The following is a 104,700-nucleotide window of genomic DNA, read 5'->3' as shown; positions in this document are numbered from 1 at the left end:
AACGAAAAATAGGGCGTTTCGGCTTTTAGAAGTTAGCTTGACCGAACCTAATTTTGTACGGTTTTTCCCCCTTGTCTTCTTTCCATCCTTGTCCTCCTTGTCTTGTCCCAACCATAAAATAAAAAACCTACACCTGTAAGGGGTGGGAGAGGGGCTGGGGGTGAGGGGTTTCTAGCTTAAGTTGACACGGATTGGCAATGCCGTGCCCCTACAAATACCCTTAACCTAATACATTAATCAAGTGAACAATCCCTTATCGCCTAAATTCAAATCAACAAAGCATTAAAAAGATAGCCAACGCTAATAATTCCCATCGTCATCAACGCAATAAAGACAGCCAATAACTCAGGCTGTAATACCTTCCGAAGAATCACCATTTCCGGCAACGATAACGCCGTAACCGCCATCGTAAACGATAGAACCGTCCCCAAAGGCAACCCTTTATTCACCAACGCCTCAGTAATCGGTAAAACCCCAGCAATATTAGCATAAAGCGGCACCCCCATCACCACCGCGATCGGTACCGCTAACGGATTTCCCGCCCCCGCCCACTGGGTAATAATATCGGCAGGAACATACCCGTGAATTCCCGCCCCAATCGCAATTCCACCCACCACATAAAGCCAAACAGATTTAACAATTTCACTCGCCGAATAATAACCCTGTTCCCATCGTTCTTTCCAAGTCAGTTCCATATCATCGCCCTGATCCTGATCAGACTCTGACCCTTGGCGAGACTTCTGCAACGCCCAGACAAAGGGTTCCACCCACTTTTCCAGGTGTAGCATCCCAATAATATAACCCGCCGCGATCGCTAATCCTACCCCAAAGGCAATATAGATCACCGTTGCCTTTAATCCAAACAATCCCCATAATAAAATAACCGCGACTTCATTCACCATCGGCGCTGCAATTAGATAGGAAAACGTGACTCCCAACGGTACACCCGCCTCTAAAAAGCCAATAAATAACGGCACAGCGGAACAGGAACAAAACGGCGTGATAATGCCAACCGTTGCGCCTAAACCATTGCCAAAAATCGTCCGCTTGCCACTAATCCAGTAGCGAATCTTTTGCGGATCGAGAAACGTTTGCACCGTTCCCACGATAAAACTAATCACGATTAATAGAGTCAGCACTTTGGGAACATCGTAGAAAAAGAAATGCAGCGCTGACCCCAAAGACGAATGCAACGGTAAACCCAAAAGTTTAGTTACAATTTGAGTAGATAACCAATCAAAGGGATAAAATACATCAACCATAAACTTATCCTTGGTTAGGTATTAGGTGGCAAGAAGGAACCCCTTTTTTGCCTTGGCGACTAGAAGTCGCAGCTACACAAACAAAGTCCGCCTGCGCGGACTAGCTTATAAAGGGAGTGGCTAACCCGGATTTGGTATAAGACGTAGCTTGCTTCTCGCTTCGCGATTATGACAAATGACAAATGACTTAAGACTGCAACAACGGTTTAATTTGTTCTGGAGACATCACCTTTCCCTTACTCACCACTTTGCCATTAACAGCCAAAGCTGGAGTAGACATAACCCGCCGTTTAGCAATCTCCACAGGGTCAGTAATCGGCACGACTTCAGCCGCGATATTTAAAGACGCGATCGCACGTCGGGCATTTTCTTCTAATTGATGGCATTTTTTACAACCCGTTCCCAGAATTTCTACAGTAAGCGTATCCATACTTAACACCTCATAAGAATTGGCATCGTGATCAAATAGTCCAGCCTTGTCTTCCCCGTTAGAATCAACATCCTTAAAGACAACACACTGGCGTTCTTCACCCAACCGTTGAGCATTTTCTTGACACTGATTGAGCAAAGGTAATAATTCTGCTCGTAGCTGTTGCAATTGCTGAATATTGTCTTCAATTTGCTGAACTTTTTTCAGCAATCGCTGATAAACTTCACCACAAGACAGAGAATCGCCATCTTGCAATACCAGTAAATCTTTAATTTCGTCCAGGCTTAAACCTAACGCCTTCGCCCGACTAATAAAGGACAACCGTTCAATATCCTGGTCATCAAACAAGCGATATCCAGCCTCGGTACGTTTCGGACTCGGAATCAATCCAATCCGTTCATAAAAATAAAGGGTTTGGGGATTAAGTCCCAACTTACGCGCCACTTCACCAACTTGAAGCATATTGCCTCAGCTCATATCAGAATCCAGTGCCTTAATCATAAAGCTTATACCTAGGTATAAGGTCAAGTCCTAGCCGGAGAATATAAATAGCTCCCCTCTCCCAAGCTTGGGAGAGGGGTTGGGGGTGAGGGCGCTAAGTTCGTAGTAGGCACGAAGCGTGCCAGAAGCGCTCGCATCGCTTACTACAAACTCTAAATTCAGTGCCATTTAACTTAACCCAATGCATCAATTAACTGAACAACTCGCTCTTTAATTTCATCTCGTACTCGCCGAAACGTCTCTATCGGTTCACCCGCCGGATCATCCAATTGCCAATCCTGAAACACCTCCCGCAACACCCAAGGTTCAGGCAAATTTACCCCACACCCACACAAAGAAATCACCGCATTATAATCTTCAGCCTTAAAATCACTCAACGGCTGAGACACTTGATCACTAATATCAATCCCAACTTCCGACATCACCTTAACCGCCGTCGGATTTACCTCAGACGCCTCCAACCCCGAACTCGTCACCGCAACTTTTCCCTCTCCTAACGTGCGAGCAAATCCTTCTGCCATTTGGGAACGGCAGGAATTTTGCTTACAAACAAACATAATCGATTTCATCACCATACTCCCTTATTTATCCAACCTTATAAAACTCTCATTCAACACCACTCAATCCCTCTGCGAACCTCTGCGCTAACCTCTGCGTCCTCTGCGTTAAAAAAACATAACTCTCCCACCCCCTTAATCCTCCTAACTCAACGCGCAAGACAACGCGGATCACGCAACGTTGCCTTCTCCGGTTCCCGTGGAAACCACATCGCCGTTCGCTTACAAAACTCCACCAACATCAACATCACAGGCACTTCAATTAACACCCCAACAACCGTCGCCAACGCCGCCCCCGAATTCAAACCAAACAGCATCACCGCCGTCGCAATTGCCACCTCAAAATGATTACTCGCCCCAATTAACGCCGCAGGTGCAGCATCTTCATACGCCAAATTCAACTTCAACGCCGCCACATAAGCAATAAAGAAAATGAAATTCGTCTGAATAAACAACGGTACAGCAATCAGCAAAATGTGCAGCGGGTTATTAATAATCAGTTCCCCCTTAAACGCAAATAACAGAACCAGCGTAATTAAAAGCGCCGCAATCGAAATCGGACTCAGATATTTAATAAATTGCCGTTCAAACCACTCTTTCCCCTTATGTTTAAAAATCCAATACCGACTATACATCCCCGCTGCCAACGGCAACCCCACATAAATCAACACCGATAACACAATCGTTTGCCAGGGTACACTTAAATTATTCGCCGCTAATAACCATCGTCCTAATGGCGCATACAGAAACAACATGACCAGTGAATTCACCGCCACCATCACCAAGGTATGTCCTTGATTACTGTAAGACAGATATCCCCACATCAAAACCATCGCCGTACAAGGGGCAATCCCTAATAATATTGCCCCAGCGATGTAAGAATTTGCCAAAGAAACTTCCGCCCCGCGAATAATCTCCGTTTGCGATAGCAAAGGCTGAAATAACCAACCCAGGAAAAACTGGGCAAAAACCACCATCGTGAACGGTTTAATTAACCAATTCACCACCATGGTTAAAATCACCGGTTTCGGCGCACGCACTGCCTGAGTTGCTTGGGTGAAATCAATTTTCACCATAATCGGATACATCATGAAAAACAGGCAGATGGCGATAGGAATGGATACCTGATAAATACTCATGGAATCCAGTGTCACTGCTACACCGGGGAATAATTTTCCTAGAACGATACCTGCAAGAATGCAGAGTACCACCCAAACGGTGAGATATTTTTCAAAGAAACTGAGTTGACCCCCAACTTGGGGTGGCGAGGATGTGGCGTTAGATGAATTAGTACTCATAGGAATGACTCAAACTGCAACCGTTAATGGTTAAAACTTTTTCTGTTTGCGTAACAACTCACCAAGGGTGAGATTAAATTCAGCTTTGCCGTCAAAGACAGTGCCTACCTTGTTTTGAAAGAAATGCACGTTAGCTAGGTGATACCCCTCGTCTGGTAGCGGTATATAGCCAACCGAACTAACAATTTCTGGGGCGTTCTCCAGGTAAAACGCCACAAATTCTCCTAACGCTGGGTTTTTCTGGGCAGCCGCCGCGTTAACGTAGATAAACAACGGTCGAGTTAGGGGTTGATAGGTTGCATCCTCAACGGTTTGACGTGAAGGCAAGACAGCCCCCTTGCCACTATCGACCGCGATCGCTTTTAATGTATCTTGATTGGTTTCGTAATAGGCTAAACCAAAATAGCCCAATGCATTGGGGTCTCGATTCACCCCCTGTGCCAGAATTGCATCATCCTCACTGGCGGTATAATCGCTACGACTTGACCCCGCTTCACCGACAATGGCTTCGGTAAAGTAATCAAACGTACCAGAATCTGTCCCCGGACCATATAAATTTAACGGTTTCTGGGGAAAAGACTCCCGTACTTGATTCCATTGGGTAATTTGGCGTTGGGCTTCGGGTGCCCAGATTTTTTGCAATTCTGCCACCGTGAGACGGTCTACCCAATCATTTTCGGGATTGACTACAACAGTAATCGCATCAAAGGCAACGGGGAGTTCAATGTAAGCTACCCCTGCTTGTTTACAGGCTGCCATCTCCTCGGTTTGAATCGGGCGAGAGGCATCATTAATATCGGTTTCGCCAGCACAAAACTTTTCAAACCCACCCCCTGTACCCGAAAAGCCCACGGTGACGTTGACGGGCGCTTTTGTCATGGCATTAAATGTCTCCGCAACAGTCTTCGTAATCGGATACACCGTACTCGAACCATCAATTTCAATCGGTTGGGGCGACTGCGACTGGACTTGGGAACAGGCGCCTAGAAGTGCCGTAGCCGTCGCAATTAGCGCCAATTTTGTCTGTGGCAGACTTTTGGGTTTGGGGTGTGAAACTGTACTCCTATTTCTGTGCATATCTATGCAAGTATGGTCAAAATACATAGCTATAGCCGTCCTTACGATGAACTGGGGTGCAGTAATCCAATTTGATTGACCTCCTTTTGTTGTCAATAACAAACTCTCCACGACCGTCTGACATCGGGCAAACTCTAGCCGTGAAAGTCCCCTTATATTTACCTTTTGGAACCACGGCACGTACAATATCCCCTGTACAGAACCCAAAAATAGGACGTAGCGGACGGTGTTTTATCGGATACCCATACTTATTGGTTTGACAGCGTTGCCGTCCACCCATGCCTGTTGCTTTGACTTTCAGAATGAGCTGTGTCCGTACATGAAGCGTCTCGGTCATACCGACGCAGGCGGCATCTAGCCAATGTTCTTTGGGCAGTCCCAATCGCATCCGGTTGTATTTAGTCTGCCCTCCTGTACCGCAACTGACAGGTAAACCTATTTTCTGGAGACGGTCAAACAACGCCCATCGGGTAGAATTAACGGCGGCTGCGTCCTTCAGGGGTCTTTTGGCTTGAGCTAATATCACTTTGAGTAACTCGGTTTTTTTCTTGAGGAATTGCTCAATGGGTTTTGTCCCTTTCTTGATATTGCACCTTTCACAAGCTAGACACAGATTAGAAATTCGGTTGCTTCCTCCCTTGGCTTTAGGGTGGATATGCTCAATCTGTAAAGGGACATTCTCACTCTGGCAGTAAACACATTTGTGTCCCCATTTTGCTAACAGATATTCCCGGACTTCATAACCAAAGAGAGTCCCCTGTTGGTACTCTGTCCCACTTATCTCTGGGTTATCTATTTTTTGGGTGTCAAACCGGACTAACTCTTGTCTGATTTCACCAATCGGCGCAAATTTACACAAACGTTTTACCCAAGTTTCGGTTGTCAAAACCCGATGCATTAAGCTTGGCGCTAACCATCCTTGGGGACGTTTTCGGTTGAGAAATCGTGACTTACGGTGGCGAGTTTTCCGGCTCCTGCGACCCCTCCTGACTGTTTGACGAGATAAGAGAGCTAACTTAATCTGCTGACCCCGATGCTCTAATTCCATCCCCCAAATAACCTCACCACGGTCAGTCACCAGCGAGATGCCTGTAACTTTTGAACCCGGATCAACCTTGAGAGTAAGCGGATGAACTACCGGATTTTCAACGACTCGTTTAAGAATCAATGTGAACGGATAGCGCCGATATACGGCGGTTTTTCCCGCGTCCAATAACTTCCTGGCTTGTGCCGGATGAATTGGATTAAGCGGTTTCTTGTTTGCGTCAATGAGAAAAACGTAATTTGACATCTTCTGTCAACCTTATTGCTAAGTAATGTTTGCCTCGACAATGTTAGATGGGCTTTTTACGAAATTCAGCACTACAGCTATAAACCTGTTCACTGATTGCTTAACTGAATTCGACAGAGCATGATACTGGCGTTTATATCAAGGTGTCGTAACCCGTCTAACGTAGACTGCGGTGAGTCTTAGTCTGCACGTTCCGACTCTGTACAGATCTGTACAGATATGCTTAGGTATGCATAGTTCTGCGTAGGTTTTTCAGAACGGATAACCTTCATTGAACTCGACCCCCTGCTAGAACTATGGGATTACTTTTATCATTTCAAAAAAAATTGATTTGTCAAGTCCTTATATCCCAGATTGAGGCGATGTCGTGCAGGAGGCAGGAGCTAGGATGCAGGAGACAGAAGGCAGAAGGCTGATTCTAGCAATCCTCCAAAAAAAGTTGATACCAGACAATTGTTCCAGACGCGCCATGGCGCGTCTCTACACCCCTACGCCCTTGAACCCCAGGTATTAATCCGCACAGGGACGACCGGATAAAATTGGGCTAAAACGGCGGTAGTCTGCCAAATATTGTTCTAACAGCACAAACTGGGGCAAATTCAGACTGTAATAAACCCAACGCCCTTCCTGACGAGCGCGAACCAAGCTAGCTTCTTTCAGCGTCTTCAAGTGAAACGATAACTTCGACTGACTCACCTCCAGCACTTCGCAGAGTTCACACACACACAACTCCTGTTCTCGCAACAGTTCCAGTAGTTTGATCCGAATCGGGTCAGATAAAGCATGGAAGCTAGAGGTAATCAGGCTCAGATTGGTCGGGGAGGCGGTGACTTGCATCAACTTTTCTTGAAACATCTCCTTAATTTTAGCCCGGTTTCAAGGTATAGACGTGATGAAAGAAGCTATTCATCAGGCTTAAGCAGTTGACCCAAATACAGTTCAACAAACATTTCAGCCGCAGCCGGATTGAGTTTTTTTAAGGCGGAAACAATATCAGCGATCGTATCCCCTGTAGGATCGATTTGTTCATGATACCAGCGCCCTACATTAGAACGCCGCGTTTCCATCACCACAGCTAATCGATTTTGAGTGATCTCGTAGGTTTCCAGAACCTGTTTTAGTGCTTTTCCTGCTTTTCCCATGCCCCTTATGGTGTCAGAGGCAAATAATTTCGTAAATGTCTCATTTTTGTAGACATTGTGCTCGGCTAGGAATGTCTCATATATGAGTACGTTAAGTCCCACAATCAGATCAATTTCCATGTCTCAAGAATTTGTTCCCGATACCAATCAAATACCTACGCTTACAACGTCCTCTAGTTCCACCCCGACGCGGGAACCTGTGAAAATCTCGATTATTGGTTCTCGCCGAGGCGTCAACAGAATGATTCACACCTTGTATCGTCTCCGGTTTGCTGAAGTCAACGCCTGGACTCCTTTGCAACCAACAGGTAATCCTGGGGAATTTGTCAGTATGTTGATTCGCCATTCTCGCGATTAAATCTAATCATTGCGTAGGGTGGGTTAGGCGGTATTCAATTTCAGAACATAGCCAGTTAATGAGATATCCGCCGTAACCCACCAATCCTTCGGATCAAATACCCGCTTAATTCTCTGAATTGAAAACACGCACAAAGGATGCGATCGCGCGTTTACCTAAAGCCGTATACTTACCCTGCGTCGATCTCGACGTTTCCCCAGGATTTGATTGTTGGCGTAACATCACCGGACGCAAGACCCAGAGTAGAATAGCGATGCTTAGAATAATCGCCGTCGGATTATCGCCATACTGCAATAACGGCGTGGGATCGATAGGTGGCGTAGTTGGGTTAGCTTGGCTGGTGGAAATCGGGGCTGGTGATTGAGACATAGAAAATTGTCCTGTAAAACTCGACAGTTTCATCATCGGATCTGGCTTTCTGAGGTCGAATCTGAGCTATACCTGAGTTCATCGCTGAGTGAGTGACTGACTTTTACTCACTTAAGGCTAATCCCCCTTCCGTCCCCCTTTTAGATCCCCCTTCCGTCCCCCTTCAAAAAGGGGAAACCAACTGACTTTTCACCGGAAGTCTTGAAACCGACGAAAGTCGGGGCGGGTTTAGTTCAGTTAATGGTTTCAGCCGGAATGTTATTGGTAAAACCCGCCCCTACACAATCACGCACCATACCCTATGAACAACCTGAAACATCAAAATTCTATGCCGTACCGTGAAAACTCAGGAACAATAAGCCCCCCTTTTTGGAACAATAAGCCCCCCTTTTTAAGGGGGGTTTGGGGGGATCTCCCAGGATTAAGATTGCTAGAATCTGGATAGATTTCGAGAAATCAGCGATGTCCCGTTCGGTCAAGATTCATCCAGACAATAAGCCAACAGTATTATTAGCGCTTGAGCGTCAAGGCTTCTTGACTCAGGGAGACTTAGCCGTACATCTAGGAATTGCTCTATCCACAGTTAGTAATTTTGTCAACAGTAAAGCAGTTTCTATCTCCAAATTTGAAGAGATTTGTGAGACATTAGAACTAGACAAACGCGCAATCACTCAACCCATCGCGCCTAATGCTCACCCCTCCACTGAGTCAAGCCTTCCCCCTGTAACCTTTACGGCTTATGCTGAGGAGACATGGGTTGGTCGAACCGAAATTATTACCCAGTGGCGTGAAAAACTGCGGGAAAACTGCCGAATTTTGCTGATTACTGGAATTACCGGACAAGGGAAAACAGCATTAGCCGAACGCTTGGCGGTGGAATTACAACAAGAGTGGCAGTATTTGCCGCCTGTCACCTTTGATGATGAGACAATACGGGATTTTGTCAGCGCAGCGGAAAAACTGCTGAGGAATTTAAACGAAAGGGTGACAACGGAGGATCGCAAACACCCCGATTTATTACTCAATCGCTTAGTTCAAAAACTCCGCCGTCATCCTTATTTAGTCCAAATTGATTCCTTAGAAGCGCTGTTAGTTGGCAAGACAGATTGGGCGGCGAAAACTGAATTTCAGGAGCCGTATCAGCAGTGGTGGCAGTTCTTTCAAGCCTTGTTAGTGGGGACAGAGTGCCAGAGTCGGCTGATAGTGACTTCTCAGGAGTTACCGACGCCCTTTGCTAGTTGTAAGTTCAAAACCTGGCAGAATATTCCATTACCAGGATTGCCAGAGTTAGAGCAATTAGAGTTATTTGAAAAGCTTTTTACCCACGCCGAAGTGACGATTTCACCAGAGGCTCAAGTCTATCTGAAACATATCGGTAAAGCCTATGAAGGACATCCCTTAGTGATTGAGGTGATTGCTGGGGAAATTTTGGCAGAATTTGCGGGTGATGTCGTGGCATACTGGCAGCGTTACCAGCAGGAATTTGCGGCAATTGAAGCTGTACCCGGGAATGATGCGTTGCAGTTGAAAGTCAAGGAACGGGTGCAGATGTCTCTGGAAAGATTAGCTAGAGATGTTTCTTTGGCGTTTAACTTGCTCTTGAGCAGTTCGGTTTATCGTCTTCCTGTACCAGAATCATTTTGGTTTGCCATGTTAGGGGATGCAACCGAGGCGGAAAAAGCCACGGCGTTGAATACGTTAAAATTGCGGGCGTTGGTGATTCGAGAAGGAATTCCACAAGGTCAATTTCTGCTACGTCAGCATAATTTAGTTCGTAATACTGTCTACGAACTGCTCAAAACGAACGATGAATTAGTATGGCATAAGGCGCATCAAATCGCCGCTAAGATGTGGCTAAATGCTTGTAAACCTGAACCCAATGGGGACAAAATTGAGCAAGTACGGGGTTATCTAGAAGCCTTTCACCATTTTTATCAGATAGAAGATTGGCAAAATGTACTCGATATTTTAGAGATTGAGCCAACACCTGGTAATAACTTGCTCTGGCAACTTCACATTTGGGGCTATTACCAGGAAATCATTATATATTCCCAGCAGTATTTAACTATTGCTAGAGAGATTGGCGATTGTAAATGCGAGGCAAAAGCTTTGGGTAATCTGGGCAATGTTTACCAATCTCTAGGAGACTACAGCCTTGCTATTGAGTGTCACCAACAGCGTTTAACCATTGTCAAAAAAATTGGTGATCGCCAGGATGAGGGAGGTGTCTTGGGTGATCTAGGCAATGCTTACGACGCTATAGGAGACTACAGACTTGCCATCGAGTATCATCAGCAGCATTTGACTATTGCTAGGGAAATTGGCAATCGCAATGGTGAAGAATGTGCCTTGGGTAATCTGAGTAATGCTTATAAAGTTCTAGGAGACTATAGCCGTGCTATTGATTATCTCCAGCAAAGTTTGACTATTGCTAGGAGTATTGGCGATCGCTACGGTGAGGGAACAGCCCTAGGTAATCTGGGCAATGCTTACAACTCTCTCGGAGACTACAGACTTGCCATCGAGTATCATCAGCAGCATTTAACTATTGCTGAGAAGATTGGCGATCGCAATGGTGAAGGAAGAGCTTGGGGTAATTTGGGCAATGTTTATTCCTGTCAAGGAGACTATAACCGTGCTATCGAGTATAACCAGCAACATTTAACTATTGCTAAAGAGATTGGTGATCGCTGTGGGGAAGGAATAGCCTTGGGTAATCTGGGAATTACTTACGACACTCTAGGAGATTATAGCTGTGCCATCGATTGTTACCAGCAGAGTTTGACTATTGCCAGGGAGATTCGCGATCGCTATGGTGAGGGATTTGCTTTGGGTGGTTTGGGCAATGCTTACGAATCTCTAGAAGACTACAGCCGTGCGATCGAGTATAATCAGCAGAGTTTGATAATTGCCAGGGAGATTGGCAACCGCCAGGGTGAGGGAAATGCCTTGGGTGGTTTGGGCAATGCTTACAAATCTCTAGGAAACTACAACCACGCTATCGATTATCACCAGCAACATTTGACCATTGCTAGGGAGATTGGCAACCGCTACGGAGAGGGATGTGCTTTGGGTAATATAGGAGTAACGTTCCGTAAACTTGAGCAGTATTCAGAGGCGTTAGACTATTCCCAGAAAGCATTAGAAATTTTTCAGGATATTGGCGATCGTTCTTCTGAAGCTGAAGCCTTTAAAAACTTAGCAGAAATCCACTATAAATTAGGCGATTTAAATCTCGCCCTAGACTATTGCAACCAGGCGTTAACACTTGCCACGGCATTAGGCATACCGCAAGCGAAAGAGTATCAGGAATTAAAGGATCAATTAGAAGCAGATGGAAACAGGAGATGATATCATGTCCCAACGATTGCCTATAATTGCAATGCTGCAATAACAGGGGTTTCAGGCATTTTTATTAGGGGTGTTTGACCGGACATGATATGACAACTTATCAAGACTTACACAGCTACACCACAGATGGTGGCAAAGGTGCGTTACGCTTCGCTAACACACCCTACTGGCGTGGCACAGCTAAAATGATGAATTAGCATTGTAGGGGCGCACGGCGTGCGCCCAATTTAACCATCAAATCTATTCCACAATTTTAGCTGTGTCAGCCCACTATTAGCGTGGCACTTAGAAATAAAGGATCAATTAGAAGTAGATAGAAACAGGAAATTATAGCAATCGCCGTAGCGGTTAGGATGCATCATTTAGTAGAGACGTTGCATGCAACGTCTCTACACTGAAACCAATCACCGATGTGCGCCTGATTCACATCGATTTCACACCTTTAACAGCAACCGCCGCCAGTGTAATGCCAGGTGGAATCAGTAATCAGAATATCCTTGGACATCGCCAGGTTAGCGGCTGTTTTATCACACACCGACGCCGGAACACCTTTTTGCAGAACATGACCCGCGTTATCATCAAAAACCTCTTGGCTTCCGCTATAAATCGCTGTTTTTCCGGTGAAAATACAAGCACCATCTTCCGGAATTGGCACTTTAAATGCCACAGAATCTAAACTTTCTAACAGCAACGGCTCATCTAACTTATAACTTTGGCAATCCAGCAGCCGATAAGGACGCCGCGCCCGGATTTCCACTTGACCAAACCCAACATGAACCAAATGTTTAATATACTCGTTGTAGGTTAAAGCACCCGATAAGCACATTGCCCGTAACCGTTCATCTTGGCGTAAATGATCAGGAATCGGACGGGTGGCGATGGGGTCACTCATAATCAAGCGTCCGCCAATTTTTAACACCCGATAGGCTTCTTGTAAGGCTTTAGTTAGGTCTGCGGGTTCAAAGATATTAAATAGACAATTTTGAGCGACAACATCAACTGAAGCATCGGGTACAGGTAGGTCAAAGGCATCGCCTTCACGAATGTCGATAAAACGTGGGTCAAACCAAGGATTATCTTGAGCCGCGCTTTCTAGGTTCCGAGTCGCTGCTTCCCGCATGGCGGGGACGGGATCAACGGCAATGATACGACCGGGACGTCGGGAAAAATAGGCAAATTGCAGGGCTTCTAAACCACCACCGACGCCTACATAAAGTACCGTTGGCTCGTTTATCAGTTCCGCCGGATGAACGGTAGTTCCACAACCATAGTTCATTTCCTGCATTTGCTGGGGAATTTTCAGTCCGGGGAGTTGCAGGGGAGAACTCTGCACACAACATAACCCCACTTCCGGGGTTTGGGCGACTTCACTGTAGAATTCTGCGGTTGTTTCTAGATACGTCATAGTGTTTGTTGTTTGTCATTGGTCTTATGTCATTGGTCATGGGTGACTCGATGACGATTTATGCTGTCAGCATTCTTCCTCTGAGGGTATTAAACTGGGGTTGAATTAGTTTTTGCTGAGAATCGGTTAAAGTTTATCAACGTTTGAGTTCTTGCTGTCGCTATAACGGATGTAGCTCAAGTCCATTAACATGAATGGTACTAACTTAAGGCTGGTGGGCAATGCCCACGATGGCGGACTGACCCAGCTAAAATAGGACTTTGTTTGTAGTGAGAACTTTAGTTCTCTAACGCCTAGCTGTATAGGGCTAAAGCCCTCACTACGTACCCAATCTATTGCACCATTTTAGCGGAGTCACGCCACTACGGTATATCAAGGGTTTTGCCAACCTTCACGCAGTTGCCATGGCTTCCTCGGTGTCGGGAAGAGGAGGACGCAGACACAGATAAACTAGCGAACCGATTAACGGTATCAGGGAAACTGCCCAAAATAGGGTGGGATTATTTATGCCGCGTCGTGCCATATCATCGCCCACCAGTGCCGGGAAAAGCAAGCACAATAGGCAAAAGTCGAGGCTCATCACATGGATAAAGCGGCTAGTTTGCCACTGCTGGATAAAGTTTGCCCAATCGCCGTTGAGGATGCCAAATCCTAGTAATACCAAGGTGCCGAGGGTGAGAACAACACCTAACCAACGGGAATCGAGAATACCCAGGAAAATATTTTTTGAGCCAGGAAATTCGGGATTGGGTTGACGTAAGGCGAGATAGGGGAGTAACGCAAACGCCCCCACACCAAAGGAAACGGTAGCAAACAGCCACGCGGGGATTTTTTGCCCTCGTCCATCAATAAACACGAAGCAGGCGTATGCTAGCGGTAGTATGCCCATGATGTTGAATAGGGCAATAATTAGGGGATTAATCCCATCCCAGTTACCTGTGGAAAGATTGGTAATCAGGTCAAAGGTATCGGGTTGCTGGGGCGGCGCAAACAGAAAGGCATAAGCGAGAAAGCCAACCCAGAGTATCCAAAAACCAAGTTGTCTGAGCATAAGTCATGATTTGAAGTGCAAGTCCACCGGGTATCCTGTGCATTATCGCATGAATCGATTGGGGCGGTGGGCGTTTTTGCGATCGCGCCTGGGCATTTTTGGGTTAAAAAGGATAATCATCGGTAATCACGACACCACCAGAGTCATGCTAACCAGGGAATTCACCGTGCGGCTGAAACTGCAATTATTGCTGTTATGGCAGAAAATTCGACTATTTGCACGATACAGACAGGCGTTTTACCTGAAACTGATTGGGCTGGAGTTGCTTTGTTTTCCCAGCCGGGTGTTGGGTAAACGGATCACTTCGCGATCGCTAACCTGGAAGTGATCCTCCTCTCACAATTAAATTAGATCCCCGACTTCTTCAAGAAGTCGGGGATCTGGATATGACTACGGATAACTTTGACTGGTAGAAGCTTACTATTCCTGAGTTGTACCATCAGGCATGATAGCACCGTTAAGATTTGCCTTATTTAACATGGCTCCATCCAATTTTGCATCCTTCAAGTTAGCTTTTTCTAGATTTGTACTCTCTAATTTTGCCCCACGCAGGTCAGCTTCACTCAAGGTGGCGCCATTTAAATTGGTATAACACAGGTTTACAGCACTTAATTTTGCCTGCTGTAGGTTGGCTCCACTTAGATTAGCTTGACTTAGATTGGCTGCACTTAGATTTGCCCCTTGCAAATCTGCTCCAGTTAGATTGGCATTACTTAAGTTGACTCGACATAAATCTGCGGCTTGCAAATTGGCTCCACTCAAGTTGACTTGACATAAATCAGCACCAGCGAGATTGGCTTCTTGTAAGTTGATTCCACTCAGGTTTAAGGTCTTCAGGTTCATACCTGTTAAGTTAGCATTTTGCAGTGAAACGCCAGGAGCAATCAAATAAGCACCCGTTTGAGTTGCATCGAATCTCATCGGAAAAATTGTGGTTGTGCTATAAAATGCTTGTTGGAGGTTAGCTTCTTGAAGGTTGGCTCCTTCGAGGTCTGTCCCAATTAGGTTAACTTGACTCAAATTGGCATGACTAAGGTTAGTTCTCATCAGTTTTGCCGTCCTTAAGTTTGCCGCCTTTAAGTTTGCCCCACTGAGATTTGCCATGCTGAGATTAGTTGTTTCAGATAAACTCGCTTGGCTAAGATTTGCCTCACTCAGATTTGCCTCACGCAGGGAGGCTGAAGTTAAATTGGTTTGGCTTAAATTTGCCTTTTTTAGAGTAGCTTTCTCTAACTCAGCAAATTGCAGGTTTGCCTGATGAAGGTACGCATCATCTAAGTTGGCTTCATTCAATTTCACACTCGATAAGTATGCATTACTCAAATCTGCTCCCTTGAGATTTGCCCAACGTAGGTTTGCCAAACACAGATTAGCTCCACACAGATTAGCTCCACACAGATTTGCCCGACTAAAGTTATTCCCACGCCAATTGCCACTTAGTTTTACTCCGGATAAATTGGCTTGGCTTAGATTAACCCCTTTTGGGGAGTCTTTCCCAAAATCTGCTCCAGCTAGATTAATTCCGGTAAAATCTCTTTGTCCATTATTATACAGACGCCAAAATTCTTGAGCTGTCATCGGTGCTTCCTGACTCTTGTCTTCAGCTAAATAAGCTTCTAATAGGAGCATATCTCCGTAGCAGCATAAAATTTGAGTTATTCTCAATACCTTAAATTTCTCATCGCTAAGATTAGTTATATCGTTAGATATTCCTTGATCAGGAGTTGGACTATTGGTTAAGCTTGGCTCCATCACCTGTTGTGGCTCAACGGGCTGTTGCAAATTCTCCAACTTATCAGTTAGCTGATTCAACTGACGCTTAACCCCGACTAAATACTTAGCTGTAATAGTCTGCCGTTCTTCGAGCTGTTCAATTTTGGCAACGAGAGATGCTAAATCTTGTTCTTTGTCAGCCATAGTTGAAAAGCTCCTATACACCTAAACGGGTTTGAGTCACTACTGATTATAATAAAATGCATAAATTTTTGGTGCTTCTGAAGACGATCACATCCTACGCCAAAAATACCTGAGAAGCGGTAAAATAATCCTCAACGGTGATGTTTTTGACTGGAGCAAGATATCAGCTTGAACGAAGGGCGGGTTTGGTGGAGATGTTATCAGTGATATCCTGTAGGTTAATGGCTAAACCTGTCCCAAGCCTAGGAAGAATGCCACTTTAGAGTTTGTAGTAAGCGATGCGAGCGCTTCTGGCACTCAAGTGCCTACTACGAACCCAGCTTAAGTCAGTGACATTCGCAAGGGAGTGGTACGAGTAGTGCGATCGCGAAATCCTGATCCTGTGCTAATTCTAGAAAGGATAGACCCATAAAGACCCGATGCTGAATATTCCCTCCGTCCTAGCACAAGAGCTTTCCCTTTCCGCCAATCAGGTGGAAAATACCCTGTCTCTTTTAGCCGAGGGCGCCACAATTCCCTTTATTTCCCGTTATCGGAAAGAACGCACTGGTTCTCTGGATGAAACCCAAATTCGCGCGATCGCAGAACGCTACGCTTACCTGAGTGAACTCGAAGAACGCAAAGCCACGATTCTGGAGGCGATCGCGTCTCAAGGGAAATTGACCGATGAACTGAAGGCGAAAATTGAGTCCTGTTTCCAGAAAAATGAGTTAGAAGACCTTTACCTCCCTTATCGTCCCAAGCGTCGCACTAGAGCTACCGTTGCGCGGGAAAAAGGATTAGAACCTCTGGCGGAATTGATTAAATCTCTGAATACCCCCACCGCCAAACCTGTCTCCTTAGAAGCAGAAGCCGCCAATTATATTGACGAAGAAAAGGGCGTCAAAACCGCCGCCGATGCGCTAAAAGGGGCGTCTGATATCTTAGCCGAAGAAGTCGCCGAAACTGCCGAATTCCGGGCATACCTGCGCGACTATTTAATGAAGAATGGGCGATTTGTCTCGAAAATTAAAGACGATTATCCCGAAGGCAGTACCAAATATGAAATGTACCGCAATTTCCAAATTAAGGCAAAGGATATTGCACCACATAATATGTTGGCATTATTTCGGGGAGAGAGTGAGGGAATCTTAACCCTGAATCTGGAATTTGAGCAAGAGTTTGTTCAGTCGTATTTAGAATCAGCAACCATTCGCACCAAAATTCCAGAAGTGCGGAACTTCTATCGAGATCTGCTGCATGATGGCTTTAACCGCTTGATGAAAAATTCCCTGATTACGGAAGTGCGGACAGATCGCAAAGCGTATGCGGATTTTGAATCAATTAAAACCTTTGAAGCCAATCTGCGAGAACTCCTACTTTCTCCGCCAGCGGGAATGAAACCTACGTTAGCCATTGATCCGGGATTGCGGACTGGGTGTAAAGTGGCGGTGTTGAATGAAACGGGGAAGTTTATGGAATATCAAACCATTTTCCCCCATACTGGACAATCCAGCCAAGCGGCTACTACTATCAAAAGCCTAATCAAAAAATACCAGATCGAATTAATCGCGATCGGCAATGGTACAGCATCCCGTGAAACCGATGAATTTGTCAGGGACGTGATTAAAACCCTGGAACGTAAACCGATTAGCGTGATCGTAAATGAATCGGGGGCGTCTGTTTATTCGGCGAGTGATGTAGCGCGGGAAGAATTTCCGGATCAAGATGTTACCGTGCGCGGGGCGATTAGTATTGGACGCCGTTTACAAGATCCTTTGGCGGAATTGGTGAAAATTGATCCCAAATCTATTGGCGTGGGACAATACCAGCATGATGTGGATCAAAAGTTACTCAGAAAGAAGCTGGATGACACAGTAGAAAGCTGTGTGAACTATGTTGGTGTGGATCTGAATACGGCGTCGAAAGAATTATTAACCTTTGTGTCGGGTTTAACTCCCACCATTGCCAAAAATATCGTCACCTATCGGAATGAAAATGGCGCATTCCCCAATCGCCGCCGTCTCCTGAAGGTAGCGAAATTAGGACCCAAAGCCTTTGAACAATCCGCCGGATTCCTGAGAATTCGCGGTGGTGATAACCCCTTAGACAATACCGCTGTGCATCCAGAGAGTTATCCAGTCGTGGAAGCGATCGCGAAAGATATTGGGGTTCCCTTGAAACAAATCCCTAAAGCCGCCGATCGACTCAAATCTATTGATTTAAAGAAATATGTCACCGATACCGTTGGCTTACCCACACTTAAAGACATTATCCGGGAATTAGAAAAACCGGGACGCGATCCTCGTGCTGAGTTTAAATATGCCACATTTAAGGAAGGCGTAAAGGAAATGTCTGACCTAAAAGTGGGGATGGAGTTAGAAGGAATTGTCACGAATGTGGCGAATTTTGGTGCATTTGTCGATATTGGCGTGCATCAGGATGGGTTAGTGCATATTTCCCAACTGGCGGATCGATTTGTGGACGATCCCAAAGAAATCGTCAAAGTCGGACAAGTGGTAAATGTGCGGGTTCTTTCTGTGGATGAGAAGTTGAAACGGATTGGCTTATCCATGCGGGCGGCGCAACAGAGGTAAACGGTCACGTATTTTATGTGATTTAATTTGATAAGTAGTTGGACAAAAGAAAACGGCACGCTCCGGCAAGTTGTGTAAATAGATCTCAAACCCTTACAAAGGACGAATGACGTAGCTTGCTTCTCGCTCTCGCGAGTATGACAAATGACGATCCCCACAGTTAACTTTAATTGTGTCCACCTACTTAGTTGAGACTAGCGTTTTGGGAGTGCAATCAATTCTTTCTACCAATTTGTCACTTATAGTCTGTAGACTGATAGTCTGCATCGCGGTCAACATTAAAGTGTGAGCAAAATAAACATCAAGCAGCGCTTTGGGGTTGCAGTCAAACAGCGTCGGCATGAGTTAGGCATATCACAAGAAGAGCTTTCTTTTCGAGCTGGACTTCATCGCACTTACATCTCGGATATTGAGAGAGGTTCCCGCAATCCCTCATTGGAAAACATTGATAAGTTGGCAAAAGCATTAGAACTATCTGTTTCTACCCTCTTTGCCCACTACGGTATTGATCGAGGAAACAATGGTTAATTATTCAGAATGGTTTACCTCCAATCAAAAAGGTAAAATACAAATTAATAGTATTGCAATTTACCGAGATTTATCTCCAGAAGTCGTTAAGCAATTAGATAATAACCTATCTGTTAGTGAGATTATAGATTGGATTAGACAACGAACAATACAAGCATTCAAATCCCAATATTCTAGGAGACCAACAGATGGCGCTCTCAATAACTCCGTGGGGCGCTGGAATGAATTTATAGCAACTACTTTATTTTCCGAAATAGCTCTTGATATAAGTCAAAATAACAAAATATGTGTAACTATATTTTCTTTGCCTAACTCCAAAATAGCCAATGAAGATACAGAGAAAGCGTATTCAAAATTTTTAACCCTATTCAATCCGGAGGAATGGAGAGGCGGCAAAAAACTATCGACGATTGCACCGTTCAAACACAAAATTTTTCTACCCAGTCCAGATTATATTATTGCAGTTATAAATGATAGACAAATTTCTGTAGTAGTTCGGTCTCTTTTAGAAAAACAAATAAGACAACCTGATAGTTTGGAGATTTATAGTTTTTTGCAAGGAAAACTAAATGTCGAGGAAGTAAAAGCTGTTATTTCTCTGAAAACATCAAATCGCCCGGATCGAAGATATCAACCATTATTTGAAGCAGCTATGATTAAAGCAATGATATATGTTTTACAGCAGAACTGGAAATATTATATGGTTGCCAGCGAACTAACTTCTGCCGATAGAACTATATTTAGTACAGCAATTGCCCCTCATGGCATTGCAATTGAACAAGATTACCAACTTGTAGATGGCACATACTTATATAATCGCAAACTAGATTTAGTGTCATTAGTTGAATCGGCTATTCACGAATAATAACTCAGAACTTCAAGAAAATGACAATGGTAACTCTAGTTGTTTTTGTGTTGGTTCTTCATAATGCCATTCGGTTGTTGATAAAAAATCTAGAATACTTTGAGCAATAGCCTTAGATGCTAAGTAAGGAACCCCATTACCAATTGTTTTAAACATACTTGTTAGGGACATTGTATCCGGAAGGATAAAATTTTTAGGTAACGATTGTATAGCCAGTGTTTCAGCAACGGATAAGCGACGCGCTTTATAAGGATGCAAGTGAACTTCGTTATTACCGTAACAAGCAGTGGGAGAGTAACGCCATCGGTGAAGACGTTTGTAAGACTTTCGTGAATCATCTCCCTCCGCCACCGAAAGAAATCGCTTTAAACCCGCTCTCGGTTTAAAATGATGTTGAGCATTTGCATGGTTGAGGACATCATTTTTCCGAAACCAATATTCAACCGTTAGTTCCTGAATAATCTTATTAGAACAGGGCAAGTGCGAATTTTCCTGAAATGGCTCAGTCGAAGCCCAAGGACAAGAGAAAACGAGCTGCTTTGGATATAAAATAGAAGTAGTCCAGGGAAAAACTCCTTCAGGCATAAATTTGGCAGTTTGCTTAACAGGGAGTTTTATATCTCTGATTAAACTTTTGCGAAATCCCAGTAGGATAATTCTCTCCCTATCTTGAGGAACGCCGTATTCTATTGCGTTAATTAAACGCTCTGTTAATAGATAGCCAGCTTTGTTTAGCTTATCTTTAAGCTGTTCAAAAAATAGGCGATGCTTTTTCGTTCTCCACAATCCTTTAACATTCTCAAATAAAAAGAAATCGGGTTGGTGTTGGCAAATTAACTCAACATAAGCAGCAGAAAGCTTCCCATTATCGCCATCCTTGCCTTGGTTTTTTCCGCCAACAGAGAAGTCGGGACAGGGAGGACCACCAATAAAACCAACAATATCCGTAGATTGCCGAGCATCCTGGATTAAATACCACAGACGTAACGATTTTTCCCCCTCTGTAAGTTGATCAACGTCTCCATCTTCGGCATAATGGTATCCATATTGGGGTAATGGTAGATTGAAAATTTGTCTAGAGTAACGGTAAGCCTCCATATAGGAGGGATTAATTTCATTCACATATACGATATTGAAACCACTGGATTCAAAGCCTAAATCGAGAAATCCAGTTCCAGCAAAAAAAGAAAATATTTTTGGACGAATACTCATTAAGCAACTTAGGATTATGCCAATCAACTATCTACGAATCGTTATAATAGGGCAACCCGATCGCAGAAGCAATTCCCATGACCCAGAGCCTAGAACCCAATGTTCTACCTCCTCCGTTCCCGGATCATACCCAACTCCCCGAATCCAATGGCGAATTTGTGAAGAACTTCCAGGAGCATCCCCAAAGCCTTATTCTCACCGACTCCCTCGGACCGATTCTCGAAAGAATTCATCCCGACGGACAATATGCCATTGGACAAGATTGTGGCATCTACTGGCGACAAACAGAACCGCCGGAAAAAGGAGCAGAAGCTCCCGATTGGTTTTATGTCCCCAATGTTCCCCCCAAAATAGACGGTCAAATTCGCCGTTCTTACGAAATCTGGCACGAATTTATCGCGCCAATGAATGCCTTAGAATTTGCCAGTGGCGATGGTTCCGAAGAGCGCGATGCCACACCCTTATCTCGCTCATCCCCAGGAGAAAAAACGAAACCGGGTAAGTTTTGGGTTTATGAGCAGATTCTGCGGATTCCTTACTATGGAATTTTTGAAATCAAGACGAACCACTTAGAGGTTTATCACTTCGTTAATGGTTCCTACCGCCCGATGAACCCGAACCAACGAAACCATTATCCCATTGAACCTTTAGGTATAGAATTGGGATTACTCCCAGGAACCTATCAAAATCAAACTCAAATTTGGTTGCGCTGGTGGGATAGTGAGGGTAATTTGCTCCTGACTGGAAGTGAGAGAGCCGAACAAGAAAGACAACGGGCTGAACAAGAAAGACAACGGGCTGAACAAGCCGAACAAGCCCGAAGAGAAGCTATTCCCAAATTATTCGCTATGGGATTAACCGCCAATCAAATCGCAGAAGCCTTAGGTTTACCGATTGAGGACATTAATTCCATAGGTAATTCATCGAACAGTTAATTTGGCAATGTAGATAAACCCTAATCAGTAGGGACAATTGATAAATTGCCCCTACTATCCCGATAAAAATCAGGACAGATTTAACACTCAACCTTTTGCCATCTGCCAGCTCCCCAGACGCGCCATGGCGCGTCTCTACATGCTCCCCCAGCTCCTACCACAACACTTATTGAGTAGACCCTAGATTAAGTCTTCGCCGCCGCATCTTGTGATTCTTGCGGGGGTTTAGTTACGCCCATGCGAATTTCTGAAGACATAGACGCCATGCTAAAGCCGCCAAATCGCTTCAAAATGCTCGTCCGTAGCCGTAAGTTAGGACTGGCAAACCACAAACGCTCCTCAGAATACATGGTTTCGTAGTCGGTAATTAAGGTCAGCGCCTGATCATCTCCCATAATATAGCGACCCGCTACCGGGGCTTTCTCCGCATAGCCCATTTCCCGCAATAGCTTCCCTTCATTGGGCTTATCGGGGTCAGCAACTGGCACCAGCACCGTTGAACCTTGATGCTTTTCTTCATCCCAGTCCATTGTGCCATCCCATGTCACTCTGGCACCACAGATAGCTGAATCTGGATCAACCTCATACTGTTGGCATAGCTGAACCACTTCTGGCGCATCAGCCGCGATCATTTCAATCGTAATATCAGATTTACCATTTTCAGCTTGCTTAAATGCCAGATGATGACTGGTACGCTGCGAAAACCATCGACCAGCACTCTGCTCAAAAAATTCTTTTATATCCATGAAGTCAGACGTTTCACGTTAACAAAGCTTTAATTGATTTTATCGTTCTCCTGGCTTGTTTATGATTACATTATTGATTGTTCATGACTTCCAGTACAGCCATGGGCAGAGGTTTAGGCTGAGTGTGTCGCCTCTTGCAGGCGGTTCAGGGAGATAGATGCAGCTTGGGCAACTTGGGAATGGCTGTCTTTGGCTAAGAATTTTAACGCCGACTGGCTTTTGTCCGTGGGTAGGTTCCCCAACGCTTCGGCTAATCGTTGGCGCACTAACCAATCGGGGGATTGGGCAAAGCGCAGGATATCGTCCACGGCTTCGATGGCTTTAATTTCACCCAATGCGGAGATAGCCGCCTGTTGTACCACGATTTCTTTACTATCGAGTGCTTGAGTGAGAACTTGACGGGCGCGGGGATCTTTTATATTGCCCAATGCGACAGCCGCGCTGAACCGGACTAACCATTGTGTATCTTCATAGAATGTCCGTACCAAGGATTCAAAGGCTCTGGCATCTTCTAGATATCCTAAGGCTCCAGCAGCATCAGCGCGAATGCCATAATCGGGGTCAGTTTCGAGTAATTTCACCAAAATGGGGTAGCATTCGTCTGTCTGTTTTACCCCTAAGGCAAAGACAGCCATCGATCGCACTTGTAAACTTGGATCATCTAAAACCTTCTTGATTAAAGGCACAGCCTCCTCTGCTGGCACGTTACGGAGGTGGGCTAATGCCACCATGCGATCGCGGGAGTTGGCACTATCTAGCTGATCTGAAATTTGCGCTAAGTTAAGATAATCCATCAGCTTCCCCTTATCGTTAAGAAATGTTACATACATTATAGAAAATTGTAAAAGGAAGCGCAGGATGAGATTACCCCATGCAAGAGGAGGCGATTGAAATCGCTGCTACACAAACAAAGTCCGCCTGCGCGGACTTTGTTATAACGGGGGTAGCGTTCCCCGGATTTGGTATGATGCCAGAAGCGTTGAAAGCGAGGGAACCTGGTACGTGTGTAGGAGTTCACTTTCACGACTATCTGTTCGGTTGCACCCAGATGTAACTAAACCCGCCCCGTCTTTCGTGGGTGAATTATTTCCGTCAAGCTGCACTCGTCAATCAAAAATGATTTAATAGATAAAACTAAAGGTCTGCATCCAAGGGGACTAGCGTAATATCTGAACCTGTATCCAGAAATGCCCTCCAATTTACTTTTTTCGGTTTTGTTGCATCCAGGGATGTTATTTGCACTGTTATAAGAGGAGCGGCTGGCTTTCCTTTTCCCAAAGAAATGTAGCTATAAGAACCCACTGAAACTCGACTATTATTGAGACAGAGATGGAATGTTAACGGTTAGCTTAGGCTCTTCAGCAAGAACCTTTTTGATAAACAGGTGTCTTGGTTCAGTTTTTGCGTAAGCTCGCTTTACTAAAGCTGCTTCGTCTTCATCTGCATCCAGAACCTGTCCATCTTCAAAGATTACATACATACCCCCATACTGAGTCAACAACTCTTGTCTTTTCTCTTCAAAAAGCTGGCTCTGATGCTCCATGTATTCAACAACCTCCGGATCGGGGTACACAGCAGGTTTCTCTTGCTGATCTATAGAGTCTATATCTGCACCAGTTTTATTAACAATATTTAACGCTTCTCGTAAATCAGCGATCAGTTGTTTAGCTAGCGTTGGACTAACAATCAAACGAGCTATAGGTTGACAATCAACCACAATTTCTTCTTCGGAAGCTTTGCTTAAATCTCTGACATTAAGAGGGTCAATAAATCCAAAATCAATAACTATATCATCATCCATAGGATTAACTGTAGCCACATTAGCATAATTGGGATGGCAACTCTGATGAGACTTAAACTGTACTTTCACTCTAGACATAAACTTTTTCCCCAATAACAGAGACTAACTAGAATTTGGTCAATTACAGCCTAGCATCAGAGATGCCCCCATGGGATCGTGAGAGTTAGTACTTCTACCCGATTATCCTTCTACGCCTCAACGGAGTAACAACACCGGACAAGGAGACAGCCGCACCACTTGTTCAGCGACAGAACCCATCAAAACCCGCTTGACACCTGTGTGTCCGTGGGTAGGCATAACAATTAATTCAATTCCTTTTTCTTTGGCATAGTCCACAATTTCATGACTGGGAGTCCCCATCGAAACCTGATGCTGTACTCCTGCATACCCCATTTCACTCAGCTTGTTTTTCAGAAAAGATTGAGCGTTGTTTTGCCGAGATTCTGAGGTAACCGTTTTCCATATTGTACCGGGATCGACTGCACTCAAAGGCAGTAGAACGTGGATGACATGCAAATGAGATATGTCCTCGACAAACTCTAAAGCCGGAGCAAGTGCGGTAAAGGATATATCCGAAAAATCAGTCGGTACAAGCACATCGTTCTTTTTTAACCAGCTCATAATTGTTAATTGTTAATTGTTGACTGTTCATTGCCCTGTAGCTGATCGCAGCTAACTTGGCAGGTTAGGATAGTCTTTACTGTTATCTCTTGGGATCAACTGATGTCCTTTCCGTACCTCATAGTGCTATATTTGGATGGCAGCGATTATCATTAACACATTTATTCTGAATAGGTTTTTGTCCAATCATTCTCTCAATTAGACAGGGCGGGTTTATTGACATCTGGGTGGCAATAAATCAGAATAGTGAAACCCGCCCCTACAACTGACAAAACTCAAAATTTCTTGGGATGCATTAGTTTCCAGCCTGGTGGGAATCTTCCAGAGTGGCGAGCTTTTCCGCATAAGTTGGCATTTGCCCAGAACGCAGCCGCTCCATATAATTGCTGACGTCTCCTGCCACCTCATTGGAGAGAAAATAAGCACCAATCAAGTTGGGAATTGCCATCATCAGCAGGGTTAAATCGCTAAAATCAATCACCGCACCGGGAGTAACAACGGCACCGATAAACACGCAAGCGACAAAAATCAGCTTATAGATGATAATGGTGCGTTGACCAAAGAGATATTGCCAAGAAATCTCGCCGTAATAACTCCAAGAAATAATTGTGGAGAAGGCAAACAGGAAAATCGCGATTGTGAGAACCACCGGAAACCAGGTACTAACTGTAGCAAAGGCATTCAGTGTCATCTGAGAACCGTCGATCGCTTCACCCGTATCTTGATAGACACCCGTTAGGACAATCATGATTCCAGTCATGTTGCAGATGATGATCGTATCAATAAACGGTTCCAAGAGGGCGACAATTCCTTCCCGCACTGGTTCATCAGTCCGAGCCGCCGAGTGCGCGATCGCAGCTGAACCGATCCCCGCTTCATTGGAGAAAGCACTGCGCCGCACCCCTTGCACGATAACGACAATAATACCGCCTTCAATACCGCCTTCAAGCGCTTCTGGGACAAAAGCTTGGCTAATAATTGTGGCGATCGCGGCAGGAACTTGGGGCAAATTCACCACCACAATCCACAGACACCCCAAGATATAAATCACCGCCATTGCGGGAACCAGCAACCCCGTTGTCGAAGCAATTCGCTCAATCCCACCAATAATCACAATCGCGGTTAACACTGCCAAAACCAGACCGACGATCCATCCCTGCATCCCCGGAAATGTACCCACAAAGGCGATGGCGGCTTGGTTAGACTGGAACATATTCGCGCCACCCATCGAACCAAAAATCGCCAGCACGGAAAAAATAATGGCTAATCCCTTTCCTAGAGGAGCCAACCCCATGTTCATTAATCCGCGTGAGAGCATATAAGCTGGTCCTCCCGCGACTGTGCGATCGGGTCGTTCGATGCGGTATTTTAGTCCTAGGGTACATTCCACCAACTTCGTTGTCATCCCCAGAAAAGCCGCCAGTGTCAGCCAGAACATCGCCCCTGGACCACCAACTTGAATGGCTACAGCCACACCAGCAATATTGCCTAATCCCACTGTTCCCGACAACGCCGTCGCCAGCGCCTGAAAATGGGAGACTTGTCCCTCTTCCTCGGGGTCATCATACCTACCCCGTACCACATCAATCGCATGTTTAAAGGCACGGAGATTGATAAAGCCGAGGCGAAGCGTAAAGAAAATACCTGCCACAATCAACCACACCACAATCAGTGGAAAACCACCGATGTCGTAGAAGAGAATTTCAACGAGGACAGCGACTATTGCCGAGAATACACTGTCGATCGCATTCAGGAAACCACTAGAGGTTTCGGTATCTTGAGCCAGAACTCGAACTGGAAAAAAGAGCAGCAACACAGTAGCTAGCAGGAACGCCGCTAGCTTTCCCCGTCGTTGACGTTTAAGCTGTATCGGGGAAATTGGCTGTTTTCTAGGGTATGTCATTGCGAATTTGAGTGCCGACGTAATAGTGATTGGGTTATTCAACCCAACCGAATTAGAGGAAGATTATATCAAAATGAGGACAACTTAGTAGTTGGACTTTCATTGAAGTTAACGGTTGAGATTAGGGAACCGGGAACAGAGAAAGGATTTGAAGCGTGTCAACATTTCTTAATACAGCGTACAAGGTACTTATGCCGTAGGGTGGGCATTGCCCACCAGTCTTAAGGAGTGTGCCATTCCATTTCAACTGGGTATAGGTAGGACTTGCTACACAAATCAAAAATTCTTGAACCCCTCGGTAGTGAGCAAGATGCTCACACCACAAGGATTTGGCAATTCTTGACATGAAAGTTTCAATGCAGAACCGTTTACATGAGTAAGGGCGCACATCAGTGCGCCCCTACGTGTTTATGGCAGTTTAGGATTAATTTATTCCTAAACGAAACTAAAAGCAGAACTCTCTAAGCTGAGCGAATCAACAGTTTGAACAATACCAATTAATTCATCGGATGTTCCCAAATCCTGGTAGATTCCCATTCCTTCTGGTAAACTGCCAGAGGTTGCCATTAACTGATAGTCAGCCGCATTTCCAGCCAGTTGAATCATATCTTGACTGGCGTCAAAATCCATAATCAAGGCGTAATCATCCACCCCATTGTCGGCGGATAATGCCCCGGTTACATCGCCTAAGATAAAGGTATCAACATTGGCAGTTCCGGTCAGAGTATCTACCTCTCCGACACTGGGATCAGTCCCAGTAATCTCGTCCGTTGCACTCTGTTCGTATACTTGAATATTACGGAACTGACTGGCTGCATTGGGATTTTTAACATCATGGTCATTTCCCAATATCAAGTAATTCATCTGACCCGTGAAGAAATCGCCAACTCGGATTTGATAGGATTGCCATTCACCAGCGGTATCACTGTAATTATTGAAGTCTTTGATACCCCAGGATTGCGTGCCGTAGAGTTTGAAGAACTGGTTTGAACTGAGACGGTTATCACTATCAAAGCCAATGCCTTGAATTTCTCCTTCTGCTGTACTCTTGAAGTCAAACTCTAAGATAGTATCAGCGGTAATCGTGTAATCGAGTCCTAACTTCTTCCAGCCATTTCCCTCAAGTTGCACTTCACGGCTATCCTCAGAAAGGGTAACAATAGCTCTTTTATCTTGATTTCCAGCATAAGCATCAAGGGTGTAGGTGTCGGTTATCCCATTCGCCGTTACCGCTAATTCGGGGTCATAAAGTTTGATATTGCGGAATTGACTGGAGGCGGTAGGATTTTTTACATCATGGTCATTGGCAAAGAAAAGGTAGTCCATTTCCCCCGTGAAGAAATTCCCCACGTCAATGCGATAGGACTTCCATTCGCCAGCGCTATCGGCATAATTATTGAAGTGCTTAATTCCAAAATTTTGAGTGCCATAGAGTTTAAAGAACTGTTTGGAACTGAGGCTGTCATCGGTATCAAAGCCAATGCCTTGAACTTCACCTGCTGCCGTACTCTTGAATTCAAATTCCAGGATGGTTCCTTTGTTGATAGTCTGGTTTAGGGCTACTTTCTTCCAGCCATTTCCCTCAAGTTGCACTTCACGGCTATCCTCAGAAAGGGTAACAATAGCTCTTTTATCTTGATTCCCCGCATAGGAATCCAGGGTGTAGGTGTCGGTTATCCCATTCGCCGTTACCGCTAATTCTGGGTCATAGAATTGGATATTGCGGAATTGACTGGATGCGGTAGGATCTTTTACATCATGGTCATTGGCAAAGACTAGGTAGTCCATTTTTCCCGTCAAGAAGTTGCCTACGTCAATACGATAAGACTTCCATTCGCCAGCGCTATCGGCATAATTATTGAAGTGCTTAATTCCAAAATTTTGAGTGCCATAGAGTTTAAAGAACTGTTTGGAACTGAGGCTGTCATCGGTATCAAAGCCAATGCCCTGAATTTCTCCTTCTGCTGTACTCTTGAATTCAAATTCTAGGATGGTTCCTTTGTTGATAGTCTGGTTGAGGGGTAATTTCTTCCAGCCATTGCCTGTAATTCCGACTTCATTTCCATCCCAGGTAAAGTTAACCAAAGCATTTTTATCTTGGTTCCCCGCGTAGGAGGTTAAGGCGTAACTGTTGGTGACTTCATCGGTGGTGATGTTTAATTCCGTGGGGAAATCATCTTTAACAATTGTTGCCACACCTTGACTATTATCTAAGGTAGCGTTTTGGGCATTACTCAGATTCAAGGCGAAGGTTTCATCATCCTCAAATGCGGTATCGCCAAGAACGTCAACATTTATCGTTTGACTGGTTTGACCAGGGGCAAAGGTTAGCGTACCATTGATGGCTGTATAATCACTATCCGCCATGGCGCTATTATCGGCGGTGGTATAGTCTACGGTAACGGTTTCGTGAAAGGCTTGGGAAAGGTTAACTGTAAATTCAGCCGTGGTGATGCCACTGTTTCCTTCGGTGAGGCTGATGTTCTCAATGGAGAGAGTGGGGAAGTCATTATTCTCAATCGTAACCGTTCCTTGAGAATCCGCGATCGCACCATGACTGGGGTTACTGAGATTCAGAACCAAGCTTTCATCGGTTTCTATGTCGGTATCACCGAATATCTCTACCGTGACGGTTTGGCTAGTTTCCCCAGGGAAAAAGGCTAAGGTTCCGTTTGTGGCGCGATAATCTTCACCTGCGATCGCACTCTGATCTGAGGTACTGTAGTCTACAGTAACCACCTCACTGTAGGCATCGGAGAGGCTAACGGTAAAGTTGGCGTATTTGCTGCCATTATTTCCCTCAGTCAAAGTGACATCATCCACCGTAATCGTGGGGGGTATAACCAGGCGGTTAATAAAATCAACCTCTTCTACATTTTGACCGGGATCAAGGATAACCGTATGCGTACCCGGAATTTCGCTATAGTTGCCAACTCCAATTTTAATATTGTATCCGCCACTGCTGCTATAGCTGTAATCACGATAATTCGCGATAGTCGGATCATACCAACTGCCTTCACTACTAACACCGATATAGTAGGTGCCAGCTTCAAATGCGGTAAAGTCGATATAAGGATCGTCACTAAACCCCGTTTCCCTTGGTGCTAAATCACTTTCACTCTCAGCAACTTCTCTACCCCGGAAATCAAATAACCGCAATTTGGCATCTAACTCGGAACCGACAGTCTCGGCATCAATATCAACCGTGATCCGTTCTCCGCGAGAGAGTTCGACCTTATAGAAGTCTACATCCGAACCGGGAATAAAATTAGTGTTATAGGGATTCCAATAGTCACCAATTATCCCCGTATCGGTAAAAACACCCGGAGTTATAGAAGTCAATCCGGTTGCGATCGCCTGGGATAGGATATCATTGGGTTCATTGACTCCCCGGTAATCCTCCAGAGTGATGTTTACAGCATAAACTCCTGTGTCATTCCAACTGTTGTCACTACTACCACTGCCTAAAACAAAGGGATCATAATCAACATTACTCGCGCTACTAATCCCCACATAATAGGTATCGCTGTATAAGGCTTCAAACTCGATATAAGGTTCGCTAAATCCCGATTCCCCAGGCGCTGAACCATAGAGACTGAATACCACTTCTTGTCCGTTAGAATCAAATAGTCGCAATGCGGCATCCAAATTCGGCTCAAACGTCTCAACATCCAAATCAATGGTTACCCATTGTCCTTGATTAAGCTGTAACGCAATTAAATCCACATCCGCACCCAGATTAACGGCGGGGTTATCGCCAATCATCCCCATATCCGTAAACGTACCCGGATTCGTGCGACTCAAGCCACTATAAACGGCTTGCGTGATTGTATCATTGGACTCATAACTGAGACTGTTAAGTCCATAGTGAAATCCATCACCACCTAGGGCAGAAACATCGTAGGGTAAGGAAATTGTCCGCTGAACGTTTCCACTATTGTCAAGAACATTAATTTCCTGATTTCCCCTGAAGGAATTAACCAATAGTTCACCATTAACAAAAGCAATCCCAGTATTATCAGTTGTGTCCGTAAACAAGGTATCGGAAATTAATCCTGTCGTTGGATTAATCACGAAGAGTTGATCATTCCCATTTGTCACCAGTAACTGATCTGGATTTCTCCTTACCCCCAGTCCCCCAACTCTGGTGATCGTAGGATTAAGTGCGTCAATGTTGAGAATATTGGTAACTTGATCACTAATTGAATCAAACTCGATAATGTCCTTGCCCTGGTCATCTAATAGATACACCTTATTTCCCAGGACAGCCAGATCATCAATAGAAGTATTTTCCGTAAAAACCTGATCGAAATCTATCACCTCTCCCGTAGAAGGATTCAGTTCCCACAGACAATTTGAACCATCGGTAAAGAACACACTTTGTCCATTGTAGGCAAGTCCGCCAACTGCATTATTTGCCCACCTTGGTATCGCAAAACGGTTAATTTCTTCCCCAGTCAGCGGATTTAATTCCACAATTTGATTTGATCTATCCAGGGGTGTGGCAAACAGTCGTTCACCCCCCTCACTAACTGGATCATCCCCCACCGTTACTTCCAGGTTGTAGCCGCCACTGTAACCATAACCATAATCCATTGTCGCCACAAATGGATCATAGTAATTACCTGAATGACTGACACCGATATAGTAGGTATCATCCCTTGAGGCGATAAAATCAATATAGGGATCTCGACCGGAATAGGCTTCTCCAGGTGCAGCGTCTGCATCGCTAGAGGCTACTTCATTACCCCTAGAGTCAAACAATCGCAGTTCAGCATCAAGATAAGAACCAAACTGTTCGGCATCAATATCAATCCGAACCCGTTCACCCAAATTCAGTTGGACTTTATAGAAGTCCACATCTGACTGGTTACTATTCGACCACGGCGGGTTATTAATATGGTCGCCAATAAAGCCTGTCTCTTTAAACGTACCTGGATTGGCAGAACTTAACCCGGTTGCGATCGCCTGGTAAATAGTATTATTAGGTTCATTCGGTTCCTTGTCTTGAGTTAGGGCAATTTTGATATTATATCCACCTGTACTACCCCAACTCTCGTACCCGTTCCCACTTCCTGGAACCAACGGATCATATTGCCAATTATTACTGCCACTAATGCCAACATAGTAAGTGCCAGTGGATAAGGCTTGGAAGTTAATGGAGGTATATGGATTCCACGGCTCATCGTTATAATGGTAGCGGACTTCCTGACCCTGATCATCAAATAAACGCAGGGCTGTCCAGTCATCCACATCAATAGTTACCTCTTGTCCTTCATCTAGTTGAAACGCAATCAGATCGACATCTAACCAAGAATCAACCAGGGAATTATCTCCAATTAAACCACTATCGGTAAAAATAGGATTCGTTTCACTTAATCCACTGACAACGGCGTGGGATAGCGTATCATTAGACTCTTTCGTTAAACTGGGAAGACTATTTTTCAGTCCATCACCTGCCAAAGCGGATACACGGTAAGGTAAGTCAAGTGTACGCGGCAAGCCACCCTTTTGATCAAAGATATTAATTTCTGAGGTATAGTCAGATCCTAGATAAATCTCACCACCGATAACGGCTGCGCTCATATAATGAGTCCTGGAATACGTAAAAAAGGATTGCATCTCTTGACCCGTACCCGGATCGATCTTAAAAACATAACGTTCATCTTGATCGGTTACCCACAAAACATTTGATGCATGATCCCCCGATAGTCCAACCCTTGAATGGAAACCGGAATTAATCGGATCAATATCCAGAACAGTAGTAACTTCCTCACGGATCGGATCAAATTCAATAATGTCACTATCCGAGGAATCAAGCAGATAAACCTTACTCCCTAACGTCGCTAAACCCTCAAAGTCACCACCTATGTCCACCCAGTAATCATTAATCACTGCCCCTGTATTTGGATCAAGTTCCCATAACTGATCCGATCCATTGGTTAAAAATAAACTTGTCCCATTAAACGCTAAACTGTCAGTTCTACCATTAATCCAAGTTGGCACTTCAAACCGATAAAGTTCTGTACCCGTTAGGGGATTTAACTCAACAATCTGATTGTATCCATCATCCGGAATCGCAAACAGCCGTTCTTTATTAGCATTCGGGTGAGGAGAAAGCTGTTGCCATCCGGGAAGTACGGTTTGGGCAACCGTATAGGTTCCTGATTCTAGACCCAAGAAGGTATATTCGCCATCTTCGTTAGTTAGAGTTGAGTATTCTCCAACATCAAGTTGACCATTTTGATTTTCGTCTAAATAAACCGTCCAATCGGCGATTCCGAGTTCAAAACTATCCTGGAAGCCATTCCCATTTAAATCCTGCCAAACCTTGCCGTTAATCTTAGAGTTCATGAGTGTGAATACCTCCTTGACCGCTATTTCCTAGCTATTCCTCGCCATTGCCAGCCAAATTTATGCAAAAAATCAGTTTTTGTTGCAAATCTTTACAAATTCATCTGGGGTGTTACCACCGCTGGCGTGTTCACAAGCGGTGACATCCTTAGGTTGATGTATGAGAACGTCCTATCACCGTAATCGGAATCTGACGTTTCAGGGCAGTAGGGGCGGGTTTGACGACTATCTGGACTTGGTTAACCCAGATGCGACTCGCGCCCGCCCCAACCCAATGCGATCCGTCTGTAATGATTACTTCTACAACTAAAACGTTGACACCTGGGGATCGGTGAATTTTTTGATAACTTTTGTAGCAACGGACTATTATGAAGATTTCGTGAAGTCACCACGGAGTTTTTTAAGTTTCTGTAAAATTTTCCGGCGTTCAACCCCTTTGTACGATAGAGCTAGATCCCCCCTGAGTTATTATGTAAAGAATTGCAACAAAAACCGATTAATTGCATAAACTAGGCTGTCTACTTGTGAGTAATAGGTAGAACATAGCGGTTAAGTCGGTTGCTACGGCTGATCGGTTTACAAGTTGTGACATCGTTAGGTTGAGGTCTAAAGATTTCCTATCACCATAATAGAAATGGGTGGAAAAACAATTCATCAGTTCATTTATCACAATCAGAGGTGTAATTAAGCTATAATGACAGTTCACAAAATCCGTCAAACGCTTCTCACCCTAACCAGTTTTGCTACGTTAGGATTTGCCCTATCCCTACCCGCCCAAGCCATAGAATTTAGGTCGATTGACGGGTCAAACAATAACCGGGATAATCCGACCTGGGGTGAAGCCGAAATTAAACTGATTCGCCTCCTCGAACCCGATTACAGTGATGGGATTTCCGCGCCTGCGGGTATGAATCGCCCCAACCCTCGCGCCATCAGTAACGCGATCGCCTCTCAATCCGAGTCAATTCCCAATTCCTTCAATGCCAGTGATTGGCTATGGCAATGGGGACAATTTGTAGATCATGACCTCGACTTAACTGATCCGCCTGCGGGTGCAGAATTTTTACCCATCCCCGTTCCCGAAAATGATCCAACCTTCACACCTGGATCAATTATCCCCTTCCGCAGAAATGCCGCCGCACCAGGAACGGGTACAGATAGTAATAATCCCCGCCAACAAGTTAACGCGATTACCGCTTATATTGATGGGTCGAGTGTCTATGGATCAGATTTAGAACGGGCGCATTTTTTACGATCTGGAGAAGGCGGAAAACTTAAAACCAGTGCCGGGAATTTGTTACCCTTCAATACCGAAAACTTGGAGAATGCCAATCCCTTTGGTGTTGATGCTGATGATTTATTTATTGCTGGGGATGTGCGGGCAAATGAACAGATTGGCTTAACGGCTGTTCACACGCTTTTTGTCCGGGAACATAATCGGTTAGCTGATGAAATTGCCGCTGATCCAACAACGTCTCAAAAAGCCGCTGATGCGGGACTTTCTGTAGACGAGTATATCTATCAAACCGCCCGCCGAATTGTCGGTGCCCAAATTCAGGCAATTACCTATAATGAGTTTCTTCCTTTACTCTTGGGTGAAGGGGCGATCGATCCCTATAGTGGCTACGATGAAACGGTAAACCCCAGTATCAGCAACGAATTTTCCACCGCCGCCTACCGAGTCGGTCACACGATGCTATCCTCAGAACTGCAACGGATCAACAATGATGGCACATCAGCGGGGAGTATTTCATTGAGAGATAGTTTCTTCAATACCCAGGAAATTACCGAGAATGGGATTGATTCGTTGCTGTTAGGATTAGCCTCTCAGAAAGCGCAAGCTGTAGATGCGTTGTTAGTTGATGATATCCGCAATTTCCTCTTCCCCGCCGGAACCGGAGGACTAGATTTAGCCGCCGTGAATATTCAACGGGGACGGGATCATGGACTTCCCGGTTATAATCAAGCGCGTCGGGGGTTAGGGTTAGGCGGATACACGAGTTTTGATCAAATTACATCCGACGCCGAAATTGCCCAGCGCTTCCGAGATATTTACGGCACAACCGATGGTCAGGATAACATTGATTTAGTTGATTTGTGGATCGGTGGGATTGCTGAAGACGCCTATAATGGCGGGATGGTTGGCGAATTGTTCAATGTGATTCTCTCAGACCAATTCCAGCGTTTACAGGATGGCGATCGCTTCTTTTATTTGGCTGATCAGGATCTCCTGAATTTGAGACCGGATATTGGCGATACGACGCTTTCGGATATTATTGTCCACAATACGGATATTACCACGATTCAGGATAATGCGTTTATTGTCGCCAAAGATATACCCGAACCCTCCGCACTATTCGGATTGTTTTTAATTGGGGTTTTCGGCGGAACGTTGGGGCAATGGCATCAGCGCCAATCTATCAACCAAGGATATTCGCAATCAATATAGCGATTCATCCGGTAGGGGCGCACAGACGTGCGCCCTGATCAAGGTATCAAATCAAACCAGAAAGTGCTGTAAATATAAACCAGTGACACGCCTAATTAGATTGGGTTTGTAGTCATGTTAGTAGTGGCGTGACATAGCTAAAATTGTGGGATAGATTTGGCGGTGAAATCGGGCGCACGCCATGCGCCCCTACGGTTTCCGGGCGTAATTCTAATTCATCAAATAAGGTGTGTCACGCCAGTAGTGGCGTGGCACAGCTAAAATGGTGGAATAGATTCTATCATTGAATCGGGCGCAAGTCTTTGCGCCCCTACGGTTTCCGGACGTAATTCTAATTCATCAAATAAAGTGTGCCACGCCGCCATCGTGTGTTAGCGAAGCGTAACGCACCATTGACTAAGGCTTTGGTTGTTTATGGCTATCGCCTAAACCACGATGGCGGCATAGCCCCCTAAATTGATGCATTGGATTAGGTTTGTAGTCAGGGTTTGACGCTGAGATTCTGTTGGGTTGAGCGAAGTCGAAACCCAACCTACAACTATTTAACGGTTGCAAGATGTAAGTTTTAACAGATTTTCCTTTGGCTTAAGAGTATTTTAAGTGCGATCGCTCCCTTGGGGGCAAATCCTAGTGCAGCGCGGCAGAAATAACTAACCAGCGAACAAACTGCCTAAAAGCAGCTGCCATAGGTTCCTTATAGCCTTCTGCCCTCTGCCTTCGGACTTCTGCCTTCTTGTACTAGAAAGCGCGGTGATGCTAATTCTCCTCTAACGGCGATTCTGGTGGACCAAAGTCATCAGGAAGTTCTTCTGGTGTCACCTTTAACACAGCTAGCAAGGTTTTAAATTGGGAAACGGTTAGCCTCGGCACAGCCCTACCTCTTTCCCAATTTGCCACAGTGTCTTGGGTCACACCCAATACATCTGCAAGTTCTTGCTGGGTAAGGTTTTGAAGCATTCTGAGCTTTTTGAGGGACGACAAAGGCTTTTTCGCCATTTTTACTGAATTAATTTAGCTAAATAGCTTGAGGTTTTTACTAAATTGCTTTAGACTATTGCTATCCACCCTAAACCGCTTTAGGGAGATAAGCCCAAAAAAAGGTACGTGACCTAAAAAGCCATCATTCCCCCAATGTAGAGACGCGCCATGGCGCGTCTCTACTCCAGAGAATGGTTTGACTGCAACAAAAAGTGCTGTACGCCTAGTACGCGAATCACGTTCTAGGCAATCACTGTCTTGTCCATTAATAGATTACCTATAAGCCAATCAAAAGTAACAGACACTTTACGAGTCACGCAAGATATTTCTGTCTTGACAAAGAAGCAACTGCGTGTGCTGAGTGCAGTCACTAGGGTTCATATATCAATTAACAAACGAGGAAACTCCATGAAACATTCTGACTGGCTACGCCTTCAAGTCGAAGGTGAGAAATTGTGTGCCTTGCTGCGACAGCATAATTATCAATGTCTGAAACAACCCCGCCGCTTATCCTGGAAAATTCACAAAGACGGCTACTCCCACCTCCTGACTTGGCTACCCGCACCTGTAAGCGACTGGGGTTTACTTCCCAACGACACCACCCCAGCACGTAGTATCCTTTGGCATCTCATCCAAAGCACCCTCAATATTATCCGAGGTAGAGAACTGACAAATCAACCCATTCCCTCATCTGTGGACTTGACCCGTCCTTGGGCAATTGTCCGCCTTCTCCCCAACGCTCAACGCTACACAATCGCTAGATTCTACAACCGCCAAGATGCCCAAGATTATTTGAGAGTTCTCAACCGCTTCATTCCCAACGCAGAATTTGAACTTCTGTTTGATGTTTCCCCAAAAGGGGAAATCTGAACGTAGGGACATGATATGTTGTGTCCCTACTGATGGTGGTTCAACTAAAGGATTGCTGGCATCCCACATCACGACGTTGAATACAACAGTCATTTAGGGTAGGGACACGATATTATCGTGCCCCTACAGGTAGCTTGAAGAGTCAACCACCTTCTGTTTCCCCAAACCCGACAGACCAACTCCCGCAAAACTGATTAGAATACAGTTTTTCAGTAACTTTAACATTTTGAGTTAATGACATTAACCAATAAAACCTTTATTATTACCGGAGCCTCGGCTGGAATTGGACAAGCATTAGCGATTAAACTCGCCAAACAAGGGAGCAATTTAGTCCTAGCCGCACGAAATCAGGCGGCGCTGATGAAAACGGCTGATGATTGCTTAAAAGCCGGGGGTCAAGCGATCGCGGTTCCAACAGATGTCACCAACCCAGAAGCCTGTCAACATTTGATTGAACAGGGAGTGAGTCGATTTGGTGCGATCGCGGGATTGGTAAATAATGCCGGAATCTCGATGTATGCAACCTTTGACACAGTGACGGATTTGTCATTATTTGAGCAGATCATGCGGGTGAACTATTTGGGGGCAGTGTATTGTACTCACTATGCCTTACCCTCTTTGAAAGCCTCTAAAGGATTATTAGTCGCCATTTCCTCCCTCTGTGGTAAACATGGGGTTCCCACCCGCAGTGGTTATGTCGCTAGTAAACACGCGATGCAAGGTTTTTTTGATACCCTACGGATTGAATTACAGGAGACGGGGGTAGATGTGTTGGTGGTTTCACCGGGATTTGTAGCGACAACAATTCGCGATCGCGTTTTAGGTGGAGACGGTACACCAATACAAGCCAGTTTACAGGATGAGTCGCACCAAGCCATGTCTGTAGAAGACTGCGTGGATCAGATTCTTCAGGCGATGGTACAGCGTCGGCGAGAATTAGTTATGACTCCCAAAGGGCGTTTAGGGTTATGGCTAAAATTAATTGCACCAGCCTGGGTGGATTGGATGACAGCTAAAGCCATCAAATCACAGCGTCAGGCGAGTAAGTAGTGGACTGACACAGCTAAAATTGTGGAATAGATTTGTTTTGTAGTAGGGGAACCTGAGCCAACTCCGGCTAGGCGTTATTATAGCACTAAAGTGCTTACTACGAGCCGCTCCCCCAGCTTCCTCGGCTTCCCCCGCTCCCCCTCACCACAGCACTTATTCAGCAGCCCCTAATTACCAACTCTTGCGCGATTTCGTTCCGCCCGACAATCCCGATCGATATTATCAACCTCTTCTTGCGCTTTACATTGCTCGTAGACAATTTGACCCGTTGAATAATTGGGGAGTTGTTGTCGTTTTTCTAATGCTTTTTTAAAGTAGTCTAGCGCTGCTTCCGGTTGATCTTGATGCACTAAGATTTGGGCTTTCAGGTATAATACTTCAGGATTATCCGGCGTCATTGCCAAAGCGCGTTCGACATAATCCATCGCCTGATTATATTTTTTCAAATCTCGGTAGGCTACAGCAATCCCCCGATACGCCAGATACTTGGGATAACCATGAGTTTCTAACTTATTAATCGCATCAGCCGGATCAGCAAAGGGAACATTAACGGCTAACATCAAATCCATGTGACCCGTGAGTAAGTTTAACTCTGGATCTTGATCATCAATGGCTTTGGCGGCGTCTAAATATTGAAAGACTTTCTGGAGTTTACTCAGCGCTCTAACCGGACCTTCTTTCTCAAAGTTATAGGTTCCTTCTAAAAAGTGACCGACAGCCGTATAAAGATTACCACGCAGCGGATCAGACGTAATCAGTTGTTCAGCCGTGGTTCGGGTTTTTGTGGCGTAATCATTCAAGGTTTCTAACTCTCGCTCAGTGTAGGCGATCGCGGCTAACATGGCATAGATTAACGGATCAGTTCCCTCACTCGCTTCCGCTTGCTGGAGGTGATCCTTGGCGGCTTGATAATCACCCTGTTTAAAAATCGATTCAAATGCCGCTTCCGTATTATCACCAATATTGCGGGGATTACTGGGACGAAAGGGATCGCCCGCTAAACTCGGAGTCACCCAAAAACTGACAACCATAATCGCTGCACCAGCTAAGGCGTTTACAGTTCGTCGCGGGGTTGGCAACCAATGATTCATCGTCTTCACTACCACTAATGTCTGTTAACGTTCGACGTTGGCGGAAATTGGAGGTTCCAGTCCCCAATCCTGAGACAATCGATGCCACAATAAAAAAGATCCGACCATCTTTTTGCTCAACGGATTTGGATGCTTTATCTCAAAAATATAACCTATCACCCGCCCGCGACCCCCACCGCTATCTTAAAAGGTCTGACTTTAACCCTAGCACCGCAACAACTCGGACTGATCATCGGTCGCAGTGGGTCGGGTAAAACCACCTTATTGGAAATTTTGGCAGGTTTAGCTCAAGCCACATCGGGGGATATATTCTGGGGTGAACAGGGATTAACTCCTGATCACTTGCAACAACTCGCCGGATTGGTGTTTCAGTTTCCCGAACGCCACTTTTGTGGGAGTACGGTGCTGGAGGAATTGCGAATGGGACACCCAGAATTGGGTTCAGAACGGGTTCAGGAAGCCTTAAGCGAAGTTGGACTGGGTGATATTTCGCTGTATACGTCTCCTCATGCGCTCAGTGGTGGTCAACAACGCCGTTTAGCCTTAGCGGTTCAGTTGATTCGCCAACCGACAGTATTGATGTTAGACGAACCCACGGCGGGACTGGATTGGTCAATGCGCCGCCAGTTAGCGAATTTGCTCCTAAAACTTAAGTCTCATTGGACATTACTGGTGGTGACTCATGATGCGGGGGAGTTATTGCAAATTGCTGACTCCTGTTGGACAATCCAACAGGGTGAACTGAACTCTGTTGATCCAGTGAGTCTGGGACAAAAGGCGGTGGTTACGAGTCATTAGAGAGGGAATAGGCAATAGGCAATAGGGAACTGGGAACTGGGAATAGAAAACAGTCGGATGAACGATCAACAACTGCTTCCGGAAATGGTTGAGGTTTGGCAGGAAACCTTAAACTGGCAACCCACGGAAAGTCAACACCAGCAGTTTCAGCGCCTGTATGCTGGAATTTTGGCTGGAAATCGCCAGTTGAATTTAACCCGCATCACCCAACCGGATGATTTTTGGGAAAAGCATTTATGGGATTCGTTGCGAGGTGTGGCGTCGCTGTTGTCAGAGGATGAGAAACCGCTGAAAATTATTGATATTGGTACGGGTGCTGGATTTCCGGGATTGCCTGTCGCGATCGCACTTCCCTCAAGTTCGGTGACGTTACTCGATTCAACCCGCAAGAAAATTACCTTTCTCGATACCCTGATTCCCCAGTTAGCCATCCCTAATGCTACAACTGTACTGGGTCGGGCGGAAAAAGTGGGACAACACCGTCAGCATCACCAAGGGTATGATATCGCCCTAGTTCGGGCAGTGGGTTCGGCATCGGCTTGTGCGGACTATGCGTTACCCTTCCTGAAGCCGGGAGGGTTAGGGATTTTGTATCGAGGACATTGGAGTGACGATCAAACCGATGAGTTGAAGGGGAAGGTTGAATCATTAGGGGGCGCGATCGCATCGGTTGAATCCTTTACCACACCCCTATCCCATAGCATCCGCCACTGTTTGTACTTACGAGTCCCAATATTGCTCGGATAAGTCCTCATTTAATTTCTTCTCCCCCAGCTTCCAGACGCGCCATGGCACGTCTCTACATTGCTTCCCCAGGTTCACCGCATTGACAAAGCGGCTAAATCACTCGCCTCTAGTAAAAAACCCCAATATTTCTGTTATACTAGCTTGCCTGCGGCAACTCGTGTTAGGTTAACAATAGTGTAAATATTCTGTAATAATTAGAGTTACGAGCCAAAACATTAGCTTCAAACCTGATATTACGACCCGGAATTCACCAAGGGGTCGTGGTTAAACCGTGTAAATGGTCAAAAGAGTTTGATTTTACTACATCAGTCTGTGCTGTTGAGGTTGGTCAAGATCAGTGGAAAATTATCTGGACGTAGAAATCGTTCATCCATTTCCTCTATTCTGATCCAACTCAATTGCTGGTGTATGCTCATGGATTTAAATTTCAATCACATCTGGAGGTATCCTTCATGTCTGTTCGTCTTTACGTTGGCAACCTGCCCAAAGAACCCGTTGATCGCGAGGAACTGCAAGCGGTTTTTGCCGAAGCCAGTCCATCGGTTTCCACTAAAGTGATTAAAGATCGCAAAACGGGGAAATGTCGCGGCTTTGGCTTTGTCACTGTTCCCAATGATGAGTTGGCTGAGCAAATTATCGAACAATTCAATGGTCGCGTCTTTAAAGACAATGCCTTGAAAATTGAAAAAGCCCAGCCTAAGTCAAAAAGTGCCAATGAGGATGAATCTCGCTCATCTGGGGGTGGTGGTGGTTCTTCGGGACGTCGAGGGGGAGGTAAAAAATCCAAACGGAATACTCCGACACCCGATTCGGGTTCAGTTCAACCTGACCCCCGATGGGCGGATGATTTGGCAAAACTCAAGGAACTTTTATCGGCACAACCGAATAATTCCTAGAGTTGGTTTAACTCAAAAGCTCAATCAACTGAACTCGCCTAGAATCAAAAGCGGCGTTCGACAACCCGCGCTAACCGTAGGACACGGTAAACGCAGTCTGTTCTACTGCCTAATTTACCGTGTCCGTCTTTGTTGCCAAATTTCGGGCAATGGTCATCGCGAAATACCGACTGACAATGATACTCTTACTTCTGGGGTGACACCCTGAAATTTGGGCATGGTTAAACCCAGGATGACATAAGCCCAATTCTCCGTAATTGATAACCAAGAAGGACATTTGAGTATGAGTACAGAAACTGACCCGGTTAAGGTGATGAAGCAAGAAGTCGGTAAAGCAGCGGCTGAACGGGTGCAATCCGGGACAATTGTTGGCTTAGGTACAGGGTCAACCACGGCGTATGCGATTCAGTATATCGGCGATCGCATCAAAAAAGGGGAACTGAACGATATTAAGGGAATTCCCACCTCATTTCAGGCAGAGGTGTTGGCTAAAGATCATGGTATTCCCTTAACTAGCTTAGATGCCGTGGATCATATTGATGTTGCCATTGATGGTGCAGATGAAGTTGATCCGCAAAAGAATTTGATTAAAGGCGGTGGTGCGGCGCATACTCGTGAGAAAGTGGTGGATTCTCTCGCCGCTCAATTTATTGTGGTGGTTGATAGTGGTAAGCTGGTTGATCGGCTGGGTTCCACGTTTAAACTGCCTGTAGAAGTTATTCCGATGGCGTATGCCCCGGTGATGCGGGCGATCGAGAAATTAGGAGGCAAACCGGAATTGCGGATGGGGGTCAAGAAAGCGGGACCTGTGGTAACCGATCAGGGCAATATGGTAATTGATGTTACCTTTGATTCGATTGACAACCCTGGTGAATTAGAACAGACAATTAATAATATTCCTGGTGTTTTAGAGAATGGTTTATTTGTCGGTGTGGCGAATGTGGTGCTAGTCGGTGAAGTGAAAGATGGTAAACCGCTAGTACGCGAGATGTAATCGGTTATCCATCTAATTTTATTGTAGGGTGGGCAAGACAATAAACATTGAAATACTGATGTTATCGTTCGTTGCTCTTGCCCACCGAGGGAGTAACTGTAATATTTATAGCCCAATCGCTTTGCGATCGCGCCGACATTCGGCTTGTAGTAAGGGCTTCAGCCCTAGATTCCGTTAGACCCTTGCGAAGTCGAAACCCAACCTAAGCTAAAACGCATTTAAATTGTGTATTAGCTGTTGCCTGTTGCCTGTTGCCTGTTGCTTTTCAGGGTTTTAGGTATCCCAATTTAAATGCCGAACAGCTTACAACTAAAACGTCGGTTTAGAAACTAAATTTTGCGGTCGAATGGTGCGTTACACTGCGCTAACGCACCCTACAATTTTATTAATTATTCGATTCATTTTTGTTGTGACGCTTGCTTAGAAGACAGGGCGACCCGAGTAAATTGAATGGATAAAGTTGTTCATTGGTGCAAGCGGGTCGCTCCTACACAATGATGGCATATTTGTGTTTATATATGGCGTGGTTTTTGGGTTCATAGAGGATATAGCATTACGCATTGAGGTACGGAAGTTGCCTAGCTTGAGATCGATAGCGACAAGGCGTTTAAGTTTACGGTTATATTTGATGTGTGTCCAGGTCAATTGTCTCCGCAGTGCAGAGACAATTTCTGGGTCAGGGAAGGTTTCGGCAAAATAGAGGCAATGTCGGAGTTGTCTTTCGCTCCAGCCTTTGCCGTAGCCCATAAGTTATACAATAACAGTAAGAATCGATACTTAAAGGTTATACCGTGCCAAAACTGACGATTGAAGTCCCTGAAGAAAACAAGGAGCGTCTGCAAACGCTTCTGGTTCGTAGCCAAGCGGGTGAACTGACGCCGAGTGAACAACAGGAACTTAATCAGTATCTAGCGATTGAGGACATTGAGGAGACGAGAACATTTACACCGTCTCAATCTTTGGGTTCAGAGTATCACGATGATAGTCCGCCCAACCTGTTTACACCGAACAGTTCTCTCAAACAATCGGTGTCAGAGGTAGGGATGATGGGACAGTCATTGGCAAAGGGAAGCCAATTCCCTGATACCCCGGAAACCCATATCAGCTTGATTCTGGAACCTCAGCACAAGAAAACCCTGGAAAAGGCGGCGGCTAAACGGTGTTTAACTTTGAGTGAATATCTACTTGAACTTGTTCTGGATGCAGCGACTCAGGAATTAGCGACTCCAGAACCTATGGTTTTAGATGAACAAGACTGGGATATCTTTGCCTCGGCTTTGAAAAATCCACCTGAACCCAATAGGCTTTTAAAAGAGGCATTTAAAAGACATCAGAATTAATCGGGGAATGGTTACGTGTATGACAGAAATGGTGTGGCATCTATTGTTTTGTAAACAGGAATCGTCTTGAGGTGACATGGATAATTTAAGCCGATAGATAATTCGGTAAACCGGGATGACTTTGACTGCGGCGTTCCGGAATTAAATGATTATCTCAAAAGATATGCCAAACAAAATCATCAAAAGGGTATCGCTAAAACATTCGTAGCCATTCCCGAAGAGGGAGAACCGAATGTTGCGGGTTATTATTCGGTGAGTATGTCAGAAATTCAACGGGAGTCAATGCCGAAAAGTTATGGAAAAGGATTGCCACGTTATCCGATACCAGCGATGCGGATGGGAAAACTGGCAGTTGATTGCTCAATGCAGGGTAGAAAGTTGGGAGAAGCTTTGTTGATGGAGTGTTTGCGTCGTGCGATTCGTCTTTCTCAGGATGTGGGTATTTTTGCGGTTGTAGTTGATGCACTGAATGAGGAGGCTAAGGCGTTTTATTTGAGATATGGTTTTATCGCGTTACAAAGTAGTTCGCTGTCATTATTTATTCCTTTGAAAACAGTATCAAAGGCTATGGAATAAATTTTAGGGTTAAATTGAGCGCAGCCTGGGAAAGGGTAAATATGGGCAAAAGGCGCACGTTAGCAAAGGGCGCACGTCGGTGCGCCCCTACATAATGATGGCATATTTGTGTTTAACGCCATTCTCCCTGAAGGGTAAAGGCTGCCCAATAATAGGGTTTTCGCCAATCAACATTGCTTTGCCACATGGCTAATTGTGCCTGTCGCAAGGCTTCGGCTGGAGGCAGATTTTCTTGCAGATATTTTTGATAAAATTGGCTCATGAGTTCGGCGGTTGATTCATCATTAACGTTCCATAATGAAGCGATTATTCTTGGTGCGCCTGCATACATGAATCCTCTTGTCAAGCCGACGATTCCTTCTCCTTTAACATTTTTCCCACTGCCTGTTTGACAAGCGCTTAATACAACTAATTCGGCGGGGAGATTGAGGTTGAAAATGTCATTTAGGCGTAAGAATCCGTTTTGTGGGTTGCCTTGGGAGTCTACTAAGGATACGACTAATCCTGATAATTCGGGGTACTCACGATTGAGGATGCCATGGGTGGCAAAATGGATAATCTGATAGTTACTTAAATCGGGGGCTTTGACTTGGTTTAAATTAGCTTCAAAATCAAAAATTCCTAGACTGGATTTGTCGGGGAGAAGTTGGAGGATGGTGTCAGCTTCGGTGCGGGTATAAAATAGACGTGATAATTTTTCTATCTCGGCGGTAGCAGTTGAGCGTTCTAAACTACGTTGGGCGATGTCTTGTGTACCTCGATTTTCGTTAGGTGGAGGGTTTGTTTCACCGTTGAAGCGTTTATCATCGGGAGAGAAAACGGGGTCAGCAATAATCGCCAGGGTATTGGGTGCAGTAGCACGTTGAGTGAGTTGGTTACGGTTAATCGCAACCGTGGAAGCAGACGGAAGATGGATGACTTGATGCTTGGTGAGTAAGGGTTGATAGTCGGCAGAATTTATAGATAGGGCTGAAAAGGGTAAGTAATGGAGTTGACCATCGGGTACGATTAATAGGCGTTTTTGTGAGATTTTATCTAAGTTGGGGAGAATGAGTTGTGTTAGTTGAGTAGAAGTAGGCAGGATTTCATCAAAGGTAGCACTAGAATCGGTCGTGAATCGGAAGAAGGATTGAGCGGCTGTTTCGATTTCACTTCGGGGAGGTAGTTGATAACTGGTAATGCTATCTTGGGTAATTGCCCACAGATAACTACGTTCTTCTCCTAGGGCGTATTGTAATAAAACTGTGTCTTTATCCAACAGTTGTTGTTGGACTTGGGTTAAGGTGAGAGGTTGAGGATATTGAAGTTCTGCGTATTTGGGACTTTGGCGGCGAATTTTCTCTTGTAAGTCTTGATACTCAGATAGCAGTTTCTGTTGGGTTTGTTGCAGTTGGTTGATTTCGTCTTGGCTATAGTTCCCCGTTTGGAAGAGTTCAACCCGACGTTGTTCAATGGTGTTGAGTTGGGCTTGTAAGTTCCTTTCTTGTTCTAAGAGTTGGGGGTTAACGCCTTGGCGGATATCGGCGTTGGCTTCGGTGAGGAGTTCGATAAGACTTCTGGCGCGAGAACGTTCACTGGCGTGGAAGGCTTGAGCATCGTATCCTTTATTGGGGTTTTGTTGATGCAGTTGCATTAATAGGTCGATGTAGAGTTGGTAATAGTCTTGTACGGTAGCGAAGTAGGTTTGACGCAGTTCAGGGCTAGCAACTTTGGTGCGGAGATTTTCGATAATTTGGATTGAGGCTTCAATGCTAGTTAGGGCTTGAATAAGATTATCTTGGTTGAGTTGTGTATAAGCTATTTTGTAAAGGATATCGCCTTCCCAATTTGGATAGCCGCCTTGCTGAAAGATAGGCAATGCTTTGTTATAGTAGTCCAGTGCCTTTTCATGTTCCCCTAAATCCGAATAAACTGCACTCAAATTGTTCAAGACAAAGGCTTCAACTATCCGTTCCCCTTCTGTTTGGGATAAAGCTAGAGCTTGGTTATGATAATTCAGAGATTTTTTGTAATTTTTTAATGTACGATATACTTCACCAATAGACGAGAGAATAGCAGATTTAAAGATGATATCATCACGATAGCTGGGATTAATAGACAAAGCTTTATTATAAAAATCTAACGCTCGGTTATAGTAGTCTAGAGCTTTTTGTAAGATATAAAACCAATGACTTTATCATTCTCTCTAAAGGCGAGAACTAACCTATCAGTGTCATCAGTGTGACTAAACTCTGACTCCCCTACCCTCATCTCTCCAATTAAATCTGTGAAATCAGTGTTTTGACAAATAACTTGATCATTCTCTCTAAATGCGAGAACTAACCTATCAGTGTCATCAGTGTCATTAAACTCTCACCCCCTACCCTCATCTCTCCCTTTCCTGCGAATTGATCACACTCTGGAAATTGATACCAGCTATGTGACGTATGCAGAATACCACCTGTTTATCAACGCCCTAGAAAAGGCAGTTGAACCTGATCAACCCAGCCAAGAGTCAACCCACAAATTTACCCCCAAAGAGGCTCAAACACCGATTCAGGGACTAACTCTCACCCAGAAAAATCGATTTTGTGCATGGCTGAATTGGCACAATCGTGAGACTCTCGCCAATGGAACCATTAGCCACTATCGCCTACCCACGCCAACGGAATTCAACCACTATCCGATTCCCGATGATGGGTTAAGGGAGTCAGGAATTCGCCTGGTTCGATATCAATTACCCCTTCCCTATCGTCAACTCGCCTATCTCCTCGCCTCTGGACAATGGCAAGCCGCCAACACAGAAACTGCCCAAATCATGCGCCAAATTGCCGGACAAGAAAAACGAGGGTGGCTCAATGACAATGATATCAAAAAATTCCCGTCAACTGACCTAAATCAAATTGACCAACTTTGGTATCATTACAGTGCAGGACAGTTCGGCTTTCGGGTGCAACGGGACATTTATACCCAAGTCGGCGGTAAACCCAGAGACTATAACTATAATACCTATAAAAAATTTAGCGATCGCGTCGGCTGGTATGTTCCTAAAAAAGACGAATGGCGAACTCCAGCAGAACTCACCTTCAGTCTGGATGCACCTCCGGGACATCTCCCCTGTGGCGGTTGGCTAGACATGGGGGGGTCTAACCCAAATCAAACGCCACTTTTCGCAGGTTGGGCAATTTTAGTCACGCTTTTCTGGCGCATTTAGCACGGGTAGAGACGCGCCATGGCGCGTCTCTACTAACCTTATCGTCGTCGCAACACCATCACCGATCGCACGGTAACTGGAATCGGCTTATCCTGGGTATAGATGATCTCCTCCTCAACAAAGCGAGGCTTGTCGGTGTCAATCACCACCACCCATTCTCTGGCTTGCAATCCTGGAGGAAGCGTAAATTCCAGCATCTCATAGTGAGCATTGAAGCAGATGAAGAAACTCTCATCCATGACTCGTTCACCCTGATCTCCCCGCGTGGCAATTTCTTCACCGTTTAAGAAAATACCGATCGCCTTCGTATACCCCGCCATCCATTGATCCTCGGTCATGTCGCCACCATCGGGGTTAAACCAACCAATATCCTTGACCGTAGTTCCATGAATTGCCCGACCCAGGAACCACTTGCGTCGCCGGAACGTGGGATGCTGGCGGCGGAAATAGATCAGTTGACGGGTAAAGTCTAAAAGTGCCGCATTTTCCTCCGGTAAATCCCAATCAAACCAAGAGATTTCACTATCCTGACAATAAGCATTATTATTCCCCCCTTGCGATCGCCCAATTTCATCGCCACCTAGTAGCATGGGGACGCCTTGGGATAGCATCAACGCGACCAGAAAGTTACGTCGCTGTCTATTCCTTAACTGGAGAATCTCCGGATCATCGGTTTCTCCTTCCGCCCCACAATTCCAGGAACGGTTATGGCTTTCCCCATCCCGGTTTTCTTCCCCATTTGCCTGGTTATGCTTTTCGTTGTAGCTTACCAGGTCATTCAGGGTAAATCCATCATGGGCGGTAATGAAGTTAATGCTAGCACTCGGTCGCCGTCCATTGGACTCATACAAGTCAGAACTTCCCGTGAATCGATAGGCAAATTCCGCTAAACTGCTATCTTCCCCCCGCCAAAAGTCGCGCACGGTATCCCGATATTTGCCATTCCACTCAGACCACAGTAGCGGAAATTTACCGACTTGATAGCCGCCCATACCCACATCCCAGGGTTCAGCAATCAGCTTCACATTGGAGAGAACTGGGTCTTGGTGAATAATATCAAAGAATGCCGCCAGACTATCCACCTCATAGAGTTCTCGCGCCAATGCCGAGGCTAAGTCAAAGCGGAAGCCATCCACATGCATCTGTAGCACCCAATACCGCAGGCTATCCATAATCAGCTTTAGGACTTGGGGATGACGCACGTTCAGGGAATTCCCACAGCCGGTAAAATCCATGTAGTAGCGAGGGTCATCTTCCATGGTGCGGTAGTAGGCTACATTGTCAATGCCGCGCAGGGAAAGCGTCGGACCCAGATGATTGCCTTCGCCCGTATGATTGTAGACGACATCCAAAATCACCTCAATCCCCGCTTTATGCAGCGCCTTAACCATTTCCTTAAACTCACGCACCTGTTGCCCTTGGGTACCACTGGCGCTGTAGTTCGCATGGGGCGCGAGATAGGCGATAGAATCATACCCCCAATAATTCTTTAACCCCTTATCCACCAAATGTCCGGGTTGGGACAAGAAGTGATGCACGGGGAGCAATTCTACTGCCGTAATCCCCAACGTCTGAAGATAAGCGATCGCGGCAGGATGTGCTAGTCCCGCATAAGTCCCCCGTAGCGGTTCCGGGATATCGGGGTGTAGCTTCGTAAACCCCCTGACATGGGTTTCATAAATAATCGTTTCGTGCGCCTGTCGTTGCAGCAGTTCGTCCTCTTCCCAGTCAAAGGACTCATCGACAACCACGGCTTTAGGCACCAGATGAGCATCATCGCTTTCAGACAAGACCAAGTCCTTTTCTGGATCATCCCACGGATAGCCAAAGATTTCCTCCCCGTAGCCAATCTCGCCATCTAATGCCTTAGCATAAGGGTCAATCAGCAGTTTATTGGGATTGAACCGATGACCCTCCTCCGGTTCAAACGGACCATGGACTCGGAAACCGTACCGTTGTCCCGGACTGATACCTGGTAAATACCCATGCCAGACGAAGTTGCTGACTTCCGTCAACTCCAAGCGCGTTTCTTCATCGTCTTCATCAAATAAACAAAGCTCAACAGCCGTTGCGTTTTCACTGAACAAGGCAAAGTTTGTGCCTTTACCATCCCAGGTTGCTCCTAAAGGATAACTTTTACCGGGCCAAACAGGTACGTACATGCATAAACCTCCTTATCCATATCCATCATTATCCAATACTCAAGCTCAAGGCAACTTTGTTCCTAAGCCGTAAGATGGATCTAATTACTTATCGCATTTGCGCTTGATCAGGATCAACCTAAAAGTTGGCAGATTATTCCCTCCCCCAGCAATTGCAGTTGATTGGTAATGGGTAGAGCAGCCAATCAATGGTTTCGGGGATTTAGGAGATCAACTGCTGCTTTTAGAAGGGAATCGGGAGTCATCGGTAATGCATGAAACTTTTATGACAGCCAATGGTATACATTTAACCTATCCCATCTTTAATCCTCAACGTCTAAGCAATTTTAACTGACCATGAATCTCCCAGACCACTATGTCGCATTGATGATTGGTAACTCTCGGCTGCACTGGGCTTGGTTTATCGGAGATACGCTCCAAGAGGCTTGGGATACCCAGCATTTCCCAGCCGCAGCGGTGCAATCAATCATCCAGCAGTGGACATCTGGTCTTTTACCGACCACTATCTTCGGTGAACTGTTCGTTTCGGGGTATTCCTTCAATCAGTACCTACCCCTTTATATCGCTTCAGTCATTCCTGAGCAAACTCTATTGTGGCAAACCTATCCGGTTGCCCAGGTGATTACGCTAGCGGATGTACCCCTGTTAGGCATCTATCCCACCTTGGGTATTGATCGCGCCCTTGCTGTTTTCGGGGCGGGGGAAACCTATCATTATCCAGTGCTAGTGATTGATGGGGGGACAGCGCTAACCTTTACGGGTGTTGATCATCATCGCCATCTCGTCGGCGGTGCTATTTTACCGGGACTCAAATTACAACTCGATTCATTAGCCCAAAATACAGCCGCTTTACCCTCTATCTCACTTAAACGCCAATTACCTAACCGTTGGGCTGTGGATACCTTAACCGCGATTGAAAGTGGCGTTATTTATACTTTACTAGCAGGAATTCGAGAGTTTATTGGCGATTGGTTACAGCGTTTCCCTAGCAGCCTGATTGTCTTAACTGGCGGAGACGCTGGCTTATTGCTAGACTATATAAACGTTCATTATTCTCAACTTCATCCTCATTTGGTTGTCGATCAGTACTTAATTTTCGAGGGAATTAAATCCCTAGCGATAACTGATATTCTGTCTGGTTGAATACTGATAGTTTTTTACTCGGATACCGAATCCGATAAAGTAGAGACGTTGCATGCAACGTCTCTACCAAATGATATCATGTCCGTCCACACAGTCATTATTCCCTTGTAGCTTGCAACCTTCCTCCTTCCCTTGGAGTCCTGGAACCTTCTGCCCTGGAGCCTGGTCTCAACCGATAGTGTAAGTATTCCACCGGACATGATAGGATGCGTCCTCACCGCTATGGCGATTGCTATATATCTATTGACGATATATGATTTGAATTTTATTTTTATAGCTCAAAAAACAACCGGATTAAATTTGATTAAAAATTATTAACTTTATCCTTTTTTAGCAAAAACTTCATTAAAAACTCACAAGTCCTACACGGAATTTACTCGTAGGTCTGGAATACTGGAAATAGATGACGGTACACAGTTAAGAGAATAAAAAAATGTCCTTTTCTAACCAACTCCAGCTACTTGATCTAAAAGATATGGAAGAAAATCTAGAAGAACTCCTGTTTAGATGTCGTCAAATCCGACAGAGTTCAGATGATGACCAAGACACCGAGATACGAAATCAAACCGCTTCGACTGACCAAGAGGCAGATTCAGACGATACATACTGGAGTTGAGCATTGGGGAGCGCGATCGCATTAGCTAGATTAATTGGCAAGCCTTTGAGGAGTGACCCAAATGCTTGCCTTTAAATTATGCAGTTTTTGCACGTTCTGTCAAGTTATTTTACTGAACCGACACTCTAGCTGCCGTAGAGGACAATCGTTTCATCCGGTTCCACCACAACCACACGGTCAGCCGTAACATTACCCGCAACACCACCAGCGACAGCACCGCCAATGATTTCTTCAATGTCTGCATCACCAAAAACTTCACCTAATATTGCCCCACCAGCAGCACCGATACCCGCATCTTCTGCAATTGATCCGGCGGAGGTATCCCGTGGGTCTTTTTGGTCTTCAATCACCTCTGAAGTAGCATCAAGGTTGTAGGTGCGACCGTTCATTCTCACGCCTGTCGCCACATAGCGCAATCCCCCACTTGCTGGTTCATAGCGACCCAGAATTGTTGCACCAGCAGGAATGTACATCCCATCGACAGTGGTGCCACGGGCAACTTCCAGATTGTACGAATAAGTTTTGTCATTATTCAAATGTAGCGTCTGGCTTTGAGCGCTCGTTGCTGGAATAGCAGCCGTCTGAGCGACTACCATCTGGTTTTGAGCCTGTGCTACCTCAGGTACAAGTAACGGTGTACCGAAAAGTAAAGCAGAACCAGCCGCTAGCATAGATATCCCTCGTGTCAGGGAGTTTTTTGAAGTTTGTGAATTTTGATAGGACATAACGTATAGACCTTTATTAAACGACTCATCTAATTCTATGTTCGCTCTGTTCAGGGGTTTTCTACATCCCTTGATAGTTAGAAAATTCAGCCAATTATTCTCTTATTAAAGGGGGATTTCGCCTGCTGCCAAGCATTATTCGCTGGGGTTAAATCAGTTGAAGGGTTGCATTTGCCTGTTTCCGATTGACAAATTTTACTTACGACAGAGGTGAGTTAGTTCTAGATGAGATAGCCTTGACCATGAGGTATACGGAAGGCAAGCCGAAAATAATATCTCGGTAAATCCAGATGTCGTCCGTCCGGATAATGAAATTCGCGAAGAAGTTGAGGATGCACTGCAATGGGATGCACGAGTGGATGATGGACTGATTGAGGTGAGTGTTAATGATGGTATTGTCACTCTCGGTGGTTCAGTCGGTAGTCTCTATGAAAAATCCCTCGCCACCGCCGACGCTTATGTCACAGGTGTGAGTTCCGTGGTGAATGATCCGTTAACGGTTGAGTGGTGGGCGCGTGATCAAATGATCCGCAAGCAGATGTATGCGGATGTAACCGATGCCGAAATTGAGGATGCGGTGAAGGATGCGCTACTGTACGACCCGCGTGTGGCTAGCTTTAATGTGAATGTGGCTGTAGATAATGGCGAGGTGATGCTTACGGGTAACGTTGATAACCTAAAAGCTAAGAAAGCGGCGGCACAAGATGCGAGTAATACGGTGGGTGTCTGGAACGTAGAAAACCAGATTAATGTACAACCTGTTGACGAGGTAAGCCAGAGTGAGCTGACCACCAATGTTAAGAATGCCCTTGAGCGTGATCCCTATGTAGAAGCGAGTGAAGTTGATGTGGCGGTGAGTGATAGCATGGTTACTCTCACGGGTGTGGTGGATTCCTACTTTGAGAAGTGGCAAGCCGGTGATGCTGCGATTCGGGCTAGAGGGGCGCTGGCGGTGGATAATAATCTCACTGTTGACTATGAGCAACTGGCTTATGAGGTCTATTTCTACGATTGGGACCCGACAGTCTATGACTATGATTATGCGATCGCCTCCAAAACTGATGCCGAAATCGCTGAAGATATTGGAGATGAGTTGTATTGGTCTGCTTTCGTTGACCGCGAAGAGGTGACGGTGGCGGTGGATAATGGAGTTGCCACGTTAACGGGTAATGTGGATACCTGGAATGAACGCAATCAAGCCACGGAAGAAGCCTACGAAGGCGGCGCAATGAGTGTGATTAATCAGCTTGATGTCGATTATGATATTCAGTCCTAATCGGCAGATTGGCGAAAATTCAGAAAAAACCCTCAACGCGAAGGAGAAATAAGCGTTGAGGGGAGTCATCAGGGTGCATCTACCTTTCCCTCCTTCTCTATATGCCTGACTGCATCCGGAAAAATTGCCCTCAATCGTGGAGAGAAGGCAGAAGGCAGAAGGACTTACCCTATGCGTCCAAATCACTGTCTAACCCTCAACTACCCCGTAAAATTACTGCTGGTTTTGGTAAAATCGGACGCCGGATGTTTCACCTCGTAAGCATTCAACTTATTATTTAGTTCTCGAATGCGGCGGGAGAGTAAGCGGATAATATTAATCGCAATTCCTGGCGTCTCATCAATGGCGTCATACAATTGCAATTGAGTCAGCATCAGACATTCGCAGGTTTCCAGGGTTGTCACCGAAGCCGAACGCGGTTCAGCATCAAACAGTGACATCTCGCCAAAACAAGCACCTTGCCTCAGATATGCCAAGTCGCGATCGCCGATGTGAACCCGCACGGAACCGGATACCACAATATACAGCGATCGCCCTTCTTCTCCTTGGGTGACAATCGTATGGTCACTGGGAAATGATAGCTCATCCATAACCGAAGCAACGCGCACCAGAAAATCGTCCCGCAATTCCTGAAAAATGGGGACGCCCCTGACAAAAAGTAAACGCTCAACGCTGGTTAACATGGGGTTAGCGGGTAGCTGCTGGAGATTGGTGCTAAGTATAGCCGAAGAAAGGTCTAGTTTACTTTATCCCACTTTGACTGATAATAAAGCAATTAAGGGGGTTCTCCAGGAGTTATGGTGATCAGGAAAAGTTATTGAATTGGGTCAAAGGCTTGCTGGATAAGGATTTTCCTGTTAAGAGTTCCCTGCCCGTGAGTTCCCTAAAAACTAGAGTTTCCGCCACAAGTACCAAAGAGGCAAAATCGTAGGGTGGGCATTGCCCACCAGCCTGAAGTCAATACCGTTCAACTTAACTCACCAGACCAAATTCGCTACTCATCTGCTGCGCCACCGCCGCCACTAACCGATCGGAATCATGTTTGAGCATCGGGAGTAACTCAATACAAGAACGGGGCGATGCGGCTTTCAAATAGGTTAAAACCGCTTCTCGGACAAACCCCGTGGGATGACGCAGACAGACTAATGTTGCTTCCGGCGTCAAACTCACATGAGCCGCCCGCGCTAAATGGAAACAACAAGCCAGCGTCCAATCCGAGAGAAAATGACGAAACTCAATCAATCGTCGCAGGCGATCGCTGGGAGTCATCGGTTGATAAGACACCAATTCCTCTAAACACGCCAGCTTTTCGCCAAAGGAACGGCGATCAAACAGGGCTAAAAAGGCTTGCTTTTGGGGAATATCTATGGTATTGTCTAGGATTTCTAATCCCATCGCCATATTGGAACGGGACTCCGATTCCAGATTAAAGGATGCCGCCTGAATTGCACCAACGGGATAAAGAAACTTCATCAGCAAAAAACAATTCTCTAGCAAATCCTTTTGCTGATCATTTAACGCCCGCCGCAGCAAATCTGCCTCCTGTCCACTGATCAGTTCTGGCTTCAAATCCACCAAGGCGGCGTACACCTGACCCAAAAACAGTAGTTCTTGCTCAATTAACGTCTCAATCCCACTGCGTCCCAACCGATCTAATACGGCATCGATTCCTTGCTCATTGGGAATTTTCAGTAAGCTGCGGAGAATATTACGACGGCTGATCCCCCAACTCGTCATTAATTGTTGCACCAGATGATTCAAGGCATCAGGTGTGCCAATTTCCGCCAACGCCGTCCATGCTTGTACCCGAACTAAATCCGGTTTATGGATATCGTCTGCCAACTCCAGCAGCAACGGAATCGCTTCATCCCCCAGACGTACCAACGCCATGCGAGCCGCTTCACGAGTCGATTTGTAATAGAGTCCCCGGACTAGCGACGGGTAAAACTCCTCTAAATGGGTTGCTGCAATCACCTCTAATAAAGCGCAACGGACACGCAATGACTCATCTTTTAACAGATGGGGAATATAAACTCTCAAGGCTTGCAAATACTCTGCCTCTCCTAAAGCCCGTGTCCCCATCACCCGTTCTCGTTCCCGTTTTGAGTTCACCATGCGCCGCAGGATATCCGTTGCTTCTGCCTTCTCTTGCGGGGTTCCCCGACGCAAAATAATCGCGGCAGCGGTGGAGCGCACCATGGGATCAACAGTGCCATGGAGATAGGGTTTAATCGTGTTAATATCCAATTCCGGTTGAGTCAGCCAAACATAGCGCAGCGCCAGCGCCAACACTTCTGGCGGCGGTTTCTGCTCAATCAAGACTTGCACATCCCGACAATAGGCGGAGTTAGGATACTCCAACATTGTCTCTAGACTCTGACACTGGAGCGCAATCGACAGGCGAGGCAAAAGGGGAGCCAGTACCTCACCCACATTCGTGGGATCAATCTGGGATAACAGTTGAATGCAAGAGCGTTTATCGGCTTCCGTACCCGGTTGTTCCAGGGTTTCAATCACCGTGCGCTTGAACGCCTTTAAATCTACATCCGAAAACCCTAAGCGTCCTTGTTCAGCGCTATCAACGAGCAAGGTAACGTAACTCGAGCGCATCGACCAAGCACTCAGCAACCAAATCAGGGAGAAAAACACAATGGCAAGAATAAACATACCACTTTGCCATTGCTGAATTTGGGCTTCCGGCTGTCCCGGAAATAGGTGATGCAACAGCCAGATCCCGGCAAGCATCGTAATGCCCGTAACCCCCGTGGTTATGGGTTCAGCAATTCCCTGTACCCGGGTTTGCACGGTATTACGAATTCCTTCGGGTATCGGTTGAAACAAGAACGGTTCAATTCCAGCAATTAAGGTATAGCGCAGCAGTTCGTCAATAAATCGCAGGAAAATTAGACCGATAAAGAGTCCCGTCAGAACTCTGGGGATGGTGATGACTGAACCCAAGAGCTTAATCACCACATCCAGTACACCACTCAATGTGATTAAGCCCATAATCGCTAAGGATGCGGGTAGCATCATTGCGGCGACAAAGACGCCCAAACGTTCCACGGCGCGACTAGACAGGAACCACTGAGAGGTGAGTTCAAATATCCCGACAATCCCACCGAACAAACCCAAGAACCCGGCAATATCTGAGGCTTCTAAATTTGCCTCTAATTGACCTAGATACTGGAACTCGACCAACAAATACAGGGCTTCGCCGAGAATAAAAAAGGCAAATAACGGCACAATATAGCGTTGTAGATGTCCGGTGGTGCGGCGAACCACGAATTCCTGGTCATCCTCTTCCCAGTCGCGCGTGGGTAAGTTAGGAAAAGCTTGCTGGTAGCGTTGGGTTAAATAAAATAAGGTGCTGGCGCCAACTATCATCATTAACGCCGCCACCACGAGAACGTTTTCAATCGTGCCGACAACGAACAACAATAGGGGTAGGGAAAAGCCGGAAATAACATCAGCCACTAACAGTCCCGATGAGACAATCGGATAGGTGCGCTTAATTTCCCGGATATTGAATAATTGATTCGCCGCAACTTGAGAGTTGAGATCATTGAGAACTTCGACCGCATCCATCCACAATCGCAACAGAAAAACAGTACCCAAGGCGATTAAACCGTTTAAATAGCTCAAGCCTAGGGTCAACCGTAAGATCAACAAGGGTACGCCCGTTAGGAAAGCGACTGTGACCAAGACACCCCTCATCGGTACCCGTTCTTGTAGCCAGGAGTATAAGACACCTAGTCCAGACACCATCAGGGAGCTGGCGATATAAATAACGGGTAACCACTTCGCACCGTACTCGTCCAAGAATAGCGCTGTCGCACTATACTCAAACCAAAGCAGCCCAACGGAGGTAGCGGTGTAGAAGGTGAACATCAAGAAGGTTCGTTCACCTTCTTCTGGACGAAGATTGACCCATTCTAGGATTCGCCGTACCCATTCATTTTGAATACGAGTACGAGTTTGCAGTTTCATCTTCACTCGTGTTATACCCTGCCTTCAGCGAAGCAAGGCGGGGAGGAATAACGGTCAAATCAATCTCTTCACGAGGGAACGATTTGACAATTCAACCGTTGACACAAATAAGCGTGTTTCGCTGCAACGGTTGAACATTTGAGGCTGTGAATTGCTACTAATGACCAATGAACCCCATTCTTATTTTTTGGGAGAGAGTAGCATCATCATATTACGACCTTCGCGTTTAGGGGCTTGCTGCACTTCGGCAACGTCCTTTAAATCCATTGCCATGCGCTTGAGCAAGTCTTCGGCTAAGTTGGCGTGCTGAATTTCTCGCCCCCGAAAGGTAATCGTGGCTTTAACTTTATCTCCTGATTTCAGAAAGCGCCCAGCCGCGTTGACGCGCACTTTGTAGTCATGATCATCAATCTTATAGCGCATCTTGACTTCTTTAACGTCCGCCGTGTGTTGCTTTTTCCGGGCTTCACGGGCTTTCTTCTCCTGTTCAAATTTGTATTTGCCGTAGTCCATGATGCGGCAGACTGGCGGATCTGCCTTATCGCTAACCAAAACCAGATCCAACTCTTTTTCCTCAGCGATGCGTAACGCCTCTTGAGGAGGAATGATTCCTAGCTGTGTGCCATCGGTATCAATGGCACGAATCTTAGGATAGCGGATTCTTTCGTTGATTTGGGGTAGATCGCGTTGGCGTCTTCTATCACTCACGGGTGTCTACTTGAATTTCTAGTTGTTAAGGGTTTGATAAAAAGTAAGCGGATTTTACTTGCCATTCTACTGACTCTGATCCGGTTTCTGTCCATCTTTTTAACGTAACTTCCAAATTGCTAGGGGATGGCAGAGAAATCCTCTCACAAAGACGGACTATTTGCAGCGTTTGTTCGTCCTGATTTTTCTTTAGGTTAAGGGAGATCTGCCCTGGAGAATAACATCGAGAAACCACTACAATAGGAGGTGAGGTTTTGTAAACGTTTTTGAAGTTGAGGCATGGTGTGAACCCATCGATATCGTGGCAGCAACGAGTCGGCAATCAACGAGACTGGGTTTGGCAAGGTTGGCAGACTCGTTACACCTATATTCGTCCACCGCAGTCTCATGCAACCTTGGCGTCTCCGGTGCTGCTGCTGCACGGATTTGGCACTTCTATCGGACATTGGCGTCACAACTTACCTGTACTGGGTCAGAACTACCCTGTTTATGCGCTGGATCTGTTGGGGTTTGGTAGTTCGCGTAAAGCTGGTACAAGGTATACGATTGATTTGTGGGTCAATCAAGTTTATGAATTCTGGCGAACCTTGATCCAACACCCCATCGTGTTAGTCGGGAACTCAATTGGTTCACTGGTGGCTCTAAGTGCAGCCGCTACTCACCCGGAAATGGTGAAGGGACTGGCTTTGATTAATTTGCCGGATTTTTCCTTGCGAGAGGAGACACTTCCGGCTTGGCTGCAACCTGTGGTATCAACGGTTGAGGGTTTAGTCGCATCTCCTGTGGTTCTGCAAAGTCTTTTTTATCTGCTGCGACGCCCATCCATTGTCCAGAAATGGGCAGGACTCGCCTATGCTAACCCCAAGGCTATCGATGCCGAATTAGTGGACATTCTCACCAAGCCTGCTCGCGATCGCGGGGCGGCGGCTACCTTCAGTGCGCTGTTTAAAGCGATGACTTCATCTAAATTTGGTCCTCCGGTCAAATCAGTTTTGCCGACTTTGGATAGTCCTATACTGTTAATTTGGGGGCGTCAAGACCGGATGATTCCTTCCCAGTTAGCCCAGCAGTTTGCTGCTCTCAACCCGAATATCAAGTTGATTGAGTTGGATAATGCGGGTCATTGTCCTCATGATGAATGCCCAGAACAGTTTAATCAGATTCTACTCGATTGGTTAGCTGAGATTTAGCTTCTTCGCCGGAAGCCCCGCGTTCCGTAGGGTCAGCGTCGGGATGGATAGGCGGACGGACGGAGGTACGGAGTCCGTCAATCAGGTGTATCCTGTTGTTCGACATATTTTCTTAAAGTAGAAATAGTAACACCGCCACAAGAAGCAATGAAATAAGATTTATTCCAAAACAAGTCTTTCCAGTAAACAGCATTTACCTCATCTGGAAATTCTTGACGAATTCTGCGACTAGAAACAGATTTAAGGCTGTTTACGAATTTGGGCAAAGACATCTGTAGATAGTATTGAAACAGTAAATGGATGTGGTCAGCCTCTCCATTGAACTCAATCATTTTGCAATTCCATTTCTGGCATAAATCCCCAAATATCTCATGAAGTCTGGAAATCATTGCTCCTGTCATAACATGTAAGCCTGTACTTGGTTGTCAGAACCCGGTGAGCTTTCATGTCAGAGATAGCTCTGCCACTAGAAATGTAATCGTCATCCATAAACAGTTTTATTTTGATCTGCTAGAATCAGTGTATATCAAAATAAATACCCTAATGAAGACGACGTATCAGTACCGCATGTATCCGCAAACCGCTCAGGCTGCCAACCTGACGACGGGTTTGCGGATATGTCGTTATTGGTACAACAGAATGTTGGGTGAGCGAATAGATTGGTGGGAAAGAAATCGTTGTTCGATTAACTCTTGTCCTTTAATCTGTCACTTACCCGAATTAAAAGAGCGTCCCAACTACTACAACCAAAAGCTTCAACTGCCAGACATCAAGCAAGACTTGGTGTTGGTTAAGTGGTCGGGAGAGTTGTTGGACTTCAACAGCGTCTACTCTACTGTTCTGCAAGATGTTTGCAAGCGAGTAGAGAAGGCATTTGAAAGATACATTCAAGGAGACAAAAACGGGAAACGTTCAGGTAAGCCCAGGATTAAGAATGAAGCTCGCTACCGAACAATGGTGTTCGATGGAGCGAAAAATGAGTGGTTAAAGTTCTGTACCGTTAATGGCAAGTGGCTTTACCTCAAACTTCCCAAGATTGGGCTTGTTAAGGTAAGAACTCATCGCCCTCTACCAGCCGGATTCAACCTCAAGCAGGTCAGCATCACGAAGAAATCGGATGGATGGTACGTCAACTTTGTACTTGACGACCCCTTTGTCCCCGAATTTAAACCTGAAGAGATTGTTCCTACCTGGGATAACTCAATGGGGATTGATGCTGTCCTCAACAAAGATGTTTACCTGGCAACATCAGAAGGGTCTACTGTTCCTTCTCTCAAACCGTTAAGAAAAAGTCTGGACAAGCTCGGGTTACTTCAAACCAAGAAGAATGCCTTAAACAAAGGCTCTCGCCGTCGTCGAAAGCTAGCTAAAAGAGAAGGCAGACTTCATCAGCAAATTGCTCGCACTCGCCAAGATTTCCACTACAAAACGGCTCACAAGCTGGTGAGTAGTGGGAAGAAAGTATTCTTTCACGAAGACCTTAATCTTGCTGGGTTAACCAAGCGCAACAAAGCCAAGCAGGACGAGGAGGGGAAATATCTCCCCAATGGGCAAAGCGCCAAGTCGGGACTCAATAAATCCTGGCTTGACGCTGCTTTTGGACAATTCTTTTCAATTCTCGGTTACATAGCTGAAAAAGCTGGGGCGGTAGTAATTGAAAAGAATCCGGCATATACATCCCAACTACTGAGCTACAGGGATGAGTTTGTCTTTACCGACTGCTCAATCCGCGAGTATTGGGATGAAGAGTTGAAAATCTGGGTTGATAGAGACATTAATGCCGCTATCAACCTTAAACGTGTGGGGCTGGACGTGTTCCCCACCATAAAACGCCGTAAGGGGAATCCAGTAGTGGTCTGTTCCACTACTAATAGTACCTTGAAGGAAGTTCTGACCGCCTTATTCAAGGCATCAGAAGCCCACGCTGTCCCGTAAGGGCAGCGCTGGGTACGTCACTTAAGTAGATAGGCACAATAAAAGTTAATGGCTCTGATAGTCATTTGTCATTTGTCATTTGTCATTTGTCATTTGTCATACTCGCTTCGCGAGAAGCAAGCTACGTCATTTGTTGATTGTTCATGGTTCATCGGTAATCCTCTTCCCCAGCTCCCCCAGCTCCCTCTGCTCCCCCAGCTTCCCCAGCTCCCCGTCCCCTGCCCCTCTGGGTTAAGATTAAAGCGGAATGTGAAAAGTCTTCCTGCTTCCTTTTAGCTTATGAACAGCGCTGATTTTACAGATACCTTACAATGGACACCCGAAGCTAAAGCGAAACTCAAAAAAATACCTTATTTTGTACGTACCCAAGCTCGACAACGGATTGAGCATTTAGCTCGTGAGGCTGATTTGGATATCGTTACTGTAGAACTTGTCGAGCAAGCTAGGGTTGAGTTTGGTCAATAGGACGTAACTTGTACGGGTGGGCGCAAGGAGAACCTACTATTCCCACAAGTTCATGACTTGTTTACGCGACACGTTATAACTGTCGCCAGAAAGGTTAGGGCAGACTTATTACTTGTTCGAGTCCGCTAACGGTGGTTATTGCACCGATGCTCTAGAAAGTTCCTAGATGTCTCAACTATTATATAGGCTTGTATTACAGTTAATCCCATGCCATTGATAATCCTGGTTGTAGATGACAATCTAGGTACTCGTCTTTCTGTGAGCGATTACCTGGAAATGTCAGGCTATTCAGTTATAACGGCAGAAGATGGTCAAGAGGCTCTGTCTTTGATTGATAAGTATCATCCTCACCTGATTGTGACCGATATCAATATGCCGAAAATGAATGGCTATGAACTTGTGCAACAAGTTCGGAAACGACCAGCTTTCCGCTTGTTACCCGTGGTTTTCTTAACGGAGCGCAGTAGTACTGAGGAGCGGATTAAGGGCTATCAGTTAGGATGTGACCTATATTTGCCTAAACCCTTTGAAATGAAGGAATTGAGTGCTGTGATTCGGAATCTGCTCGAACGTTCTCAGATGATGCAAGCCGAATTGCGATTCTCTTCCACGGAGACAGGACCATCAACCCCATCGCCGGAGACGACGGAGGCGACGTCCAAGTCCGAATCAACTCCCCAGGCGATCGCCTCCCCCACTTCCCCATCCAACGTACTGCGTCTAACTCAGCGGGAACAACAGGTTTTAGAGTTACTGACCACAGGGTTATCCAATAGCGAAATTGGGAACAAGCTACACCTGAGTCCTCGGACAATTGAAAAATACGTCAGCAGTCTCCTGAGAAAAACAGAAACCAGCAACCGTGCCGAAATTGTGCGTTTTGCCCTAGAAAATCATTTAGTGGATTGACTAAATCGCTTTGTTGTGATATAAAATCTCGTCGGCTGATTCATGATGGAAATCATCACGCAGTATGGGCGAAGTCGTTCATTTCTGTCAATCAGATGACCACATTGCCAACTGATCTAAGGCACAATAGTAGTAAGGGCTAGCTGGAGTTGCTAGGGAGCAATTTGAAAGAATTGACAATTAGTAACTCTAACGCTAAAATACCGAATTCACACTGCTTTAGACCATGCTTCAAGACACTCGAACCATACGCTACTATCAGCAACTTACAGATGCTCTAGTTTTTATGTGGAACCGGGGATATCGCTTTGACGAACTGCGGTTATACATTGATGGCTATCTTGATGCTCTTCGACATAGTAATGCTATAGAAGTTTATTTGATTCATCGCTTGGAGGAAGATGCTGTTCGTTATCTACGCGATCCCTCCAACTTTGAAGCTGTACCCCTACCAGAACCCGAAACCGATTACTATTGAAGCTGGATGAGGTACTTCGGTGTGGGCGCTCTCCCTTCACCTGTGTCAACTTAAGCCACAATCCTTGCCAATCTCCGGTAGCTCCCAGACGCGCCATGGCACGTCTCTACGTTGTTCTTAGGGCTATATTAGCTTAAGTTTACGCTAATATACGGCTTGCGCTCCTAAATTTGGACGTACACTCAACCCTGAAAAACTACATAGATCGAAAAAGCCTGCTTAAGCAGGCTTTTTGGTTAATTTTGCGCTTTTTAGCTTAGAATGGGCAAGATGTCAAGATGCCAATGCTACTTCAACCATCTGCTGTAATTCGCCGTTCTGATAAAGCTCGATCATCACATCTGAGCCACCAATGAACTCGCCATTCACGTAAACTTGGGGAATCGTGGGCCAATTGGAATATTCCTTGATGCCTTGACGCAGTTCCGGATCATCAAGAATATTCACGGTTGCGTAGGAAACACCCAAGGTATTCAGGATTTGGACGACATTGTTGGAAAAACCACATTGGGGCATCAGTTTGGTGCCTTTCATAAACACCACAATTTTGTCCTGGTTGATGATTTGGTCAATCCGTTCTTTAACTGCTGGCGTCATAGCTTTGCTGAAATGTCTTTTGTAGTTTTGTATGGGTCTAGTGTAGCGAGAGTTTATACAGCCTGACGGGTAGCTTGCCAAGATTCAGGGGTATAGGTTTTCAGCGCTAGGGCGTGAATGGCTTCGCTTGCCATTGCTTGTTGGAGAGCGCCGTAGACAAGCTGGTGCTGCTTGACCAAGCTTTTGCCTTCAAACTGGGAGGACACAACGATCGCTTGCAGATGATCACCACCACCGGTTAAGTCTTGTACCTGTACCTGAGCATCAGGAAGTTCTGCTTTGATCATTGCTTCAACCTGCTCTGGATTAATCATACCCACTCCATGAGATTTAATGCCTACATACTAATTTAACGTTATGGAGTCGCGGATGAAGTGGGTTCACTATTACCAGAGGGGGGGAAGGGAGAACCGACGAATCCCAATTCAAATAGCTGCTGGTAGGCTTTTTTGCCCAAATCACGGGTGGGATTCTGAGAGCGAATGATCTGAATCAGTAAAGGAACCGCCAATTCCGGTTGATCTTGGGCGCGATGCACCAACGCCAATTGATAAGTGGCTTCATCCCGCATTTCTGCCGTTTGCAGCGCGTTTTGCCGATGTTCATTGAAAATCCGGTTATCAATTCCTGAAAAACTGTCAGCCAACTGCTGATAAAAATTAGACAATTGGTTGAAAACTTGACGCGCCTGCTGGAGTTTTTGAGCGGCTAACGTATAGTCCTGAGCTTCAATGGCTTGATTTGCCTCTACCATTAACCGCTGTCCCCCCTGTAAACTCAGCAGGCTATCCTCCTGAGTTAAGGGGCGTAGCTCAGTAGAATCATCTGGCTCAGGCTGCATTTGGCTGACCTCTTCTGGAAGCGCAGCCACTTGAGTTTGAGCGTGGGCGGGTGGTAAGAGCGCCACACTCGTTGTGAAGGGAAAGGCAACAAGGCAGGTAAAGCCAAGGCTATGAATCGTTCCAGAAGAGATCATGTAAAAAATAGGGATAGTATTTTAACAAACACAGAACCTTTCGGGTATCTTACCATCGACAGATGCGGCAAGGGGAGTCAGATGACGATCGCTAGACTTGGGGGCAAGGAATTTGCCGTCCATCACTAACCCTCAGCGATGACCCGATTACCAGGCAGTAGGGCTGTCTAAACCAGCTAGACTGAAACAATACCCGGAAGGTTTCTTAGAAATCCGGAGTAATAGGATAAAGAAAAATAGTCATATTAATGATCCTGTACGATTGACGAGTAATCTATTCTAAACCATGATCCCGCATCCTGATTCTGTGCCAGACGATTCTCCTCAAACCACGCCGATTCCCGAAGAAAGCATCGGTCTGCTCCTGCAACGGGGCGGTGAAGAACTAGGATTACTCAAGGTGCGCGATCGCTTCACCCTTTGTCCCCGTGAAATTCCCCTAGAGCAACTCGAACAAGCTTTAAGCGTCCAACACCAGCGTCAAATTCCGCGCACCCAGTTCGCTGAATTTACAGTTGACGCCGAACACCGGGATGAGACAATGCAAGCGGCACGCGATCGCGAAGATGTTGCCTTTGCTAGTCATGTCTACCAACTCAAGGATGATCCAGCAACTTTCATTTACCTAGGCGATCAACTGACGATTCAATTTCACCCCGACACCGATGACGCCACCATCTCCGCCATTGAGACCGAGTTTGGCTTAGCATCCGTGCGATCGCTCGTCGGTATTCCCAACACCTTCGTCTTTCAACTCACCCCCAATTCCCCAGAGAATCCGCTCAAAATAGCCAATCGGCTCATCGGACGTGCCGACGTCTTAACCGCAGAACCCGAAATCATTGTCCCCAAACAGCCAAGCTACCATCCCCAAGACCCCTTATATCCAAAACAGTGGTATCTCAACCACAGTGGCGGTTCAAATTTAGCCCCCAATTCTCATATCGACATCGAAAAAGCCTGGGATATCACCCGAGGCGATCGCTCCATTGTCGTGGCAGTAGCCGATGATGCCATTGATGTCAACCATCCCGATTTTCAGGGCACCGGCAAAATAGTCGCGCCCAAAGACTTTAAAGACAAAGACTTCATTCCGCTACCCAGCGGTTCTAGTGAAAGTCATGGCACCGCTTGTGCAGGGATTGCGGTAGCAGAAGAAAATGGCAAAGGTATTGTCGGTGTCGCACCCGGATGTGCGCTGATGCCCATCCGCACCAGTGGATTTCTGGATGACACGAGCATTGAAGCACTATTTGACTGGGCAATTGAAAATGACGCCAGCGTTGTGTCTTGTAGCTGGGGTGCAGCAACAGTTTACTTCCCCCTCTCCCTACGGCAACGGGCTGCCCTAACCCGTGCCGCGACTGAGGGACGCAGCGGGAAAGGCTGTGTGATCGTCTTTGCTGCCGGAAATGCCAATCGCCCCATCCATGGCACCATCTTTGAGCGCGGCTGGACGAATGAGTTACTGCGTGGACCCACCGACTGGCTCAGTGGTTTTGCTGTACATCCCGATGTGATTGCAGTCTCGGCTTGCACCAGCCTGAGTAAAAAAGCCGCATACAGTAATTGGGGGACGAATGTCGCCGTTTGCGCCCCCAGCAACAATGCGCCGCCAGGAATGTGGTTTGAGAAAACAGGTTTTATTGGTACGGCGCCCCAATTGAATGCCCCCACGCCAGGGAATGGTGTCTTTACCACCGACTTACTGGGAGCGGCGGGATATGAAGTCGGGGACTTTGTGGGGAGTTTTGGGGGTACATCAAGTGCCTGTCCCGTTGTCGCAGGTGTTGCTGCACTGGTTCTCTCTGCTAATCCTGATCTGACGGCGGAACAAGTCAAACGCATCTTACAAGATACCGCTGACAAAATTGTAGACCGTGATGCTGATCCCCAATTGGGGATGCGATTGGGAACCTATGATACGAATGGGTATTCCCAATGGTTTGGTTATGGTAAGGTCAATGCCTTTAAAGCCGTACAAGCTGCCCAAAAACAACGAGTGCAAACGGCTAAAGTTGCCCAAGTCATTAAACGACGAAATGATCATACTCTAGCGATTCCGGATCATAATCCCCGTGGTGTAACTAGCACGATTCAAATTACTGAATCTGCCTTAGTGCAAGACATTCAGGTGACGGTGGACATTGAACATGAGTTTTTGGGAGATTTAGACGTGGAGTTGACATCACCCAAGGCTGAGACTGTACTGCTACAAAGTCGTACCTTGGGTGTCAAGACTCAACTCCAACACACTTATTCGGTGGACAATACCCCAGCGCTCAAGTCGTTACTGAATCAGGATAGTTTTGGCAGTTGGCAGTTGAGGGTCATCGATTCTGTGCCGACGGATACCGGAAGCCTGAAAAGTTGGGAGTTAGTTATTGGAATTTGAACCTTAATCAGATTCGGCTTGTAGTAGGGAACCTTAGGCTTAGGTTCTGTTGGGTTTCCTGGCGTCAACCCAACCTACTGGCGTGACCCAGCTAAAATTGTGGGATAGATTTTACGGTGAAATTGGGCGCACGCCATGCGCCCCTACATTTTCTGGATAGAATTCTCAATTAATGATCGACTACCCAATCAAAAAAAGATGACGGGTGGCTGTATAACTAAATCAGTAGGTTTGGCATCAGGGCATCTACGTGAATGGGGTTATTTTTGCTACAGCGATGTGGCTACTCAGCCGAATGGTTATCGCGATCGCTATGTTGGTGATTGCGCCCTTATTACCGGCGCCACCTGGAGGTATTCAACCGACAGTTAGCTGGGATGTCTTTTTGGCGTGGGATAGTCATTTTTATCAGGCGATAACGATTTCAGGGTATGACTATGTTAATGATGGTCAGGGACATAATGTGGCATTCTTTCCCTTGTTTCCGTTATTGACGCGGGCGGTAATGAGTGGGGGATTGCCCTTTAACGTAGCGGGAACGGTTGTCAATAATCTGGCATTTTGGGGGGCGCTCATCGTTCTCTATGCTTGGGTACAAGAGAGTCATGGACAGAAGGTTGCTCGCTGGACAACAGCAGTTTTAGCCTGGTGTCCTTTTTCTCTGTTTGGCACGGTAATCTATACGGAGGGGTTATTTCTGTTGTTGAGTACAGCCGCTTTGCGATCGTTTGATCGGAAACACTACGGTTGGTCAGGGTTATGGGGAGGATTAGCCAGTGCGACACGATTACCAGGAATCGCCCTATCTCCAGCATTTTTGCTAGTGGCTTGGCGAGAGAAAAGACCTGCGATCGCCTATTTTCCTAGTTTAGCTACCGCCGGGGGATTGGCACTCTATAGCCTCTACTGCGGGATTCGTTTTGGGGATATGCTTGCCTTTTTAAGAGTGCAACAAGCATGGCAACCTGAACAAGCGTTTTACGGACAGGGCTGGTTGAAGATGCTGGTGCAAATTTCCGCCGGAACTGTCAACTGGAATCGGGGTTGGCTTCATGATCCGTGGCATCCCTTGATTTTTGTCACGATTTGTGCTGCGAGTTATTTCTTGTGGCGATCGCGTAGTCTTGGGGAGAATGCACAGAGTCGTGCCGAAGACTGTATTCCGCACTACACTCCACACCCCACACCCCACACCCTAAACCCTGTACTGCGATGCTCATCCTGGCGATCGCACCTGAAACGGCTGTGTGTGGATCAAGGGTATGGCTTTTACAGTCTGGGAACTCTCCTGTGGCTTTTAGCTGGCGATCCGTTAATTAATATGATCATGGTTTGGGGGGGTGGCTATTTACTCGTGCGACAGCGAACAAAACTCAGACCTGTTGCCGTCACCTATGGCTTGTGTAGTTTAGCGGTGATTTTAAGCCCAGGTCGCACCATTTCGGCTGAACGTCATGCCTATGGAATTGTATCACTCGCGATCGCCCTAGGTCTGCTGCTGGCGCGTTATCCGCGATGGGGATGGACAACACTCGTTTTTTTCACTCTCGTGTTGGTCAGTTTCGCTATTCGATTTTCCCAGCATCTCTGGGTGGCTTAGATTTTAGATTAAGTAAAATCTCAGCAGAGTAGCGGATAAATGGTGTTATTATAATCAGCGAGGTTTATATTCGGCTGTATCGTTTGTTTTGATTGACGGACAGGCATGTCTCCGAATCATAAGTCTCTACATTCCTTGATTTTGGAGATACTCTATGTCCATTTACATCGGCAACCTGTCCTACGATGCTACAGAAGAAGATGTTAGCAGCATTTTTGCTGAATACGGGACGGTGAAGCGGGTTCAGTTACCCACGGATCGAGAAACAGGTCGGATGCGAGGCTTTGGTTTTGTGGAAATGGAATCAGAAGCTGAAGAATCTGCCGCTATTGACGCTCTAGATGGCGCTGAATGGATGGGTCGGGATTTGAAAGTGAATAAAGCTAAACCTCGTGAACCTCGCGGTCAAGGCGGTGGTCGTCGCGGCGGTGGCAATCGGGACGGATTCTCTCGACGTTACTAAACCACAATCCAATCAGCCTATTAATGGTGGCGTCTCTCTACGTCTCCTGAAAGCTAGACTATCGAGTGAAATCAGCTTTTTGTGCTGGTTTCACTTGATTAGATATTTCGGCTAGGTGTTGTCAGACATCGAGCAATTCACTCAAGCTGAGGAGGAAATCAGATGGCACAGGTAACGGTCGGTGAACAGGAAGGGATTGAGTCAGCCCTGCGCCGATTTAAACAAGCGGTTTCCAAAGCGGGAATTTTTCCCGACATGAAGAAACATCGTCACTTTGAAACACCGATTCAAAAACGGAAGCGCAAAGCCATTGCTAGGCATAAGCAACAGCGGCGGCTTTCTCGCTATCGCAAAAAACGGTTTTAATCTTGTGCAGGAATTATGACTCCTGAAGCTATACGCACGGTTTCTCAGCTAAGGCAAGAGTTTTATGATCAATTTGCCGCCAAGATGAATGTACCAGTGAAAATTACAACCCGCAATCCATCAACGGGTAATCTGCCAATGGCATCTTGGATTGATGAGCGGCAACGCATGAATTATCTGTGTGTTTATGTTCACACAGCCCCTGATAAATTACTCCCGGAACGACCCTTCATTTTGCGCGTGTCTGTTAATAAAGGGGCTGGTATCGTTAAATCGAGGCTATGGGGACGAGATTGTCAGGGAATTAATCAAAGCTGGCACTTTGACCTAACCCTAGTACCTGAGGAAATTTTGGATTTTTGTAATTGGATCATTAGCTTAATTAAATCTCATCGGCAAGGTTGTGTGATGGTTATCCCTGAACCTCCTCATCCATTTGATTTTAAATTATCTAATAGTCAAATACTCGTTAATGAGGCTTGGACTCAGAAAGCTCGGCAGGAAATTAGAGTTTGCCATTAAAGGCAACAGGGAACCGTTAAGCTTCAGGGCGTCTAATCGGCATAATATACAGTTCGGTTTTCTGTTCATGTCCGTTAAACGTTCTTTATCGGGTTCTTGACAAACGAATGACAATTAGCTAATCAAAAATAAGCTAAAAACCAAGTGATTCAGGAGAGAAGAAGGTGGACAAGGAGCATCTATCTGCTGAAGCCAGGGCAATACGCGATCGCCTGTTTGGATGGGATAGTCCTACCCAAGCGCAACTCGAAGAGATTGGCACGATTGAGTACCTTTGGGGACGGCTGCTGGATACGATATTGGAAAGATGTCCAGATAACCGGGAACGCGATCAGGCAATTGTTCACCTAGAGAGTGTGCGGGAATGGACGCGAAAGTCAATTATTCGGGGAGAGGAAAGCAGGGATCGGTAATACTCCTGTGTATCCATTCCTACTGGTTCAGTCTTCTAGCCGACATCGCTAAATCTTCAGCTTTGAGCTGATGAACGGTATTCATCGATGAAGCAACGCTGATAGGATAAAAAAGTCACCAAACTGCAACGATGTAGCCATTGGCGTTTATCGAGTCAACATACGTTATCTTCTATGCCAACAACGACTGACTTTCTCACCTATACCCAATGGATAGGCATTCTCACCCTAGTCTGTGGAGTGCTTAGTATTTTAGGTTTTATCTTTAAATGGGGTATCCGCTTTCGGTTGGTAGGTGTTACGGGCTTTATGGGGGTGCTGACGGGCGGCTTATTTGCACTGAGTATTGTCCCGTTTAGCCATACAGTGGTGCCTGGTGCAGTTCGCTTTACCTTAGTCTACGACAACGGAGGCAACCAAGCCGTTATCGCTTTACCCACAACGATTAACGAATCTCAACTGGAAGCAAGCCTGCGCCAAGCCGCCAGCGACTTGTTTTCTTATGGGCGTTTGGGTGGCGAAAATAACCAACTGACAATTCGCGCCCGCACCGTGATCCACCCAGAACCCGGTGTATCTAAACCCCTAGTTTTGGGTAAAATCCAGCGATCACTGGCTGAACGTGAAGATGAACAGATGACGATCGATATCTACACAGAACGCTTGGCTCAATTACCAGACACCTCCACCTGACTTTTCAGGGGAAGTCTTGAAACTGAGTGGGTAGGGGAGATAGGGGAGATGAGGTAAGATAAAAATTCAATTGGCTGAAACCTCTGCTCAAAACTGATGACTAACCTTGCTCCTCCCTCATTGCTGTCGCTCACAGTTGCCCCAGCGCAGGTGTTACGCGGTATCCAGGCATTAGCGCAATCTGGAGAGGCGATCGCGTCTTTGGGTCATCGTCCGCTGATTGTTGGCGGGAATCATACCTTGGCGACGTTATCACCACAGCTACAGCCCATTTTGAAACAGCCGTCGTTAACCTGTGCTACGGCGTCTTATCGTCCGGATTGCAGTGAAGTCTCCCTGGCATCCCTCAAAGAAGCAGCAACTTGTCATCAAGCCGACTTAATTATCGGTGTGGGAGGTGGAAAAGCCTTAGACACCGCCAAACTCTTAGCTGATCAATGTCACCTTCCGGTTGTGACAATTCCCACCTCTGCCGCTACCTGTGCCGCTTGGACTGCATTGTCTAATATTTACTCCAATGAAGGGGCGTTCCTGTACGATGTGAGTCTGAATCGCTGCCCAGATTTGCTGATCCTGGATTACAGCTTAATTGAAACTGCGCCCCAACGTACCTTAGTCGCCGGAATTGGAGACGCCTTAGCGAAATGGTATGAGGCATCCGTGAGTAGTGGTCATTTGGATCAAACCTTAATGATTGCGGCGGTGCAACAGGCAAGGGTGTTACGGGATATCCTGTTTCAAAAGTCAGCAGACGCCCTAAAAACGCCAGGAAGCGAGGTTTGGCGAGAGGTAGTTGACGCTTCAGTCTTGTTAGCAGGTGTAATTGGGGGTTTAGGGGGGGCGCAGTGTCGTACTGTGGCGGCTCATGCGGTGCATAATGGTTTAACTCATCTTCCTGGTTCTCACAGCGCTTTACATGGGGAGAAAGTCGCTTATGGGATTTTGGTGCAATTGCGCTTAGAAGAAATGGTACAGGGGAATCAACTTGCCGCATCTGCACGACAACAGTTATTGAAGTTTTATCGGGAAATCGGTTTACCCCAAACTCTTGATGATTTGGGGTTAGGGAATATCACGTTGGCACAGTTGCGCCAGGGGGCAGATATTGCTTGTCAGCCGCAGTCGGATATCCACAGATTACCGTTTGATGTGACACCTGAACAACTCATGGCAGCAATGGTTTCGACAACAACACCTGTGGAAAAAAATTGCAGTCCCGTTTTATCAGCGGCGATCAAGGATACACAAGATTAAAAATAGTTTTTCCACAAGGAATCAGCTCAGGGTTGCATAACGTAAATTGAGAAACAGCATACCCTTAAGAAGAGGAGGCGATTGAAATCGCTGCTACACAAACAAAGTCCGCCTGCGCGGACTTTTTTATAACGGGGATAGCTAACCCTGATTTGATATTAATTGGGATACCCACCGATAATCTTTCAACAAAACCTGCCCGGATGGTAGGGGCGGGTTTAGGGATTTAATTAGGATACCTAGGGACAATCTATAAACAAAACCCGCCCTGATCCAATACGATAATTTTTGGACAAATGACCAATGACGAATGACAAATGACAAATAATGCTCCCCACCGCCCGACTTTAAATTTTCCCACCGACTTCAGCGATTTTCCGGCAATGCCGATATAATTTTCTAGTTGAGGAACGCTGCATTTTTGAATGAACTTAGATTGGATTACCCCAGCCAAGCGCCTGAGTGCCTTACCCCCTTATGTGTTTGCTCGTTTGGATGAACTCAAAGCCCGTGCCCGTGAGCAAGGGTTGGATTTAATTGATTTAGGCATGGGGAATCCTGACGGTTCAGCACCTGCACCCGTGATTGAAGCCGCTATCACCGCCCTGAATCATCCGATTAACCACGGCTATCCCCCCTTTGAAGGAACGGCAAATTTTCGCCATGGGATTACCAGTTGGTATCACCGCCGCTATGAAGTGACTCTCGATCCCGATAGCGAAGCCCTACCCCTGTTGGGTTCTAAGGAAGGATTGACTCACCTCGCCCTAGCTTATGTCAATCCTGGGGATTTGGTCTTAGTGCCAAGTCCGGCTTATCCGGCTCATTTCCGAGGTCCCTTGATTGCTGGGGCTGAAATTCATAGTATGATCCTCAAGCCGGAAAATAATTGGCTGATTGATTTAGCAGCTATTCCTGAGGATGTGGCGCAACGGGCAAAGATTCTATATTTTAACTATCCGAATAATCCAACAACAGCGACGGCTCCCCGTGAGTTTTTTGAGGAAATTGTGGCTTTTGCCCGTCGTTACTCAATTCTGTTGGTGCATGATTTATGTTACGCCGAACTCGCATTTGATGGCTATCAACCGACGAGTTTACTAGAAATTCCGGGTGCGAAGGAAATTGGCGTAGAATTTCATACCTTATCAAAAACCTATAATATGGCAGGATGGCGGGTCGGATTTGTTGTCGGGAATCGCCATATTATTCAAGGATTGCGGACGTTAAAAACAAATTTAGATTACGGGATTTTTGCCGTATTACAAACCGCCGCAGAAACGGCATTAGACTTACCTGATAGTTATGTGCATCAGGTGCAAGAACGTTACTGCAAGCGCCGAGATTTTTTGATTCAAGGGTTAGCTGAATTGGGATGGAAGATTCCTAAATCAAAGGCGACAATGTATCTGTGGGTTCCTTGTCCACCGGATCAAAATTCAACGGATTTTGCTTTGGATGTTCTCCAGCAAACGGGTGTGGTGGTGACGCCCGGAAATGCCTTTGGTGTCGGCGGTGAAGGCTATGTGCGGGTAAGCTTGATTGCAGAGTGCGATCGCTTGGCTGAGGTGTTACGGCGTTTGAAGCAAGCCGGGATTCGCTATCAACCCGAAGCCGTAGCCTCTGGAGCAGAGAAAGATCGATGACTGAGAGAGGAGTAGAAGTGCAGGGAGATGAGAGTTAGGGAAGCAGGAGAGCAGATGACAAATGACAAATAATCCAATCAGGTGATATCAATCCATCCTGTTGATGGATGCTGCCAATTGTTCTGCCTTGACAGAATAAAGATAGGATATCCGTCAGGGGGAGGATTGCTACTCATGAAATTAACCCGCCTTTTCATCGCCACAACATTGGTATTTGCGATTGGGCTATGGCATCAACCGGAAAAAGCTGTAGCCGATCAAGAATCTTTAAATTCTGAGCAATTTTCCCAATTTATCCGCGCTTTAACCACTTATCCTGACTTTTTTCAAGAGGGACGAGAACAGTTTGAACGAGAAATTCAGCGGCTCTATCAACGGCAAAATGCTGAACATGAAATGCTGCTGAAAATTAATCTAGATCTAGAGGCACAACGAGAAAGCCTTCAGCAAATCCAGCCCAGGGATTTTCCGAGGGTTCCTCAAAATAGTCATATCTAGGGTCTGCTGAATAAGTGTTGCGGTGAGGGGGAGCTGGGGAAGCAGGGGAAGCTGGGGGTGCAATGGATCGCATCCTACCCGAATCTTAATCAAGAATCTGCTCAATCATCCGATTGGCTTGCGATCCATACCCACCGCCAAAGAGATTAAAGTGATTGATGATATGGTACAAGTTATACAAGGTTTTGCGCTGCTTATACCCCGAATCTAACTGCCATACTTGGTTATACCCCCGATAGAACGCCGCCGGAAAGCCACCAAACAATTCGGTCATGGCAATATCGGCTTCGCGATCGCCCACATACGTCGCCGGATCTAATAGTACAGGTTCCCCTGACGTAGTAACAGCCGCATTCCCTCCCCACAAATCCCCGTGAATCAAAGAGGGTTTAGGTTGATGATCCAACAATTCAGGAACTTTTGCCAATAATTTATCTTGTCCAGGGAAATGTCCGCCGCGACGCCGTGCGAGTTTGAATTGATATCCGAGTCGATGTTCGGCAAAAAACTCTGTCCAATCGTCCATCCAATCGTTAATTTGGGGCGTTGAACCAATGGTGTTGTTTTGATTCCAACCAAATCGCCCGTTTTTCCCTTGCGGTGGAGTCGCCTGATGCATCGCCGCTAGCTGGCGTCCCATTTCTACCCAAGCTTCGTTATTCCCACTGCCAAATTCCAGCCACTCTAGAACAATATAGGCTGAAGTTCCAGCGACACCATAGGCGATGGGTTGCGGCACTCGAATCGTATGGGTATCCAGCATCTGTTGTAACCCCAACGCCTCTGCTTCAAACATACTCACTTGAGAGGCTTGGTTGGTTTTGACAAAATAGGTCGCATTGTCACCAATTAATGCACAACCCTGATTAATACAGCCGCCACTCACCGAACGGCGGTTCACGACTTCAAAGGGTTTGCCTGTGACGCTGCTAATCTGGGCGGCTATCTCTGTCCACATCGTTGACATTGGTAGGTTGGCGGCAGACTTCCAACGTCAGTGTATCAGAAAGGAGGATCGACGTTGAGTCTTTTCTGGAGAGTTCTCTACCCCTGACAAGGCGGGTAAGGGTTCCGGATTTGTGCAGCAAGCCCCAATTATTGGCTATCTTTTGGGCAATAGTCAGAACAATTAGCCGCTTCTTCGGTTAATACAGTACAGGGATTTACAGCACATTTCAGATAGGGATCATTTTTAAAATATTTACAATTTAAACAAGGGACTTGACGTAAGCCTTTGATGGGAGTTAATCGATTCTGGAATGATTTTAATAAATTTGACCGTAATAAAATTAAGACCATCCAAGCCATGACCATAAAGCTCAGGGGGACTAATAGTAAGCCTCCGTTTTCCTCAAACGGGGAACGATTCCCTTCTGCTGAGTTTGTCTGGAACGGATATTGTGAAGGTTGTCCTGTACTGATATGTTGCAGGGGGCTTGAAGATTGATTCAAATACAAATCATCGGCTTGTTGATTCTGCATGTTATCCACCTCAACGTATTTTTTCATGGCATAAATAGTACACGTTTAGTTATTACGCCTTATTTGACAATCAACCGGATATAACAATTTTCCATGATGATCAGGATTGATCAGCCAATTGAATTGGGCAATCAAATCGGCAAGACCCCTAATTCCGCTTCCAGTTAAGTCTAGTATAGTTATAACTCAAAACTTAATCTTAAATTTCTCTCTCAAGTTATATTATCTAGTTCTCTCTCAAGTTGTATAGTCTAGACCTTCTCCACCAGAGTTTACCCCCAGTATAAGCCCATATACCCTGGTTTGTAACCTCCATCCTAGTACAATCAAGGCTCCCTTCAGCATTCCCGCGCAGAAGGCTGTACTGGTTTACGGTGTCTGCTTGTTCGTCTCATCTTAAATTAACATAGACACAAGCCTGTGTCCTGAGTCCATCCCTGTACCGTCACCCTATCTATGACTTTGAACCCCCAAATCCCTTGCCACCCGTTTTTTTAGCGAGCGATCGCAGTCTATCCCGAATGACTTTAGGTTCATCTACGTTATTTTTCAACGCAGTTTTGTAAATTTTTTCTGCCTTGACATAATCGACGGGAAGCGGCAAGTTTTTTGGTTGAAAACAATACATATCTCCCCAACCGATATATCCCCAGGCTGAACGAGGAAATTGATCAACTAAATCTTGAAATAGTTTTTCCCCTTCTTCTATCTTCCCTAAATAAAAATGGGATTCGGCTTCTGCCCGTTTCATATTCACCAGGATTTCCTCCTCTGTTTCCGGAAACCGTTGGCAAAACTCCTGACAATAGGTAATTCGCGGATAATAATAATCGCTATTTTCTAACGCTGCATCGCCTAAATAAAGTTCTAAATCTTGACACCAATTATAAAGCTCAAAGGAGTCATTAAAACCCTTGGCGGCGGCTTCAATTGATTTAACGTCTGGATCACATCGTTGTTTCAGGTGTTCCCAGACTTCTAACCAGATTGTACAGGCTTTGGCTTCGTTATAGTTATATTCGATGAGATCATACCCCTGATCAATTAAGTCATCTAATTGTTCGTTACTCATCCGATCAGGGGCTAATCGTTCCCAGAGAACGATAGCTGCCATCCAAGGAAAGTCTAAGTCCAAATGTTCTGCCGTAATGGTATAGTCTTTTTCCCAGCGGTCAGCAATTTCTATACCCCCGTAAGAATTTTGTACATCTTCCAGGAATTTTTCGGGAGTCATCGGAATGCCAAAATTATTCAACTTTTGGAGAATTTTATCAGTAGAAAATTCTCGGATTTCTTCACAACTCCAATGGTTTTCTCTCATAATATTAATTCAATTTATTTTGTTATGATTGAGTCAATAAAGGCGACTTTTGTTACCATTAAATTGAGCAAAAGATGACCTAAATAAATTGAGTGGATATAGTTTTTGGTTCGTGTCAGCGGGTTGTCCCTACAGCATATCTAAAGGTGATAGACTTCCATGGATGTCAACTTAAACAACGAATGGCTTCTAATAAGCCTCTGGCTTTATTCAGGGTTTCTTCGTATTCTTTTTCTGGGTTAGAGTCAGCCACTAAACCAGCACCCGCTTGCACCGATACTGTATGTGTACCAGAGGGATGGGGACGAACCACCATAGTGCGAATCGCGATCGCACTATTAAGTTGCCCTTCAAAATCATACCAGCCATAGACCCCAGAATAAGCCCCCCGCCGTTCTGGTTCCAATTCGTGGATAATTTCCATCGCCCGAATTTTCGGCGCACCACTCACGGTTCCGGCGGGAAAACAGGCTTTGAGTAACTCCCAAGCTGTTTTGTTCTCAGCCAGTTCTCCCACCACATTACTAACAATGTGCATAACATGGGAATAGCGCTCGATAACCATTAACTCATCAACGGTTACGGTTCCACTGGTACAAACTCGCCCCAAGTCATTACGTCCCAGATCCACCAACATAACGTGTTCGGCAAGTTCCTTGGGATCGTGCAGTAGATCTTGTGCTAAGGCTTCATCTTCTTGCAGTGTTTGACCGCGACGGCGAGTTCCGGCGATGGGACGCAGGGTGGCTTGGAGTTGTCCGGTGGGTAATCGGCTGGCTTTCACCATCACTTCTGGACTTGACCCAATTAATTGCCAATCACCAAAATTAAAATACGCCATATAAGGCGAGGGATTAATCAGACGCAGGGAACGGTATAAAGCAAAGGGATCACCTTGATAGTCAGCCGAAAGCCGTTGGGAGAGAACCACTTGGAAGATATCACCCGCGCGGATATAGTCTTTGGCTTTTTGGACATTGGCACAAAACTGTTCCGTTTGGGTGTTGCTGGTATAGCTTAACGGCTGCGTGTTGGTTCCTGGCGGCGTCCATTCCAAAACCGTATCCTGACTCGATAACGGGAGTTGCAGCTTGTGGACTAATGTCTGGACGCGATCGCAGGCTTGCTGATAAGCCGATTCCAAGTCCCCATTCGCCTCCCGTAAATCCGCGTAAGCGATCGCCCAGATTTTCCGCTTCACCTGATCAAAAATAATCAGGTTATCCACCTGCATCCACAATCCATCCGGCAAATCTTGATCCGAGGGGGAGTAAACCGGGACTCGCGGTTCAATCCAGCGAATCAACTCATACCCCCAAAACCCAAATAATCCACCAATTCCGGGTGGTAATTGGGGCAATTTAACCGGATGATAGGGACTAAGGCAATGGGTTAACGCCTCAAAAGGGTTTCCCTCAAACTCCGTCACCGTACCATTCCGGTGCATCTGCGTCGTGCGATCGCCCCGTGTCACCAACACCCATAACGGATCACACCCCAACAAACTGTAGCGTCCCACATTTTCTCCCCCTTCCACCGATTCCAGGAGAAAACTATAGGGTTGACCCGCACAGACTTTATACCAAGCCGACACCGGAGTTTCTAAATCTGCCACCCACTCTTGGTAAACGGGTACAAAATTACCCTGTTGAGACAGGGTGCAAAATTGAGAAAACTCAGGTAATATCATAGGCTTCAATTGTATGAATGATGAGGAAGATGAGGGAGATGAGATGTAGAGACGTAGCATGCTACGTCTCTACATTCCCCTATTACCAAATTGAAGGTTGAACCGTTCACCGAGATGAACGAACAACCTTCAAACAAATTAACAGACCAGCAACCGATTAACCAGTGCAGCGCCCGTCAGTAACCCGTTAACCCGCTATCCTGAATGAGTATTCAGTTGCCTAATACGGGTCAGCGATTAGACTTCGTAAGTCGCCTTTCCGCTGAACTTGAGGGTAACAGGTTCGGGGTTCTTGCCGATCTTACGGTCAATTTTACCGACAAAGGGACGCCCTTCGTTGACCTTCTCTGGGAAAACGCCATCTGCGGGGTGCAGATACTGGATTTCACCACTGGGATAAATCCGGTAGATCTTATAGTCTTCAATCTTGGGCTTAAATTGCGTCCGCAACTGGGTTCCCAACGCCAGACATTGCTCTTTGCGAGCCAGATACAGCAGGTTTTCCCCTTCATTCATGATTGCTGCACCACCGGTGGGCATTTCAAAGACTTGCTTTTTAGAGCTAGTCCAAGTGATCGCATATTTTTCTTCCACTTGGGCTTTCGTCAGCAAGCCACCGGTGCTACCGCCAAAGAGGGGAGGTTTGCCAGATAGAGTAGGCTGTCCTGCTGCAGCGGGAGCCTCAGGAGGCTGTTCCTGTTCATGTTCCTGCATGTTTTCTTCTTCTGCCATAACTGTCTCTCTCAATCGTGTATAAGAAAATAGGGCATTTAGGGAATGCTATCATTCCGTTCCGCTTTATTTTGTCACTTTGTCAAGAACTGTTACAGTTAGTAATGAATTCTTTGTCATAAGTCTTGAGTAATTGGTGATGAAAACCAGTTCCTACGGGGAATCCAGCGCATTTGAGGAATCTGAGAACAGTTCTGGGTTAACCTCAGAGCAGTACCGCCAGAAAATGCAGCGACGCAAGCAGGTTCAGGAACAACGTCTGGCGCAAGCGTCAAGCGAAAAAGGGTTAATTATTGTAAACACGGGGAATGGCAAGGGGAAGACGACAGCCGCCCTAGGGATGGTTTTGCGATCGCTCGGTCATGGGTATCGGGTGGCGATCGTTCAGTTCATCAAGGGCGCTTGGGAACCCGCAGAGAAGGCGGCATTTGCGCCATGGACAGCCGCCGCCAATGGGGAGACACCTCAATTGGAGTTTCATGCGATGGGTGAGGGGTTTACCTGGGAAACCCAAGATCGGGAACGAGATATCAGCAAAGCCGAAGCCGCCTGGGAAAAAGCGCTGGAGTTTATCCGCAACCCAGAGTTTCGGTTGGTGCTATTGGATGAAGTGAATGTGGCGTTAAAACTGGGATATTTAAGCGTTGAGCAGGTATTGGCAGGGTTAGCAGAAAAGCCCGCCATGTCTCACGTTATTTTAACCGGGCGAGGCGCACCGAAACCCTTAATTGAACAGGCAGATTTAGTCACCGAAATGACACTGGTGAAGCATCCGCTGCGGGAGCAAAATGTTAAGGCGCAACCGGGAATCGAATTTTGATGGATTGGCTTACGCCCGGTTTAACCGTAACAATCTCGTTCCCAATTGTAGGGTGCGTTAGCGAAGCGTAACGCACCTTTACTTAGGGCTTGCTGCACTGTTCCCTGTTCCCTGTTCCCTCCCCTCACCACTTATTCAGCAGACCCTACTTAAGCTTATCGGTTGGGTTGCCTAACTGAATAAAAGGCTAAGGTTCCCTTACTACAAACTACAAACCCAATTTAAGCAGTCACTTTTTGCTTAGACCACACGCCATTTTCATCTTCTTCATACTGCTGATGAATGGTTTCCCACGCCGCTTGTTCTGCTTGGATTGGGTCTTGATTCTCATCGTAAACGCTATTGTAGCGCTCGATAAAGGTTTTCTGAGCCGCTTCAGACAGATGCGATCGCACTTCGGGAGATAAATCGCTGGGATCACTGCATTTACCGGGACAGGGGCGAGGTAGGGTCATATCGCTGGTATGGATTTCTTCCCCACCTGCATTTTGCATTAAGAGTTGGTATTCGCCAGATTTTCCGGCGGGAACTTCTACCATCACCAGAAATTCACCCGCTTGCAGTCGGGTTTGGTAAATCGCCGCTTTCTCTTCTGACATTCCTAACGCCGCCAGAACCGAGACTAAACCTGCACCAGCACCACCCGCTAGCGCACCACTGGCTGCGCCTAATAGTACAGCACTCAGGGGACCGGCTGACACCACAGGACCAACAAAGGGAATGAATAAAACACCCACCCCGGTTAACAGACTTAAGAAGGAACCAAATAACGATCCAAAAATTGCCCCGGTTCTGAGTCCGCCTAAAATAACATCTTTTTTACTGATAAATCCAGCAATTCGGCTTTGAGATTGAAAATTCTTACCCATCACCGAGATATGATCTGAGGGAACGTCGCGATCGACTAGGCGTCGGACTACGGTATCGACTTGATCTTGTTCCTTAAATACCGCAGAAATCGTGCGTTCGGCTCTATAATCATCAGCCATGTAAACCCTCCATAAGTGTCTTCGTGATTGGCTTTGCTAAACTACAAGGTTAGGGAATCTACCCCGCCTCTTTCATCGCTCTTAGGGTGGATCATGACAGAAGGAAATCCACGGCGATTAAAATCGTTACTACACAAACCAAGTGCGCTTAGGCGGACTGAATTATAACGGGGATAGGGAACCCGGATTTAGTATTAAGCTGAGGTGCATTTAAATTAGGTATTAAGTAGGTTGGTGGAAATAAACTCAACTATATTAAGTTATGTAAGACATCTTCAAACCCTCTTCCCTTCTGCCTTCTGCCTTCTGCCCTCTGCCTTGCCTCAACCACAAATATTCATGCCACCCTACTTACCCGTTCCTTATTCCCTGTTCCCTGTTCCCTTGAATAAAATTGCTGAATTCATTTCACCTTAAATTAATCGCCTGTCTGCTGATGCTAATCGATCATGTGGGACGGGTATTTTTCCCAGAAGCAACGATTATGGTTGCGCTCGGACGGTTGAGCTTTCCCCTGTTTGCTTGGCTAGCGGCACAAGGGGAAAACTATACATCTAATATTTGGAACTATGTCTTTAGGCTAATCCTACTGGGAGTTATTTCACAACCGATTTATTCTCATGTTTATTCCTTAATTTTCTCAGCAACGCCTCCCCTGAATATTTTGTTCGTGCTGGCGGCTGGCGTAACGATGATTCGGCTCTCGAAACAGGTTAATAATGGTTTGCTGAAGGGGGCGATCGTTTTATTGTTTACCACGATTGCCATAGTCGCTCGTTTCGAGGCAGGATTTTTTACATTGCCACTCGTCTATATAATGTCAAAGTTTCATCCCGGACAGTTTCATTTTAAATGGTGGGTGGTTTATATAGTACCGCATATCCTTTATGTCGCCCTTGGGGGAAGTTTTGTTGAATTGGCTGGCATTATTGCGCCCGTATTTATTTACCTCCATAATGGGGAAGCAGGAATAAAAACGCGATGGTTTTACTTGTTTTATCCGGTTCATCTGGGCGTGATAGCTGGGATTAAATGGTTTTTAACGATGTATTGAATTGATTAAGACGAAGGATGGATTTTGTCACACCTGTAGGGGCGGGTTTAGGAACTAACACGACTTGTCACCCATAATTGAACAACAAAACCCGCCCTCCTTTGTGCAAGCGGGTCGCCCCTACGGTTTATGGATGAAATTTTAATCCATAAAATTAGATGTGCCATGTCCCTACCGGGGCTAAATTTACGCCTCAAAATTAATTTCCGTTCCCGTATATTCCGGAACCCACCCTTCTGTTGTGGTGAAATAACGCACCGCTTTCACCCGTCGAGATAGCGTTAAATGAAACCAATGTTCCGTATTCGCTGGGACATTAATATATTCTTCTGGCTGCACGGTTAATTCCACCTGAGAACCATCGGGACGCACAAAACCAAACACCCCTTCACCCGCGACAATGTAGCGCACTTCATCATCAGTGTGGTAGTGACAACGGTCAAATTTAGATAGCATTGTGTCCAGATTGGGGACATCGGGATGCAGCACAATTAAATCGCGAGACTGATAACCTGCGGTTTGTTTCAGGTGTTCAAAATAGTTATCCAGCGCTTGCAGAATTTGTTCCTTTTCTTCATCGGTTAAAGAATCTTGCGCCAACAAGCGGCGAATCTCTGGATTATCGCCAACTGACCAATGATTGAGTTTCACATTCAGGGCGGCTAATTCCTGGGTAATGTCGTTGAGTTGGGTGTAGGTTGTTCCGTCTTGGAGTTGTAAGATTGCCATAGCGTGGTTCTCCTTTGGGGTTCGTTCGTAGTCGGGGCTTTAGCCCCTGATCCGATGATTTTTCTGTGCCTAAAGCTAATCTATCGTTCGTAGTCGGGGCTTTAGCCCCTGATCCGATGATTTTTCTGTGCCTAAAGCTAATCTATCAAATTCGGTGTACCACAGGACTAGAAGCAGAGCAACTCTTTGATCACTGAAGCACTGATAACGTTAATTTCTGTCCTCTTGAATCAACGCTTGAAATCGTGGATCTTGACGAAGGTTATCCAATTCAGAATCCGTTTTTGCCATATCTCGGTATTTTTCAAGATTCAGCGTGATGGCTTGTTGCAGGTTGTCTAAGGCTAGATCAATTTGGTTTTGCAACGCCAAATAGCAAGCTTTGTTGTAAAATGCATTATCGTAATCCGGTTTAATTTCTAGGGCTTTATTACAGGAAATAATTGCTTCTTCTATTCGTCCTAACTTATACAGAACAAAACCTCGGTTATCCCAGGCTTGATAGTCATCAGGTTTAAATTGTAAGGCTTTATCGTAGCTAGCGATCGCTTCTTTTGTTCGTCCTAACTTTCTCAAAGCAATACCCCGACTGTTCAAGGCATCAGGGTAATCAGGTTTAAATTGTAAGGCTTTATCGTAGCTAGCGATCGCTTCCTCTAATTGTCCTAAATTAAATAGGGCAATACCCCGGTTGTTCCAAGCATCATCTTTATCAGGTTTAAATTGTAAGGCTTTATCGTAGCTAGCGATCGCTTCTTCAAATTTTCCTAGCTCAAACAGGGCATTACCCCGGTTGTTCCAGGCTTGATACAAATCAGGTTTAAATTGTAAGGCTTTATCGTAGCTAGCGATCGCTTCCTCTAATCTTCCTAACTTTCTTAGGGCAATACCCCGGTTGTACCAGGCAGCGTGAGAATCGGGGGCAATATCTAACGCTTTTTCCCAGCAAACAATTGCGTCTACCAAATCCCCAGCCATAGCTTTCTGATATCCTTGGTTCCACCAAAACTCATCTTCCCCTTGAGATAATTCGGCTAAAGCCAACTCACCTCGAGTCTCTAATTTAAACAAGCCAGAACGCCAATCATAGAAGTCGGGTGCGCGGCGGTTGAAATAGGTGAGGGCAAATTTGGGCAGGAGAAAGACAAAACAGATATTAAAATGGTCGCGAAATGATTCTCGTTGTAGGTTCAGATGTCCGAATAAACGCGGCACATAAAACAATGAATAGTTGCGACGTTCTGTATTATCTTTAATTGTCTTTTCATAGTCATAAATCGAATGCTCTAACCCTTGAACAAATAAGATATCGATACTATCCAGATTTGGTAACGCGGCGATTTCGGTATAGAGATTCTCAATCGGTTCGGTAAGACGTAAAACCTCGATTCTTTTTTGCGGTAAATCCTGCTTGATATCCTTAATTAATTTCTCGGCGGTGGCGGGAGTACAATCAACAAACAGCAAACCAAACCCTTCTGTCCAACTCAAAGAACGCCGCAGGGCTTCATATTCGTCCTCGGCGTCGCCCTTGTCGTCTTCATCCCATTCGGTCAAGTTTCGGATCATTGCTGTGATGCTGATATATTCTGTTCAGATACCGTAGGGGCGCACCGACGTGCGCCCTAATACTGACGTGCGCCCGGTTTAATTGTCAAATTTATGCCACTATTTTACCAAAATATCAGGTGGGCAATGCCCACCCTACTGGCTACGGTGTTTTTAGGCGATAACCTATCCAGCTTTATCTTCTGTTCCGTTCAAATGAATCCAGAACTTATATCGGTGGGTTAGGTTGGATAGTTCATTATAAGGATTATCAACCCAATTAGATTCCGCCTAACCCACCCTACTCGCTAATTGTTGTGTCCCAAAAATAGTTTTGAGTAATTTCATGGTTTCCCTTTTTCTTGTTCCCCCGTGCAAAAAAAAGCGAAGCATCCTTTGGTCTCCCCCTTTTGAAGGGGGACGGAAGGGGGATCTAAAAGGGGGACGGAAGGGGGATCGGGGGGCTAGGGTTGCAACGTTAAGTTAACATAAATGAATGCCTGCTCTGCGATACGATGATAGGCTAAAGTTCCCTTACTACGAACTACGAATTACGAACTACAACAGTTGATTCAATGCGGATTGAAAACGCTCAATCCCATAAATTAGGGGATGCACATCATGCCAAACTCTAATCTCTCCTCCTTCATCTAAATATCGATACTCTAAAATACAGCGATTAAATAACAGTTTGCGATATTCATCTTGATTCGGCATCTGTTTGGTTTTGGCAACCTGTGCCAACATCATCCATTCCGGTTCATTCACCGCTGTGCGATAGGTTTCCCGTAACTCAGTAATTGCCCGACGCACGGCTTTCTTGGCAATAGGTAAACGAGGACTGCGCTGTAAACTGGTTTTCATTAATAGCATTAAGTTTCGCACATGACCGCCACTAATTAAACAGAGTTGTTCGACGGTATTGGTATCCTCAAATACTTGTTCCAGGGTTAAATCCGGCACACTATGACGAATGCGTTTATCAATTAATTCCTTTAACTTGTCAATCCCTTTGATATAGGGTTCACCTGTGGGTTGGCGTACCATGATCATCGGCAAAACTTGTGCTTTACTGTACCGATCTTCTAACACAGTTCCGCGATCTGAATACACCATAGAAATCGGTACAGTATAAATGGTATGACAATTTAATTTACTCAGTTGCTCACAACGGTCAATGAAAATCTCATCATGATTACTGCGTTTCCCGTTGGCTTCATAAATCGGCACAATCCGATCTAAGTTATCGGCAATTACGACTAATTCGGAACAGCCCCAGGGTAAATTGTGCTTGGCATCAGTGATAAACTCATTTAATGCTTCTATCAAGGAGACAGTATTCGCATCCACCTGTTCTCGAATCTTTTGCCGGGTACTGGGAACCGCTCTTAAATTGGCGGTTAATTTGGCAAATTGTAACATCTGAGATTCCAGATTCAAACTCTCAAATGTCACCTCAGTTAGCGCCAACTCTTTCAACGAACCCCAGCGATATTTCAGCCAATTTAATAACGGGTCAGGTTTAGCATTATCTTTCAACGCTTCTAATAACCGCCGCGTACACGCCAATAATATATCCGTATATTGGGCATCTTCTGGATCAATATCCTCATCATCAGCAGCAAAGTACACCACATAATATTTCTGCTGTTCCAAGTCCGCTTTAAGGCGCAGCAATTCTGTTGATTTTCCTGCCCCCCGATGTCCGGCATAGAGATTACAGGTGACTCTATCTGATAATAAAATCGATCGCCCTAATTCAATTAAAATATCACAATCGCCCCGCACTTCTTCACAATCCACATAAGTTGGATCACCAGGAGGTAAGGGGCGAAAGGGGTCAAAGGCATTAAAAATTCGTTTTAATATCTGGAAATCGTTCATGGTTTGTCATTTGTCTTATGTCATTGATGCCGTTTGTTTAACCTAAGACGAATGCCACTGACTTTAGAGTTTGTAGTAAGCGCTGTATTCCCTACTACGAACCCAGCTTAAGTCAGTGACATTCAACCTAAGACGGATTAATTTCCCTCAATAAACCGCGAATAAACTGACTATATTGGTCTTTCATCGGTAGATTGAACTCCTGTCGAATCCGTTTTCTCGTGGCTTGGGTTGTCTCACCTGTCAGGGGATTCAATCCCGGCTTTTGATAGGTTTCCCAATATAATCCTACCCCTCGTTTATGCCAATTCGGTAGATGATTAAAATTAATCCCATGTTGGAATAACAATTCATTCTTATCCGCCACCGATAACCGTTCTAACCTTGCTGTGGCTTGTCGGGCAGTTTTGCCATCATTCCGCAAACACCAATAACTATGAGAGTTTAACGCATTTCTGTGGGCATCTTCTTGTCGCCAACGAAAATAATCAACCACTATTTCAATTGTCGGTAATTGGGAAATGCGACAATCAAAACACGCCACTGTCCCCAATATCAATGAAAATTTCGCACTGGCTTCTCCAGCTAATACGGAGTTCAGCTTGCGTAATTTGCGATTAAAGGTAGATTCAGCGACATCAAAAAGTAGTGATATCTCATCACTTTGAGTATAGCCATAGATAACCTTTAACCCGCAATTCATCAGATGTTCTACGGTGAGAATCATTACGTCTCGAAACCGTTGATCAAAGGGGGCTGAAAATGGATGCACCTCTCGCGTTAGCCGAGTAAACCCGCGCCCATCTAACCGCGCTATCATATATAATCCGGGCAAAACGCAGTGATCATGAGCGGTTTCATAAACCCGCATTTTGGCATCCAGTTCATCAAATTTCATTGGTATTTCAATAGGAATCTGTCAAGACGTGCCACGGCAATGGTAGGGGCGGATTTAGGAACAATTGTATTGTAGGAACGGGTTTAGCCACTAAAACTAATTGCCACCAATAAATGAACAACAAAACCCGCCCTATCTCACCGATAACTGATCAACACAACCCGCCCTAATTCATCAGTCTTCTGATTACGGTTTAATTAAATTCCGCTCAAATTTGCGATAACGGGCAATCCGTTTCGCCCGATCTAATGGGGGATATAAAATTAACGTGGCTAAAGGAAAACCTGTGCCTAAAATTGCCCCCCAAACCATCCCATTAACTACCCCTAACTTTAAAGCCATTCCTAAACTAATTCCCAAGGCGGCGGATAAGACAGAAACCCCAAATGCTAACCCTTGACTAAAGCCCCGTTGCACACAACTTTGAGCCACACCTTCCCCTTCAAACGCCGCCATAAATACCACCGCATCCACCGCTGCAAATGCCGCAATTGCCATATCCGTCGCCCGAAATTGAGCGCCAAATCGTGCCACAACTATCGCCGCGATACCTGCAAAAAAAACAGCCGCCACGGTATCTAAGGCTTTCACCTTAACCCCAAAGCGCGATCGCACCTTTGCCATCCCCTGACTAATCCACCCCGACGTAATCGCCGCCACGAGTCCCAATCCCGCCACTAACACCGAAATGAACACCGCGATCGCCACACCGACTGTGCCACTATGACGTACAATACCATCCCATGCCATGGCTTCAACCCAAGTTGCAGCAGCGGCAAAGAAAATTAATAATCCAACTGAAAAATAGGGAAATTTCTTCGCTGGAATCGGTACGGGTGCTGTCTTCACGTTTAGCATTAAGCTTTGGGTTTCTGGATGGGAATTACTATGAATTAATATCTCCCGCTCATACAGATTATTTGCCATCAGCTTGCGCGTATCCACGGTAATTTTGCACAGCACTTGATTGCTGACAAAATGAGTTTGCTCAAAGTAAATCCATTCATGAAAATCCGGCGTGTGAGGCGGATCACTCAAATGAGGGGCGATTTGCCACCGACTTTCTAATACCGTATCGGGAACGGAGTTGGTTAGAACAACCTTTTTAGTTATCTTTTCCCCTAATTTCTTCGCCGTAAACTCTAAACACGGGACATTGAGATTTACCTCCGGCACTCGAATCACATAAATCGGGTTCAGCGCCTCTAAAGCGGTTTCCGCATCCAGAAAACGGTCTTTCGGTTTCAGTTCCACCATTCTTTGCAGCCATTCAATCCACCGCAAACTCAACCGAGGAACCCGATGTTTAAAATTAATCCGATAGTCTTCATCAATCAACTGACTAATATCGGTTGAAGCAATACCTGTCAGCAAACAAATCAGCGTTGCGCCTAAGCCATAGAGATCCGAGGCTTCACTCACTTGTTGATTAAACAGCAATTCCGGCGCGATGAACCCAATTGTCCCCTTCGCCACACTACTCATGGCAATTTCACTCCCGCCGATATGCGCCAAGCCAAAATCAACCAGGTAGACATTCAACTCATCATCAACTAGGATATTTTCCGGTTTAATATCCCGATGACTAATTGGCGGAATGCGATTTTGTAAATAAATGAGAATATTGAGTAATGAAACAGCAATTTGCTTAATCTCAGCGGGATCAAAACTACGCCGCACCGCTAAAGACGCGGCTTTTTTATAATCCTGGACTAAACAAAACCCCGTTTCAGTTTGAAATGAATCCAAATAACGGGGAATTCCTGGATGATTCAAGCCGCGTAACACTTGAATTTCCCGTTCGATGGCGTCATAATCTGACCAATGTGCCTCACGTTGGGCAAACTGAAACTGTTTAATCACAACAGGTTCTTTCAGCGTTCCCTCTGACGTCAGGGGCGGAATTGGCACCGCCAGGTAGGTGACTCTCCCACCTGCGCGATTATGACCTAATTCTCGAACAACCCTGAAACCGTGGCTGGATAAGTCTGGAAAATTACTCATGAGGTAAGTCAAACGTCAAACGTTAGCTAGAGACGTGCCATGGCACATCTGTCAAATTCAGATCTCCCTCTTCCCTTATAGATCCCCCTTGCCTTTCTCTTCAAAAGGTGAAAGCTAAAGAAGGGTTCGTTGTTGTTTGACAGGGAAGCCAGAGGAGGCTTCGCTTTTTTACACAGGGAAGCCAGATGTTGCTTATGCTTTTTATTCTCCGGGGACTAGGGGGGATCAGTCTTATCCAAGCAGTATTGACACCAATTTTTGTTATAGGCACGAATTAAGATGTACGGTGTCTAGATGCTTACCTGGTATTGTATCGCGTCGTTATGGGAGCAGAGGGAGCTGGGGAAGCAATGTAGAGACGTAGCATGCTACGTCTGGGAGCAATGGTATATTTTTCCTGACTTCTCCAACAACCAACGCTACAGTGAAAAGAATATCGGCGAGTTTGAGAGTACATCCTGCCATGACTTATACGACTTCTGCTCAGACGTGGGATTTTAACGTTCCTACACCCTATCCCAGCCAAGACACAGACTTACTCAAGCAACTGCCTTTTGTACCAGGGTTAAAAGAACTGTTAATGTTGCGTCAGGTTCACGCTCTTGAACATGCAACGGTTTGGGTTCTGGCTGATTTAGCCAATGCCAACTATACGTCACGCCCTGGTAGCAGTCGTGCGGGTACAGCTACCACCGTGCATGAGATGGATAATGATACTTTAGGTGGTTTATCTACTGAACAAGGATTTTACCTCTATGGTGAGGTGAATGTATCGGACTTGAGACGTGCGGTTCCTCTGGCGTTGAATCGTCTCACCCAAGGGGAATGGAATTTAGCGGTACATCCTCGTTGCGGTACGAATCTCTCCGTTGGCATGATGTTAACGGCTGGATTAGCCCTCGGCGCTCATCTCCTCCTACCCCGTGGTCCGATTGAGCAACTGATTGGTTTAGGTCTAGCCACCGCTACAGCCACCCAACTTACCCCTGACATGGGTATTCTGGCTCAACGCTACCTGACCACGGCGATTCCTTTTAATCTGGCTGTTGAGGAGATTAGCGATACCTCCGATATCTGGGGACGATCGGCTTATTTCGTAAAGGTGCGATGGCGGGATTAGGTTCAAAAGGGTGTGGGGTGTGGGGTGTGGGGTATAGGGTGTCGGGTATGGGGTGTGGGGTATGGGGTGTGGGGTGTGGGGTGTGGGGTGTGGGGTATAGGGTGTCGGGTATGGGGTGTGGGGTATGGGGTGTCGGGTATGGGGTGTGGGGTGTGGGGTGTCGGGTATGGGGTGTGGGGAAACAGAAGCAGGTCATATAAACTTCCCCAGCTTCCAGACGCGCCATGGCACGTCTCTACATTGCTCCCCCAGCATCTGCCCTATCCCCCTCTATATCTGGAAACTAGGGGTTTCTCAACTCATCTTTGTAATAAAACTTAAAATAAAGAGTAAGCAGATACCCCTGATCCAGTAGTACGCTGTAAAACTAGATTCGTAAGGGAAAAACTGATATGGCAGAAGTAACACGCGGCGCAAAAGTTCGGATTAAACGCAAAGAATCCTATTGGTATAACGATATCGGAACGGTAGCAACCGTAGACAAGAGCGGCATTATCTATCCTGTCATTGTCCGTTTCGATAAAGTCAACTATTCCGGCATCAATACCAATAACTTTGCGGAAAGCGAACTCGTAGTCGTCGAACCCGGGAAGAAGAAGAAGTAAGGGAACGGAATCACCCGAAGCCGTGCCTGAATTGCCGGAAGTGGAAACAATTCGCCTGGGTTTGAGGCAAATTACTTGTACCCAGGCTATTCAGGGTGGGGATGTGTTGCTCCCGCGCAGCATCGCCTACCCTGTTTCTGTGGCGGCATTTTGGGAAGGTGTGACGCAGACGAGAATTACCGATTGGCATCGACGGGGTAAATATCTACTTGCCCAACTTAGCCACTCTGAAGAGGGGGATGCTGGCTGGTTAGGGGTGCATCTGCGAATGAGTGGGCAATTGTTATGGATTCAGCAAAGGGAACCGTTACAGAAGCATACGCGAGTGCGCCTCTTTTTCCCCCAAGGACAGGAATTGCGCTTTGTGGATCAACGCACCTTTGGTCGGATGTGGTGGGTGCCGCCTGGGGAAGAATGTGACAGCATTATCACGGGATTGCAAAATTTAGGACCTGAACCCTTCTCGGATGCTTTCTCTCCAGAGTATCTGACGCAGAAGCTGAAAACGTCTCAGCGTTCGATCAAAACCGCCATCCTCGACCAATCCCTGGTGGCAGGTGTGGGGAATATCTACGCTGATGAAGCCTTATTCGTGAGTGGGATTCACCCTCAAACGGTTTGCGCCCGATTAAGTGTAGACCAAATTGAACGTCTGCACCAAGGGATTATTCAAGTCTTAAAAGCGGGGATTGAGGCGGGTGGCACAACCTTCAGCAGCTTCCTCAATGTCCAGGGTGTCAATGGTAACTACAGTGGAGTCGCTTGGGTCTATGGTCGCACAGGACAGCCTTGTCGCGTCTGTGAGACCCCAATTGAGCGGATTAAGTTGTCAGGGCGTTCGTCTCATTTTTGCCCAAGCTGTCAGTCACCAACGACCAAGTAAGATTTCAGTGTTTAAGCCTCAACCCAACCTACTGGCTGGGCGGTTGAAACCGCAGCTACACAAACAAAACCCGCCTGCGCGGGTTTCCAAATTCTTAATCTTGTGTTAGTTCTACGGCGCCTAAAGTTTTGAGTGTGGTTTTCTCGGCTTCGGTTAAACCTGTAACGCCCGTAATATTCATGCCTTCATAAGGCTTGTTGACTAGAGTTTTTAGACACTTGCCCGATTTCACATCCCAAACCTTAATTGTTTCATCATAGCTACCACTGGCTAAGATTTTACCGTCAGGACTCAGTGCTACCGACTGTACGCGATTTGTATGACCCTGTAAGGTTCTGAGACATTCTCCACTGTGAATATTCCATAGTTTTATGGTTTGATCGCTACTTCCACTAGCTAGTATTGTACTGTCAAGACTAATGGCTACTGAAGACACCTTATCAGTATGCCCTTGGAGAGTTTTGAGACATTTTCCTGTAGTGGTATCCCATAGCTTTATTGTCTGGTCGCTACTTGCACTAGCAAGAATTTTACCGTCAGAACAAATAGCCAATGACCATACGGCATGATTATGCCCTTGAAAAGTATTGATGCATTTACCTGTTTTTATATCCCAGGATTTAATTATACCATCAATATCGCAACTGAATAAAATTGTCCCGTCATTACTAATTAATACTGACCTAACTCTATTTGTATGACCCTGGAAGATGTTCAAACAATCTCCTGTAAGAATATCCCATAACTTAATTGTTTTGTCATTACTCCCAGTTACCAAGATGTTATTATTATGACTAATGGCGACTGCAAACACTGGACTATTATCTATTTGCAATGTTTTCAAACATTTACCAATAGAAATATCCCAGATTTTTGCTGTTTTATCCCCACTCCCACTCGCTAAAATTTTACCGTCAGTGGCAAGAGTGACTGAATCAATCCAATCTGTATGATCAGACAAAGTTTGCAAACATTCTCCAGTGCGGAGATTCCAAAGCTTCACTGTTGAATCTTCATTACCGCTAACAAGAGTTGTATGATCAGAACTGATGGCTACAGAATTTATCCAATGCTTATGTCCCTGTAATGTTTTCAGACATTTCCCCGTGTGAATATCCCAAATTTTTAATGTCTGGTCATGACTGCTACTAATTACAGTTTTGCTATCAGGACTAAAAGCTAATGAAAGTATTTCGCGGGTATGCCCTGGCAAAGTTTTTGTGCATTGTCCAGTCTCGATATTCCAGAGTTTAACTAGGGTATCACATCCACCACTTGCTAATGTTTTGCAATCTGGACTAATGGCAACTGACCGAACTCTACTTATATGTCCTTGCAAACTTTTCAAACATTTACCTGTATTTATATTCCATAGCTTTACAGTTTTGTCATCATTGCCGCTCGCTAAAATTGCACCATCTAGACTAATAGCTATGGACTGTACGTGGCTAGTATGTCCCTGCAAAGTTTCCAAGCATTTACCAGTGGCAATATCCCATAATTTAACCGTATGGTCAGAACTGCCGCTAGCTAAAATGCTGCCGTCACAATTTATAGCTATTGACCATATTCTACCAAGGTGTCCTTTTAAGGTGTTTAGGCATTCTCCAGTTGATGCATTCCATAATTTTACTGTCTGATCATCACCTCCACTGGCGAGGAGACTCCCATCTGAACTTATAGCTACTGTTCTTATCCGATTTGAATGTCCATGTAAAGTTTTCAAGCATTTTCCACTGTTTATATTCCAGAGTTTTACTGTCATATCGTGACTAGCACTAGCTAGGATTTGACCGTCAGGGCTAAAAGCAACTGAACTTACCCAATCAGTATGTCCTTGAAATATTAATATCTGTTGATTATTATCCACTTGCCACAAGCGAATTTTTCCATTCGCTTCGCCTGTAGCAAAAACTTGACCGTTAGGGCTATATGCTACTGATAAGACAAAACCAAATACTTTTGTAAAAACAGAATTAGCGAGATTGGTATTTGTACAATTGACATTACGTAGGCTGGCATTGCTAAAATCAGCACCTTTAATCACAGCGCGACTGAGATCTTTACCTTCCAACGCACCCTGATCAACCTTCACCAGTAGCGTCGCCGCATTCCCCCCAACATATCCTACCTCATCTTCACTTTTACCCCGTGTCGCTTCCAGAATTTCCTGAAGCGACGATTGATCTTTGGAGGTTCGGTCAACCATCGGTATAATCAAATCCATCACCGCTTTTGTCAACGGTGCTTGTCCTAATGTTTGACGTAATTGCGCTAGCGACTCACTCTCAAATCCCTTTAACGGCGCAATTGAAATTATCTCCCCTGCCTCATCCATCTGACGGTGAAAATAAGATGACCAGGTATAATTTTCAGGCGTAGCACTTGCCTTAATATCAGATTGGGCTTGAGCCAACTTAGTAAAATCAGCCGCCAATACCCCCAACTCGGCGGCAAACTTATACGCCACAAAAAACTCCAATAGGGATCGATGTGCCGGAGTATAATCGCCGTCCGCATTCCGAACTAGCATCGATTGCCCCATCATGTCATAATGCCAATGGTCTAAATCCTTTTCCTCCCGAACCACTGAACCAAATAACCGACGAATGCGATCGGGAAATTGCCGATAATTCAAACTCATCTGATCCGTTGACAACATCTCCCACGCCAATTCACAGAGAAAATAAAGCTTATCTGCCAACGATGTAAACGTGCGTTCGGCTTTAATATCCCGTTCCATCTTGCGCCACACCGCATACAAATAAACCCTGGACATATCCACAGGTTTACCTGCTTCAATATCTGGTAAGGCTTCCACTATTAAATCCGTCATGACTGGACGACGGGCTAAATCCAATAATTGCGGATTTTCCATCACCTTTTCAACGGTGGCAGGTTGAGCTTGAAAGGATAACACCTGACGGATTTGCTCATCCTCAAACTTTTCCAATTCCAGCACCTCAAACTGAGGCGTTTCTCCGGTTAAATTCGCCGTCGATGCTTGTAATTCCGCATTCAGCAACGCTCGTCCTTCTTTGGCTTCGGGAAAATGTTCGGTGCGACAGGTTAAAATAACTTTGCTTCCGGGTACGACTACCTTCGCCAATTCCCAGAAGTTGTTAATCATTTGCTGACGATCCACTTTGGCTGCCATTTCGTCAAAGCCATCGAATATGAGCAGCAATTTCCCCATGCGATTGAGTTGATCGAAAACTTTACTATTCAGGCGAATGTTATGCTGACTAAAAAAGAAACCCGCCAGAACATTCTCCACATCAACGGCTTTGGCATAGTCGCGCAGGGTAATCACTAAGGGTAAGCGAGGACGGGAAACGCCGCGTTTTTTTGCCTCCTGATACCGTTGTAATGCTATCCAAGCATAGTGGAAGGCAAACCAGGTTTTGCCTGTGCCAAATTCTCCTAAAATTGAGATATGCTCTTTGGTTGAGTCATCTAACCAGAGGTCAATATAGCCGTCAATCCAGCCATCGCGTTCATCGTAACGACTCACGGCAATTTGACGCTGGGTAATCGGATCAATCTCTGCTTTGCTGCAAGCTAATGGCACATAGTTTTTATCGATCTCGCGCCGTTTTACCTCTGTTTCTAACCAGTTCAAATACTCCCGAAAATCTGCCGCTTCATCCAATAATTCATCAAAGGTATAACAAAATAAATCGCGATTTTCCCGCGTTTCTACAGCATCACGGGCGGCGCGACTGATGCGACGTTGGGTGACTAACCAGCCTTCATCAGTGCGTTGAGTATCCACTGATTCTCGCAAGGCGGTGACATCCCGAATTCCGGCTTCTCCCTCAATCCCCCTGACCAAAATCCGGTCATATCCGCGTCGGGCGGGAATGTTGACAATCCATTCAAAATGTGCATTATTCCAGATTTGATAGGGTTCAAAGTCATAACCCAGGGTTTCAAACCAGCCCTTCATCTGCTGGGCTAAACCAAACGCCTGACAGGGGATTTCGGTGGATGATTCCTGGGCGGATAGCAGAGATTCTTGTGCCGCCAACCGTGCTATTTCGGTACGAATTCCGGTTAAGGTGGGGAGTCTATCCAGGCGTTGATGCAGGGTTCTCATCGATTTGTGTAAGGAGTCGATTTTCTGGTTGGTGAGAACGTCTGCTGGAGTGCGTGATCGCTTAGCAACTTCAATGAATACGGTAGCAAAGGCAGCAAATTCGCGCTTGGGGTCAATTCTTAATTCTCGGATTTCATCCCCCAAGGCGTATCCGTCGAGAAAGGCTTCCCCTTGGTGCAGGAGAATGGAGGGGTTATTGCGATCGAAGGCTTGGCGAAAAGCCTGTTGAATCTCGTTTTGGCGGAATAGTTCGAGAATTGGTTGGGGTTTGCCGATGCCGTATTCGACAAAGGCGTATTGATAAATGCTGGTAAAGTCAGGATGGGGATGTTCGGGATCGAGATTAAACTTTTTCAGGAGTTTGATGACGGTTTCGTCGCGTTCTAGCTTAGTCTTGAGTAGGGGGGCGGCTGGACGTGCGATCGCGCTGATTGCAGTGATGATTGGATCGAGGTTGATCGGGTTCACGGCGGTGGTTTTTTATGGGGGGGTGCGGGTTTAATTATTATTTTAAATAGGGTTAATGGTGGCTGTGTTCAGTTTATGGCGCTAAAGCGCAACTACAAGCGCAACTACAAGCGCAACTACAAGCGCAACTACGAACGGCAGTATTTAGTACAAGCGGGTCGCCCCTACACTCAGAGGTTAATTATGAGGGATAATGGCTGGAAAGCGTTGACTCATATCGATATTAGGGATAAGTAATGGCAGGCAAACTCAAAAAAGGCGCATTAGTGCGCGTAAATCGCGAAACGTTGGATAATAGTGTGGAAGCTAAAGCCAGTGATACTCGCTTTCCTCCTTATATTTTTGAAAGTGATGGGGAAGTGGTCGATATCCGGGGTGACTATGCCTTTGTCAAGTTTTATGTACCCACCCCGAACATTTGGTTTCGTCTCGACCAACTCGAAGTCACTAGCTAAAGTAGTAGCGTGACACGCCTAATTTGCTCCATTAGCCTGGTCAAAAATCCAGGCTTGCGCCCAAAAAAGCTGTAAAATTGCGCCATGTTAGCTGTGCCACGTTAGTTGTATCGTCGCGATCGCAAAAATCGATCTATAGCCATGGCATCTTCCTCGAATTTACCTATCGCTTGCAATGATCACCGCGTCACCGTGATTGGCGCGGGTCACGTCGGTAGCACCTTGGCGCACCGGATTGCCCAACGCAATTTGGCAAATGTGGTACTTTTAGACATTGTTCCCGGTATTCCCCAAGGCATTGCCCTGGATTTAATGCAGGCACAGGGGATGGATTGTCACAATCGCGAGATTATTGGCACCAATGATTATATGGATACCACCGGGTCGGATGTGGTGATCATCACGGCGGGTTTACCGCGTAAACCGGGGATGAGTCGAGATGATTTACTCAAAATTAATGCCAAGATTGCGGTGGAGGTAGCCGAAAAAGCGATCGCCCGATCGCCCGATGCTTTGTACATTATTGTCACAAACCCCCTGGATGTGATGACCTATTTGGTCTGGCAAACCTTAGGATTACCCCCATCACGGGTGATGGGAATGGCGGGAATGCTAGATTCTGCCCGTTTCCAAACCTTTATTGCAATGGAATTAGGGGTATCGATTACGGATGTCAGTGGGTTAGTCTTGGGGGGTCATGGCGATTTAATGGTACCCTTACCCCGTTACTCCACAGTGCGAGGGGTTCCGATTACTGAACTGATGGATGAGGAAACAGTTGAACGCTTAGTGGATCGAACTCGTCATGGTGGCGCAGAAATTGTGAATCTGATGAAAACTGGCGGGGCGTATTCCGCGCCTGCATCCTCGACTTGCGCGATGGTGGAAGCCATTTTACATAATCAGTCGCGACTTTTACCTGTGTCATCCTATCTCGATGGGGAATATGGTTTAAAGGATATTTTTATTGGTGTTCCTATACGGTTAGGATGTCGGGGTGTGGAAAAAGTTGTGGAACTTAACCTCACGGATACCGAACGCGCCGCCCTACATACGTCAGCCGAGTCGGTTCGTAAAAATATTAAGCGGGCGCAGGAAATGTTGGGTTAATTGTCAAAACACTGATTTCACTGATTTATTGGAGAGATAGGGGTGGGGGGATGAAAGATTAGTTACACTGATTACACTGAAACGTTAGTTCTTTATCAGCAGAGGATGAATATGTATACGGAATTGATATCATGTATCCTTTGTTAGGGATGACTGACATACGGATAAGGGATAACTATGACATACGCGATCGCGAATTCCCAAGACTCTCAGGTTAAGTCTCCAGTTTTCTCTGTCCAAGACTATTTGCTAAATCCCCCTGACCATACAGAATGGGTAGATGGTCAGTTGGTAGAGAAGCAAGGGATGACAGCCAAACATGGTCGAATTCAAGCACGATTAGCCCGATATTGGGGAAATTATAAACAGGATCAGAGCCTAGGCGGAGATGTTTACACGGAAACGCCATGTTGGACAGGAGAACGAGGGTGTCGTCCCGATGTGTCTTATCTAACCCCAGAACTGGTGGAACAATTTGGCGAGTTTACGGTTTTATCTCAAAGTTTTCCTTTAATTGCTGAGATTATTTCACCAACAGATGGGGCGGAAGAGGTTTTTAGTAAGGTTAAAGAGTATCTGCGATCGGGGTGTCAGGAAGTTTGGTTAGTGTTTCCGGAAAGTCAGTGGGTTTTGGTGATTACACAACAGCAACAAGTTTTATTTAATCAGGGTGATGTTGTCAGGACGCAACAGGTGTTAGAGGGGTTTAGTGTGGCGGTTGATGATTTGTTGGCGTAACACCCATGCTCTATTATTATTTCACTTTTTTTTCATTCTTGCCTACTTATAATATTATATTATGTCCGGCAAATCACCCATGATAAAAATTTCTCCGCGTCTTCGAGTCTCCGAGTCATATCATGTCCGTCCAAACAATCATTATTCCCTTGTACCTTGCAACCTTCCTCCTTCCCTTCTGCCCTCTGCCTTCTGCCCTCTGCCTTGTCTTAACCGATAGTGTAAGTATTCCACCGGACATGATATCAGTCCTAATTATGGGTGTTCAAGCGGACATGATATGACTCAGTGGGTGGACACAATTAAAGTTAACGGTTGAGATTAGGGAACTGCTTAACAGGGAACAGTAAGGGTTTGAGGGCTTGATCTAGGGTGGAATGTTGTCGGCAAGACTCGGAAAGAGTTACTATAGCGGCTTAAAAATCGTTTACGCTGAGGGGTGTAACCCCTTTTTTATTACTTCGCTCTACCCGGTTTCCTACCGATGCAGCGTTTCGTCAGGGTCTTGAATATGACTACCACCTTAGCCTATAACTACCAATTTGGCGGATGCCTCCCCGCCGATTCTCCCACCTATGTGTGGCGACAAGCCGATGTTGAACTTTATGATGGGTTAAGGGCTGGGGATTTCTGCTATGTCCTCAACTCCCGACAGATGGGGAAATCTAGCTTGCGGGTGCAAACCATGCGCCGCTTAGAAGATGCAGGATTTGCTTGTGCGGCGATTGACTTGACTAAGATTGGATGCCAACATCTCACCCCAGAGCAATGGTATGCTGGTTTAGTCCGTCGCTTGGTGATTAGTTTCAATCTGACCCAACGATTTAACTTACGTCGATGGTGGCGCGATCGCGATTTCCTTTCGCCCGTACAACGCTTCAGTGAGTTTATTGAACGTATCCTCCTTCCGGCGATTCCGCAACCGATTGTTATTTTTATTGATGAAATTGATACGGTTGTCAGCTTAAACTTTCGCGTCGATGACTTTTTAGCTGCGATTCGTGCCTGTTATGATAGTCGTGCCGATCATCCCGCCTACCAACGCCTCACATTTGCCCTGTTGGGTGTTGCGACTCCCTGGGAGTTAATTCAAGATAAACATAGCACCCCATTTAATATTGGTCGGGCAATTGAACTGACAGGCTTTCAATTAAATGAATGTTTACCCTTAGCCCAAGGATTAGCCGCCCATGTTAACTATTCTCCCGCCATCATCCAAGAAATATTAACCTGGACAGGGGGTAAACCGTTTCTCACCCAAAAGCTGTGTCAGATTGTCTTGCACCAAGCCGAACTCTGGTTACCCACGAAGATTCCCCAAGATAAATCCCAAATTAGCGTGTGGATTGAACAGTTGGTGCGATCGCACATCATTGATAACTGGGAAGCTAAGGATGAACCCGAACACCTGAAAACCATTCGCGATCGCCTATTACCTAACCGTGCCAGTACCCGTCAACTTTTAACACTCTACCAGCAAATTCTCGATCAGGGAGAAATCCCTGCCGATAATAGTCCCGAACAACGAGAATTGCGCCTATCAGGATTGGTTGTGAAACAGCCTATTGGGGAAAACTACGCCCAGCCTGTTTTGAGGGTCTATAACCGCATCTACGCCTCTATTTTTAATCAGGATTGGGTAACCAACGTCCTGAATAATCTGCGCCCGTATCACTCGGCGATGATGGCTTGGTTTGCCAGTGGGTGTCAGGATACATCTTATTTGTTGAACCGAAATCAATTACAACAAGCCTCAGTTTGGGCAAAAGGGAAACGCTTAAATCAAAAGGACTACCAATTCCTACATGCTAGTCGTCAGCAGGTTATCGCTGGTGTTTATCGGGGAAATCGCCACCCTCAGAAACAATTGGAGACAACATCGACAACAAAACCCTCTCCCAAACCTACGCCGCCAGAATTCTTACCAACGTCTCCGCCGCGTTCCTTGAGTGCCGACGAGCAGATATTATATGATCATTTACTCTATTGGGTACAACGAGAATCCCCCCAGCAACTCATCGAACGATTTGAACAACTCTTTATTACCGCGAAAAACTACCCCGAACCCGACATTATCGCTGCCTTCCACCGAATTGTCCTCGCTAATCCCCGCCATCAAAACTTTACCCATATTCTCAATCGGTGCTGCCATATTTTGATCAACCGTTGGCAAATGCAAGCCAACCACGATCAGGCGATCGCGCAATTGGTGGCATTATTTGAAAAACCCTTTCAATCGGGGACAATTAGGGCAACGTCGGGACTATCCAAGCGATTGCGAGAACTCTTGCGAGTCTTTACTCAAAGTGAAGACTTTCAAACCCTAAAACGCTTGGTCAACGTTGTTGATCAAACCGCCGATGTGGATCGCCAAGACTCCAATCCCGCCCTAGGACAATTGATTTGTCGATACCCTTATTTATACACCCACGCTTTGCTAAGTTCAGATAGTTCCTACGAACATCAGCAAACCATCCGCCACATTCAAACTCAGCGTCAGTGGCAATTGGAAATGAATCTCTCTCAATATGTCACCTATTTGATCCGGCGAGTGCGACTCGCATCCAGTAAAACCCACACTTCAAACACCACGCTGATTAAACCCGTACCCAACCCGACGTTGTTAAGCGATCGCGAACTCTATTTCGCCCTGAAGCAATTTATGGGCAAAGTTGAAGGATCTTACTCCTACCGAGACTTAGCCCAAAGTTTTCTCAAGCAAAGTAATCAAACCCCCTCTTATCGGGCGTTTAAAGCCGATTTATATGAATACTTAACAGCGGCAATTGAACCTGCTTATGGTAAACATCAATTTAATCAACGTTTGGCGCAACACCTCAAGAATACGTTGCCAGATAGCGACTCGAAGCAAATAAACGACTTTTTACTGTTGAGAACCTGTAGTCAGTTGCTAAGTTTCTTAGTCAGCAGTCCTCAGCATCCAAATCACTATGTCTTTATCGATTTAATTTCTAACATGGGGTCGATTCGGACAACGGGATTATTACTGAAAGTGATCCTCCTCTGTAGCAAAGTTAAACCCGATTTAGAAAAGCGATTTTCGATTTTATTTAATCACTATGAACGTCAAACGATTAATGACATTTTTTGGTTAGTTCAGTCTCTGGAAAATCTTAATGTTGCTTTTGTGGTCAATTTTGGCAATATGGATCTGTCGCAGATTCAAAAGTAATTGTCATTTGTCAAGGAATAGGGAACAGGGAACAGGGAACAGGGAACAGGGAACAGGGAACAGGTAAGGTAGAATTTTGAGTTAACTTCCTCATCTTCCCCATACTCCATCTCTAAGTTGCAAGTCAAACTCATAACGAGTATGATTTATACGTAAACATTAAGATGCAGAGGTGTTATTGGCACGATGGTTGAGATTCGAGAAATTCCGCTACAGCAAATTCGCCGTCCCCTTCCCCGCGAAAATGACGCCGAAAAGGTACTGGAGTTGATGAAATCCATCCAGGAAGAGGGATTAAGAGAACCCATTGATGTACTCGAAGTTGATGGAGAGTATTATGGCTTCTCTGGATGTCATCGATTTGAGGCACATCAGCGCCTAGGTAAAGAAACGATTAAATGCCGGGTTCGCCGCGCCCCTCGTGCCGTCTTAATGCGACATTTAGCCTAAGAAGCATCATTTTGGGGAGGTGAGAACAGTTCATACTTTAGGATGATCTGTAACAGATAGTGAATTGTTTAAGATGGATCGTCGGTATGTAAAAAGGACTTGCAGTATGCCTTTAGCAACTGAATTCACATCTTACTTTCTGCTAAACTCTATGAAATAAAGGACTCAATCAGCTTTTCTGTTAACGTTATTTTTGGATCAAATTAGGAGATCACTATGCAAACGGCTGATAAATCTGCACCTGTCAATATTGGTATTTCAGAACAAGACCGTAAAGAGATTGCCGAAGGACTGTCTCGCCTGCTAGCAGACACCTATACTCTTTATCTAAAGACACACTACTTCCATTGGAACGTAACCGGACCGATGTTCCACTCGCTGCATAATATGTTTGAGACGGAGTACACTGAATTAGCGGTAGCAGTGGATGATATTGCTGAACGGATTCGTACTATTGGCTACCCAGCGCCTGGTAGTTATAGCGAATTTGCCGAACTCTCTTCGATTCCAGAAACCCGTGGGGTTCCGGAAGCCTCAGAAATGGTACGTTTACTGGTAGAAGCGAATGAAGCGGTGGTGAGAACGGCGCGGGAGGCGTTTCCGGCGGCTGAACGGGCGAATGATGAGTCTTCTGTTGACTTGTTAACTGAACGGATGCGGACTCATGAGAAAACTGCTTGGATGCTGCGGAGTATGTTGACGTAATTAGGGGCTGCTGAATAAGTCTGGTGGTGGGGAGAGGCAATAGGGAATAGGCAATGGGCAATGGTTTCAGGGTTGTGTAGCAAGCCCTAATTAGTTTGTTTGAATCAGGGCGGGTTTTGTTGTTCACTTATCGGTGGGGAGGGCGGGTTTTGTTGTTCACTTATCGGTGGGGAG

The 104,700-nt window shown here is 45.8% G+C and carries 92 protein-coding genes and 3 pseudogenes; 50 read left to right on the top strand and 45 right to left on the bottom strand.

The window, feature by feature from the left end; all coding sequences use genetic code 11:
- Nucleotides 1-266: 266 nt before the first annotated feature.
- The 9 genes and pseudogenes from RIE73_RS09355 to RIE73_RS09315 all read right to left on the bottom strand — a co-directional run bounded on the left by RIE73_RS09355 (nt 267) and on the right by RIE73_RS09315 (nt 7,558).
- On the bottom strand, nt 267-1,262 hold the full coding sequence (locus tag RIE73_RS09355; RefSeq protein ID WP_446400934.1) for a permease: 996 nt from the start codon (nt 1,260-1,262) through the stop codon (nt 267-269).
- Between the two features lie 187 nt (nt 1,263-1,449).
- Nucleotides 1,450-1,692, bottom strand: coding sequence for a thioredoxin family protein (locus tag RIE73_RS09350; RefSeq protein WP_446400938.1), 243 nt, complete (start codon nt 1,690-1,692; stop codon nt 1,450-1,452).
- A gap of 153 nt (nt 1,693-1,845) precedes the next feature.
- Nucleotides 1,846-2,154: pseudogene (locus tag RIE73_RS09345) on the bottom strand (heavy metal-responsive transcriptional regulator); the annotation flags it as partial.
- A gap of 212 nt (nt 2,155-2,366) precedes the next feature.
- Nucleotides 2,367-2,762 (bottom strand): arsenate reductase, glutathione/glutaredoxin type, encoded by a 396-nt coding sequence (arsC, locus tag RIE73_RS09340; protein ID WP_446400933.1) that lies wholly within the window; start codon nt 2,760-2,762, stop codon nt 2,367-2,369.
- Nucleotides 2,763-2,899: 137 nt separating this feature from the next.
- On the bottom strand, nt 2,900-4,048 hold the full coding sequence (gene arsB, locus RIE73_RS09335; protein WP_446400932.1) for an ACR3 family arsenite efflux transporter: 1,149 nt from the start codon (nt 4,046-4,048) through the stop codon (nt 2,900-2,902).
- Between the two features lie 30 nt (nt 4,049-4,078).
- Nucleotides 4,079-5,125: a PstS family phosphate ABC transporter substrate-binding protein gene (locus RIE73_RS09330; protein ID WP_446400931.1), complete on the bottom strand. Its 1,047-nt coding sequence runs from the start codon at nt 5,123-5,125 to the stop codon at nt 4,079-4,081.
- 16 nt (nt 5,126-5,141) lie between these two features.
- On the bottom strand, nt 5,142-6,416 hold the full coding sequence (gene iscB / locus RIE73_RS09325) for an RNA-guided endonuclease IscB (protein ID WP_446400930.1): 1,275 nt from the start codon (nt 6,414-6,416) through the stop codon (nt 5,142-5,144).
- A 510-nt stretch (nt 6,417-6,926) separates the two neighbouring features.
- Nucleotides 6,927-7,271 carry an ArsR/SmtB family transcription factor gene (locus tag RIE73_RS09320; protein ID WP_446400929.1) on the bottom strand — a complete coding sequence of 115 codons (345 nt, stop codon included), beginning with the start codon at nt 7,269-7,271 and terminating at the stop codon, nt 6,927-6,929.
- Nucleotides 7,272-7,318: 47 nt separating this feature from the next.
- Nucleotides 7,319-7,558 carry an XRE family transcriptional regulator gene (locus tag RIE73_RS09315; RefSeq protein ID WP_446400928.1) on the bottom strand — a complete coding sequence of 80 codons (240 nt, stop codon included), beginning with the start codon at nt 7,556-7,558 and terminating at the stop codon, nt 7,319-7,321.
- 118 nt (nt 7,559-7,676) lie between these two features.
- Here RIE73_RS09315 and RIE73_RS09310 point away from each other — a divergent pair, with 118 nt between their 5' ends.
- Nucleotides 7,677-7,916 (top strand): peptide ABC transporter substrate-binding protein, encoded by a 240-nt coding sequence (locus RIE73_RS09310; protein ID WP_446400927.1) that lies wholly within the window; start codon nt 7,677-7,679, stop codon nt 7,914-7,916.
- 105 nt (nt 7,917-8,021) lie between these two features.
- Here RIE73_RS09310 and RIE73_RS09305 read toward each other — a convergent pair whose 3' ends face one another.
- Nucleotides 8,022-8,285 carry a hypothetical protein gene (locus RIE73_RS09305; RefSeq protein ID WP_446400926.1) on the bottom strand — a complete coding sequence of 88 codons (264 nt, stop codon included), beginning with the start codon at nt 8,283-8,285 and terminating at the stop codon, nt 8,022-8,024.
- A 462-nt stretch (nt 8,286-8,747) separates the two neighbouring features.
- On the opposite strand from RIE73_RS09305, the gene RIE73_RS09300 reads away from it, so the two are divergent.
- A complete protein-coding gene (locus tag RIE73_RS09300) occupies nt 8,748-11,636 on the top strand; it encodes a tetratricopeptide repeat protein (RefSeq protein WP_446400925.1) in 2,889 nt (962 codons plus the stop codon).
- Nucleotides 11,637-12,078: 442 nt separating this feature from the next.
- On the opposite strand, the gene arsM is transcribed toward RIE73_RS09300, so the two are convergent.
- Entirely contained in the window at nt 12,079-13,041 is a 963-nt protein-coding gene (gene arsM / locus RIE73_RS09295; RefSeq protein ID WP_446400924.1) for an arsenosugar biosynthesis arsenite methyltransferase ArsM, read from the bottom strand.
- Between the two features lie 391 nt (nt 13,042-13,432).
- Nucleotides 13,433-14,092, bottom strand: coding sequence for a DUF2834 domain-containing protein (locus tag RIE73_RS09290; protein WP_446400923.1), 660 nt, complete (start codon nt 14,090-14,092; stop codon nt 13,433-13,435).
- Nucleotides 14,093-14,141: 49 nt separating this feature from the next.
- Here RIE73_RS09290 and RIE73_RS09285 point away from each other — a divergent pair, with 49 nt between their 5' ends.
- Complete coding sequence (locus RIE73_RS09285; protein WP_446400922.1) at nt 14,142-14,420, top strand: hypothetical protein; 279 nt, start codon at nt 14,142-14,144, stop codon at nt 14,418-14,420.
- Between the two features lie 92 nt (nt 14,421-14,512).
- On the opposite strand, the gene RIE73_RS09280 is transcribed toward RIE73_RS09285, so the two are convergent.
- A complete protein-coding gene (locus RIE73_RS09280) occupies nt 14,513-16,009 on the bottom strand; it encodes a pentapeptide repeat-containing protein (protein ID WP_446400921.1) in 1,497 nt (498 codons plus the stop codon).
- Nucleotides 16,010-16,428: 419 nt separating this feature from the next.
- Between RIE73_RS09280 and RIE73_RS09275 the strand changes: the two genes are divergently transcribed.
- The 3 genes from RIE73_RS09275 (at nt 16,429) to RIE73_RS09265 (ending at nt 19,978) form a co-directional block, all read left to right on the top strand.
- On the top strand, nt 16,429-18,585 hold the full coding sequence (locus RIE73_RS09275; protein ID WP_446400920.1) for a Tex family protein: 2,157 nt from the start codon (nt 16,429-16,431) through the stop codon (nt 18,583-18,585).
- A gap of 285 nt (nt 18,586-18,870) precedes the next feature.
- Nucleotides 18,871-19,113 (top strand): helix-turn-helix domain-containing protein, encoded by a 243-nt coding sequence (locus RIE73_RS09270; RefSeq protein ID WP_446400919.1) that lies wholly within the window; start codon nt 18,871-18,873, stop codon nt 19,111-19,113.
- Nucleotides 19,106-19,978, top strand: a complete 873-nt coding sequence (locus tag RIE73_RS09265) for a Cfr10I/Bse634I family restriction endonuclease (protein WP_446400918.1) — start codon at nt 19,106-19,108, stop codon at nt 19,976-19,978. The genes RIE73_RS09270 and RIE73_RS09265 overlap by 8 nt, the downstream gene beginning before the upstream one ends.
- Before the next feature lie 12 nt (nt 19,979-19,990).
- Here the strand turns inward: RIE73_RS09265 and RIE73_RS09260 are convergent, their stop codons facing one another.
- Nucleotides 19,991-21,190, bottom strand: a complete 1,200-nt coding sequence (locus RIE73_RS09260) for a DNA cytosine methyltransferase (RefSeq protein WP_446400917.1) — start codon at nt 21,188-21,190, stop codon at nt 19,991-19,993.
- Nucleotides 21,191-21,267: 77 nt separating this feature from the next.
- Here RIE73_RS09260 and RIE73_RS09255 point away from each other — a divergent pair, with 77 nt between their 5' ends.
- Nucleotides 21,268-22,125, top strand: coding sequence for a Uma2 family endonuclease (locus RIE73_RS09255; RefSeq protein ID WP_446400916.1), 858 nt, complete (start codon nt 21,268-21,270; stop codon nt 22,123-22,125).
- Nucleotides 22,126-22,310: 185 nt separating this feature from the next.
- Here RIE73_RS09255 and RIE73_RS09250 read toward each other — a convergent pair whose 3' ends face one another.
- The 6 genes from RIE73_RS09250 to RIE73_RS09225 all read right to left on the bottom strand — a co-directional run bounded on the left by RIE73_RS09250 (nt 22,311) and on the right by RIE73_RS09225 (nt 33,550).
- Nucleotides 22,311-22,871 carry a phycobiliprotein lyase gene (locus RIE73_RS09250; protein WP_006098309.1) on the bottom strand — a complete coding sequence of 187 codons (561 nt, stop codon included), beginning with the start codon at nt 22,869-22,871 and terminating at the stop codon, nt 22,311-22,313.
- A gap of 113 nt (nt 22,872-22,984) precedes the next feature.
- Nucleotides 22,985-23,665, bottom strand: a complete 681-nt coding sequence (locus RIE73_RS09245; protein WP_446400915.1) for a HEAT repeat domain-containing protein — start codon at nt 23,663-23,665, stop codon at nt 22,985-22,987.
- 521 nt (nt 23,666-24,186) lie between these two features.
- Entirely contained in the window at nt 24,187-24,750 is a 564-nt protein-coding gene (locus RIE73_RS09240) for a hypothetical protein (RefSeq protein WP_446400914.1), read from the bottom strand.
- 117 nt (nt 24,751-24,867) lie between these two features.
- Nucleotides 24,868-25,293 carry a universal stress protein gene (locus RIE73_RS09235; protein ID WP_446400913.1) on the bottom strand — a complete coding sequence of 142 codons (426 nt, stop codon included), beginning with the start codon at nt 25,291-25,293 and terminating at the stop codon, nt 24,868-24,870.
- 295 nt (nt 25,294-25,588) lie between these two features.
- Complete coding sequence (locus RIE73_RS09230; RefSeq protein WP_446400912.1) at nt 25,589-27,196, bottom strand: alanine/glycine:cation symporter family protein; 1,608 nt, start codon at nt 27,194-27,196, stop codon at nt 25,589-25,591.
- Nucleotides 27,197-27,631: 435 nt separating this feature from the next.
- Complete coding sequence (locus tag RIE73_RS09225; protein ID WP_446400911.1) at nt 27,632-33,550, bottom strand: Calx-beta domain-containing protein; 5,919 nt, start codon at nt 33,548-33,550, stop codon at nt 27,632-27,634.
- Between the two features lie 160 nt (nt 33,551-33,710).
- Between RIE73_RS09225 and RIE73_RS09220 the strand changes: the two genes are divergently transcribed.
- Nucleotides 33,711-33,860: a hypothetical protein gene (locus RIE73_RS09220; protein ID WP_446400910.1), complete on the top strand. Its 150-nt coding sequence runs from the start codon at nt 33,711-33,713 to the stop codon at nt 33,858-33,860.
- A 384-nt stretch (nt 33,861-34,244) separates the two neighbouring features.
- Complete coding sequence (locus RIE73_RS09215) at nt 34,245-35,999, top strand: peroxidase family protein (protein ID WP_446400909.1); 1,755 nt, start codon at nt 34,245-34,247, stop codon at nt 35,997-35,999.
- A gap of 756 nt (nt 36,000-36,755) precedes the next feature.
- Here RIE73_RS09215 and RIE73_RS09210 read toward each other — a convergent pair.
- Nucleotides 36,756-36,995 (bottom strand): helix-turn-helix transcriptional regulator, encoded by a 240-nt coding sequence (locus tag RIE73_RS09210; RefSeq protein ID WP_446400908.1) that lies wholly within the window; start codon nt 36,993-36,995, stop codon nt 36,756-36,758.
- Nucleotides 36,996-37,385: 390 nt separating this feature from the next.
- On the opposite strand from RIE73_RS09210, the gene RIE73_RS09205 reads away from it, so the two are divergent.
- Both RIE73_RS09205 and RIE73_RS09200 read left to right on the top strand, forming a co-directional pair.
- Entirely contained in the window at nt 37,386-37,847 is a 462-nt protein-coding gene (locus RIE73_RS09205) for a hypothetical protein (protein WP_446400907.1), read from the top strand.
- A 234-nt stretch (nt 37,848-38,081) separates the two neighbouring features.
- Nucleotides 38,082-38,897: an SDR family oxidoreductase gene (locus RIE73_RS09200; RefSeq protein WP_446400906.1), complete on the top strand. Its 816-nt coding sequence runs from the start codon at nt 38,082-38,084 to the stop codon at nt 38,895-38,897.
- A 167-nt stretch (nt 38,898-39,064) separates the two neighbouring features.
- On the opposite strand, the gene RIE73_RS09195 is transcribed toward RIE73_RS09200, so the two are convergent.
- Complete coding sequence (locus tag RIE73_RS09195) at nt 39,065-39,988, bottom strand: Sll0314/Alr1548 family TPR repeat-containing protein (RefSeq protein ID WP_446400905.1); 924 nt, start codon at nt 39,986-39,988, stop codon at nt 39,065-39,067.
- A 129-nt stretch (nt 39,989-40,117) separates the two neighbouring features.
- On the opposite strand from RIE73_RS09195, the gene RIE73_RS09190 reads away from it, so the two are divergent.
- The 4 genes from RIE73_RS09190 to rpiA all read left to right on the top strand — a co-directional run bounded on the left by RIE73_RS09190 (nt 40,118) and on the right by rpiA (nt 43,423).
- Entirely contained in the window at nt 40,118-40,786 is a 669-nt protein-coding gene (locus tag RIE73_RS09190) for an ABC transporter ATP-binding protein (protein ID WP_446400904.1), read from the top strand.
- Between the two features lie 57 nt (nt 40,787-40,843).
- Complete coding sequence (rsmG, locus tag RIE73_RS09185; RefSeq protein ID WP_446400903.1) at nt 40,844-41,533, top strand: 16S rRNA (guanine(527)-N(7))-methyltransferase RsmG; 690 nt, start codon at nt 40,844-40,846, stop codon at nt 41,531-41,533.
- 452 nt (nt 41,534-41,985) lie between these two features.
- The gene (locus tag RIE73_RS09180) at nt 41,986-42,429 is read left to right on the top strand and encodes an RNA recognition motif domain-containing protein (protein WP_446400902.1); all 444 of its coding nucleotides are present in this window, start codon (nt 41,986-41,988) and stop codon (nt 42,427-42,429) included.
- A 283-nt stretch (nt 42,430-42,712) separates the two neighbouring features.
- Nucleotides 42,713-43,423: a ribose-5-phosphate isomerase RpiA gene (gene rpiA, locus RIE73_RS09175; RefSeq protein ID WP_446400901.1), complete on the top strand. Its 711-nt coding sequence runs from the start codon at nt 42,713-42,715 to the stop codon at nt 43,421-43,423.
- Between the two features lie 624 nt (nt 43,424-44,047).
- Here the strand turns inward: rpiA and RIE73_RS09170 are convergent.
- A pseudogene (locus RIE73_RS09170) lies at nt 44,048-44,164 on the bottom strand (DUF1016 N-terminal domain-containing protein); the annotation flags it as partial.
- A 50-nt stretch (nt 44,165-44,214) separates the two neighbouring features.
- Here RIE73_RS09170 and RIE73_RS09165 point away from each other — a divergent pair.
- Entirely contained in the window at nt 44,215-44,763 is a 549-nt protein-coding gene (locus tag RIE73_RS09165) for a type II toxin-antitoxin system TacA family antitoxin (protein ID WP_446400900.1), read from the top strand.
- 252 nt (nt 44,764-45,015) lie between these two features.
- Nucleotides 45,016-45,339, top strand: coding sequence for a GNAT family N-acetyltransferase (locus RIE73_RS09160; RefSeq protein WP_446400899.1), 324 nt, complete (start codon nt 45,016-45,018; stop codon nt 45,337-45,339).
- 112 nt (nt 45,340-45,451) lie between these two features.
- On the opposite strand, the gene RIE73_RS09155 is transcribed toward RIE73_RS09160, so the two are convergent.
- Entirely contained in the window at nt 45,452-47,440 is a 1,989-nt protein-coding gene (locus RIE73_RS09155) for a CHAT domain-containing protein (RefSeq protein ID WP_446400898.1), read from the bottom strand.
- A gap of 228 nt (nt 47,441-47,668) precedes the next feature.
- On the opposite strand from RIE73_RS09155, the gene RIE73_RS09150 reads away from it, so the two are divergent.
- Nucleotides 47,669-48,532, top strand: coding sequence for a GUN4 domain-containing protein (locus tag RIE73_RS09150; protein ID WP_446400897.1), 864 nt, complete (start codon nt 47,669-47,671; stop codon nt 48,530-48,532).
- 38 nt (nt 48,533-48,570) lie between these two features.
- Here RIE73_RS09150 and glgX read toward each other — a convergent pair whose 3' ends face one another.
- Nucleotides 48,571-50,694, bottom strand: coding sequence for a glycogen debranching protein GlgX (glgX, locus tag RIE73_RS09145; protein ID WP_446400896.1), 2,124 nt, complete (start codon nt 50,692-50,694; stop codon nt 48,571-48,573).
- A 336-nt stretch (nt 50,695-51,030) separates the two neighbouring features.
- On the opposite strand from glgX, the gene RIE73_RS09140 reads away from it, so the two are divergent.
- Complete coding sequence (locus RIE73_RS09140) at nt 51,031-51,837, top strand: pantothenate kinase (protein ID WP_446400895.1); 807 nt, start codon at nt 51,031-51,033, stop codon at nt 51,835-51,837.
- Nucleotides 51,838-52,270: 433 nt separating this feature from the next.
- Nucleotides 52,271-52,453 carry a hypothetical protein gene (locus RIE73_RS09135; RefSeq protein WP_446400894.1) on the top strand — a complete coding sequence of 61 codons (183 nt, stop codon included), beginning with the start codon at nt 52,271-52,273 and terminating at the stop codon, nt 52,451-52,453.
- A gap of 125 nt (nt 52,454-52,578) precedes the next feature.
- Here the strand turns inward: RIE73_RS09135 and RIE73_RS09130 are convergent, their stop codons facing one another.
- The gene (locus tag RIE73_RS09130; RefSeq protein WP_446400893.1) at nt 52,579-53,124 is read right to left on the bottom strand and encodes a hypothetical protein; all 546 of its coding nucleotides are present in this window, start codon (nt 53,122-53,124) and stop codon (nt 52,579-52,581) included.
- Between the two features lie 328 nt (nt 53,125-53,452).
- Here RIE73_RS09130 and RIE73_RS09125 point away from each other — a divergent pair, with 328 nt between their 5' ends.
- A complete protein-coding gene (locus RIE73_RS09125; protein WP_446400937.1) occupies nt 53,453-54,454 on the top strand; it encodes a BON domain-containing protein in 1,002 nt (333 codons plus the stop codon).
- Nucleotides 54,455-54,654: 200 nt separating this feature from the next.
- On the opposite strand, the gene RIE73_RS09120 is transcribed toward RIE73_RS09125, so the two are convergent.
- From RIE73_RS09120 to infC, 3 genes are all read right to left on the bottom strand, one after another.
- A complete protein-coding gene (locus RIE73_RS09120; RefSeq protein WP_446387175.1) occupies nt 54,655-55,137 on the bottom strand; it encodes a Crp/Fnr family transcriptional regulator in 483 nt (160 codons plus the stop codon).
- 289 nt (nt 55,138-55,426) lie between these two features.
- Complete coding sequence (locus tag RIE73_RS09115) at nt 55,427-58,441, bottom strand: HEAT repeat domain-containing protein (protein ID WP_446400892.1); 3,015 nt, start codon at nt 58,439-58,441, stop codon at nt 55,427-55,429.
- 180 nt (nt 58,442-58,621) lie between these two features.
- On the bottom strand, nt 58,622-59,149 hold the full coding sequence (infC, locus tag RIE73_RS09110; protein ID WP_446400891.1) for a translation initiation factor IF-3: 528 nt from the start codon (nt 59,147-59,149) through the stop codon (nt 58,622-58,624).
- Nucleotides 59,150-59,433: 284 nt separating this feature from the next.
- On the opposite strand from infC, the gene RIE73_RS09105 reads away from it, so the two are divergent.
- The gene (locus tag RIE73_RS09105) at nt 59,434-60,339 is read left to right on the top strand and encodes an alpha/beta fold hydrolase (RefSeq protein ID WP_446400890.1); all 906 of its coding nucleotides are present in this window, start codon (nt 59,434-59,436) and stop codon (nt 60,337-60,339) included.
- A gap of 77 nt (nt 60,340-60,416) precedes the next feature.
- Here RIE73_RS09105 and tnpA read toward each other — a convergent pair.
- A pseudogene (gene tnpA / locus RIE73_RS09100) lies at nt 60,417-60,828 on the bottom strand (IS200/IS605 family transposase).
- Nucleotides 60,829-60,882: 54 nt separating this feature from the next.
- On the opposite strand from tnpA, the gene RIE73_RS09095 reads away from it, so the two are divergent.
- From RIE73_RS09095 to RIE73_RS09080, 4 genes are all read left to right on the top strand, one after another.
- The gene (locus tag RIE73_RS09095; RefSeq protein ID WP_446400889.1) at nt 60,883-62,274 is read left to right on the top strand and encodes an RNA-guided endonuclease InsQ/TnpB family protein; all 1,392 of its coding nucleotides are present in this window, start codon (nt 60,883-60,885) and stop codon (nt 62,272-62,274) included.
- 279 nt (nt 62,275-62,553) lie between these two features.
- On the top strand, nt 62,554-62,739 hold the full coding sequence (locus RIE73_RS09090; RefSeq protein ID WP_446400888.1) for a PCP reductase family protein: 186 nt from the start codon (nt 62,554-62,556) through the stop codon (nt 62,737-62,739).
- Between the two features lie 207 nt (nt 62,740-62,946).
- On the top strand, nt 62,947-63,648 hold the full coding sequence (locus RIE73_RS09085; protein ID WP_446400887.1) for a response regulator transcription factor: 702 nt from the start codon (nt 62,947-62,949) through the stop codon (nt 63,646-63,648).
- Nucleotides 63,649-63,874: 226 nt separating this feature from the next.
- Nucleotides 63,875-64,126, top strand: a complete 252-nt coding sequence (locus RIE73_RS09080; RefSeq protein ID WP_446341458.1) for a DUF6761 family protein — start codon at nt 63,875-63,877, stop codon at nt 64,124-64,126.
- Between the two features lie 273 nt (nt 64,127-64,399).
- Here the strand turns inward: RIE73_RS09080 and grxD are convergent, their stop codons facing one another.
- Genes grxD through RIE73_RS09065 form a run of 3 tightly spaced genes read right to left on the bottom strand, consistent with a single transcriptional unit; the run spans nt 64,400 to nt 65,699 of the window.
- Nucleotides 64,400-64,723 carry a Grx4 family monothiol glutaredoxin gene (gene grxD / locus RIE73_RS09075; RefSeq protein WP_446400886.1) on the bottom strand — a complete coding sequence of 108 codons (324 nt, stop codon included), beginning with the start codon at nt 64,721-64,723 and terminating at the stop codon, nt 64,400-64,402.
- 53 nt (nt 64,724-64,776) lie between these two features.
- A complete protein-coding gene (locus tag RIE73_RS09070; protein ID WP_446400885.1) occupies nt 64,777-65,037 on the bottom strand; it encodes a BolA family protein in 261 nt (86 codons plus the stop codon).
- A 41-nt stretch (nt 65,038-65,078) separates the two neighbouring features.
- Entirely contained in the window at nt 65,079-65,699 is a 621-nt protein-coding gene (locus tag RIE73_RS09065) for a hypothetical protein (RefSeq protein ID WP_446400884.1), read from the bottom strand.
- A gap of 286 nt (nt 65,700-65,985) precedes the next feature.
- Here RIE73_RS09065 and RIE73_RS09060 point away from each other — a divergent pair, with 286 nt between their 5' ends.
- The 10 genes from RIE73_RS09060 to RIE73_RS09015 all read left to right on the top strand — a co-directional run bounded on the left by RIE73_RS09060 (nt 65,986) and on the right by RIE73_RS09015 (nt 75,549).
- A complete protein-coding gene (locus RIE73_RS09060; RefSeq protein ID WP_446400883.1) occupies nt 65,986-68,094 on the top strand; it encodes a S8 family serine peptidase in 2,109 nt (702 codons plus the stop codon).
- A 250-nt stretch (nt 68,095-68,344) separates the two neighbouring features.
- Nucleotides 68,345-69,694: a mannosyltransferase family protein gene (locus tag RIE73_RS09055; protein WP_446400882.1), complete on the top strand. Its 1,350-nt coding sequence runs from the start codon at nt 68,345-68,347 to the stop codon at nt 69,692-69,694.
- A 154-nt stretch (nt 69,695-69,848) separates the two neighbouring features.
- Nucleotides 69,849-70,157, top strand: coding sequence for an RNA recognition motif domain-containing protein (locus RIE73_RS09050; protein WP_446387167.1), 309 nt, complete (start codon nt 69,849-69,851; stop codon nt 70,155-70,157).
- 162 nt (nt 70,158-70,319) lie between these two features.
- On the top strand, nt 70,320-70,523 hold the full coding sequence (rpsU, locus tag RIE73_RS09045) for a 30S ribosomal protein S21 (protein ID WP_446400881.1): 204 nt from the start codon (nt 70,320-70,322) through the stop codon (nt 70,521-70,523).
- 15 nt (nt 70,524-70,538) lie between these two features.
- Nucleotides 70,539-71,045: a hypothetical protein gene (locus RIE73_RS09040; RefSeq protein ID WP_446400880.1), complete on the top strand. Its 507-nt coding sequence runs from the start codon at nt 70,539-70,541 to the stop codon at nt 71,043-71,045.
- Between the two features lie 164 nt (nt 71,046-71,209).
- A complete protein-coding gene (locus RIE73_RS09035) occupies nt 71,210-71,458 on the top strand; it encodes a hypothetical protein (RefSeq protein WP_446400879.1) in 249 nt (82 codons plus the stop codon).
- Between the two features lie 174 nt (nt 71,459-71,632).
- Nucleotides 71,633-72,151, top strand: coding sequence for a DUF2518 family protein (locus RIE73_RS09030; protein WP_446400878.1), 519 nt, complete (start codon nt 71,633-71,635; stop codon nt 72,149-72,151).
- Between the two features lie 96 nt (nt 72,152-72,247).
- Nucleotides 72,248-73,405 (top strand): iron-containing alcohol dehydrogenase, encoded by a 1,158-nt coding sequence (locus tag RIE73_RS09025; RefSeq protein ID WP_446400877.1) that lies wholly within the window; start codon nt 72,248-72,250, stop codon nt 73,403-73,405.
- A gap of 425 nt (nt 73,406-73,830) precedes the next feature.
- The gene (locus tag RIE73_RS09020; protein WP_446400876.1) at nt 73,831-75,051 is read left to right on the top strand and encodes an aspartate aminotransferase; all 1,221 of its coding nucleotides are present in this window, start codon (nt 73,831-73,833) and stop codon (nt 75,049-75,051) included.
- 174 nt (nt 75,052-75,225) lie between these two features.
- Nucleotides 75,226-75,549 (top strand): hypothetical protein, encoded by a 324-nt coding sequence (locus tag RIE73_RS09015; RefSeq protein WP_446400875.1) that lies wholly within the window; start codon nt 75,226-75,228, stop codon nt 75,547-75,549.
- Between the two features lie 85 nt (nt 75,550-75,634).
- Here the strand turns inward: RIE73_RS09015 and RIE73_RS09010 are convergent, their stop codons facing one another.
- The 5 genes from RIE73_RS09010 to psaD form a co-directional block, all read right to left on the bottom strand.
- On the bottom strand, nt 75,635-76,507 hold the full coding sequence (locus tag RIE73_RS09010; RefSeq protein WP_446400936.1) for a fructosamine kinase family protein: 873 nt from the start codon (nt 76,505-76,507) through the stop codon (nt 75,635-75,637).
- Between the two features lie 137 nt (nt 76,508-76,644).
- Complete coding sequence (locus RIE73_RS09005; RefSeq protein ID WP_446400874.1) at nt 76,645-77,031, bottom strand: hypothetical protein; 387 nt, start codon at nt 77,029-77,031, stop codon at nt 76,645-76,647.
- A 454-nt stretch (nt 77,032-77,485) separates the two neighbouring features.
- Nucleotides 77,486-78,352: an SEC-C metal-binding domain-containing protein gene (locus RIE73_RS09000; RefSeq protein WP_446400873.1), complete on the bottom strand. Its 867-nt coding sequence runs from the start codon at nt 78,350-78,352 to the stop codon at nt 77,486-77,488.
- A 166-nt stretch (nt 78,353-78,518) separates the two neighbouring features.
- Nucleotides 78,519-80,042, bottom strand: coding sequence for an anthranilate synthase component I (gene trpE / locus RIE73_RS08995; RefSeq protein WP_446400872.1), 1,524 nt, complete (start codon nt 80,040-80,042; stop codon nt 78,519-78,521).
- 237 nt (nt 80,043-80,279) lie between these two features.
- A complete protein-coding gene (gene psaD / locus RIE73_RS08990) occupies nt 80,280-80,756 on the bottom strand; it encodes a photosystem I reaction center subunit II (protein ID WP_446400935.1) in 477 nt (158 codons plus the stop codon).
- 157 nt (nt 80,757-80,913) lie between these two features.
- Between psaD and cobO the strand changes: the two genes are divergently transcribed.
- Nucleotides 80,914-81,594 (top strand): cob(I)yrinic acid a,c-diamide adenosyltransferase, encoded by a 681-nt coding sequence (cobO, locus tag RIE73_RS08985; RefSeq protein ID WP_446400871.1) that lies wholly within the window; start codon nt 80,914-80,916, stop codon nt 81,592-81,594.
- Between the two features lie 221 nt (nt 81,595-81,815).
- Here the strand turns inward: cobO and RIE73_RS08980 are convergent, their stop codons facing one another.
- Entirely contained in the window at nt 81,816-82,583 is a 768-nt protein-coding gene (locus RIE73_RS08980; RefSeq protein WP_446388550.1) for a ChaB family protein, read from the bottom strand.
- A gap of 394 nt (nt 82,584-82,977) precedes the next feature.
- On the opposite strand from RIE73_RS08980, the gene RIE73_RS08975 reads away from it, so the two are divergent.
- Complete coding sequence (locus RIE73_RS08975; protein WP_446400870.1) at nt 82,978-83,637, top strand: TraX family protein; 660 nt, start codon at nt 82,978-82,980, stop codon at nt 83,635-83,637.
- Nucleotides 83,638-83,823: 186 nt separating this feature from the next.
- On the opposite strand, the gene RIE73_RS08970 is transcribed toward RIE73_RS08975, so the two are convergent.
- Both RIE73_RS08970 and RIE73_RS08965 read right to left on the bottom strand, forming a co-directional pair.
- A complete protein-coding gene (locus RIE73_RS08970; RefSeq protein ID WP_446400869.1) occupies nt 83,824-84,366 on the bottom strand; it encodes a 1,2-dihydroxy-3-keto-5-methylthiopentene dioxygenase in 543 nt (180 codons plus the stop codon).
- A gap of 210 nt (nt 84,367-84,576) precedes the next feature.
- Entirely contained in the window at nt 84,577-85,935 is a 1,359-nt protein-coding gene (locus RIE73_RS08965; RefSeq protein ID WP_446400868.1) for a tetratricopeptide repeat protein, read from the bottom strand.
- A 93-nt stretch (nt 85,936-86,028) separates the two neighbouring features.
- Here RIE73_RS08965 and RIE73_RS08960 point away from each other — a divergent pair, with 93 nt between their 5' ends.
- Complete coding sequence (locus tag RIE73_RS08960; RefSeq protein WP_446400867.1) at nt 86,029-86,160, top strand: hypothetical protein; 132 nt, start codon at nt 86,029-86,031, stop codon at nt 86,158-86,160.
- 312 nt (nt 86,161-86,472) lie between these two features.
- Here RIE73_RS08960 and RIE73_RS08955 read toward each other — a convergent pair whose 3' ends face one another.
- The 3 genes from RIE73_RS08955 to RIE73_RS08945 form a co-directional block, all read right to left on the bottom strand.
- The gene (locus tag RIE73_RS08955; RefSeq protein WP_446400866.1) at nt 86,473-87,798 is read right to left on the bottom strand and encodes an ATP-binding protein; all 1,326 of its coding nucleotides are present in this window, start codon (nt 87,796-87,798) and stop codon (nt 86,473-86,475) included.
- A 127-nt stretch (nt 87,799-87,925) separates the two neighbouring features.
- A complete protein-coding gene (locus tag RIE73_RS08950; protein WP_446400865.1) occupies nt 87,926-88,696 on the bottom strand; it encodes a tRNA(His) guanylyltransferase Thg1 family protein in 771 nt (256 codons plus the stop codon).
- Between the two features lie 186 nt (nt 88,697-88,882).
- Nucleotides 88,883-90,700, bottom strand: coding sequence for a serine/threonine protein kinase (locus tag RIE73_RS08945; RefSeq protein WP_446400864.1), 1,818 nt, complete (start codon nt 90,698-90,700; stop codon nt 88,883-88,885).
- Between the two features lie 463 nt (nt 90,701-91,163).
- Here RIE73_RS08945 and RIE73_RS08940 point away from each other — a divergent pair, with 463 nt between their 5' ends.
- The 4 genes from RIE73_RS08940 (at nt 91,164) to RIE73_RS08925 (ending at nt 93,308) form a co-directional block, all read left to right on the top strand.
- Nucleotides 91,164-91,820 carry a DUF6391 domain-containing protein gene (locus tag RIE73_RS08940; RefSeq protein ID WP_446400863.1) on the top strand — a complete coding sequence of 219 codons (657 nt, stop codon included), beginning with the start codon at nt 91,164-91,166 and terminating at the stop codon, nt 91,818-91,820.
- Entirely contained in the window at nt 91,808-92,020 is a 213-nt protein-coding gene (locus RIE73_RS08935) for a hypothetical protein (RefSeq protein WP_446400862.1), read from the top strand. The genes RIE73_RS08940 and RIE73_RS08935 overlap by 13 nt, the downstream gene beginning before the upstream one ends.
- 192 nt (nt 92,021-92,212) lie before the next feature.
- Nucleotides 92,213-92,425, top strand: a complete 213-nt coding sequence (locus tag RIE73_RS08930) for a photosystem I reaction center subunit IV (protein ID WP_446400861.1) — start codon at nt 92,213-92,215, stop codon at nt 92,423-92,425.
- Between the two features lie 22 nt (nt 92,426-92,447).
- Nucleotides 92,448-93,308: a DNA-formamidopyrimidine glycosylase gene (locus tag RIE73_RS08925; protein ID WP_446400860.1), complete on the top strand. Its 861-nt coding sequence runs from the start codon at nt 92,448-92,450 to the stop codon at nt 93,306-93,308.
- Between the two features lie 94 nt (nt 93,309-93,402).
- On the opposite strand, the gene RIE73_RS08920 is transcribed toward RIE73_RS08925, so the two are convergent.
- Complete coding sequence (locus RIE73_RS08920) at nt 93,403-97,875, bottom strand: NACHT and WD40 repeat domain-containing protein (protein ID WP_446400859.1); 4,473 nt, start codon at nt 97,873-97,875, stop codon at nt 93,403-93,405.
- 75 nt (nt 97,876-97,950) lie between these two features.
- Here RIE73_RS08920 and RIE73_RS08915 point away from each other — a divergent pair, with 75 nt between their 5' ends.
- From RIE73_RS08915 to RIE73_RS08885, 7 genes are all read left to right on the top strand, one after another.
- The gene (locus tag RIE73_RS08915) at nt 97,951-98,112 is read left to right on the top strand and encodes a hypothetical protein (RefSeq protein ID WP_446400858.1); all 162 of its coding nucleotides are present in this window, start codon (nt 97,951-97,953) and stop codon (nt 98,110-98,112) included.
- A complete protein-coding gene (gene ndhO / locus RIE73_RS08910; RefSeq protein WP_446400857.1) occupies nt 98,112-98,330 on the top strand; it encodes an NAD(P)H-quinone oxidoreductase subunit O in 219 nt (72 codons plus the stop codon). Before RIE73_RS08915 ends, ndhO begins: the two co-directional genes overlap by 1 nt.
- Before the next feature lie 141 nt (nt 98,331-98,471).
- A complete protein-coding gene (gene mdh, locus RIE73_RS08905; protein WP_446400856.1) occupies nt 98,472-99,440 on the top strand; it encodes a malate dehydrogenase in 969 nt (322 codons plus the stop codon).
- Between the two features lie 177 nt (nt 99,441-99,617).
- Nucleotides 99,618-100,178, top strand: a complete 561-nt coding sequence (locus tag RIE73_RS08900) for a Uma2 family endonuclease (protein ID WP_446400855.1) — start codon at nt 99,618-99,620, stop codon at nt 100,176-100,178.
- Between the two features lie 511 nt (nt 100,179-100,689).
- Nucleotides 100,690-103,371, top strand: a complete 2,682-nt coding sequence (locus tag RIE73_RS08895; protein ID WP_446400854.1) for an AAA-like domain-containing protein — start codon at nt 100,690-100,692, stop codon at nt 103,369-103,371.
- Between the two features lie 186 nt (nt 103,372-103,557).
- Nucleotides 103,558-103,821 carry a ParB N-terminal domain-containing protein gene (locus tag RIE73_RS08890; RefSeq protein ID WP_446400853.1) on the top strand — a complete coding sequence of 88 codons (264 nt, stop codon included), beginning with the start codon at nt 103,558-103,560 and terminating at the stop codon, nt 103,819-103,821.
- 216 nt (nt 103,822-104,037) lie between these two features.
- The gene (locus tag RIE73_RS08885) at nt 104,038-104,526 is read left to right on the top strand and encodes a Dps family protein (RefSeq protein WP_446400852.1); all 489 of its coding nucleotides are present in this window, start codon (nt 104,038-104,040) and stop codon (nt 104,524-104,526) included.
- The last annotated feature ends 174 nt before the right edge of the window (nt 104,527-104,700 follow it).

It is taken from the genome of Coleofasciculus sp. C1-SOL-03, from assembly GCF_040220555.1.
Taxonomy (GTDB): Bacteria; Cyanobacteriota; Cyanobacteriia; order Cyanobacteriales; family Coleofasciculaceae; genus Coleofasciculus.
Note: the sequence above shows the minus strand (reverse complement) of the source record. Positions and strands in the feature narration are given on the sequence as shown.

Coding starts and splice junctions, on each gene's coding strand:
- RIE73_RS09285 (WP_446400922.1), top strand. CDS start 14,142: ATGAATCGATTGGGGCGGTGGGCGTTTTTGCGATCGCGCCTGGGCATT.
- rpsU (WP_446400881.1), top strand. CDS start 70,320: ATGGCACAGGTAACGGTCGGTGAACAGGAAGGGATTGAGTCAGCCCTG.
- arsC (WP_446400933.1), bottom strand. CDS start 2,762: ATGAAATCGATTATGTTTGTTTGTAAGCAAAATTCCTGCCGTTCCCAA.
- RIE73_RS09205 (WP_446400907.1), top strand. CDS start 37,386: ATGAAACATTCTGACTGGCTACGCCTTCAAGTCGAAGGTGAGAAATTG.
- RIE73_RS09140 (WP_446400895.1), top strand. CDS start 51,031: ATGAATCTCCCAGACCACTATGTCGCATTGATGATTGGTAACTCTCGG.
- RIE73_RS09275 (WP_446400920.1), top strand. CDS start 16,429: ATGCTGAATATTCCCTCCGTCCTAGCACAAGAGCTTTCCCTTTCCGCC.
- RIE73_RS09210 (WP_446400908.1), bottom strand. CDS start 36,995: ATGGCGAAAAAGCCTTTGTCGTCCCTCAAAAAGCTCAGAATGCTTCAA.
- RIE73_RS09330 (WP_446400931.1), bottom strand. CDS start 5,125: ATGCACAGAAATAGGAGTACAGTTTCACACCCCAAACCCAAAAGTCTG.
- RIE73_RS08970 (WP_446400869.1), bottom strand. CDS start 84,366: ATGGCAATCTTACAACTCCAAGACGGAACAACCTACACCCAACTCAAC.
- RIE73_RS08950 (WP_446400865.1), bottom strand. CDS start 88,696: ATGAAATTTGATGAACTGGATGCCAAAATGCGGGTTTATGAAACCGCT.
- RIE73_RS09280 (WP_446400921.1), bottom strand. CDS start 16,009: ATGGCTGACAAAGAACAAGATTTAGCATCTCTCGTTGCCAAAATTGAA.
- RIE73_RS08965 (WP_446400868.1), bottom strand. CDS start 85,935: ATGATCCGAAACTTGACCGAATGGGATGAAGACGACAAGGGCGACGCC.
- RIE73_RS09265 (WP_446400918.1), top strand. CDS start 19,106: ATGGTTAATTATTCAGAATGGTTTACCTCCAATCAAAAAGGTAAAATA.
- RIE73_RS08935 (WP_446400862.1), top strand. CDS start 91,808: ATGGCGGGATTAGGTTCAAAAGGGTGTGGGGTGTGGGGTGTGGGGTAT.
- ndhO (WP_446400857.1), top strand. CDS start 98,112: ATGGCAGGCAAACTCAAAAAAGGCGCATTAGTGCGCGTAAATCGCGAA.
- RIE73_RS09080 (WP_446341458.1), top strand. CDS start 63,875: ATGCTTCAAGACACTCGAACCATACGCTACTATCAGCAACTTACAGAT.
- RIE73_RS09300 (WP_446400925.1), top strand. CDS start 8,748: ATGTCCCGTTCGGTCAAGATTCATCCAGACAATAAGCCAACAGTATTA.
- RIE73_RS09130 (WP_446400893.1), bottom strand. CDS start 53,124: ATGCTAGCGGCTGGTTCTGCTTTACTTTTCGGTACACCGTTACTTGTA.
- RIE73_RS09025 (WP_446400877.1), top strand. CDS start 72,248: ATGACTAACCTTGCTCCTCCCTCATTGCTGTCGCTCACAGTTGCCCCA.
- RIE73_RS08900 (WP_446400855.1), top strand. CDS start 99,618: ATGACATACGCGATCGCGAATTCCCAAGACTCTCAGGTTAAGTCTCCA.
- iscB (WP_446400930.1), bottom strand. CDS start 6,416: ATGTCAAATTACGTTTTTCTCATTGACGCAAACAAGAAACCGCTTAAT.
- RIE73_RS09115 (WP_446400892.1), bottom strand. CDS start 58,441: ATGAAACTGCAAACTCGTACTCGTATTCAAAATGAATGGGTACGGCGA.
- RIE73_RS09060 (WP_446400883.1), top strand. CDS start 65,986: ATGATCCCGCATCCTGATTCTGTGCCAGACGATTCTCCTCAAACCACG.
- RIE73_RS09095 (WP_446400889.1), top strand. CDS start 60,883: ATGAAGACGACGTATCAGTACCGCATGTATCCGCAAACCGCTCAGGCT.
- RIE73_RS08890 (WP_446400853.1), top strand. CDS start 103,558: ATGGTTGAGATTCGAGAAATTCCGCTACAGCAAATTCGCCGTCCCCTT.
- RIE73_RS09220 (WP_446400910.1), top strand. CDS start 33,711: ATGAGAACGTCCTATCACCGTAATCGGAATCTGACGTTTCAGGGCAGT.
- RIE73_RS09190 (WP_446400904.1), top strand. CDS start 40,118: ATGCTTTATCTCAAAAATATAACCTATCACCCGCCCGCGACCCCCACC.
- RIE73_RS08955 (WP_446400866.1), bottom strand. CDS start 87,798: ATGAACGATTTCCAGATATTAAAACGAATTTTTAATGCCTTTGACCCC.
- RIE73_RS09305 (WP_446400926.1), bottom strand. CDS start 8,285: ATGTCTCAATCACCAGCCCCGATTTCCACCAGCCAAGCTAACCCAACT.
- RIE73_RS09215 (WP_446400909.1), top strand. CDS start 34,245: ATGACAGTTCACAAAATCCGTCAAACGCTTCTCACCCTAACCAGTTTT.
- RIE73_RS08980 (WP_446388550.1), bottom strand. CDS start 82,583: ATGGCTGATGATTATAGAGCCGAACGCACGATTTCTGCGGTATTTAAG.
- arsM (WP_446400924.1), bottom strand. CDS start 13,041: ATGACGTATCTAGAAACAACCGCAGAATTCTACAGTGAAGTCGCCCAA.
- RIE73_RS09250 (WP_006098309.1), bottom strand. CDS start 22,871: ATGGATATAAAAGAATTTTTTGAGCAGAGTGCTGGTCGATGGTTTTCG.
- RIE73_RS09260 (WP_446400917.1), bottom strand. CDS start 21,190: ATGAGTATTCGTCCAAAAATATTTTCTTTTTTTGCTGGAACTGGATTT.
- arsB (WP_446400932.1), bottom strand. CDS start 4,048: ATGAGTACTAATTCATCTAACGCCACATCCTCGCCACCCCAAGTTGGG.
- rpiA (WP_446400901.1), top strand. CDS start 42,713: ATGAGTACAGAAACTGACCCGGTTAAGGTGATGAAGCAAGAAGTCGGT.
- RIE73_RS09180 (WP_446400902.1), top strand. CDS start 41,986: ATGTCTGTTCGTCTTTACGTTGGCAACCTGCCCAAAGAACCCGTTGAT.
- glgX (WP_446400896.1), bottom strand. CDS start 50,694: ATGTACGTACCTGTTTGGCCCGGTAAAAGTTATCCTTTAGGAGCAACC.
- RIE73_RS09240 (WP_446400914.1), bottom strand. CDS start 24,750: ATGTCTAGAGTGAAAGTACAGTTTAAGTCTCATCAGAGTTGCCATCCC.
- rsmG (WP_446400903.1), top strand. CDS start 40,844: ATGAACGATCAACAACTGCTTCCGGAAATGGTTGAGGTTTGGCAGGAA.
- RIE73_RS09310 (WP_446400927.1), top strand. CDS start 7,677: ATGTCTCAAGAATTTGTTCCCGATACCAATCAAATACCTACGCTTACA.
- RIE73_RS09015 (WP_446400875.1), top strand. CDS start 75,226: ATGAAATTAACCCGCCTTTTCATCGCCACAACATTGGTATTTGCGATT.
- cobO (WP_446400871.1), top strand. CDS start 80,914: ATGAAAACCAGTTCCTACGGGGAATCCAGCGCATTTGAGGAATCTGAG.
- RIE73_RS09245 (WP_446400915.1), bottom strand. CDS start 23,665: ATGGATTATCTTAACTTAGCGCAAATTTCAGATCAGCTAGATAGTGCC.
- RIE73_RS08930 (WP_446400861.1), top strand. CDS start 92,213: ATGGCAGAAGTAACACGCGGCGCAAAAGTTCGGATTAAACGCAAAGAA.
- RIE73_RS09315 (WP_446400928.1), bottom strand. CDS start 7,558: ATGGGAAAAGCAGGAAAAGCACTAAAACAGGTTCTGGAAACCTACGAG.
- RIE73_RS09120 (WP_446387175.1), bottom strand. CDS start 55,137: ATGTTAACCAGCGTTGAGCGTTTACTTTTTGTCAGGGGCGTCCCCATT.
- RIE73_RS09085 (WP_446400887.1), top strand. CDS start 62,947: ATGCCATTGATAATCCTGGTTGTAGATGACAATCTAGGTACTCGTCTT.
- RIE73_RS09200 (WP_446400906.1), top strand. CDS start 38,082: ATGACATTAACCAATAAAACCTTTATTATTACCGGAGCCTCGGCTGGA.
- RIE73_RS09255 (WP_446400916.1), top strand. CDS start 21,268: ATGACCCAGAGCCTAGAACCCAATGTTCTACCTCCTCCGTTCCCGGAT.
- RIE73_RS08945 (WP_446400864.1), bottom strand. CDS start 90,700: ATGAGTAATTTTCCAGACTTATCCAGCCACGGTTTCAGGGTTGTTCGA.
- RIE73_RS09320 (WP_446400929.1), bottom strand. CDS start 7,271: ATGTTTCAAGAAAAGTTGATGCAAGTCACCGCCTCCCCGACCAATCTG.
- RIE73_RS09070 (WP_446400885.1), bottom strand. CDS start 65,037: ATGATTAATCCAGAGCAGGTTGAAGCAATGATCAAAGCAGAACTTCCT.
- RIE73_RS09355 (WP_446400934.1), bottom strand. CDS start 1,262: ATGGTTGATGTATTTTATCCCTTTGATTGGTTATCTACTCAAATTGTA.
- RIE73_RS09135 (WP_446400894.1), top strand. CDS start 52,271: ATGTCCTTTTCTAACCAACTCCAGCTACTTGATCTAAAAGATATGGAA.
- RIE73_RS09040 (WP_446400880.1), top strand. CDS start 70,539: ATGACTCCTGAAGCTATACGCACGGTTTCTCAGCTAAGGCAAGAGTTT.
- RIE73_RS09065 (WP_446400884.1), bottom strand. CDS start 65,699: ATGATCTCTTCTGGAACGATTCATAGCCTTGGCTTTACCTGCCTTGTT.
- RIE73_RS09290 (WP_446400923.1), bottom strand. CDS start 14,092: ATGCTCAGACAACTTGGTTTTTGGATACTCTGGGTTGGCTTTCTCGCT.
- RIE73_RS08885 (WP_446400852.1), top strand. CDS start 104,038: ATGCAAACGGCTGATAAATCTGCACCTGTCAATATTGGTATTTCAGAA.
- RIE73_RS09000 (WP_446400873.1), bottom strand. CDS start 78,352: ATGAGAGAAAACCATTGGAGTTGTGAAGAAATCCGAGAATTTTCTACT.
- RIE73_RS09235 (WP_446400913.1), bottom strand. CDS start 25,293: ATGAGCTGGTTAAAAAAGAACGATGTGCTTGTACCGACTGATTTTTCG.
- RIE73_RS08915 (WP_446400858.1), top strand. CDS start 97,951: ATGGCGCTAAAGCGCAACTACAAGCGCAACTACAAGCGCAACTACAAG.
- psaD (WP_446400935.1), bottom strand. CDS start 80,756: ATGCAGGAACATGAACAGGAACAGCCTCCTGAGGCTCCCGCTGCAGCA.
- RIE73_RS09195 (WP_446400905.1), bottom strand. CDS start 39,988: ATGAATCATTGGTTGCCAACCCCGCGACGAACTGTAAACGCCTTAGCT.
- grxD (WP_446400886.1), bottom strand. CDS start 64,723: ATGACGCCAGCAGTTAAAGAACGGATTGACCAAATCATCAACCAGGAC.
- RIE73_RS09090 (WP_446400888.1), top strand. CDS start 62,554: ATGAACAGCGCTGATTTTACAGATACCTTACAATGGACACCCGAAGCT.
- RIE73_RS09350 (WP_446400938.1), bottom strand. CDS start 1,692: ATGGATACGCTTACTGTAGAAATTCTGGGAACGGGTTGTAAAAAATGC.
- RIE73_RS09020 (WP_446400876.1), top strand. CDS start 73,831: ATGAACTTAGATTGGATTACCCCAGCCAAGCGCCTGAGTGCCTTACCC.
- RIE73_RS08960 (WP_446400867.1), top strand. CDS start 86,029: ATGCCACTATTTTACCAAAATATCAGGTGGGCAATGCCCACCCTACTG.
- RIE73_RS09030 (WP_446400878.1), top strand. CDS start 71,633: ATGCCAACAACGACTGACTTTCTCACCTATACCCAATGGATAGGCATT.
- RIE73_RS08940 (WP_446400863.1), top strand. CDS start 91,164: ATGACTTATACGACTTCTGCTCAGACGTGGGATTTTAACGTTCCTACA.
- RIE73_RS09225 (WP_446400911.1), bottom strand. CDS start 33,550: ATGAACTCTAAGATTAACGGCAAGGTTTGGCAGGATTTAAATGGGAAT.
- RIE73_RS09005 (WP_446400874.1), bottom strand. CDS start 77,031: ATGCAGAATCAACAAGCCGATGATTTGTATTTGAATCAATCTTCAAGC.
- RIE73_RS09230 (WP_446400912.1), bottom strand. CDS start 27,196: ATGACATACCCTAGAAAACAGCCAATTTCCCCGATACAGCTTAAACGT.
- RIE73_RS08895 (WP_446400854.1), top strand. CDS start 100,690: ATGACTACCACCTTAGCCTATAACTACCAATTTGGCGGATGCCTCCCC.
- RIE73_RS09010 (WP_446400936.1), bottom strand. CDS start 76,507: ATGTGGACAGAGATAGCCGCCCAGATTAGCAGCGTCACAGGCAAACCC.
- RIE73_RS09050 (WP_446387167.1), top strand. CDS start 69,849: ATGTCCATTTACATCGGCAACCTGTCCTACGATGCTACAGAAGAAGAT.
- mdh (WP_446400856.1), top strand. CDS start 98,472: ATGGCATCTTCCTCGAATTTACCTATCGCTTGCAATGATCACCGCGTC.
- trpE (WP_446400872.1), bottom strand. CDS start 80,042: ATGATATTACCTGAGTTTTCTCAATTTTGCACCCTGTCTCAACAGGGT.